This is a genomic window from Hyphomicrobium sp., assembly GCF_041659645.1.
In the GTDB taxonomy this organism is placed as follows: Bacteria; Pseudomonadota; Alphaproteobacteria; order Rhizobiales; family Hyphomicrobiaceae; genus Hyphomicrobium_B.
The window spans coordinates 285586-397714 of record NZ_JBAZXX010000004.1; the positions used below are offsets into that span (position 1 = coordinate 285586).

A 112129-nucleotide genomic window follows, 5' to 3' on the forward strand; every position below is an offset into this window, starting at 1 on the left:
ACCTGTTGAATGAGGCTGGGATCGCTAACAAGAAAGAGCCGCCATCTCCCGGCTCGGAAACTCGCAATCGGACCGTACGTGCGCGCGAGCTCCAGAAAGAAGTCAACGCGGCGAGGCCCAATTTGCGAAAGATTGCCGCCGACCAACGTGCCTCTCGGCCCCGGCGGCAGGCCCTTATGCAAAGTCTGTAAAACTGCCATCGATCCGCTCGCGTGCCGGCACTAAGACATCGGAGACTTATTCGAAATACAAATGAAGCCGGGCGCCGAACGGTTCCAGCTTGCGCCATGATGCTACTGTTTTGCGGTCATCGGTGTAAGCCGTAAACGGTTCGAGAGATGACGACGCTCAGACGCTTCCCGCGTCTCTCGCCGCAAGGCCGCCGACCGCCGACCAATCGAGATTCTCGCCGCCGTTGGCGAGAAGCGTCAGGAAACGATCGCGTAAAAGGCTCGCGAGAGGCAGCGGCACGCGCAGTTCATCGCCCGCCGCAAGTGCGAGCCGAATGTCTTTCAGTCCGAGCGGCGCGGCGAACCCCGCAGGCGAGAATTTCGCATCCGCGATGAGGTTGCCGTAGGTCTTGTAGACGGGCGCGCCGAACAGCGTCGACGTTAGGATGTCGAGATACTGATGCTTGTCGATGCCCGCCTTGCCGACGAGCGCCATGGCTTCACCGAGAGATTCGATCACAGCCGCGATAAGGAAGTTGCCGCTGATCTTGACGATATTGGCAGCGTCGGCCTGTTCGGAAACCACGAACGTCTTTTGTCCGATGGCGTCGAACAGCGGTGAGACGGTCTTGACTGCAGCGGCTTCTCCCGCGGCCACGATGAAAAGTTTCGCCGCTTCCGCAGCCTCCGGGCGACCGAAGACCGGTGCCGCGACGTACCGTTGTCCCGCTTTAGCGTGGGCTTCGGCAAGCCGCTTCGACAGCGCCGCGCTGATCGTGCTCAACGAGATATGGATTGCGCTGGCCTTCAGGTTCGCGACGATTCCGCCGTCGTCATGAACGATGGAGTCCACCGCCTTGTCGTCGGCCAGCATCGTGAACACGGCGTCGCCTTTGCAGGCATCGCCCGGCGATGTTGCGATTCTCGCGCCCTTCGACGCGAGCGCTTCGGCTTTCGCTCGCGTGCGATTGTAAACAGTAACGTCATGCCCCGCCTTAAGCAGGTTCGCCGCTATCCCTGAGCCCATCTGGCCCAGTCCGATGAAACCGATTTGCATGCGTCCTCACAGGCTTTTATCGACCGAGTAAATTTCTTAGCACGTCGCGTTGTCAGGCCGATGCAGCCGGCGCAAATTTGGGTCGCTTTTCCGGTGGCGCCATGAATGCAGGTGAAACCGGATCGGTGACGCATCGTTTCAGGATCGCGTCGATGTCCCGCTTGCTCTCGTCGTCGATATGCCACCCGTCGATGTCATTGACGGGATCGAGCTGGCCCGGATGCCTCGCGCCCCACAGCGCGATCGTCGGCCCTTGATCGAGTACCCAGCGTAGCGCCAGCGCAAGAACCGATTTACCGAAACGACTGCGCGCAAGCATCGCGAGTTCATCGACCGCCGCGAGATACTGCGCGAAGCGCGGCTGCTGGAATTTCGGATCGGCCTTACGCAGATCGTCGCCTTCGAATGTCGTCTCTGATGTTATTCGACCGCTTAGCAGGCCACGGCATAACGCGCCGTAGCTCAGCACCGTTAGTCCGGTCTGCTCGCAATAGGGAAGTACGTCGGCTTCGATTTCGCGTTCGAACAGATTGTACGGCGGCTGCGCGGCGTCGAGCTGCGCGGCTTTGCGGAACGTATCCATCTGCACGGGCGAGTAGTTGCTGACGCCAATCGCGCGGATTTTTCCTTCACGGCGTAGATCTTCGAGCGTGCGCGCGGTTTCTTCGAGGGGCGTTTGCAAATCGGGCCAATGCACTTGATAGAGGTCGATGACGTCCGTCCGCAGCCGCCGCAAGGAATCCTCTATTTCCAGGCGAATGCGTGCCGACGTCGAATCCCGGTAGACCTTGCCGTCCTTCCACGCGAGACCAACCTTGGTCGCGATTTGCACTTTGCTGCGCAAGCCGCCTTCGGCGAGGGACTTGCCGACGATCTCCTCGGACTGACCGAAGCCGTAGACCGGAGCCGTGTCGATGAGCGTGATGCCGCGCTCAACGGCGGACTGAATAGTTGCAATAGACTGGCATTCTTCGGAACCGCCCCACATCCATCCGCCAATCGCCCAGGTTCCGAGCCCGATCCGCGATGTGGTGATGCCAGATTTGCCGATCGAAATCTGCTCCATGACGCACTCCTCATTTCAGTGATCGAACCACGCACGTTAGATGGCAGCGCGGAGACGAGGCTTCCAATAGGTATTTCGGATGGCATTAAGCGTCGATTGAGATCATTGGCGACGGCGTGCCACAGGCTTTCGCGGCGCGCGATTGCCGATCTCTCTAAGCGAGGGCTCCGTGCGGCCCCACTTGTTCCTGGAGTTCCGCAAGCGCCCTGCGGAGTTCCTCGTTCTCGAGCCGCGCGTAGGCGTCGGCTGCGTGTCGGCCGAGATTTTGTAGGGTTTGCCGTTCGTTTGAATCGATATCCGTTCCCGATTCATGCGGGCCGTAGAGCGTGACGGCGAAGCAGTGGACACGGCTCGTCGCTGGGATCGCGAGGATCGGCATGTCGAGCCCGGCCGGGAAGCCTGCCTCCTCGGCGGCCGCTTCGTTGATCACGCACGGAGCGCCTCTGAGTAGGTTTCCGAGGTCCTTGTCGTCAAGGCCGAGCTTCGATTCCCCGCCACTCCAGCCTGTTCCGTCTTCCAAGCGGCGAAAGCCGGTGTCGGTGCGCCGGAACGTGACGGCGGAGGACAGCCTAAGGATATTGCTTGCGCGGATGGACAGGATCCGGTCGATCTCACCGGCAGTCTTGGCTTCCAGAATGGCCTCGTCGAGGACTTCCTCGGCCCGATCGATCGAGCGATTGAAGAAATCGTCCGCAAGCTCGACGGCCCATTCGTGCAGGCGGCCGATGACGAACAGAATGATGGCACCGATCAGGAGCCACCCCCAGCTCGGAAGCTCGACAAGCTCGTGCAACTGCTCCGCTTGCTGATGAAGAAGCAACGCAGGCAAGCTCGTCATCAGCGCGAGAACGGTCACGCGCCGCAGAGGAATGGCGACGTTGACGACACGTTGGCGACGCACGGCTTCGACGACGAACAGGCAAAGCACACCGTTGATCAGATAGAGCAGTCCGGCAGCGTCCTCCGGCAGGAAAAAGCCGTCCCAATCCGTCAGAAGGGTCGTGTATTCGTTGAGATCGGCGATGACGAACGCGGGCAGCCCGATCAGGCATCCCCACATCACCCATCTGAGACGCTGATTGTCCTTGGGCGACAGCGTCTGGCGCCGCATGAGCAGGATCGTAACGGCGGCGACGCTGACGATGATGCCGAACAGGATCGTGGCCCGGCTCAGTAACTCCGTGTGAAAGCCGAACGAACTCCCGTATGCCCCCATCAGCGCGACGGCAATGACGGCGCCAAGCCAGGGCATCAGGCGTTCAACGCGCGCCCATTCCGGCTGCAGGGTATCGGTCGGCGCGCGCATCACGAAGATCAGCAAGCCCACATAGCCCGCAGCCTGCGCGATACAACCCAGAATATTCTGCATTATGAGGACGAGCGGCCAGCGCTGCAATTGCGCGTAGAATTCATATGCCTGACCCGGGTTGAACCAGATGGCGTAGAGGAAAAACCCCCAACTCATCGGTCCGGGTTTTGTCCACACGAGCCACGTGGCGGCCAGCACGACGGCAATTCCCGCAGCTTGGTCGAGCAATAGAACGAAGCGTACCAGCCAGTTGGCCGGTCGCGGATCGGCCGTAAGATGAACCGTGCGAGCGCCCTCCGAACCGTTGGGCAGGAGTTCGAACGTCGCGGTGCGCCCGGGAAGCACGTATTCGTTGCCGCCGACGGCAGAGATCGTGCTGGCGCAGATATCGCGGTCGTAGGGGATGCATCGCATCCTCGAAAAATCGAGCCTATCCCCTTCGCGGATGCCCGCTTTCCAGGCCGGAGACTGCTCTTGCGCATCGAATGGGCCGGAGACGTCGTAGATCAACCCGTCACTGTCGGAATAGAACCCAAACGACGCGAGTGGGCGCACGACACGCGCAAAATCCGGCAGGATCATCGCAAGCGCCCAGATCAGCAGTCCGAGAAGCAAAAGCCGCTGGCGTGTCATCGTTGTTCGCTTTTGCCCCAAAACTGCGTCGCAAGCCCCAACATGCGCCGGTTTATCCCCGTGGTCTGCGACGATGGTAGGATGGCAATACCCAAGACCGCAAGGAGGAGCATGTGTCGAATTCGCTCGAAGTTAATGATCCGCCGAAGGAAAATCTTTTTGCCGGATCACGCTGGGGCGGGATTTGCAGCGCCGCATGGCGACGGGGTCGCGAATCGGCCAAAGCCGGGGACGCGCCGCTAGGTCGCGCTGAATTTTGATGATGAACATAATATAAAAACCACACTGACAGCGCTCCGGGGATCTGGTTCGAGTGAAATCATGATGTCATCCGCACTTGCTTCATCGTTGGCACGAAGAAATGTCCATTATGGTTGGGCCGTCGTCGCAGCGACGTTCCTCACCATGCTGGTGACAGCCGGCGCCGTCGGCGCGCCGGGCGTTTTTATCGTTCCGCTCGAAAAAGAATTCGGCTGGAAGACGTCGGAGATTTCTTCGGCGCTAGCGATACGCTTCATGCTCTTCGGTCTGATGGGGCCATTCGCTGCGGCGTTCATGAACTGCTTTGGAGTCCGCCGCATCGTCTTGACGGCGCTCATTATCGTCGCCGCCGTGCTGGCTGCGTCGCTCGCGATGACGAGCCTTTGGCAACTCGTGCTTCTATGGGGTGTCGGTGTCGGTCTCGGCACGGGCCTTACCGCAATGGTTCTCGGCGCAACGATCGCGACGCGCTGGTTTTCCGAACGCCGCGGCTTGGTGATGGGCATGCTCTCCGCCAGCACCGCGACGGGACAGCTGATCTTTCTGCCGTTGCTCGCCAAGCTGACAGCGCTCTACGGCTGGCGTCTGTCCGTCTGCTTCATCTGCGCTGTGATCGCGATCGCCGCCGTGGTCGTATTTCTCCTGATGCGCGACCGTCCGGCCGACATCGGCTTGCCACCCTACGGCGCGCGAGAAATCGTTCCTACGGCTCCGCACACCGAAAGCTTCGGCGCGCTCCTGTTATCGCCGCTTCTGATCCTCAAGGAGGTGGCGGCAAGCGGCGCCTTCTGGGTTCTGTTCGGCACATTCTTCATTTGCGGGATGAGCACCACCGGCCTCATTCAGACGCACTTCATCGCGCTTTGCGGCGATTACGGCCTCGCATCGGTGACGGCCGCTGGCGTTCTTGCGATGATGGGCGTGTTCGATTTCTTCGGCACCATCGGCTCGGGCTGGCTCTCCGATCGCTTCGACAATCGCTGGCTGCTGTTCTGGTATTATGGCTTGCGCGGCTTGTCTCTGCTCTATTTGCCGTACACCGATTTTACGTTCTACGGCCTCTCGCTTTTCGCCATGTTCTACGGCCTCGACTGGATCGCGACGGTGCCGCCGACAGTCAAGCTGACGACCCGCTATTTCGGCGCTGAGAAAACGAACGTCGTCTTTGGATGGATCTTCGCCGGTCATCAGATCGGCGCGGCGACGGCAGCTTATGGCGCCGGCCTTACACGCACCGAATTTTCGACGTATCTGCCGGCGTTCTTCGCTGCGGGGATCGCGTGCATCATCGCCGCCGTTCTGGTGCTTGCGCTCGGAAAGCCGGAGAAATCCAAGGCTCCATCGGCAATCGAAGCCGAAGCAACGACGTGACGCCGAATGGAACGCGGTACGCCGCAGCGTGTTAGAGGGCGTATGCCGCGGCGATCAGCAATCCGCCAATGATGGCGAGATTCGTTTGCCACATCGTTTTGGCGGTCGCCCGCATTTGGCCTTCCATATCCCAGAAATTCAAAAGCATAATCGATGCGATGATCGTGAAGGCGATCAGGCCAAACGCGCAAGCGGCGACGTACACGTCAAGCGTAAAAAGCGCGCCGGCGATGGTTTGAAACGCCGAACCCGCAATCAGCACGAGTCGCGGAGCCGGAACGCCGCGCGCCGAAATCGCGGCAGTAAGCGGCGCCATGATGAAGACGTGATGCACGCCGCCGTAAACGAAGAGGCCGCCGAGAAGGATGCGGCCTAGGACCAAAAGAACCCAGTCGGGACTGATGAGCACTGTTATTCCCCCGAATTCGCTGTGGTCTCTCTACTCTATATCGACGGCCCGCAACCGCAGAGCATTTCCGATAACACTCACCGACGAAAGCGCCATCGCCGCCGCCGCGATGACGGGCGATAGCAGCAATCCGAACACCGGATAGAGCACGCCCGCCGCAATCGGCACGCCCGCCGCATTATAGATGAACGCAAAGAACAGATTCTGCCGGATGTTCGACATCGTGGCTTCGGAAAGCCGCCGCGCCTTCGCAATGCCTTCAAGATCGCCTTTCAGCAGCGTGACGCCCGCGCTTTCGATGGCGACGTCGGTGCCCGTGCCCATCGCGATACCGACATCCGCAGCGGCGAGGGCAGGGGCATCGTTGACTCCGTCACCCGCCATCGCGACGGCATGGCCTTGACGCCTCAACTCGGCCACGATCCGCGCCTTGTCTTCGGGCAAAACGTCGGCCTTCACGTTGTCGATGCCAAGCTTTGCGGCCACCGCCTTCGCCGTCGTCGCGTTGTCGCCCGTAAGCATGACGACATGAATACCGCTGGCCTTGAGCTTCCGCAGCGCCGAGGCTGTCGTCGCCTTGACCGGATCGGCAATGGCGATGAGGCCCGCCAGCTTACCATCCACGGCGACATAGACGGCCGTCGCGCCATCGGCCCGAAGCGTTTCTGCTTCAGCATCGAGCGATGATGTCGAGATGCCCGCGTCGTCGATGATCTTCTTGTTGCCGATGACGACGGCGCGATTATCGATCGTCCCGCTAACGCCCTTACCTGACGGCGCAGCAAAGTCACTCACTTGCGAGAGTGCGATGTTGCGGTCCTGCGCCGCCGCGACGACAGCCGCGCCCAGCGGATGCTCACTCGCCCGTTCGAGGCTGGCGGCAAGCTTCAAAAGATCAGCCTCGCTGATATTCGACACTGTTCGAATAGCCGTCACCCTCGGCTTGCCTTCCGTCAGCGTGCCGGTCTTGTCGACGACGAGGGTATCGATCTTTTCCATGCGTTCCAGCGCTTCGGCGTTCTTGATCAGCACGCCGGATTGCGCCCCACGACCGATGCCGACCATGATCGACATTGGCGTCGCGAGTCCGAGCGCGCAGGGGCAGGCAATGATCAGAACTGAAACCGCCGCGATGAGCGCATAAGAGAAGCGCGGCTCCGGGCCGAATGCCATCCAGGCAATGAACGCCAGTGCCGCGACCCCGATGACGAGCGGCACGAACCAGCCCGCGACCTGATCCGCGAGGCGCTGAATAGGCGCGCGGCTACGCTGTGAATCCGCCACCATCTGGACAATGCGTGCGAGCATCGTATCGCGCCCAACCTTCTCGGCCCGGACGACGAGTGCCCCGGAACCGTTGATCGTGCCGCCGATCACCTTCGCGCCGACCGTTTTCGTGACCGGCAGCGGCTCGCCTGTCACCATCGATTCATCGACGTTGCTTTTCCCGTCCGCAACCTCGCCGTCAACGGGGACACGCTCGCCGGGTCGGACGCGAAGTTTGTCGCCGACCACGATCGTGTCGACCTGGACCTCTTCATCGGATCCGTCGGCATTGAGACGGCGCGCGGTTTTGGGCGCGAGGTTCAACAGGGCGCGGATGGCGCCGCTCGTCTGCTCGCGGGCACGAAGTTCGAGAACCTGACCGACCAGCACCAACACCGTGATGACGGCTGCAGCCTCGAAGTAAACCGGCGCCGCGCCGTCCATGCTGCGCAAGTTCGCCGGGAAGATGCCAGGCATAACGGTCGCGACGATACTATACGCCCACGCGACTCCGGTCCCGAGCGCGATCAGCGTGAACATATTGAGGTTGCGCGTCTCGATCGATTTCCAGCCGCGCTCGAAAAACGGAAAGCCCGCCCACAGCACGACGGGCGTCGCCAACACGAGCTGCACCCAGTTCGAGACGGTTGGGCTGATGACATGATGCAGGTCAAAGATGTGCCCGCCCATTTCGAGCAGGAAAACTGGAACGGCGAGTGCAAGCCCGATCCAGAGGCGGCGCGTCATGTCCTGAAGCTCGGCGTTGGGCGCGGCCTCCGCGGTGACGACCACAGGCTCAAGCGCCATGCCGCAAATCGGGCAGAAGCCCGGCCCGACTTGCCGGATCTGCGGATGCATCGGGCAGGTGTAGATCGTGCCCGCAGGCACGGGCTCTGTTTTCGCTTCGGCGGGTTTCAAATATTTGGCGGGTTCGGCGATAAATTTCGCCTCGCATCCTGCCGAGCAGAAATAATACGGCTTTCCCGCGTGCTCGGCGTGATGCTTCGGTGTCAGCGGATTGACGCCCATGCCGCAAACCGGGTCCTTGACCAACTGTGCGGTGTCCGCGCCGGCTTTCTCATTTTTGTGTGAGCAGCAGCTATGCCCGTTGTGGCCGTGACCATGTCCCGCCTTCGCATCTTCTGCCGTCATCGCCCAACGCCTCGCCATCCCAGCTATATACCCACCAGGGGTATCGATTGACATGTATACCGGGGTGGGGTATACGTCAAGGCATGCAGAAACCAACTAAAGCCGCTTGCCTGAAGCGCCTGAACCGCATCGAAGGTCAAGTTCGCGGCCTCGCCAAAATGGTCGAGGACGAGCGATATTGCATCGACGTCGTCACGCAGATTTCGGCCGTGCGCGCCGCATTGCGTCGCGTCGAGGAGGAAGTGCTGCGAGATCACGTCGCCCATTGCGTCGAGCACGCGATCGCGAGCGGCAATTCCGCCGATCAACGTCGCAAGGTTGCCGAGTTGATGGACGTCCTCGCGCGAGCAACGCGCTGATCTGAATCAATCCTCGAGCCCGGGATTACCGGCTTTTATCAATTCTGAGCGTTTCGTCGTTACAATTTGAAACACCGCTTATGCGTCGATGCCTTTGATTTGCCACGCGGATGACGACTTCCGACAGCATTATTGAACGACGGACATAGCGAGGCGAGACGTTCTGTTTTGACTGAGAAGCGGGTGAGTCAATGAAAGCAATCATACTGTCGATTATCGGCATGGCGGCTTTGGCCGGGTCGTCGACGCTGGCCTCGGCCCAGCAATGGGATCAAGGGGATGGACCGCAACGGCCCGCCGCCCAAGACTACTATTCGCAGGATAATGGCTACGGCGCTCCCTACGGCGACGATCGCTATTTCGACCAACAAGACGGACCGCGTGCCGACAGCCGCTATTATGATCCTGACAACGATCCGCGCCGCTACGATCCCCGCTACAACAGCGACCGCGACGACGGTCGCTATGGGGCGCGGCAGCAATACTCAAACCCGAGGGCATACGGTGGCCGCGATAGCGACCGCGATCCGGGATACGGCGATCGTGACGACTACGGTGCCTGGGATGCCGCGCCGTCGCCAGAAGATGAAGCACGCCTCAGCAAATCGCAGGGAGCCAGCGGCGGTTCGCGGCCGTACATCCGTGCCGAAGCGCCGCCGAAAGTCGCTTTTAGCGGACCTTACGCGCCGGGCTCGATCGTCATCGATACGAGCACGCGCAAGCTCTACTACGTTCTGAGCCCGAACTCAGCGTACGCTTATTCCATCGGCGTCGGCCGCCAGGGCTTCGCGTGGACCGGCAAGGAAAAGGTTTCGCGCATTGCTGACTGGCCGGATTGGTATCCGCCCGCAGACATGCGCCAGCGTCAGCCCGGTCTCCCCGTACGCATGCTCGGCGGTATTCGCAATCCGCTCGGGGCCAAGGCGATCTATCTCGGCAATACGCTCTATCGCATCCACGGCACCAATGAACCGAAGTCGATTGGCAAAGCGGCATCCTCCGGCTGCTTCCGCATGATGAACGAAAACGTGTTGCATCTTGCCTCGCTCGTGCGTGTCGGCACTGAGGTGACGATTGTGCGTTCGCTGAGCGGGCGGGTTGCGGCCGCGGCGAAGAAGCCGGAGTCTCGGCCGAGAACGGCGGAGAAGGACTTGCCGCAGTCGCCGCGGATCATCAATCGCGACGCCGACCGGGCAGCCGACGACGATGATGATAATTATGACCCCTATAACGGCTGGCATTGAGAGACGTGGGCAAGGCGATAAGCTTTGCCCTCCCTCCCGCGAGCATTACGCGTCGTCTTTCTCCCACGGCGGATTGCCGTTCTTGTCCCATGTGATGAAGGGATAGCGCGCGAGATTGGAATTGCCGTAGCGGCGATCATTCGTGACTTCGCTGCCCGCCCAGGGTGGCAACGCCAGCACCTGATCTGGAGTTTTCAGCTCGGCTTCCGCCATCACGAGGCCGCTGTTCGCCCCTTCGAAAACATCGACGGCCCAGACGACGCCCTCGTAAGGAACGTCATAGCGGACCTTCGTGATGATCGGCTCGACGCTGAACTGCTTGATCATCTCGATCGCATCGGCTTTCGGAATTTCGTACTCGTACTCGTGCCGGACGAGCATGCCGGGCTCGGTCTTGAGCGTGATGAATCCCTTATCCCCGTAGATGCGAATGCGCGCTCTGAGCAACGGCGTTCGCGCGAAGTAGCCCTGCAGAATGCGCGCCGAGCCCGTCGCTGATGATTTCCAGGTATCGTCCTTAGTCAAAAACTTCCGTTCAATTTCAAGTGCCATTCCGCCTCCCACGGCATCACGCGACGTCGGCGACCGATCCCTCCAGGGGCCGCCGCGCGTGCCGAATTGAATTTAGTTCGGCTCTACGACAATACCGCTTCGTCAGGCATTGAATTCGGCTAGAATTACCTGAGCCGCCTGCGGCCAATCGCTGACTGCTCAATTCCAACATCGGGATGGGCGCCCGGCCGCATGGAACTCCTTCACATGTACGACGTAGCAGAAAAGCCGACCGCCCTGGCTTCGACGTTGATCCAAGCCAAATCCCGCGAGCTAATGTCCCACTTGCTTATTGTTCCGAATGTCCGATCTAACGCACATCGTTTTCAACCGGAGCTCGACTGATGAAAATCGACCTGACCGATAAGACCGCGCTCGTCACCGGCTCGACAGCCGGCATCGGCCTCGCGATTGCGAAGAGCTTGGCGCAGTCCGGAGCGAAAGTGATCATCAACGGCCGCAAGCAAGAGACGGTCGACAGGGGCATCGCCGCCGTTCACGGCGCTTGCAATGCCGCGACCGTTTCCGGTGTTGCCGCCGACGTCGCGACCGCCGAGGGCTGCGAAGCCCTGATCAAGGCGGTGCCGTCCGTCGATATCTTGATTAACAATGCGGGCATCTTCGAGCCCAAGCCCTTCGTCGACATTCCCGACGCCGATTGGACGCGCTTCTTCGAAACGAACGTCATGTCGGGCGTGCGTATGTCGCGGGCTTATCTGCCCGGCATGCTCGAGCGCAACTGGGGCCGTATCATCTTCATCTCGTCGGAATCCGCGGTGAGCGTTCCCGTCGAGATGATCCACTACGGTTTCACGAAGACCGCGCAGCTGTCGATCGCGCAAGGCCTCGCGCAGTTGACAGCGGGCAGCAATGTGACAGTCAACTCCGTGTTGCCCGGCCCGACGCGCTCCGAGGGCGTCGAAGAATTCCTGAAGTCGATGGCGGCCGCCGAGGGTAAGACGCCGGACGAGATGGCGGCGACGTTCGTCAAAACGCATCGCCCTGCATCCCTTATTCAACGCTTCGCAAGCGTCGAGGAGGTCGCGAACATGGTCGTCTACGCCGCGTCGAAGGAAGCCTCCGCAACAAACGGCGCCGCCCTTCGCGTCGAGGGCGGCATCCTCAGAACCATTGGGTGAAGATATAAAAGCCGCCCGTGAGGGCGGCAGCAACGTGATAACGATACCGGTTTATTGCGGCGATTTCGGAACTTCGATTTTAACGCCAGGCGCTTCGACTTTAGTCCCGTCCTTGTCTTTTTCGATGTGGACGTTCGGAGCGTCGACTGTCGTGCCCCCGCCAGGCTTGTCGGTATCGCCATGCACCACCGGCGTGGTGACCGTCGCCGTAGTCGGCGATCGAAACGTTGTTACGGCCCAGACCACGGTCGCAGCCGCGATCAGACTTAATGCGATAAAGATGAGGAGCTGGCGTGTTTGCATGGCGTCTCTCCTTTTTCTTTTTATTGGAGACCAACAACAACGCTTAGCCAACGAGAAAGTTTCTTCACGGATGAATTTTCCGCTGTCATGGAGCCGTGGAACGCGTCGCTATTTCCAGGGTGGGCGAGCCCGTAGCATCAAGCTTGAGGGTGTAAAGCTTTTTGTTTTCGGCGGTTACCTTCGCAACTTCTTGCGTCGAGGAAAACAAGGTGCCCGGCTTTTTAATGATGAGCTCTTCCTGTGAACAAGATGAGTGAACAACGGACACTCCGGGTTTCAAGTCGTAAGCCTTGCCGCCATACGAATAGCTCAAGTCCACGCTCGCAATATTGCTGATTTTAAACGTCAGGATTTTTGCCGCCGGCTGCCCGAACAATTCGACCGATATGAATTTCGGTTTCGGTCCTGGCGCACGCGCCACCCCGACGCCGATCTCGGAAACCGTTGCCCGCATAATATTGGCGCGATGGGGCGGCGAATTCATCCAGCCAGCAATGGCTTGAACAGCAAGAGTGCCGGTATCGAAACCGCGGATGTCCTCGTCCATCGCGAGATTTTCGGCGACGTCACAATGCTTGTAGCCGGCGCTTTCGGCGCGCTGGCTCGGCGTCCTCCCGTCGGCCGTGTGGGAGAACGTGCCGCTGGTGGCGACTTTCAGGGCGAAGGTGCGCGCGGCCTTGGCCAGCATCGCGTTGACCTTCAGCGCCGGCAACTTCTGCTGCCGCCGGACCTGATTTGTCATTTCAACGATGTGTTGCTCGACCTGCGGCAGGTCAGGCGCGAGAACCGCCATTGTGAAGTCCGTTTCGCATCTTCTGGCCTCTTGCAGACGAGGAATATCCGCTCTGGTGCGCAGATGCCATCGGCCGCTTCAAATGGGCGGTCTGACTTGTGGATTTCCCTGTCGCCTCAATCGCCTGAACCAATCGCCCAGAGGTTGTGTCCGCTTGCGCCCAAATGGCGCGGCCGCCGAACTGCCGCTGCCGGGCGCCCTGGCTCAGGCTTGAGCGCTCCCCGGCGCCGCTGTAGAGGGATGCCCCATGAGTGACAAACCGATTCTGCCGAGCGGCGGCTCCATTGAGCCCGTAGAGCTCAGAACCGCTCTCGAAGAGCGCTATCTGGCCTACGCCCTTTCCACGATCATGCACCGCGCGCTGCCGGATGTGCGCGACGGCCTGAAGCCTGTCCATCGCCGCATCCTCTACGCGATGCGGGAGCTTCGGCTCAATCCGGAAGGCGGGTTCATCAAGTGCGCCAAGATCGTCGGCGAGGTGATGGGCGATTACCACCCGCACGGCAACCAGGCGATCTACGACGCTCTCGCGCGTTTGGCGCAGGATTTCGCTGTTCGCTATCCGTTGGTCGACGGGCAGGGCAACTTCGGCAATATCGATGGCGATAACCCGGCCGCCGAGCGCTACACCGAAGCGCGCATGACCGAGACCGCCGCGCTTATCCTTGAAGGCATCGACGAAGAGACCGTCGACTTCCGTCCGAACTACGACGGCCGTGTCGAAGAGCCGGTCGTACTGCCGGCGGCATTCCCCAATCTCTTGGCGAATGGCTCTTCGGGCATCGCGGTCGGCATGGCGACGAATATCCCCCCGCACAACGTCGACGAGCTTTGCGCCGCTCTTTTGCACCTCATCAAGCACCCGAACGCGACGATCGAAAAGCTCGTCGAAATGATTCCGGGACCGGATTTCCCGACGGGCGGCATCATCGTCGAGCCGCGCGCGCAGATGCTCGAAGCCTATAAGACAGGCCGTGGCGGGTTCCGCGTCAGGGCGCGCTGGGAAAAGGAAGACACCGGCCGCGGCGGCTATCAGATCGTCGTCACCGAAATTCCCTACGGCGTTCAGAAGGCAAAGCTGATCGAGAAGATCGCCGACTTGATGAGCGAGAAGAAGCTCGCTTTCCTGGGCGACGTCCGCGACGAAAGTGCGGAAGAAATCCGCCTCGTTCTCGAACCGAAGAGCCGCACGGTTGAAGCCATCCTGCTGATGGAGAGCCTGTTCCGCTCGACGGAATTGGAAGTCCGCGTCAGCCTCAACATGAACGTATTGTCGGCCGGGCAGATCCCGAACGTTCTCGATTTACGCGACGTTCTTTGGCAGTGGCTTGAGCATCGCATCGAGGTTCTCGTTCGCCGCTCGACGTACCGCCTGAAGAAGATCGAGCACCGCCTTGAGGTTCTCGACGGCTATCTGATCGCTTACCTCAACATCGACGAGGTGATCCGGATCATCCGCCGCGAGGACGATCCGAAGGCCAAGCTGATCGCGAAGTTCAGCCTGAGTGACGTCCAGGCCGAAGCCATCCTGAATTTGCGCTTGCGGTCATTATCGCGGCTCGAAGAGGTCGAGATCAAGGCCGAGCACGACAAGCTCTCGAAGGAGCGACGCGAACTGAAGCAACTTCTGAAGTCCGAGGAACTTCAGTGGGAGCACGTCGCGGGCGAGATCAAGGAAACGCGCGAGAAGTACTCGAAGAAGACGCCTCTTGGCCGCCGCCGTTCGTCGTTCGCCGACATGCCCGATATCGACCTCGATCTGGAAGCCGCACTTGTCGAGAAAGAGCCGATCACCGTCATCGTCTCCGAGAAGGGATGGGTCCGGACGCTCAAGGGCCACCCGGACGATATCTCGAAGCTTGAATTCAAGCAGGGCGACAGCCTGAAGCACGCCTTGAAGGCATTCACGACCGATAAGCTCGTCATCTTCGCGACCAACGGCAAGTTCTTCACCCTCGAAGCCAATGCGCTTCCAGGCGGCCGCGGCCATGGTGAACCCGTCCGCCTGATGATCGATCTTGAGGAAAACCACGACATCGCCGAGCTGTTCGTCCACGACGCCTCGCGCAAACTGCTGGTGGCTTCGACCGGCGCTTATGGCTTCATCGTTCCCGAGGCCGAAGTCATCGCCTCCACGCGCAAGGGCAAGCAGGTGCTGAACGTCAGCGAGCCCGAGGAAGCCCGCGTCTGCGTGCCCGTCGAGGGCGACTGCGTCGCGACCATCGGCGAGAACCGCAAGATGCTGGTCTTCAAGCTCGACGAGGTCAACGAAATGACCCGAGGAAAGGGCGTCATCCTTCAGCGCTTCAAGGACGGCGCGCTCTCGGATGTCCGTGTTTTCAAGAAATCCGACGGCTTGACGTGGCTCGACAGCGCCGGGCGCGAGTTCTCCCTGTCCTGGAGCGAACTCAAGGAATGGGTGGGCGAGCGTGCCCAGGCTGGTCGCGTGGCGCCGAAAGGTTTCCCACGGTCCAATTCGTTCGGTCCGCGTTTTTAGGCGCGCCTGTCGATTGCGGAGCTTGTGGCTTTGCAGGCTGGAAGCTACGACTGCTGGCCATGGGTGGGTTTCTAAGACGAGCGGTGGCCGGCGCCGGAGTGTCCGCAATTGCGTTGGCATTGGGCTGCTCGTATCCGCGGGCCGACGAGGCGCCGCCCGCCTGCGCGAAGGAAGATTTCGAAACGGTTGTCGAACAGGCCTCCGGAAGTCTTCGCGACCTGAATTCCGAGAACCGTCCGCTGTTTCAGGAAAAGCTGCGCGAGCTCAAGAATAAGCGGCACTGGAACCACGATGAGTTCATCACGAACGCCAAGCCGTACGTGAAGGACGAAAAAACCGTGGTCTATGACCGCACGACCGACGAATTGCTCTCTGCCATCGCATCGATGGGGCAGGAGGGGGCGACCGCCGAGACGCCCGATTGCTCCCGCATAGTCGAGCTTCGCGCCCGCATGAAAATGCTCGTTGATACGCAATCTGCGAAATGGAGCTACATGTTCCAGAAACTAGACGCCGAACTCGCGAACTGACCTAGATCAGCCCTGGTCATCCTCGCTGTCGGCTGGCGCGCGCTCCCAGCGATCCGGGCCGAGGCGCTCCTGCGGCTTGAACCGCGTCTTGTAAGCCATTTTGCGCGACCCCTCGATCCAATAGCCGAGGTAAACGTGCGGCAGTCCGATCCGGCGGGCGAAGTTGAGGTGTTCGAGGATCATGTAGGTGCCGAGGCCGGCGTCGACGTCTTCCGGGTCGTAGAAGCTGTAGACCATCGAAATACCGTCCGTCAGCCGGTCGCAGAGCGCCACGGCCTTGAGCGGCCAGGTATCGAAGTCGAGATCTTCGGCTCCCTCCGGCTTCTCGCGGTATTCGGTCAGGAACGTCTCGATGACGGTATCTTCGACCATCATTCGGTAATCGAGCATCGTCATGTCCGCCATGCCGCCGTCTCCGTGGCGAGCGTCGATGTAGGCGCGGAAAAGCCGGAATTGCTCCATCGTCGGCGTCGGCGCGGTGCGTTGGGCAACGAGCCGGGAATTCTTTTTCAAGGTTCGGCGCATCGAGCGGTCCGGCTCGAACTCGTTGACGAGGACGCGCACGGAGACGCAGGCTTGGCAGCCTTCGCAATAGGGCACGTAGGCAATGTTCTGGCTACGCCGGAAGCCTGTCGTCAGGAGACGGTCAACGAGCTCCGGCGGCTTGTCGTGCGTCAAATGCGTGAAAAGCTTGCGTTCGAGCTTGCCTGATAGATAGGGGCACGGCTGCGGAGCCGTCACGTAGAACTCTGGAAACTTCTTTTGCTGCTCCGTCATTCAGACGCGTCCCTCGGGCTCGGGCGATCTTTTGATGATAGGAGGATGAAGAGCCCAAATTCAAGGTATTGGTGATCACTACGCAGCATCAATAGTGAACGACAGGCAAAATTATCGAAGCACCGCAGAGCAAAAGCAGGCTTTTTCGTCAAAGTGGCGCGCCGGGCGGTGCCGGACGTCGATTGTTTTGTAGGCAACACGGCGGTTGTCCCAATCCCGGATGAAGAGCGAGCCGGGCTCCGCGTCAGTCAACCATTGGCATTCGAAGGCTGAAGCAAGGATCATGGGCACCCGGAACGCGCACGCGCGAGATCGCATACGTCCTGCCCGTCGCGACAAGCAACTCGGTCGCTATGGGATTATGATCGCCTTCAACGTCAGACTTTAAATTCGGGCGGCGGCGCCTTCGGAACGCCTCGAACGTCATTCGCCCCGACCTGGCTGGCGAAACCGTAAAGCGTGCACGCCAAAACCAGGGCAAGAACCATGATGCTCACCCAAAGCGCCGAACGGCGCACGAACCAACCAACCGTAGGTGTTCCGGACGCTTGCGCGTCGCCCCACGCCGCACTCTGGCCCCCTCGGGCTCCGTGACTCGTCATATGCTGATCTGCCGCCTTAGAAATTGCCCCTGCGACTCACCGCTCACATCGCCCCGACCACACCATCAGCACAAGCCGACTGATCGCCCTTTCGGTGGAAATCGAATCGATTGTGGCCTTCGCGCTGCTTATCAACGCCGACGGTGAGCGTGGCAAGGCCAAACTGTGGCGAATGCGATACGGTTTGATGGCGGGATGAGGGTGATCGGGCAACACGTGCCGCGGCAAATCTTCCTGACCACAGAATAGGCAGGACGTGCGACAGCCTTGTTCTTGTGCAGGGGAATATTTCCCGCATACTCGCATAATCGTCCCAAGAACGAATAAAAAGCCGACCAGAGGAACCGCCCAGGGCAAACCGGATCGCTTCAACGAGCGATTGCCAGACCGATACCTGGAGGTCCTATGATTGAACTTGTCGTCGCCGTTTGCTTGGTAGACCAGCCGGCCCGTTGCAAGGACGTCACACTCAATTTCGAAGGTGAGACAGTCAGCGCCGGACAGTGCATGACCAATGGCCAGATCGAAATGGCCAAGTGGATCGGCGATCATCCCAATTGGGTGATCCAAAGGTGGCACTGCGGAACAGCGGGCAAGTCCGCCGACCTCTGAAAAATGCTTATGAAGGACTTGGCCAGTTGACACGCTGGCCCGGCCTCGGCTCCCTGTCGGCGAAAATGCCGACGAGGAGCGATTGCGATGCCTTTAGAGCGGACACAAAAATTCGCGACGGCCGCGGTTCATGCAGGAGCTGCCCCCGACCCGGCGACAGGGGCGCGGGCAACACCGATTTATCAGACGACGTCCTATGTCTTTGAGGATGTCGACCACGCTGCGGCGCTGTTCGGGCTGCAGGCGTTCGGAAACATCTACACGCGCATAACCAACCCGACGCAGTCCGTACTTGAAGCGCGCCTTGCAGCCCTCGAAGACGGCACCGCGGCGCTCGCGCTTGCCTCGGGGCACGCCGCCCAGTTCCTCGCGTTTCATACGCTCCTCGAACCCGGCGACGAGTTTATCGCCGGGCGTCAGCTCTATGGCGGCTCGATCAACCAGTTCAATCATTCGTTCAAGAAATTCGGCTGGAACGTCGTCTGGGCAGATGCCACGGACCCCCAGTCTTTCGCCCGAGCCGTCACGCCCAGAACGCGAGCGATTTTCTGCGAAAGTATCGCCAATCCGGGCGGAATAATCGTTGATCTCCCGGCTATATCGGCGATAGCCAAACAGGCTGGCGTTCCGTTCATTGTCGATAACACGCTCGCGACGCCGTACCTCTGCAAGCCGAAGGATTTCGGAGCCGATATTGTCGTCCACAGCCTGACAAAGTTTATCGGCGGCCACGGCAACTCTATCGGGGGCGCCATCGTCGATTGCGGAACCTACGATTGGCTCGCCAGCCCCCATCGCTACAAATCCCTCGTCGAGCCGAACCCCTCATATAACGGCATGAAGCTCGCGGAAGCCTTCGGCCCGATGGCCTTCGCGATCGCGGCACGCGTTTTAGGGCTGCGTGACCTCGGCCCTGCGATCTCACCGTTCAACGCCTTTCTTCTCCTGACAGGGGCCGAGACTCTGCCGCTTCGCATGCAACGCCAGTGCGATAACGCCCTCGCTGTGGCTCAATGGCTCGATACCCATCCGAAAATCGCCTGGGTGAGCTACGCCGGACTTGCGGAAAGCCCAAACTACGAGCTCCATAAAAAGATCTGTCCAAAAGGCGCGGGTGCCGTCTTCACCTTTGGTCTCAAAGGCGGATATGAAGCGGGCGTTAAGCTCGTTTCGGCCTTGAAGCTGTTCAGCCTTCTCGCCAACATCGGCGACACGCGAAGCCTTGTCATTCATCCCGCGTCGACGACACATCGGCAACTCCAGGATGACGAACGAATTGCCGCCGGTGCGGGACCGGACGTAGTCAGGCTGTCGATCGGCATCGAGGATATAGACGACATTATTGGCGATCTCGAACAGGCGCTCGCTGCTGTTGAGATGTCGACGGAAAAGGGACCATGAATCACCAGCTTGTTCTTCAGTTTCAGGGCGACGACGACGACACGCTCGAAAAAGTCATTGCGCTTGAAGATCGTTTGATCGAAGCGCTCGGCAACTCCACATCGGCCGAGGTCGATGGTCACGAGCCCGGCGAGGGCGTGATCAATCTCGTCTTGCTCACAAAGAACGCGGCGAAAGTTTGGGAAAAGATCGAGCCGATCGTCGAGGACGCGTCCGACGAGCTTGATATCAACGCCGTAGCGTTCCGCGCGCTCAATAGCGAGGATTTTACCGTGCTCTGGCCCGTCGACTACGAGGGCGAGTTCGAATTGGCGTAGCGGCACGCGTCGCTTCGACTGCAGCGCTCACCCGGGCGACAAGCGCGTCCGGTTAGTGCGCGTTGACGTATGTGCCCGGAGCGTCCTCGATCACGCCAAGCTTCGTTCCGGCTTTACGGGCCGGGATCCAGCCGCCGGATTGCTGCGCCAGCCACTCGATCCAGTAGGGCCACCACGAGCCGGGATGCTCAACCGCGGACGCCTGCCAGTCGGCGATATTCGAGAGCGCCGTTCCGTCGGTCCAATACTGGTATTTGACCTTGTCGGGCGGGTTGACCACACCTGCGATATGCCCCGAACCGGCGAGCACGAACTCGACGGGACCGCCGAACATCTGAAGGCCGCGAAAGACCGACGCAGCCGGCGCGATGTGATCTTCGCGCGCCGCCACAGAAAAGATCGGCAGCTTGATTTTCTTGAGGTCGAGCCTGATGCCGCCGAACGTCATCTCGCCCGCAGCGAGCCGGTTTCCATTATAGAACTCGCGCAGATAATACTTGTGATTGGCGGCGGCCATCCGCGTCGAATCCTGGTTCCAGTAGAGCAGGTCGAACGGAAACGGCTTCTTGCCGAGCAGGTAGTTATTGACGACGTAGGGCCAGATCAAATCGCGCGGCCGCATCATATTGAAGACGTTCGCCATCCGCGAACCGTCGAGGAACCCGCGCTCCGTCATCAGCGCGTCGAGGTTCGCGAGCTGCGCGTCGTCGGTGAACAGCAACAGATCGCCCGCGAGCGAGAAGTCGACCTGCGTCGTTAGCAGGGTGCAGCATTGGAACGGCTCTTCGCCGCGCTGGGCGAGGTAGGCGAGGCCGGTCGACAAAGCGGTGCCGCCGACGCAATAGCCGAGCACGTTGATCTTCTCGACGCTCGTCTCGTCTTGCACGGCCCGAACGGCTTCGAGGATGCCTTCGAGAACATAGTCTTCGAATGTTTTGTCGGCGAGCCGCTCATCGGGGTTGACCCATGAGACGATGAACACCGTGAAGCCCTGGTCGACCACGTACTTAATGAGGCTCTTCGAAGCCGTCAGATCAAGGATGTAATATTTGTTGATCCACGGCGGGATCATGATCAGTGGCCGTTCGCGGACTTTCTCCGTCGTCGGGCTATATTGAATAAGCTGCAAAAGCTCGTTCTGGAAAACCACCTTGCCGGGGGTCGTTGCCAGATTGCGGCCGAGTTCGAATGCGCTTGGATCGGTTTGGCTGATCTTCATCAGATCGCCCGAGCGCCGCAAATCGTCCGCGAGCATCGTCGCGCCCTTGAGAAGGTTCTCGGCGTTCGACGCCAGAGTCTCGCGCAGCACCTCGGGGTTCGTGATCGGGAAGTTCGACGGCGAGTAAGCGCTCGTCAGCTGCTTCAGATAGAATTCGGCGCGATGCCGCTCGAGCGGATCGAGTCCCTGGGTTGCGGCAAGTTGGTCTTCCGCCCATTTGCAGGCCAGCAGATACGCCTGCTTGCAGAAGTCGAAGAACGGATTGTGATTCCACTCCGGGTCCTTGAACCGATTATCGCCGGGTGCCGGCTGGATGAGCGCCGGCACGTCTTTATTCATCATGCGCGTAATAACGTTGTTCCAAAGCGCGCCGAACAGCCGGAAGAACTCAGCCTGCGCCTCGGAAAGCTTGATCGGGTCGGAAAGCCACTTCCGAACGAACGACGTCAGCGTCTCGGTCGCGGCGGAAAATTCGCTCGCGGGCGTGTACGGCCCGGACTTCGCGTCCGGACGTTCAGCAAGCTGAGCAAGTGCCGCGCTTCCCTGCTCGAACGCCTTCAAGATGTTCGTGGCGAACGCCTCGGGATCGGGGATCCGGTAAGCCGAGAAAATGGGTGGTAGCTCGTGGCTGTCTTGCGGCATTGCGGCGTCAAAAGCTTTCTGATGTTTTGTCCCGTCGGCATCGTGCACGATTTCGCCAAAACCCCTGCGACACTGCCGTCAAGACCAGAGTCGAATCAAGCGCGAATCGGCCATGGCGGCCCTTAGCAATAGGTAGGGAGAGATGGCATAACCGTGACTGAGGCGGGTTTCCTCCCGCAACGCAGAATTATGAGAAGTGACGCCCTTCGACGCTGTCCGCCGGAACCTCGTCCCGCAGCACTGGACGGACCATGGCGAGCAAGCGTAAAGAGGCGTGCGGCCAAGCCTTATCCGGACGGTGAGCTTGGTTAAACGTCCCTCTTTTGAGACTTACCCTAGCCGGTCCGATTTTCGCCGCCTTTGCTGCGGTGCCGAAGGATAAAGACCTTTGAACGAAGAGTTTCACCGCATCAAGCGCCTGCCGCCCTACGTTTTCGCGGAAGTGAACCGTTTGAAGGCGGCTGCACGAGCGCGTGGAGCCGATATCATCGACCTCGGCATGGGCAATCCCGACATGCCGACGCCGCAGCACATCGTCGACAAGCTGATTGAGACGATCAACAAGCCGCGCACCCATCGTTATTCCGCCTCGAAGGGCATCCCCGGCCTGCGTAAGGCTCAGGCTGCTTACTATGAGCGCCGCTTCGGCGTGAAGCTCGATCCCGAAACCGAGATCGTCGCGACGCTCGGATCGAAGGAGGGCTTCGCCAACATCGCCCAAGCGATCGCCGCCCCGGGCGACATCGTGCTGGTGCCGAACCCGACCTACCCGATCCATTCGTTCGGCTTCATCATTGCGGGCGCCGCCATTCGGCATCTGCCGGCAAGCAACGGCGAAGATTTCCTGCGTGCGATGGAGCACGCGGTAAAGCACTCGATCCCCAAGCCGCTGGCTGTCGTGATGTCCTACCCGTCGAACCCGACGGCGATGACGGTCGACCTCGACTTCTACAAGGAAGCCGTTGCGCTCGCGAAGAAGCTCGATCTCATCATCCTGTCCGATATCGCCTACGCCGAACTCTATTACGACGACAATCCGCCGCCATCGATTTTGCAGGTGCCGGGCGCGAAGGACATCACGGTCGAGTTTACGTCGCTGTCGAAGACGTACAACATGCCGGGCTGGCGCATGGGCTTTGCCGTCGGCGACTCCCGCCTGATCGGCGCGCTGGCGCGGGTGAAGTCGTATCTCGACTACGGCGCCTTCACGCCCATCCAGGTCGCGGCCGCCGCCGCGCTCAACGGGCCGCAGGATTGCGTCGATGAAATTCGCGCCCTCTACAAGAGCCGCCGCGACGTCCTCGTCGACAGCTTCGCCAAAGCCGGCTTCCCCGTTCCGCCGCCGCCCGCGACGATGTTCGCCTGGGCGCCCGTTCCGGACCGCTTTCGCGATATGGGCTCCGTCGAGTTCTCGAAAATGCTGATCGAAAAAGCCGACGTTGCGGTCTCGCCCGGCGTCGGCTTCGGCGAATACGGCGAAGGCTTCATTCGCATTGCGCTCGTCGAGAATGAGCAACGCATTCGTCAGGCCGCGCGTTCGATCAAGAAGCTTTTCTCCGAACCAGCTGAAACTCTGGCTCCCGTTTCCCGCCCGCAAAAGTCCGCGACACGATAATTGAAATCATGAAACCTCTCACACTCGGCATTGCCGGACTAGGAACGGTTGGCGGCGGTTTGCTTGGACTGCTTCAGGCGAACGGACCGCATTTCGCAAACATCGTCGGCCGGGACATTCGCGTGACCGGAATTTCGGCGCGTAACCGCAGTAAAGAGCGCGGCATCGCCGTTGATGGCGTCGAATGGTTCGATGACCCGGTGGCGCTCGCCGTCGATCCCTCGAACATGGTCTTCGTCGAACTTATCGGCGGCGAGGACGGCGTCGCGAAAGCCGCCGTCGAGGCAGCGCTCGGCGCGAAGAAGCACGTCGTCACGGCGAATAAGGCGCTCCTCGCGAAGCATGGCTTCGAACTCGCGCGGCTCGCGGAAAAGAACGGCGTCGCGTTGAACTTCGAGGCGGCCGTGGCGGGTGGCATCCCTGTCATCAAGACGCTGCGTGAAGCGCTGGGCGCCAACCGCGTCAAGCGCGTTTACGGCATCCTGAACGGAACCTGCAATTACATCCTCTCGAAGATGCAAAGCGAGAATCGCGCTTTCGACGACGTTCTGAAAGAGGCTCAGGAACTCGGTTACGCCGAAGCCGATCCGTCGTTCGACATCGGCGGTTTCGACGCCGCGCATAAATTGGCTTTGTTGACGAGCCTCGCTTTCGGCACGCGCGTCGCCTTCGAGCAGATCCACGTCGAAGGCATCCAGTCGATCACGCAAGCCGATATCGAGGCGACCGACAGCCTCGGCTACCGCATCAAGCTTCTCGGCGTCTCGACCGAAACCGAGACTGGCATCGAAGCCCGCGTCTCCCCGGCCTTGGTCTATAAGGATTCAGCCATCGCCGAGGTTTCCGGCATCACCAACGCGGTTGCGATCGACGGCGACTTCTCGGGCAATATCTTGCTCGTCGGTCCGGGCGCGGGGGCAAAGCCGACAGCGTCGGCGGTTGCCGGCGACATTCTCGATATCGCCCGCGGCCTCATCGTCCCGCCGTTCGTAACGCCGACCGCGAAGCTCAAAGCGCACAAGCGCGCCAAGCTCGATCAGCACTACGGCTCCTATTACGTTCGTCTCGCGCTCTACGATAAGCCCGGCGCCATGGCCAATATCGCCAAAAGCATGGGCGATCAGGACATTTCGCTCGAAAGCATCGTGCAGCACCGACCGCAGACATTGCATGCGCCGCGAGTCGGATCGCGCATCCCGAAGAACAAGGATCAGCCGGTCATCATCATCACGCATGAGACGACCGAACAAGCCATGCGCAAAGCGCTCGAAGCCATCGAGAAGGATGGCAACGTCACCGAGCGCCCGCAAATGATACGCATCGAAGAACTTTGAACAACGCCTCGGACACCGCGGAAGGACATGGATCATGAGCAGGGCTGAACAATCGAGCGGCACGCACGGGCCGGGTCTCGATCGAATTTTGGTGCTCGAACTTGCACGCGTGACGGAAGCAGCGGCGATTGCTGCCGCGCACTTGGTCGGCCGTGGCAACGAGAAAGCAGCTGACAAAGCCGCCGTCGACGCAATGCGCCGCGAACTCGGCCGCGTTGAGATCCGTGGCACCGTCGTCATCGGCGAAGGCGAGATGGACGAAGCGCCGATGCTCTACATCGGCGAGAAGGTCGGAACCGGCGAGGGGCCGGAAGTCGATATCGCGGTCGATCCACTCGAAGGCACCACCATCTGCGCCAAGGCTATGCCGAACGCGCTTGCGGTTCTCGCCATCGCGGAGAAGGGCGGCCTTCTCCACGCGCCCGATATGTACATGAACAAAATTGCGATCGGCCCTGGCTATCCCGAAGATATCGTTCATCTCGATGCCACGCCCGCCGACAATCTCAATGCACTCGCCAAGGCGAAGGGCGTGCCGATCTCGGAGATCATGGCCTGCATCCTCGACCGCCCGCGACATGCCGAACTGATCCGCGCCGTCCGTGAAGCCGGTGCTGGCGTGCAGCTTATTCCCGATGGCGACATCGCAGGCATCATCTGGACGACGGACCCGAAAGAAACAGGCATCGACATCTACATGGGCTCCGGCGGCGCGCCTGAGGGCGTTCTCGCGGCGGCGGCGTTGCGCTGCATCGGTGGCCAGATCCAAGGTCGCCTGATGCCGATGAAAGATGAAGAGCGCCAGCGCGCCGAGAAGATGGGAATTTCCGACATCAAGCGGATATTCAAGCTCGCGGACATGGCGTCCGCCGATGTGGTCTTCTCCGCCACCGGCGTCACGGACGGCTCTCTGCTGAAGGGCGTCCGCGTGCGGGGCGACTTCGCCGAGACGGAAACGGTCGTCATGCGCGCCAAGACGGGCACCGTCCGCCGCATCAAGTCGACGGTCCGCAACGTCGGTTCGCGCTTCGTCTGAGGCTGCCGTCTCCCTCGCGATTGTGGGGGACAACGCCGGCCGGTGCCGTCTGAAAGACCGAATCGACCTACAACTTGAAACGAGTGTAGGTCGATCTTGAGAAGCGGCGGGGAACCGGTTGCGCCCAAATCTAGCGGCAGTTGAAACGGACGACGGCGCGGCCGAGCGTTCGTTTCTCGGGGTTACCAAAAGCGCGCGCGGCTTTGCGTGGCGCGAACGCTTGCCCGCTCATTTGAAGCAAATCGCGACGGCGATCAGCCAGCGCCACGGACTGCCCGACCTCATGGGCCGCGTTCTGGCGGCGCGCGGCATCGGCCTCGACGCCGTCGCGACGTTCCTCGATCCGACGCTCAAAGCGCTGATGCCCGATCCAAGTTCCCTGCGCGACATGGACAAGGCCGCCGCGCGTCTGGCCGACGCTATTCAGGCAAAGCAGAACGTCGCGATCTTCGGCGACTACGACGTCGACGGCGCCTGCTCATCGGCGCTGATGAAACGCTTCCTGGAATTTCATGATACCCCGGCGCGCATCTACATTCCCGATCGCCTGTTCGAGGGTTACGGCCCGAACACCGCGGCCATCGAAGGCCTCGTCAACGAGGGCGCCAAGCTCATCGTGACGGTCGACTGCGGCACCACAAGCCACGAGCCGCTGGCCGCCGCGCGCAAACTCGGCGCCGACGTCGTCATCATCGACCATCACCAAGCCGACGAGCGCCTTCCGGACGTCAACGCCATCGTCAATCCAAACCGCCAGGACGACATTTCAGGGCAGGGGATGCTGTGTGCCGCGGGCGTCGTCTTCCTCGTCCTCGTTGCGACGACGCGCGAACTCCGCCGCCGGGGGGCCTACAGCGGGTCGCGCGAGCCGGACCTCCTGGCGCTCCTCGATATGGTCGCGCTTGCGACGGTCGCCGACGTGGTGCCGCTCGTCGGCCTCAATCGCGCTTACGTCAAGAAGGGCCTCGCGGTCATGCGCGCGCGGGAAAACGTCGGCCTGACGGCGCTTGCCGACGTTGCCGGGTTGGCGGTCGCGCCGACACCCTATCACCTGGGCTTTATCCTCGGCCCCCGCATCAATGCTGGCGGCCGCATCTGCAACGCCGCGCTCGGAGCAACGTTGCTCTCGACGTCCGATCCGGTCGAAGCGCAGCGCATCGCCGAGCTGCTCAACCGGCTCAACAAGGAACGCAAGGATATCGAGACGGCCGTGCTCGAAGAGGCAATGGCAATTGCCGATCGCCAAGTGACCGATGATCCGACGCGCGCCATTCTCGTCGTCGGCTCCGATGCCTGGCACAAGGGCGTCGTCGGCCTCGTCGCAAGCCGCCTCGTCGAACGCTTCCGCCGTCCCGCGTGTGTCATCGCCTGGGACGCGACCGAGATGGGAACCGGCTCTCTGCGCTCCGTACCCGGCATCGATCTTGGCGCCGCTATTCGCGCGGCGGTCACAGCGGGTCTACTGGCGAAAGGCGGCGGTCACGCCATGGCCGCGGGCTTGACGGTCAGCCGGGCGAGCCTCGCCCCGCTCGAGGCGTTCCTGCAAAACCAAATCGGCGTGGCCGCACAAGGCTCGGGCGATATCGCTCACTTCGACATCGATGCGTCGCTCGTCGCGTCCGGTGCAACACCCGAACTGATGGACCTGATCGAGCGCGTCAGTCCGTTCGGCCAGGGTAACGCCGAGGCCCGCTTCGCGCTGCCCGCGCATCGCGTGAAATTCGGCAAGATCATCGCAGGCGCGCACGTCCGCGTGATCTTGGAAGGCGGCGACGGCTCTCGCGTCGACGGCGTCGCGTTTCGGGCCGCAGGCCAGCCGTTGGGCGACCTGTTGACGTCGGCCAGCGGGATGCCGCTGCATGTCGCCGGCCATCTGCGCAGAGACACCTGGGGTGGTCGCGAGCGCATCGAAATGCAGATCGAAGACGCCGCCGATCCGCGCCGCCAATAGGGAAATATGGGCCCTCCCCCGGATGGCCCATCCTGTCGCAGGAACGATCGACCCCACGCGGCTTGCCAAAGACGCCCAAAGCCGACTATAGGGTGCCTCTTCCGACGGACGCTCCCTTCGTCTATCGGTTAGGACGTCAGATTTTCAATCTGAAAAGACGGGTTCGACTCCCGTAGGGAGCGCCATTTTCGTCACCCCTCTGCCATTCAAAATCCTAGGTTTTCTGGCCAAATCGCCCGTTGTCGGGCCGCGCAACTGGCTTCATCCGGAAACAAACCTCTAGGATCACCCAGACATGGCAAGGCCCGTCGAGCCCGTAAAGCCCATCAAGAAGGATGGATTTTGGCACTTCATCCGCCGTATCCCGTCCGAATTCGCCGCCTTTGATTCGCGCAAGCCGCGTCGCCCGAAGCACCCGTGTGCGCATCACCGTTGACCCACGCGGCGTGACCGCCCAAGGCCGTCGTCGACCGCATGATGCGCGACCTTGAGGAGTTCTGGCGCGCCAAGCGAGAGGGACACGATGTCCACCCGCCGCACTACCTCGAGGAAGCGATCGCGGTCGCCAAAACTTTCGGGGTCCCGTACATACCTGCCGTCGAGCTTTCGGAGGCCGGCATCGAAGCCATCGCGCAGCGCATTGCGCTTCTGAGTTCACCTGAGAACGCGGGCAACGAGATCGTCTTCCGGGGGCTGCTCGGCGGCGCCAAGCTCCCGCCGAAGAAAGAGGATCGCCTCAAGATCTCCGACATGGTCGCCACCGTCGAGACCATTCGAGCTGTCGACCTCAAGAAGAAGTCGCTGGGTCAACTCAAGAAATGGCGGGACGCCAAGAACCTCGCGCTGGGCAAGTTCAGGGCCGTCGTCAAAGCCGACAAGGCCCTCCATCAGATTACGCGTAATGACGTTATCAATTTCCGTGAGCAACTGCAGGAGCGCATTCTCGACGAGCAAATCACCAACCACACCGGCAACAAGTACCTCAAGCAGGTGGGCGGAATGTACAACACCATCCGCCGCCATTACCTGATGGACATCGTCAACCACTTCGAAGGGATGCTGTTTCCCGACGACGAATGCCAACAGCGCGAGGCCTTTCCGGTGGAGTACGTCCAGCACACGCTGCTGCAGGACGGCCTGTTCGATGACATCAATCCAGAAGCGCGCGGCGTCATCTACCCGATGGTCGAGACGGGGCTGCGCACCAGCGAGGCCTGCAACCTTCTGCCGGAGAATATCCTGCTCAAAGGCGACATTCCTCACGTCAGGATCGCGCCGAAGAACCGCGTCCTGAAGACCAAGGAATCCGCCCGCGAGATCCCCTCGTCGGTTGCGCCATGATGGCCATGCAGGCCAACCCCGGCGGCTTCCCTCGCTACATCGATAAGGAGGCGAGCCTTTCGGCGCTTCTAAACAAGGCCTTCGCCGCCCGTAAGCTTTTCCAGAGCGACCGGCAAAAGGTCTATTCACTGCGCCATACGTTCAAGGACCGTCTGATCCACCTTCCGGAAGCGAAAGATTCGCTGACCGACGCGCTGATGGGTCATGCGGACGACGGGCAGCCTTATGGCGAAGGCTATACCTTAGCCTTCAAGCACGCGGTGCTGGCGAAGATTGCCTTCACGCCGCCGTCCCGCGTGTAAGCCTCGAGAATCCGTCGCGCCTTGACAACGGGGTCTTCCTGGCGCGCCAATTCGAGCTCCCGTTCTGCGACGTCGAGCAGCGATGCGTATTCACGGCTGAATTCGGCGACCGCGTAGGCGAGCACGGTCACGCACCGTTCGAGGTCCTCGAGGGATAGATTATGCCGTTTGCCGTTTGCCGTTCGCCATAAAAGGAAGACGAATAAGGCCAATACAATAGCCAGATTCATGCGACGGCCATTGATGGGGAATAACCGGGTGATGAGCGTGGAATGATGAGGTTTCACGATTTGGTGAGTTTCGTCGGTAAGTGGCTGTGCCCCGCAGGTTAATCAACGAGGCGGCTCCGTCCGAATGATTCGGTTTCAGCCGCAGCGCCGCGCAAACATTAGTCCCACCCCATCCGAAAGCGTTGTGCGGGAAAGTGGTTGCTGCGGCACGAGCTCCAGCGACGCGGGGGATCAGCCTGTTGCTCGCGATCCGAAAGCACGCGTCTGCTGTGCAGGTTTGTCCGCTACCGTAAAAGTGCCGGTAGGAAAATTGTACGAATTTAAAGGCGTGCTCTTGAATGCTTGCTTTGGGGGCTCGACCAGCAGTTTGTGCAAACGTGCGGCGCGTCAGCATCTACCTCTCGCTCGACTTCAAATGGGTCAAAACTGGATTTCTCGTCTATCGACGCGAAGCCGAAAAAGCGGACGTCATCAGACTGAATTACATGAGCGCCGCGACAACCAGTTTAGGACGGCGGCCCGCTTTTCGCTCTGAGGGCGCTGAGTGGAGCATCAAGCTGATAGATAAAGCCTGACGGATTATATGATAGCTCAACCCGACCACTGAGCTGGTTGCCAAGAGACTCCATCATTCGCGTGCCGAAGCTGCGGCGCGTCGGGACATTGACCGCCGGGCCACCCGTTTCCATCCATTTCAGATTGAGGTGTCCGGCGCCTTCATCCACCGTCCAAGCTATTGATACACGCCCGGCCGGCACTGACAGGGCACCGAACTTTGTGGTGTTGGTACAGAGCTCATTTAACGTCATGGCCAAAGAGATGACGGCGCCCGATGAAATCGAAAGATCTGGCCCTATGATTGAAATACGTCCGGCGCCCTGATTGTCAAATGGCTCTATTGCTGAACGCACGGTGGTGGCAAGACTGGCATTCGCCCAGTGGACCTGCAGGAGCAAATCATGTGCCCGTCCGAGCGCCGTAAGCCTGCTCTCGATAGCCTTTTGAGCGTGCACGAGAGTCGGTGCGGTTCTTAGGCTTTGTCCCGCGATTGCACTGACCGTCGCAAGGGTGTTTTTGATGCGGTGGTGAAGTTCACCCATAATGAGCTTTTGCAGATTATCGGATGCTTCGCGTTCCTTCGCTTCGATGCCCGCCTGTTTTAGGAGGGCCCTAGCGTTGATGGCCGCTTGCTCAAGCAGCAGCCGCAATCCGTCATTTTCCGCAGTCAGCACTTCCTCAGTATGAGTTAGCTGGCTCAACCCGCTTTGATTGCCGCTTGCGTCGAAGGGCACCTCATTCAGCTCTGGAACAATCGTGAGCGCTCCGACACCGACCATCTTTTGGAGTTCGGCGATCATTTGTACGACTTCGAGCGGCTTGCCAAAGAATTTGCTCTCGGGAGGTTTTTCAGCTTCGGTTGGAGTTATCTGGCCTGAGACCAGTATGATCCTTATGTCGGGCCACCGCTCATTCACAGCATGCGCCAGCATCAGTCCGTCCATGGTTCCCGGCATCTGGATGTCGGAAAACAGCATCGAAATGTCAGAGCGCTGTTCAAGGATAAGGAGTGCTTGGTCCGCGTTGACAGCCTCCACCGCCGTAAAGCCAGCGTCTTCGACAATATCGACGGCGCGCATACGAAGCACCATCTCGTCTTCGACGACCAAAACTGTTGTTGATTTTAAACTGCTATCTGCCGTCATGGCGTCCTCCGGAGGGCAATGGAAGGAGCCGCATTCGCGTCCATGCTCCGCGAGGTGGGTTTAGCTAGGGCCGGCGCTGATTCAAAGTCAATGCGTATCGCAGCTTGCAGTTGCGATTAAGAGCTCAATCTTGATCCACTGCATACATCGTTTCCGACCATACGCGGACCGCGAACACGGCTCGAATGAACGTCGGCTTTTGGGATAAGCAACCGTCGGCCTTCAGCGAAGCCGAGTTTGCAGACGTCCGGCCGCCGCACCTTAGCCTTTTCTCTTTTTCTATTCTGACTGCCCGTCGGCGTCCTGTTCTGACATCTGCTGCTGGTTCGTTCCCGTCGCCCGATTCTCGTCGATTGTCATTTCTTCCGTGTCGTCGTCTAGGAGTGCGCCGACTGTATTGGTTGGCCCCAAGAAAGACCCATTGCTTCCACCCTGGAAGGCGAAGAGCCACCCGAGCCGACGTATCGGACGAAAATATCCGGGATTTTAAACGGGTGCGCTGGAAAGCGTCATTATGCGACGAACATGTATCGCGGCCCCACCTGCGACTGCGTCAAGTCCAAATCGTTTCGCGTCGATCCGGAAGAGTGAACGTCGTCAAGCCATACCATCCCTGTGGAGAAAAAAATCCACATTTTGGGTCGGACCAATTCGAAGGCGGTGGATCAACGTAGACGACAAAGTGCCATGGTCCAAGGCAGTGGCGTTCGGATTGTGATTACGTCAAAACGCTTTCTGAGGAATCTGACGAATTGGTAGGTAGACCAATGATTGATGTGGCCCGGCGTATCGCCCAGCCGAAATATATATTTGCCTCGCGCAATGTTTAACACTTTCCACAATGGCTCGCGTGGAACGCTAACGAGGAGGTAGGGCCGCGCTAGTGTTGCCAAACAATCGAGTGCCACCACCGGGTCCGGCACATGCTCAAGGACTTCGCAACAGATAACAAGCTCAGCGGCAGCTTCGGAAGCCTGCAGATCATAAATATTGCGAACGGAAAACGGAGCGCTATAGCCAGCGGCAAGGGCGCTTCTGTTCGCCGTTTCGACAATGCTTGAGTCCACGTCGGACCCTCTTACTTCGAGACCCTTGGAAAGCATCCTCAGGGATAGCGCCCCTTCGCCGCAACCGACCTCGTAAACAGTCGGGACGTCGGCCTCGGCGACCAACGCGTCGAATGTTCTTAGAAATCCGTCCACCAAGTAACGCGCTATTGGATTCCGGGTGTTGTACTTATCGTAGAAATTGCCGCCGATGTTGTCGTAATCGAGTGATGGATCCATCTTCCTCGCCACGCGGCCTCCGATTGTTTCGCCGAGTTCACGCATTTAACGGCCTTGATTTTATAAATCAACGCCAGCGGTCTTTCAGCAAAGGCGGCAATGAGGTCGGGCCGTCGGTTGGCTCACTCGTATTTTTCTATGCCTCACGCACTCATTTTGTTCCGAGATGCTCGGTGCCGATTGATCCAAACCTTATAGTGGTGGCTTGCGTAGCGGCGCCTCAGATCAGTTATAGACTGACCAAGTCTATACAGATCTCGCGTTGCAATCTGATTAAGTCGATGACGTGAGATCTGCACGGTATCCGTATCTATTCACCCTGGCGCCACCGATCCTTTCGATACAGTTGTTCATTTCCATTGTAGTCGATCACTATGATCGACCGATCTCTCGCTCTTTTCAACGTCCGCCATGCAGAGGTCAGCGTTACGAACGGGATCAATATAATGACAAGGCTGAACGCCGAGACGGCGTAGGCGGCGCTCACGAAGTAGTAAATCGCCACCACAAATGAGTGCTCTACCCAAGTTCTATACATTTTTGCTCTCTAAATGGCTCGTGAGCATTTTGGACGATCGGCCAGAACTGCCCGATTGAGAATGTCCGTCCTCATATCGAGGAATCATATCTTTAGAGCACCCGAGAAGGCCTAGCAGTCAGTCAAACGCGCTATCCGCCATTTTGCAGATCGGTTGATCGACCTATGCAAGAGGCGCGCATTGAGGTCTGGAGCGACGAATTATCGGGAACCGATCTAAACCGATCTTTAGTGTCGCGGATGCAAGCTACTCTTCATCAGTTTGCTGACGAACAGTTTGCCCCCATGACCGCTAATCGCCAACGCAACACCATGTGTGTACTTACGGTTGATAGCAGGTGGGCAGCTTCGATCGCCGGCACATTGATTGCGCGCCATGGAGCGATACAGGGGCAATGTCGATTCATCGCACCTCCATCGACCAGATGCTGCGCGGAAGACGGATTGGGCGTAGCCCGCAAGGGAGGTTGCGAAGCCTATGCGGAAACGAACCACTTCTGCCGCCGGCGATTTGCAGCCGAGCGACGGGTGTGGCCTGACGGCGTTGCAATGGCGCCCCCGCGGCGCTGGTCGCAGGTGCTTGCTGGAAGGGTTTCGATCGCAAGCACAGTACACTCAGTCGATACGAGCGTTCGGGCGTCGCAGCGTAAGTTGAACCGCGAAGGCGCCGACTTTCGTACTTTGCCAATTGCAATGCGCGCGAGGAGAGTGCTCGAAGCCTTGACCCACACCGATGTCTCTATAACGCGGATCTCTACATCACTGGGTTACTCCGCGCCGGCGCATTTTGCGCGACTTTTTCGAAAGCCAACTCGCGTAGCTCCCAGGAGCACCGTCGACGAAACTCTCGCTCAAATGCCAACTGACTTGGGCACTCGCGCCGAGCATTCGGATATCCTCTCGGAGGTCATCGCATTTAACGCAAGAATGCGTCGCCGACGTTAGGACAGGAAACGCCAGCTTCCAGCCGAGAGCCGCTGGTCCCGCGTCCAAGAAATTATCTCTGTGCGGCCCGATCTTGCAGCACGCCGACGTGGGATGAATTTCGGTCTTTGCCGAGGTGAGCAAGGCCAACCGTGAAGCTGCTCATCATCGAGGCGCGAACGGTGACGGCAGCCCGTGCCGCGATGTCGCGCGATGCGCCCGATGTGACGATCATCGACATCAATCTTCCAAATGGTTCAGGGCTTGAACTGACTCGCGAGTTCATCGCGGACGTGTCCGACAACACCACATGGCGGGCGCGGCCCTCTGTCTCTCAAAAAAGACTCACGAATCAATTCAGTCGCTAATCGCGCGGTGGAATGACGGACCAAGAAACGCGGGCACCGCGATAGTTTGCGTAGCACCTTCTTCTCTTGAGCAATTCCCTAGGGGGTTTGATGGGCGACTACCTTACCGAAGAACCGGTCGATGCAACCGGAGTCATCAAGCGACTTGATGAGGCGTTTGTCGGCATGGAGATACTCGAAGACGACGACCGTGAAATGATTGTGTATCGTCTCTGCCGCTGGCTCGAAGTCGGAAAATATGGCGATCACGGACGGGACATTATTCTCGCCGTTGTAAAATACATCGACGTCAAGGTCGCAAGTTCAGGTGGCGAGCGCGTCGGTCACGCGTAGCCAAAGGCATTGGTCGTTCGGCCTGCTGCACTCTGGCGCGCATCACAGACAAATGTCGTTGGCCTCCACGGTCAATGGTTATGCTACTCCAAACCCCGCCTCTCACCCACACCGAGGCGGGGTTTTCGTTTTTTCTGGCGACCGTTCGATTGGGAACGAGCGCCCAGAGGTTAGGCAGATCGAACTCGGATTTGGAGAACTCTGAAGGCGGCAGGGGCATTCTGGGGAACATCGTCGACGCGGCGGAAGCAAAGCCGCATTGGGATGCTGTCAGGAAGGCGCTGACAGACAAAGTCGAGGCGGATGTTTGAACGTAGGATTGGCGTAGATGCTGGTCGGTCAAAAAGTACTGTAAGGCGCAAGCGTGCGCGGGGATGGCGTGATGCCTGAGAGATAGTAAGAAAGTGCGCGTTCCAGCCTAGCGAAGGCTTACACTTCTAAATCGACTCGAAATGACTCGGCGGGTAATCCCCGCTGCCTTCTATCCTGCATGGTTTGATAGGCCTTTTCCACATGGCGGCAGAGGCGGCGCTGATCGAACAGCGAAGAAGATGTTCTTGATGCCTCAAGTCGCGCTTTAATTGCCAAAAGTTTATTTCGATTGGTCGCGAGCTCGATAGCGAGGTTTTCGTATTCCTCCAGCGTCGAAGTCGATAACTCAGGCGCGCCCGCGGCCATAACCAAACTCGATCCGACGCGGGAGGCGAAGCTATTGCCGTTGCAAGTGACTACCGCAATTCCAGACCATAGTGCGTCACTGGCTGTTGTGTGGGCATTATACGGCAAGGTGTCTAGAAAAATGTCCGCATTCCGCAAGCGCGCCAAATGAGCAGCTTGTTGGACCCATGGCGCAAATACCAATCTGGCGCCGTCGACACCTCGTGCTATCGCCTGCCTCCTCAAGTTCTCACACGTCTGGCGAGTGTTCTCAATCAGCCACAGCACACTGCCAGGCACTTGATTCAAGATCCGTCCCCAGATGTCGAACATCAGTGGTCCAATTTTATAGGGACTATTGAAGCAGCAAAATACGATCGCCTGATCGGGCAGCCCGCACGATGCACGGGTTGGAATAGTTGTTGGCAATGGTCGATGTTGATCGTTTGGCTGATAGCACTCCGGGAGATGCACAACGGCCTCGGAGTAGTGTTTGTACTGGTCTTCGGGGATAATAATCGGATCAGCTACGATGTAATCCATATACCGCGTTGCCATTGTCCCCGGCCAGCCAAGGTAATTTGCCTGCACCGGAGCGGCGCGATTTGCGAAAATCTCCGTTCGCCGAAGTTGGGCCCAACCAACGAGATCAATTGCAATATCGATCTCGTGTTTGCGCATAAGGTCGGCTGTGGCTTGGGGTGATTGGTCTTGAACATCGAGGAAGACTTCAAAGGCATTTTTCATGCGTCGACGGACGGCACTCTTGTCATCTGGGCCAAACGAAATACCAAAAACCTCGAACCGTTTGCGATCGTGTTCCTCTATAAAACCTGCGATTAAACGAGACGTCGCGTGTTCCCGAAAATCACCTGACACGTAGGCGATCTTTAAACGACGCTGGTCGACAGCCCGCATATTATCCAACTGGCTCTCGGTATACTTGCGCGTGGGTTGTTGCGCGGCGCGTTTAGCACACCGGAAGAGAATTGCCGGATCGTCGCTGATCGCGGACAAGGGAAAAGGATTGACGTAGTATCCGTCACGCGTCTTGGGTGAATCGATGAGCCGGAGAACATTGTTCTCGACAGCAGCCAGGCCGTCCCAGTCGGCGGTCATGCGCTTCGTATGGGCCAGAAAGCTTGCGGCGGCTCCATTCTCTGGATCAATCTCGACAATACGTGAGAAGACCTTCGCCGCATCATCGAACTTTCCACACTCGCAAAGCGAGATGCCGAACCCATAATGGGCGCGGGGATCAGAAGGGTCCTGAGCCGTCGCGGCCTGAAGGGCACGAGCTGCCTCTTTCCACCGGTAGAGCTTTAATAAGACGATGCCGAGATTGAAAGAAACGCCCTGACATTGGGGATTGAGTTTGAGCGCGTGTTCGTATGCCTGCCTGGCCAGCTCATCTTGGCCTTGCGCGAAGTACACGCTGCCAAGGTTGTTATGGCTTTCCGCGTGATCAGCTTCTATCTCGATCGATTGTACGAAGTGATCGCGAGCGGCTTCGAGATCGCCAAATCCGAAGAGCGCTTTCGCTAGATTGTAGTGCGCCTGGGCTGACCTGGGCAAAAGGGCGACCGAGCGCTTGAGCAACGGTATCGCCACCCGATACTGCTTAGCTTCACTCTTAATCGCACCGAGCAGCATTATTGCGTTTGCATCGTTCGGCCTGACAGAGAGATATAGCCGAACTTCCTTTTCAGCGCGCAATACCTTTCCTTCGCGGAGCAAGGAAGCAGCCAACCCAAGATCGGCATATTTCTCGCCCTTGCTCATCCGAATTTGTCCCCCAACAAAATTCCAAAGCTTTGGCAACGCCCTCTGGCCGATTATAGCGGGGATCCGGCGCGAATGCCCATCATTAGCGCCGCTGAATCGAGGTCATAAACACGCCGCCGAACACGCCGCCCTTCAACAATTAGCCACGCGTATTTTCTGCCGCCGGTCTGGGCCGATAGGTAAGTGGTTCTCTATCACGCAGTCACCTTTCCCAAATGCGAAACTGCGGATAGCCGTCAATGGCCAACGGATCGACGCCGAATACCACGTTTCGAATTTTACCCAGGAACTGCAGATCACGGCCGCAGGAAAATACTGCGACGCAAAAATTGCGTACCGCCTAGCAGGGAGAGAAGGTCTACTTAACGAGCCTGCATGCTCTAAACAATTTCCGGCTAAATTCATTAAGAGCCGACAACATCAAATGCACCGTCAAGACGGCCACTTTTTTCTAGCCAATGAGAATCAACGATAGGTTGGACCGTCGATAACGGCCGTATATTCGCTCGTTCCAAAAACTTTGGTCGACCGTTCACTATCCTCCTCTTAGTCCTAAAAAACGCTGGCGGTCTTCAGCCCTTTGACGCATTCTTCCCAACAACATAGGGAAGAATTCCCGATATGGATGGTTGATTTTCCTCGACTGGAGACGGGAGTGACGGCGGCTACTTCAGTTTGTGCTGCTATACTCATCGCGAGCCTTTTGCTCTGCGGTCGCAACGCGTTGCATTCTGAGGAGGTAAACGGCCGTGACAATGCGGCCGAAAACGTATCCGCTCCGCCTGTCCTCGTTGTTCCTCTCGTAAAATCAAAAGAGACACAAAAACTCCAAGGTATCGCAACCGTACTCAACTCGGACGGGCTCCTGCAGCTCGACGCCGACATTCGATCAGCTACGGTTGCCGAAAATTTTAGCCGCGGACAGCTCGAACGTTTCAAAGCTTCAACCATGCTTTCGAAACAAACGGTCGAAAGTGCCATACGGCAACAGGGCATAGATGCGTCGGCTTTGAGGCTGGTGATCACGCGTCTTCAACAGACGTGGGGAGACAAAGCCCCATTCTTGAACGCTGAATCTCGGCAAGCGTTGATCACCGATATTGCCGGTGGATCGCGGGCGATTCTTCGTTTGGACTTTTCTGACACCGCAAATGAAAATCCACAGAACGTCCGCGTAATGCCGTTGCGTGGTGGCCAGGAAACGAAGGTCGATGCCATGTGGGCGGCGCCATCTGGCAACCTCGCAATGCCCGGCGTTTCGTACTTCGGTCTAATAAATGCTGGGCCGGGTCTGCGAGCCGGCGATCGCGCTCGTGTCATTGCAGACAACCCCGACAGTCCTGCCGGCGTGGTCATCCCAAGTGCCGCAATCATCGTTTATGCTGGCAAGTCCTGGTGCTACGTGAAAACGGGGCCTGAAAGATATGAGCGGCGGGAAGTATCTTTGGATGCACCCGTCAAAGAAGGTTTCCTTGTCAACAGCGACTTCGAGGCCGGCACGCGCGTCGTTATCAAGGGCGCGTCTATTCTGCTCGCGCGCGAAGCCACGCCCGGGAGTTTGGATGACGACGATGACGCGGGCGGCGGGGACACTCAGCCCTCAGCGGGTCTCAGCAAGAAACCTGGCGCGCCGTCTCCGGTTGCTCAAAATCACACTGCTCCTCCTGCAGACCCGGACTAGGCGTCTCGCATGAATGCCCTTATTCGGTGGTCGATCCGTTATCGGGGCTTTGTTGCACTGCTCTCGATCGCCTGGCTAGTCTTCGGGGCTTTTCTCGTCATGCGGGCGCCCCTTGATGTCTTTCCCGAGTTTGTTCCCCCGCAAGTCACGATTCAAACGGAGGCGCCCGGCCTCGCGCCGGAGCAAGTCGAGCAAATCATTACGCATCCCATTGAAGCGGCAATTATCGGCGCGCCTGGCATCGATACGGTTCGCTCGGAATCGATTTACGGGCTTTCCGTCGTGCTGGTGTCGTTCAAGGAAAGCGTAGATGCCGTTTCCGCGAGACAAGGTATCTCCGAACGCCTGACGACGCTCAATGGAAAATTTCCCGCTGGATTTGGACCACCCAAGCTCACACCGTTGACTTCTAGCACCATGGACGTGCTCAAGATCGGCATCTCGTCCGACCAGGTTGACCCTTACACCCTCCGAGACATCGCTGATTGGACGATAAAGCCACGGCTGCTGGCCGTTCCCGGAATCGCCCGCGTGACGGTCTATGGAGGCGCAATCCGGCAGGTTCAAATTCAACCCGATTTGAAACGAATTGCTGCTCTCGGCCTTACTGTAACCGACGTCATGAATGCGATCAGCGAGGCCATCGCGCTTCGGGGCGGAGGGGTTGTCGAAACATCAGCCCAGCGTATTACAATTGAGACACCCCCGCCGTCGCCTAATCCGCAGACGATCTCTAAAGCCGTCGTCACGATGCAGAACAATCGTCCCATTCTCGTGGAAGATCTCGCCAAAGTGACGATTGGGCCAGCGCCCAAAATTGGCGACGCGACGATTATGGGGCAGTCCGGAGTTCTTATTACGGTTTCCGGTCAATTCGGTGCCAATACTCTTGAGGCGACCACCGCGACCGAGGAAGCTCTTGCGGAGTTGACCCCCGCGTTGGAACGGCGAGGCGTGACTGTGTATCCGGCGCTGCACCGGCCCGCATCGTTCGTTGTTCGCGCTCTCAAAAATCTCGAGACAGCGCTGATCATCGGCTCCGCGCTGATCTTGATTGTGCTGTACGCCTTCCTGCGAAGCGTCCGAGCATCATTGATTTCGTTTCTCGCGATCCCGCTCTCTCTGCTCGCGGCGGTTGTCGTCCTCAGCGAATGCGGCCAGTCAATCAATACAATGACTCTTGGTGGATTCGCGTTGGCGCTTGGCGTTCTGGTCGATGACGCGATCATCGACATCGAGAATATTGCTCGACGCCTGCGACTCGCCGGGCCCGGGGCCGATCGTTTGAAAGTCGTCGAAGACGCATCGATCGAAATTCGCGGCTCAATGCTTTATGGGACGCTGGCAGTTATTTTCGCATTTTTCCCGGTGTTGTTTGCTGGCGGTGTGCAAGGCCGCTTTATCGGACCGATGGCACTAACTTTCATCATTGCCGTTCTCGCGTCGATGTTCGTCGCGCTGACTGTGACGCCAGCACTATGCGCTTTGCTTTTGACGAATGCGGAAGATACAAAAGAGTCGCCACTTCTGAACGTTCTCAAGGCCGCGCAAACCAAAGTCCTCTACGTCGTGCAGCGCGCATGGGGCCTTACTATCCTGGCACTTTCTGCCGGCGTGATAGCCTCAATCGCCGTCATACCGTTCTTGTACAGTGAGCTTATTCCTCAGTTCCGTGAAGGCCATTTCGTCTTGCAAATGGCGATGGCCTCCCCAGGGACTTCGACGGACGACGTGGTGGCCGTAGGAGAGCGGGTCACGGCGGCGCTGCTCAAACTACCGTTCGTCAAAACAGTCGCGCACCAGATTGGTCGTGCCGAAGCCGGTGAAGACACTTGGAGCGTCGATCGAAGCGAATTTCATATTGAGTTGAATCCGGTCCACTCGGAAAGCGAGGAGGAAGCGCAAAATATTATTCGCAATACGCTTCGGGCTTTTCCGGAAGTTCGAACAGAAACGCTCACATTCCTTGGCGATCGCATCAGTGAAAGCCTTAGCGGCGAGACGGCACAGGTCGTCATTAATGCAATGGGTACCGATCTCGATGCTCTGGAGAAGGCCGGCGCCGAAATCCAGAATGCGGTCGCGGATATTCCGGGCGTTACAGATCTCAGAATGCCGAGAACTGCTTCGGTCCCGGCGCTTTCGGTCAAGCTCGATCCCATTGCGCTGGCAAACTATGGTCTGACCGCGCGTGATGCTCTCGATACCATCCAAACAGCGTTCGCCGGAACGACCGTCGGCCAGACATATGATGGGGCCCGAACCATCGATGTCGTTGTCATCCTGTCGCCGGACGACCGCAATCGAATAGACGCCCTCTCGACGCTGATGATCGCCAACGTCAATACGAAGACGTTGTTGAAGAACATTGCTTCGATCACGTTGACCGAAGGCCGGTCTAATATCCAGCACGATGGAGCCCAGCGTCGCGTGGCGGTCACGTTCAACGGAGCCAAGGGCTATTCGTTGCGCAACCTCGTGGGGGAGGCGCGCGAGCGCGTTGAAAAACTGGAATTGCCTAAGGATGTCTTCATTTCATTCACCGGCCAAGCCGAGGCCGAGAGGGAAGGCCAATTGCGATTGGCGGGCCTAACGGCACTCAGCACCGCCTTGATCGTCACCGTCCTAACGATTGCCTTTCGCCGACGTCGCCTTGCCGTTCTCGTACTCATCAACTTGCCGTTCTGTCTCATCGGAAGCGTTGCGGCAATCGTGGCAAGCAACATCGGGATGACACTTGGGAGCCTCGTCGGATTGATCACCGTATTCGGCATCGGCGCGCGCAACTCAGTCATGATGCTCGCGCACGTCGAACACCTCGCCGACGATGAAGGCAAAGGATGGAACGCCGAGACGATCCGATTGGCCGCCGCCGAGCGATTGGCGCCGGTGTTCATGACTGCATTGATGGCGGCGTTGGGGCTTGTTCCGCTTGCTCTCGGCTTGGGGCGTCCGGGACACGAAATCGAAGCGCCGATGGCGATCACGATACTCGGTGGTCTGGCAACTGCCACGTTCTTAAATCTTGGCGTGCTGCCAGAAGCACTCATTCGTCTTAGTCGAATGCTGGGGATTTCCGAATTTGCGAAAAAGCCCTCGCCAACGCCCTTAGAGCAGACCGCACAGAAGCTGGATTCGGTCCGATGATGGTTTTCATTTTAGATTATCTTCGGTTTATTCCCGGTCATTGGAGAGTTTGCTTTTTTAGGACAGCGTAGGAGCGGATTTAGTTGCTGGGTCTAAAGGTTTCATCGCACGCCCCCATGGGCCTTAACTGACAAACGAGCAACATCCGTATTGGCTCCGCCAGCGATCGTGCGGCGCATGCGGGCTTTCTCTGTTTTGCAGATATAGAGGTGCTGTCCGCTCCTATACTAGAGCGGACGCCTGCGTGAGTTGGCGCTTGATCGCCGGCGATCGCTCGGGCAGCTTCTGCTTATTGATTAAGAGCGGACTTGATCCTCGAAATATTCGCGGCCGCAAGCGAACCTAGACTCATAAATGAGGTTCCTACTTTGCCTTGCCAAGTTTTCGGCCAGCTTTAGCATCGATCTCGGACTTCTGAGCCAACGTAATTTTGCCCTTCTTCTCTTCCTCAGAAGCGCGAGCTTTTGCGTTCGCGGCATCGGAAGCGTCAGGCATTGGATACTTGCGCTCTCCCGGAAGCCCAAAATCTGCTTTCGGAGTTGATCGTCCTCGTTAGTAGCCACGCCTAAGTTGCAGAGTGATCGGAAGCCCGGTTATGCCATCGGCGCACCTCGGGCGCATTTAGCTTTCTACTGACATCTAAAGTGCGACACGATCACCTTTTCCTTTCAAAGTCGAAGATCGGGCTTGATCAATTAGATGTCGAATAACATCTATATCTGCAGATGACGGTCGTCATCTGATCAGGCTGCCGACCACAAGTCGGCGGTGAAACACGGGTCGAATGGAGAATGACAATGAAAGCTCTTATTATTGCTGCTGTCGCTGCTGCAGCTTTTTCTGGCGGTACATTTAGTGCACAGGCTCTTGAGGAGACAGATCGGGCGATGGGTGCGGGCTCCTATGTTAATCCGAATGGCTCTGAGAAAGGTGCCTGGACTCAATCGTCATCGCGCGTAAGCCACGCGGGTGCTGTCGTCACCCGCACGAAGCACTAAATAGCCGTTGCAAGAAGACAATGGGGACCGACACTATTTCGGTCTCCTTTACCTTTTTGGATGCAATCACGTAAATCCTTGACATTTGGATTTCGTTCAGCATCTAATGCACCGAGTAACCTGGTGATGGTGGCAAAAGCCCGAATATATGTGCGATTGCACGCAACAGAGGTTTGACGATGCGAGTGTCCCGAGAGGTCATGGCCCAGCGGCACGATGAAATAATCTCTGAAACGTCGAAGATGCTGCGGCAGCGGGGCATCGTCGGCACGAGCCTCGCCGATCTCATGGCTGCGGCAGGCCTCACGCACGGAGGCTTCTACAAGCACTTTGACTCGAAGGATGCCCTTGTGGCGGAGGCTACCGAGAGGATCTTCACGGAGATTAATACGCGCTTTGCGGAAGGAGTTCAGTCGCACGGCGCCAAGGCGGCGCTCAAAGCCTATGTCGCCGACTATCTCACGCTGTCGCACGTCAAAAAGCCGGAGCTGGGCTGTCCGGTACCGGCTTTCGGTCCCGACGTCGGCCGCGAACAAGGCGCGATAAGAGGCGTATTCACCGGCGGGATTAAGACCACCGTTTCGCTCATCATGGAAGGTTTGTCGGTCCCGCCTGCCGACCGCCGGGAAAAAGCGGTCGAACTTTTGTCGCTTCTGTCAGGTGCCGTATCCATGGCGCGAGCGACGGACGATGAGAAGTTATCTGGCGAGATCATTGCCTCAGCACGCAAGCGCGCAAGTCAAATCATCGAAGCGCGCCGATAATCGAAAAATCATTTCGCCCTCGGCGCTAGACGTATGATCGCGTCACCTCGCCGGACCATACACGGACTACGTTCGAAACGATTTGGATGCCGACAGCTCGCTGGCGTTCCGTCCGCCTCGACAAATATCCGAGGCGGCGCGCTCTCTATTTTCCGATCAATCTAAAAATCGCGGCGCCATGCCCCCTCAAGCCGTGCGACAAAAACGCCGCGTCGCAGTAATTTCCTCTTGCTCTTTTAGATGTCGTATGTAATCTAAGTGGGCAAGAATGAAGTTCGAAGATCAGTGAACGCCATTGAGGCAGTGAGGGTCATTATGGAAACGCTGGCGAAAAACGTCGGGCATTTTCTAACTAACGGTACGTCGCGGCGGAAAACGTCCGTCACACTGGCCGCAGCCGCACTCGTTTCGGTCGGTATCGCCGGCTGCAAACCATCGGAAGCCGATCCGAGGACCGGCGTTCCCCTCGTGCGCGTCGCGACCGTCCATTTGGCAAGCACAGCGGAGCGATCCTTCACCGGCGTGATTGCCGCCCGCGTTCAGAGCAATCTTGGCTTTCGCGTCGCCGGAAAGATCATTGAGCGCCTCGTCGACACCGGCCAGCCGGTCAAGGCCGGCCAACCTCTAATGAAGCTCGATCCAGTCGATCTGAAACTCACCATCGTTGCGCAAAACAATGCCATTAATGCAGCCAACGCAACGGCCATCCAGGCGCGTGCGGACGAAGCGCGTTACAAAAATCTGGTGGGCCAGGGCTGGGTCTCCCACCAGCGCTACGAACAAGCGAAATCGGCGCTCGATAGCGCTGAAGCCCAACTTGCCGTCGCCAAGGCGAACGCTCAGCTTGCTCGCAATGCCGAAGATTATTCCGTGCTCGTTGCGGATGCCGACGGCGTCGTGATGGAAACGCTTTCCGAGCCTGGCCAAGTGGTCTCGGCAGGCCAGACCGTCGTGCGCCTTGCTCACTCCGGCCCGCGCGAGGGTTCTGTCAATTTGCCTGAAACCGTGCGACCCGAAATCGGCTCAGAAGCAACCGCTACGCTGTATGGCGATCTCAAATCGCGCTCGCCGGCGCGTCTGCGTCAGCTTTCCGACGCCGCGGACCCAAGCACAAGAACCTATGAGGCGCGCTATGTCCTGGCGGGCGCCGCCGCAAATGCTCCCCTCGGCGCCACCGTAACCCTACACATCCCGCAGCTCAAAACGAAAACGGTCGTCGAGGTGCCCGTCGGCGCGGTCGTCGATAACGGCGCTTCGTCCGGTGTTTGGCTGCTCGATCAACAGAAGCAGGTCGTCGGATTTCGGCCTGTAACGCTGGCTGGCGTCGGCGAAGAAACCGCTCTCATAAGCAACGGCGTTCAGGTCGGCGACCAGGTCGTCGCGCTTGGCGCGAGACTTCTGCACGACGGCGATAGCGTTCGGGTCGAAGGCGAAGAAACGGCATCACGATGACAAATTTCAATCTCTCCGCCCTCGCGGTTCGCGAACGCGCCGTTACGTTATTTTTGATCATCGCGATCACCGTGGCCGGCGCATATGCGTTCGCCAAGCTCGGCCGTGCCGAGGATCCTCCCTTCACCATCAAAGTACTGACGGTGACCGCCATGTGGCCCGGAGCCACGGCGAAGGAGATGCAAGATCTCGTTGCCGAACCGCTCGAAAAACGTATGCAAGAGCTTCGCTGGTACGACCGGGTCGAGACATTTACGCGCCCCGGCTTGATGCTGATGAAGGTCCAGATGAAGGACCAGGCGCCTCCTACCGCAATCCCGGAACAATTCTATCAAGCCCGCAAAAAACTCGGCGATGAAGCGCTCAAGCTCCCGGCGGGAACCATCGGCCCGTTCATCAATGACGAATATGCCGACGTCACCTTCGCTCTCTACACTGTGCAGGGAGACCGGATGCCGCCACGGCAATTGACGCGAGAGGCGGAATCGCTTCGCCAACGCCTGCTGCAAGTTGCAGGCATCAAAAAAGTCGACATCCTCGGAGAGCGGCCCGAGCGCATCTTTGTCGAATTCTCTTATGCAAAGCTCGCGACGCTCGGGATCAGCTCACGAACGATCTTCGATGCTCTAAATCGACAGAATGTCGTTACCGCATCCGGGTCCGTCGACACCAACGGCCCTCAGGTGTTCGTGCGCGTCGAAGGCGCTTATGACGATCTGCAAAAAATTGCGGACACGCCGATTGTGGCGGGAGGGCGCGTCTTGAAGCTCTCCGACGTTGCCGATGTGAAGCGCGGCTACGAAGATCCCGCTACATTCCTCATCAGGCATAACGGCGAGCCCGCGATGGTGCTCGGCGCCGTGATGCAGGACGGCTGGAACGGCCTCGATCTTGGTAAGGCCCTCGACGAGGAAGAAGCCAAAATCGCCAAGACTCTCCCCGCTGGCATCTCCTTCACCAAGATCATCGATCAGGCCGAAAATATCCGGGAATCGATCGACGAGTTCATGTTGAAGTTCTTCGTCGCGCTTGCGGTTGTCATGATCGTCAGCCTCGTGAGCCTCGGCTGGCGCGTCGGCATCGTCGTGGCCGCGGCTGTACCTTTGACGCTCGCCGCCGTATTCGTGATCATGATGATCACCGGTCGAAACTTCGACCGCATCACGCTCGGCGCACTCATCTTGGCGCTCGGCCTGCTTGTCGATGACGCGATCATCGCCATCGAAATGATGGTTGTGAAACTTGAAGAAGGTTACGAACGCACCAAGGCAGCGGCTTATGCCTGGAGCCATACGGCAGCTCCGATGCTTTCCGGAACGCTCGTGACGGTCATCGGTCTGATGCCCGTGGGCTTTGCCAAGTCCACGGCGGGCGAATATGCCGGCAACATCTTCTGGATTGTCGCGTTTGCGCTCATCACATCTTGGATCGTTGCCGTCGCCTTTACCCCGTACCTGGGCGTGAAGTTGCTTCCCGACATCAAGCCGATTCCGGGAGGCCATGCGGCCATTTATTCGACGCCGAACTACGAGCGTTTCCGGCGAATGGTCCGCTGGGCCGTCCGCCGCAAGTTCATCGTGGTTGGATTCGTGGTGCTACTCTTCATTGCGGCTGGCGTCGGCATGGCTGGCGTGAAGCAACAGTTCTTCCCGAGCTCGGACCGCCGCGAACTTCTCGTCGAGGTGCAGTTGCCGGAAGGCTCGAGCATCGAGGTTACGAAAGCCGCGGTCGCCAAGGTCGAAGCCTGGCTGAAGACGCAGCCGGAAGCAAAAAGCGTGGTGTCATTCATCGGCCAGGGAGCGCCGCGCTTTTTCCTCGCCTACGATCCGGAGTTGCCCGACCCCTCGTTCGCAAAAATCGTCGTGCTGACACCAAGTTCGGAAGCTCGCGATACTTTGAAATGGCATGCCCGGCAGAAGATCGCCGAAGGCTTGGCGCCGGAAGCACGTGTTCGCGCGACTCAGTTCGTATTCGGACCTCCTTCTCCCTTTCCCATTGCGTTCCGCGTCATGGGACCAGATCTCCCCAAACTGCGGGACATCTCTCAAAAGGTGGTCGCGATCATGCGAGCGAATCCGCATACGCGCGACGTCAATACCGATTGGACGGAGCGAACGCCTTCGGTGCGCTTCACGCTTGATCAAGACCGCCTACGCTTGATCGGCTTGTCGCCAAGCGACGTCGCGCAGCAACTGCAATTTTTGCTGACAGGAGTGACGGTAACAGGTGTCCGCGAGGACATCCGCACGGTTCAGGTGATGGCACGCAGTGCTGGACCGGATCGGCTCGACCCGACGAAGCTCGGCAATCTCGTTCTGCAAAACGACAGCGGTCAATTGGTGCCGCTAAGCCAGATCGGACATATCGAAATCGTCCAGGAAGATCCTATTCTGAAACGGCGAGACCGCACGCCGACGATCACGGTGCAGAGCGACATCGATGAATCCACGCAACCGCCACCGGTCTCGATCGAAGTGCAGCAAGCTCTACATCCGCTGATCGCGTCGTTGCCCGACGGCTATCGCATCGAGATGGGCGGAAACATCGAGGAAGCAACCAAAGCCAACGACGCGCTGGCTCCCATATTTCCGATCATGTTCATCCTCACGCTGATCGTGATCATCTTCCAGGTGAGATCGTTCTCAGCGATGTGGCTGGTGGTTGCGACCGCACCGCTTGGCCTCATCGGCGTGGTACCGACGCTCTTGATCTTTCAACAGCCGTTCGGGTTCAACGCCATTCTCGGTCTTATCGGGTTGTCGGGCATCTTGATGCGGAACACCTTGATCCTGATCGAACAGATCAAGAGCAACAAGAGCGACGGCCTTGATGACTATCACGCCGTGGTCGAAGCAACGGTGCAGCGGGCCCGACCCGTCGTGCTCACCGCGATGGCGGCCGTGCTCGCCTTCATCCCGCTGACGACTTCCGTTTTCTGGGGCTCGATGGCCTATACGCTGATCGGCGGAACGGCTGTCGGCACATTCTTGATACTGCTCTTTCTGCCGGCGCTTTATGCCATTTGGTTCCGCGTTCGTCCGACCGAAGCAGTATCGCACGCACACGGCACCGAATTGCTCGCAACGTCGTGATGGGCGCCGATAAGAAAAGAGAGGAAACGTGTCATGCGGCTAACACGCGAAGCTAAGGCCCAGCATCATGACGAGATCACATTAGCGGCATCGAAGATGTTGCGCGAACGCGGGATCGAGCGGACGAGCCTCATCGATCTCATGCGGACGGCGGGACTGACGCACGGCGGCTTCTACCGGCACTTTAAATCGAAAGACGAACTGGTCGCCTTGTCGGCCTCGAAAGCCTTTGAGGAAGTCGCCGAGCGGTTCGATAAAAGGACAGCCGAAGCCGGACCAAAGACGGCACTCATCGCGTATGTGCTCGAATACCTTTCCGATGTGCACCGTGACGATCCCGGCATGGGCTGCATGATTTCGGCGTGTGGGGCGGATGCGTCCAGGCAGGGCGCAATCGTCCGCGGGGCCTTCACAATTGGCATCAGCAAATTGCTTGATCTTGCGGCAGAAGGATTGTCCTGCCCAGATGTAAAGCGAGCCGATCGCGCCATTGAACTCGGAGGGCTGATGTTGGGTGCGCTTGTAATGGCGCGCGCGACCAATGATGCAGACTTATCGAAGAGTATTCTCGCCAAGGCGCGGCATCGCGCGCTGGAAATCATAGAAGAGAAAACTTGACGCTTTTGGTATGCGCCGATGCGTCGTCGCGCTGGTGAACCTTCAAATATTTCCAGATGCCGAGAAAGCCAGCCGCTTTGCTCATTCAAAAACAACAAAGGGAGAAATCGAATGTCAGCGCCGCTTGAAACTAAACCAAGCATGCTTCAAATTTCAGATACACTCAGTCTGCGTTATCAGAAGACCGGCGACGGACCTCCGTTGGTTCTCATGCATACGATTCGCACACAGCTCGAATATTTTCGAAGTCTGGCACCTGCCCTTGCCAAATCGTATACGGTCTACGCCATCGATCTTCCCGGGCATGGCCGTTCGCCGATTGATCCCCACGCGCGCTTGGATGAGCCGTATTTCAGACAAGGCGTTGTAGGCTTCATCGAGAAACTCAACCTCACCGACATCACGCTCGTCGGCGAGTCGATTGGGGGTGCATTGGCCCTCACGGTCGCGGCCGCAATTCCGCATCGCGTAAAGCGGGTCTTTGCGATCAATCCGTACGACTACGAAACTCGCTATGGCGATGGCATCCGGCGCGGTAACTGGTTTGCGAATTTTATCATCGGAAGTTTGCAGGTTCCGCTTCTTGGCGCGTTCAATGCCTCGTTGGAAAACAGGATGATCCTTGGGAAGATCATGGGCGGCGGCTATCACGACCCGCGTAAACTTCCTGCCGACCTTCTCACAGAATTCGATAAAGTGGCGCATCTTCCCGGCTACAAACGCGCCGCGCGTAAAGTACTGGCGGGTTGGCGATCTTGGAGCAAGGCGCGCGATCAGTATCGGGGAATCACAGCGCCCGTGACGCTGATCTATGGCGACAGCGATTGGTCGAGCCCTAACGAGCGGGAACGCACGCGCGCCCTGATACCGCATGCACGCATGTTCACGCTCAAAGACACCGGTCACTTTTCAGCTGTCGAAAACCCCTCAGAACTGGCACTCATCATTCACGAAAGTTAGCGAGGGAAAATCGGATCGTCGGCCTGACGGAACAAGATGATGTCACTTTGGAAAGGAAGGCTGCTGGCGCATTCGGTTAGCCATTCTATTGCTCTCCGTTCTGACTTCGCGTCGGGCGGTCTATTCTGACAATCTGCACCCCCTTCGTTCGCACCGACCCGCTGGCGACGCTTCCTCGCGGCGCTTGCTCTCTGCCGCTCCGTCCGCTTGACGTAAAGCCTAGCGGCCTGGGGCGTCTTGTGACCGGAGAGTGTCATCACGCCCTGCCTGGTCAGATCCGCATCGCAAAGCTCGGTCATATCGCCGGGCGACATGAGAATCGAGAGTGACGTGATTGGCGAGTGGTGCCGCCTTCCGGGCCCCGCACGCGACGCTGTGCAAAGACCATCGAATAAGGCCGCGCCGGTCCGCGTTCTCCGGATGTCAGCGCGATCGGCACTCGCGTGCGTCGGTGTGGGATTATTCGTTCTCTACATGCATTTTTTTAAACCAACGTCATACGTTTCAGCATGGTCCTAGGCGCAGGAACGGTCCCCGGATTGGGCGTGCTGTGGCTATGTGAGGAGATATCTGCTCCTACGAGGTGACCGAGAAGACGAAGACGGCGGGCACGCGGACAGCGAACCGGGATCAGCTCGAACGGGATTCACAGGAGGCAGGCTGGGCGGAGTGCGCTGCGGCCCGACATCTCAATTGTAAGGAGCTTTGGTGTCCGTCAACGACATGTGCAAACTCACTCTTTCACTTTAAGGGAGAAGAATTTTTTGATCTTTGCCCGACGAAAATATTTTCCAACTCGCCCGTATTCCGACGAAGATAAACCCTGCTTGAAAATGGAGCGCGCGGTTGCTGTACTGAAACGCTTCGTGATTTCTTTGAAGGTCGCCCTATATCCGAACTCCGCGCAGATCTGTGTAATATGACGCGTAAAGGCCGCGATGATATGAGGATCCTTTGCGAAGGGGGGAACCGCCATACCCATTTGCCCAAGCTGGTCGATCAGGGACCAGTATCGCCCTGGCAGCAACCAGTTGAAATCGGTTGAATTGCGAAGAACACACTCGACCGTTTCAGCGCGGTTGGAAGTGGCTTGCGCCACGTAGGCACGGGTCCCGCGCCGAAGGCCAGGAAGAGTTTCTGAATTCGAAAAGTAATTGGCCTGATGATGGCGATAGGCGGAAGACGGAAAATCGATCAGCGCGGTCCCGCCGATAGCGTGGGAAAGATGATTGAAATGATTGTCGGCTGCCCGCATCCGCTTGGTTTGACCATCTGCTATTCGGCAGAAATTTAATACCGTACGTCTGAACATATTTGCGGAGCCAGGTGCCCAACACCAACCACTTTCGCTTGCTTTCCGGACAAGCGTCCTCGCGTTTAGTATGCCGAAATGGTCCTCGGACACGGTCGATAGCCGCGGCAGGATATGAGCATCTCGGAAACAGTACCTATCCGCAACGCCGAATCCGAATTTGTCATATTGCGACGTTATTATACCGCCATCAGCGTTTATTTCTAACACGTTGCTGGATGTCAGGGCCACACTTCTTGGTAGCGCGAGGTGTACTTGGACGTGTGTCGACGCGAAGTTCGAAAAGAGGACATCGTCAGCGTCGACGAACGTGACAAAGCTCCCTTTGATATGATCCAGCGCCCACAAGGCTGCGCCGAGGTGACCCAAATTCTCGTCAAACGTGATGACTTTGAATCTTTCGTCCTGTTCAATCGCGCGGACGATTTCGTCGCCGCTCCGATCAGTGGATCCGTTGTCGATGACGAGACATTCAAATTGAGGATAATCCTGGGCTCTGATCGATGCTATCGTCTCAGCCACGTACTGCGCATAGTTCCAGCAAATAAGCACGAATGAAACTAAGGGTGGCCGAAGCCCGACCGGGGCAATAGCATCCAATGGTTGCCCGGCAATGGATATGGCAACGGCCTGCGTGGCCGCGCGGTGGTCAAATTTGATAAACTGTTCTCGGTCAGTCGTCTGGAGCATTTCGATCCTCTTGGAACGTATACTGATACACTAGACGCGCTCGGACCGCTTGCGTCGATGTTGCAGCGATGTTTTTTTAACGGTTTTACTTGCTCGCGGGATAACTTTTTCAGCCGCTTCAACGGCGAAATTCAAAAGGCAGGGGATGACTGCCCAGTGTTTGCCCAACTTCTCCGGAGGCCGTCTGCGTCGGCGCGCGTAAGCGGCTTCAAACACGCCGCCTTTAAGGCCTGGATAGGTGCCGCGTTGTGATCCGCAATACCGATAAATTATAAGGCATAGCCCCTAAGAAGAGCGCGGCCGCTGACTTCGACGAATTTGCGGTGCTGCCCAAGATATCGCTCGGCCAACGCATCTTCGGCGGCGCGTTCACAATCGTGGACGAAAACCTTTGCACCGCAGGCTGCGAGACGCGACGCGTGGTAGATGCTTTTCATCCGGCCAGGAAGGTCTCCCCGATACCCTGCCGGGCCATCAACGAAAATGACATCCCAGCGGCGCTGACGGACAGAGCGCGGCAATTTCATCTTGAGCTTACGTGGATGCTTGAGAAGAGAGCGCCATTTCTCCTGACGCGTACCGTAGTGGACATCGTGCACCTCGGCCGAGGTCAGCACGCCACGTGCTTTTTCCGCCCATTGCGGATCATCTTCGAGAAAAACCGTGATGCCGCCGCTGTTGGCCTTTTCCCACAATGGGGAATCGTTGCCGCATCCGAAAACCAGAAGGCGGCAATTGGGCTTTGATCGTATAGCGTCCAAGATCACCCTGATCTCGCCGGTGGTCAATTGGATTTCCGATAGCGCGCCTTCCGGTAGATCGAATTCTTTCTCAAGTCGTGCAACTTGTGTCTTGTCGAATTCCGCAAGATGACTGTTGAAGCCCGCCCATGGGACACCACTGATCTCTCCAAATGGCCAAGCCCCGAAGTTGCCGCGGTCGCCGCCCAGCTCCTCCGACAACTCATCAATCAACGCGAGGAAACGAAGGCGCTCCGGTTCGATTTTCTGCAACGTCTTCTCGCGGATGTATTGACGGGGAATATCGCGCTCCTTGAGAGCCGCGACGGCGTCCCGGACCGAGCGCGGATCTGGTTCGCAAATAATGACGTATTCCGGATCGAAGAAAACATCGCGGCCCCCGATGCTCGGGGTGCTGACGACGGGTAGCCCTGCGAGCAGGTATTCCATGGCGGCGTAACTGGCGCCTTCAACTTCCGACAGGATCAAACCTGTCGCGGCGCGGGCAAGCGCGATGTTGACATCCTCTTGCGATTGTTTGACCGGCAATCCGTCAGCGAGATCGTTCAACAGCACGTGGCCAGGACATAGGGCTTTCGTTTTGGGCCAAAGCGCACGGAAATCCTTCTGCCGTGCTTCCTGTGGTTCGGAATAGGCAAGATAGGCCACCTTCTCGATGTCTGCGGCAAGCTCGTGTCGTTTTTCGGGGACAAATCGCGCGTTGTAGATTGCATCAAATTCAATTGCCACGTCCGGCAGTGGCCGAAAAATCTGTTCCGAAACCGTGAACTTATGATTGAGAAAAAGTGCCGGCTGCCCGACGCTTTCGAGCACGCGTTTTTCCTCAAGCGTATTGCAGATGTAGCGCAGCCTGTGCTGAGGATACCGTTGTGTGTGAGAGAGGAAGGATTGGCTCAGTCTGCGTGCCCTCTCTGGAGGCTCGATCGTCCAAGTAGGAAAAATGATGAAGCCGGCTTTCACGTCGCCATAACGTCGGCCGAAAGCTCGGGCCACGCCGACATATTCGTCGTAAGATATGCCTGAAAGAAAAATTGGTGGATCCGCAGAAAGGACTTTCACGGGGCCAAATCGAATTGGAGATCCCCTCAACTCTGGCAAGCGTCCAGTTTCGGACGAAAGTGTATCCGATGTAGAATGCGATGTGGTGGGCCGCCGCTTGCGGAAAATGTCTTCGATGAGACGCGGCAGCCGCATATTTTAGTGTCCTCGGTTGTGCCTCTGCGAGCTGGGTAATTGATACAACTTATGCAAGCCTAGGCGCGGCCAAGACAAGGCGGAGAAGCGTGTCGTCAACAACTTGGGAAATGGCTTCCCTGATTCGTCAGGTTTGATTGTTGCATTATTGTTGCCAGTCTTGATCGTCCGCTCCGCGTCGGCCTGAGACACCTCTCAGGCACTTGCAGAAACATTTGGATCGGAAAAGGATTTGCTAGCGGCATGTGCGCAGAACTCCCTCACGTTCCTTCGCCGTTCATCAGCGATCAGCGTACCCAGGGCCTGCTATATCCGTCCCGTCACGAATCTCGGAGGCGAATGTGAAAGTTCTCATTTTTGGCATGTTGCTGCTACTGGCTTGTGCCGCCGCATTCGCGGTTAGAGCGGTACGGATTAAGCGGCGTCAGTTCGACAACAGGAGCGATGTAACAAAGCTCATTGTATCCGCCGGAAATCGCCGCCGAGATTCGAAAACGAAAGCGCGCTTCATGGGCGAACGTTAATCGTGCCATTCATGTTGGCAATATTTCTGATAGCGATGATCTCGGGGTGCGCGGCCCTGCCTGAACCCGGATGCGCGGGGCATCGTTGCGATCCCTCCGTCGACGAGCAGTTCAAAAGAAATGCCAGCTGGGACGCCCGAACGCCTGACGAATACGCTAAGATTCCAGCTAACAACTGAAATTCATTGTTGGCACAGTCAATGCAGCTGGTCGCGGTATGGATCAGCTGCGCAATGCCTTTCCCTTTAAATATTCCAAGCGTTTAAACGTCGTTTTGGCGTTAATCGCGATGGGTTTGATCGCGCCGGTCGCAGTACTTCCGGTGCCGCTGTTTCGAGATCTATTCACCGCGCTTCTCAAAATCGCACAGTCGGGCGGAAATTTACCGTCCTAATTCGAGCCGGGGGACGCGACATCATCTTTGCAACGACTGTTCGGGCAGCCACGTCCGATTGGACTTGGGCGGTCTCACGTTTAGCCGTCATGAACCCGACCGACGATCTTCGCTGATTGCTCTGAGGATCGCATCATAAGTTCCGGAATGAAGCCCCGCGTCCAAGAGATGATCTCTGTGCGGCCCGATCTTGCAGCACGCCGACGTGGGATGAATTTCTGTCTTTGCCGGGAAAAAATCCCTTAAAAATCAGCATTGCCAATCAGTTGTCGCTCGCTAGAAGGAGCAAAGGATTAGGAGCGAGAGGTGAGCAAGGCCAACCGTGAAGCTGCTCATCGTCGAGGATCATCCGATCGTCATATCCGGCTGCCGCGCGCTCTTCGCAAAGATCGATGGTATAATAATCGTCGAGGCGCGAACGGTAACGGCAGCCCGTGCCGCGATTTCGCGCGATGCGCCCGATGTGACGATCATCGACATCAATCTTCCCGACGGTTCAGGGCTTGAACTGACTCGCGAGTTCATCGCGCACGATCCCGACGCACGGATCGTTGTGTTTTCGATGAACGACACGCCGATCCTTGCCATTCAAGCCATTCAGGCCGGCGCCAGAGGTTATGTCAGCAAAAACGGTGGTCCGGCCGATCTTCGCGAGGCGGTGCTTGCGGTCGGTCGCGGTGTGACGTGGATCTCCGATGACCTCGTGCAGGAAATGGCGCTGCTTCGAGCTCAAAACGATGAGTCGGCGGCGTTTCTCAGCGAGCGCGAGCAACTTGTGTTGCGGATGTTGGCTCGCGGGCGGAGCATGGCCGAGATCGCAAATGACATTTCGGTGTCGTACAAGACGGTCGCGTCGGACAGCGCGATTCTGAGAAAGAAGCTCGGGGCGCGGACATCGACAGAGATGGTGCGGATCGCCCTCGAGATGAAGCTGATTTGATGCTGATCGCAGCGGTCGACAGCTGGACATCCGCCCGGGAATGAATTCCTGGAATCTATTCCAATTTATCACCTTAATACGGCAAAGGTCTCGTCGTTCGTTCCGTCGACAGTTCGCGCCGTTCGCTCAGCGATCATACGCGCTCACGCGTTGAGATATTCGTCGAGGCCGACGGCCAGTCCATCGAAGACCGCCCGGCAGCGGGGCGTTGTCCGCAAATTCTCATGCATGGCGAGCCAAGAGCCGAGTTGGAGTTTGAATGTGTTTGGCAGCACGCGCACGAGATCCGGCTCCTGCCGCGCGAGGCCAACTTGGCAGAAGCCGATGCCAAACCCGGCTTTGATCGCGCGCCATTGCGCGACATCGCTGTCGGCGCGGAAGGCGAAGTTGAGCGCTTCGGCACCGGGCACGCGGCTGCGCATTGCGCGAATGGCCGGCGTCTCGCGGTCGAAGCCAATCAAGCTATGGTCGGCAAGATCGCCGGGCGTGACCGGAGTTCCTGCTCGGGCGAGATAATCCTTGCGAGCGTGGAGGCCAATGGTGACCTCGCCCAGCTTCCTAATCACCAACGCATCTTGATCAGGTTCTACCATACGCACCGCGACGTCGGCGTCGCGGCGCAAGAGATTGTCGACGACGTTGGAGAGAACCAGTTCGAATACCAGCGCCGGATACTGTCGCCGGAGTGTGGTCAATATCGGCGGCAATATTTCAGCGCCGACGATCTCGCTTGCGCTGATGCGCACCGTCCCCCTGATTTCGGAGCCCAGGCCGGATGCCATTCGCAACATCGCCGCGGCATTCGCTTCGACGTTTTCTGCGTAGGGCGCCAGTTCCAACGCGGCGTCGGTCGGTGAAAGGCCCTGTTGGGAGCGCGTGAACAATTCAAGTCCCAACGCTGTCTCGAGCGCGTCGATATGGCGAGCCAGCGTCGGTTGAGAAAGGTTCAAGGCGCGCGCCGCCGCCGACAGAGATCGCTGCCGAAGGACGGTCAGGAAGCTTAGGTAGAGATTCCAGTCGGGTTGGGTGGCATTCATCTATTTGAGTATAGTTACTACACAAATTTCGGCAATTCCGTTTAGTGCAGGGCTTCTCCATCTTGGGGTCACACTCAAGCGACGGAGACAAGACGTGACAGATCAAACGGCGCTCGTACTTGGCGCGACGGGGGGCATTGGCGGTGAGGTGGCCCGCCTCCTCGTAGCCCGCGGTTGGACGGTGCGCGCGCTTAGCCGCAACCCGGACCACCTTTCGGAGGCTGCGAGGGCCTCGCGAATCCAATGGATCCGGGGCGACGCCATGTCCGCCGACGATGTCTTGGCCGCTGCCGCTGGCGTGTCCGTCATTGTCCACGCCGTCAACCCGCCCGGCTATCGCAAATGGGGCGAACTGGTGCTGCCGATGCTCGACAACACCATCGCCGCTGCACGCTTCTCCGGCGCACGCATCGTCTTGCCAGGTACCGTCTACAATTTCGGGCCGGACGCATTCCCCGAGCTGCATGAAAATTCTCCGCAGCATCCGGTCACCGCCAAAGGCCGCATTCGCGTCGAGATGGAAAAGAGGCTTCGCGCCGCCGCGGATGCAGGTACGCCTGTCCTGATCGTGCGGGCTGGCGACTTCTTTGGACCGAAAACGGCCAACAACTGGTTCTCGCAAGGTCTCGTTAAGCCCGGCAAACCGGTGACCGCAGTGAGCTATCCGGGCAAGCGCGGCATCGGCCATCAATGGGCGTATCTGCCCGACGTCGCCGAGACGATTGTCCAACTTCTGGAACGGTCAGATGTCCTGGAGATTTTCGCGGGCTTCCATATGGAAGGGCATTGGGATGCTGACGGAACGCGGATGATCGCCGCGATCCGCGAGGCGTGCGCCAATCCGGATATCAAAGTCCACCGATTTCCGTGGCTGCTCATGCGGATGTCGTCGCCGTTCGTGCCCCTGTTTCGCGAACTTGCAGAGATGCGCTACCTCTGGACAACTCCCATCCATATGAACAATTCGCGGCTCGTCGCGGTTCTTGGTGCCAACCCCATACCCCGTTGGCCGTCGCCGTCCGCGAGACCTTGGCGGGCATGGGGTGTTTGGACACGACTCCGGGGCGTGCTTGAACCAGCCTGCGCGGGAGTTCCTTCCAGATCGCGCGGACACAGCAAGTGAGCTTGAAACTCTGAGACCGCGCTTTACGAAGCACGCAAGCAGTCCATCGAGCAAGGCGAAGCGCGTTTCCAACAACTGATCGACCAGATCGAAAGCCAGATCGACGGCTTGACGGCATCTCTCTCGGCGCGGACCCGCCAACACGACATTTCCATTCGCGAGCTTGAACACCTGCATACGCTCGACAAGAGCGGTCTCGTCCAGACGTCGCGCTTGAACGATATGGAACGCAACGTCGTCGACCTTGAAGGTAGATCGTTCCGCACGGCGCTCGAATATCTCGTCAAGCCGGTGCGAGATCAGATGGCCCCCGCCTTCGACGAACGGTAACGGCAGCGAGAAGGCCGCTGGAACCGCTTTTTGCTCAGATGTCAAAGAAATAAAGTTGGACACATGGGCATTCGTAGCCTACGGCTTCAAGAGATTAGGACTGGCGGCGCCAACGGATTGTTGGAATTGCCGCCACGCAGGTAAGGCCGGGCGAAAGGCTTGGTGCAGTCACCTTCGCCGACGAGATAGTCTCTTTGGCGCGAACTCGGCGAAGCTGAGTTCTTCATCAACCGACGCGCCGGCGACGGCTTTTCGCGAAAATTGGCGCTGGTCGTTGACGGCTGGAACTGCATTGCCAACCGGCAATCTCATCGAGCCTCACGTATCCCGTGTTCCTCGACTAACATTTGATAGCGACGCGCATTGTGCGTCTCGCGACTTCCGGGCGCTCCCGCGCACGTCATAGAGCCCCGGCGAAAGGAAAATTTGTGTCCCAAGGAAGTGCTCTTAAAGATCCGTCCGCCGCCGCGTCGCGTGGCGCCAAGCAAACGTGCGTAAACGAGGACTGCGGTCGCCGCTTCTATGATTTGCAACGGTCGCCTGTCGTGTGCCCTTATTGCGGCACGCCCTACGACGCGACGGTGGTTGCGCGACACGAGTTCGAAATGGCCACCAAGCCGAAAAAAGGGAAGAGCTATCGGCTGGTCGAACCGCCGGCGCCGGTTGCCGATGACGACGCGGAAGCGGAAGTGGTCGCGGAGGCCGACGACGGTACGGACGTTGACGATGGCGCCGCATCGGCTCCGGACATTCTAATTGACATCGACGATGAGGACGAAGACGCGGCAGGCGAGGTTCTCGGTCATGATACCCCAAGGGACGAAGCGAGCTAAATCAGGCGTTCGCGCGCTCGAAAAATTTGCAACATGGATTCCTCGAAAATGACGGGGCCAATCAAGCGCGCGCTAGAGCTAGCCAAGTCCGGACGATGCCAGACGATCAAGCAAGTTTGCGATCGTCTGCAGGCCGAAGGCTATCCGGCCGCGCCGGAGACGAAACCGACCCTGATGGGGCGGTTTCGCATGATGATCAAGGATGCGAGACATCGCCTCGGGAGTGGAAGCTAGATGACCAATTCTGAAGTCACGCTCAGCGTCGACGGCCGAGACACGGTCTTCCATCTCGAGACCGATGCATTTGCTGCCGCCGCAAGGGAGTTCGAAGTCCGCGGCGAGCAACTCGAAATCAGTGTGAAGATGGGCGGCCGAGTCTACGTCGGGCCGCAGCAGATGCGACATTGGTGGGCGATGAAAAGGGAGGGGAAGTATTACGGCGACATACCATACTGACGCCTGCACATTCCCGCCGAGATGGCACCCCAGCTCAGCGATCGCTTTCCGGAACCGTTACCGCGCCGGAAATGAGATCGCGAAGCTGCTTGCGAAGCAGGGGGCCTTGAATCTGAGCTGTCACATATCCTTCGGAATGCAATGCCCGCCGTATATCATCCACGGTTCGGCATTTGCCCGATCTCGCGAGTTCGAACGCTCTCTCAAGTGGCGTTGGTTGCATGATGTCACCTTGCGAGGGACTGACCCCACGGAATAGCCGTCCTAGTTGGGCATGCGGCCGAGTTGCTTGAGCGCTTGCAGTATGGCGCACTGAGCCATAAGCGGCGCATCCCGATGCCCTTCTTTGAACCTCTCGAGGATCGTGCTAGCGAGCACGCCGACGAGCGATTCAAGTTCGGCAGCATCGACGTCGTGGACTTCAATCAGTTCGTTGCAAGCAATTGCGACCGCGCCTTTCAACATGGCATCGTGCGCGTCGTCCGCCGGAATCGGAATTGTGAAAACGGCCTTCATGAGACGGTCCAGCCGCATCCAGGCGGGAGCGCGTCAGGAGCACTCTCAGCCGGCAGAGCCCAAACTGTAACTGCCGATGCCCATCTTTTACCAGAGGGCGGGGCCGATGCCAGCGGCGATGATGCCCCACTTGATCGCCGCAGAGGCCGATTTTATTGGATTTGCAGGAATTGAGCGCGTTTGCTTGCCCCCGCGACGTTTGTACTTGCAAAAAGGGGGGGCTGGCATTATGTTTCGCAATATCGAGCTTCGCCGAAACGACTTGGCCTCGCCGCCGAGTGCGTGCCTGACCGACGACCTTCCAAAAAAACTCGAGTAAACTCCTCCGACACTGTTGGGGGGAAACGCGCGCAACTAATCGAGGAATATTATCTCATGCAAACCGGAACCGTGAAATGGTTCAATAGCCAAAAGGGTTTCGGCTTTATCCAGCCGGACGAAGGCGGTAACGATGTTTTTGTTCATATCAGCGCCGTAGAGCGCGCCGGCATGCAAAGCCTCAACGAAGGACAGAAAGTGTCTTTTGACGTTGTTGCTGATCGCCGGAGTGGCAAATCCTCAGCCGACAATCTGCGAGCCGCTTAACAGCGGTTTCGACGCAAACGATCAGGCTCGACCACGGATGTACTGGCGACAAGTTTGATCGATGAAGCCCGCGCCTGCTCTGCCAGCCGCGGGTTTTTTATTGCATCGGAGCTATCAGGAGATGGCCCATGGCGATAATACCAAAAAATATGACGAACGCCGCCGCCGGCAAGCTACGCCGCGCTCAAGAGGCGTCGCAAGCGATGAAGGATCACGAGGCGGAACGATTAGCCACCCGGGCTAAGACCGAACGCCTCCGGGCCGAACGGCTCGCCCGCGAAGCTGCGACCCCAGTCGCCGCCCCGACGAAAAAGCGCCGGTGACCCAAGGGCGCTTTCCGCTTGGACAGCGTCCAGTAGGCGTGCCTTCGAAGTCTTTTTAAAGTGAGAATTGCGCCGGTTTCCGCTTCCCCACTTGGGTTCGGCGTATCGACTATTGAACGCGCAAATGGCCCCGATGGTGCGATAGCGCATCCTCGGACCGTCACCGGCAGACGCTGCGTCACGGCGATACGGGACGCCTGACCGCCACCGCCGTTAGACTGCTCCCCAGGGCGGCCAATTGGGGAATTTCCGGGATGAGCGTTTTCCACGGAGTCTGCGGGCTTGCGGGCCTGCTTTTCATTGCCTGGCTTTTGAGCGAGGACCGCTGGCGCGTGCCGCTGCGTGTCGTGATTGGCGGCGTCGCCCTGCAAATCGCTTTGGCCATCCTCTTCGTCAAGTTCCCGCCGGCGACCAAGATTTTTCTGCTGCTCAACGACGGCGTCACCGCGCTCCAGAAGGCGACCGATACCGGCACGGCGCTGGTCTTCGGCTATCTCGGCAGCGCTCCTGCGCCGTTTGTCGAAGCCCATCCGGAAGCAAGCTTCATTCTGGCGTTTCGCGCCTTTCCGCTGGTTCTGGTGATCAGCGCGATTGCATCGCTTCTGCTCTATTGGGGCATTCTCCAGCGCGTGGTTGGCGCGCTCGCCTTTGCGCTGCGGCGGACGCTCGGGATCGGCGGAGCGTTGGCGCTTGGAGGCGCCGTGCATATTTTTGTCGGCATGGTGGAAGCGCCGCTCCTGGTCCGCCCCTACCTCAAGACAATGTCGCGCGGCGAACTCTTCGCGCTGATGAGCTGCGGAATGGCCGGCATCGCCGGCACGATGATGGTCGTCTATGCGGCAATACTCGGCCCGGTTATTCCCGATGCGCTCGGCCAGATCCTGATCGCGTCAATCATCAGCACGCCCGCGGCACTGGCGGTCGCGGCGCTCATGGTGCCCTTCGCTCCGGACAGTGAGGAGGCCGGTGAACTCTCCATATCCGATGCGCCTCAAAGCACGATGGAAGCGATCGTCCGCGGAACCATCGACGGCATTGGGATCGTAGCGACGATCATCGCCATGCTGATTGTGCTGGTCGCACTGGTGAGCCTCGTCAACCTTGCTTTACGCCTGCTGCCGCATCAAGGCGACCCGATCACGTTGCAGCACATCTTTGCCTATGCCTTCTGGCCGCTCCTGTGGATCATCGGCATCCCCACGCAGGATCTTTGGACGACATCCCTCCTGATGGGCACGAAAACCGCTCTCAACGAATTCGTCGCCTATCTCAATTTGTCCCAACTGCCGACGGACGCCTTGAGCCCGCGCTCGCGGCTCATGATGACGTATGCGCTATGCGGCTTCGCCAATTTCGGGAGCCTCGGCATTCTCGTCGGCGGCATGACGACGATGGCACCCGAACGCAAGAACGACATCATTTCTCTCGGGGCGCGCTCTATCCTGTCGGGCACGTTCGCGACATTGATGAGCGGCGCCGTGATCGGGATGATCAGCTAATAGCGAAGGCGTTTTAGTCTCTCATCCCAATGAAGAATGTATTTTATCGGGCGAATAAGAAAAACATTGCTGCATGTCGCGTTGGGAACTCGGAATTCCAGGCGCTACGTTTTCTCCGGACGAGCAGGCGCCTTCATGTCTGTCGCGTTGAGGAGCGTTCAATGCGGACCTTTGGATATTCAGCCGATGAGCTCTCCGGCTTTTACGCGGTGCTCGATCGGGCGGCGCGCCAAGCCTCGGAGCGCGAGGTCGAGCTGTCCATTTCGATGATGCGCAAGCGTTTGTTCGCGGCCGCAGGCCAAGGTGAACGCGATGTCGATAAACTCATTCAAGCGATATTCGCTCAAGACGCATCGGTCGCCCAGTCGGTGGCGGCATAACCTCCCGCGCGAAATATTTTCTGGAACCACGAAACTATTTGGCCGGTTGCCGCGTATCGAAAATGACCTTTGAGGGTATTAAATGCCATTACCTGCAAGCGGCCATGAGCTTACGCAGCCGGCCATAGGGATCGTCTATCAGCGCGCGATCGACGCCTACACCGCGGAGGATGCGATGCGTTATCATAGCGAGTTGGTGGACCTCCTCGCCATCGAGGCGATGATCGTCAAGATGAGTTCCCGGAGCGACGCGGAAACAGACCAAGCAATACTCGATATCCAAGCCTGCGCTCAATATCACCGCGACGCCGTCGATCGGCTGACCGACATTATCGAGTCCAAACAGCAATTCATTTGGCGGCCCTGATCTCAATCTCGCCACCGACCACGACCAAGCGGTAAAAGCCTGTCTGGGCCCTGCAACTTAGCGTCGATCGCAATTGGTGCTGCTTGTTCGACGAAACATTCTCAAGAAGCAGATGTTCGTCCGTCCCCGCACGGTCCGTATGCTGTTGATAAACTCGACCGGAGCCTTGCTTCGAATCTCACATCGATCGAATTTTCAGCGTCTCCCATCATTGGCAAATTTTGGAGAGATTTACACCCCGGCAGCAGTTGCCCTCGCTCGTCGGGGTGTCCTTTTTTCGATGGCGGATCTGTGTTCTATCCGCGTCGCTGCGCGGCATCGATCAATTGCGATAGGTATTTCTTGGCCCGGCCTTCGATCTGCGCCGGGGAATAGCCTTCTTCGCGCAAACGGCGGTTGAGCTTCTGTACTGTCTCGACGGCGCCCGAGCGCGCCATATCGACGGCCCGGTCGAACGATGCGAATTTCTGAGGGTTGCTGCGCCGGTATTGCCAGATCACCGCGCCGACCGCCAAGCCTATAGCGCCGGCCGTAAGCAACGCCACGACAGGATGTCCGCTCGCTGCACGCTCTTCGTCGGCATCGTGGAATTCCGTTTCTCCGCGGGATTTGTCCATGTTCGAAAACATCTCCGTTTGAAATTTAAGATTTACGGTTGCGCGGGAGGCGTCTTTTCAACGTTGTCAGACATACTGAAAACGTAAAGTCCTCCCGCGACAGCCAAGATCAGCGGCCAGTTTTTTGTCGCCGTCCGCAATAACGCGGGCAGCAGAATGGGTGCTGCCGCCGAGGCGATGCCCATCAACTGCTCGTTATCGAAGATGGATTTCGTAGGCTCCATCTGCGCGTCGCTCTCGGATGAACTCGGTTGCGCGGCCTGAGGAGTGGATGTCTTGCGAAGCCTGATGGCGATTGCGATGATGCCACCTAGAACGGCGAAGGACGCCGCCACAATGAGATTGCCGACCTCGGCACCGTATGTCCGATTGACGACCATCGACAGGCTGGCGGCCGCGAAGCCAAAGGCCACGATAATGGGCAGGGCGATGATGACGCGGTTGCCGAGATCGCCGATCGCATTATCGACGCTTGCCTCCGCTCTCTCGAATAAGCTTGCGAACACCTGATATCTCCGAGCTTATGCTTTCCAAATCGCGCCGAGGATGAACCCGGCTGCGACCGCCATCCCGAGTGTCGTCATCGGTTGCTCTGCGACCGACTTGTCGACTGCGTTCGAGAAATTCTTTGCCACTTTCTGCATGCTGTCGCCGAGCTCAGATCCTTTCGCCACGAGGCGCTCGCCGGAATCTTGCACATTCGCGGCGGTCCGCTCCAGCGAATGCATGGCCCGCATTCCAGCGTCCACGGCATCATCCGTCATGTCGTGCGATGCTGCTCTAATCCTGTCCGGCGTGTCGGTGCCTGCCATATCGGTTCCTCCAAAATTCCAAGATTGATCTCTGGGCTGAACGTCCCGGGCCGAGCCTTGGTTCCTGAAAGAAAACACTTCAAAATAGGGAATCAGGGCGATGTTGTTCCGGGTTCCCGGAAGTGCTCTTGGTTGCGCCGAGCCTCTTCGATCTCGCGGAGCCTATTCAAGCGTTCGAGGATCGGAAGAGACGTCATCCAATCCATATCTTCCTGCAGAACCCGCTTGAGGTCTTCCGTAATCCGATCCTTGAAGACGTCGATCCAATGAAGCTCATCCGCACCGCGCATCCGCAGCCCGCTCTGGAGGATGCTGGCATCGCTTGTTTTACGCACACTCATGAAAGAGTAATGCCCGCGCACGGAACGTGGTTCCATCCACAGGCCGCGCCCCACCCGGAAAAGGCATTTTCTGCCTCCGTGACCGGTGACAGGGAACCGAGTCGTCCCGGCCGTTGCCATTGTCTCCTTTTGGAGCGCAACGTCGCGTCGCGGTAACCGCTGCGTGAAAATAGCTGCGCGCCGACACCCTGCGGCAAGCTTCGTCGCGCAAACTCCGCCCCGATGAATGCGGAGAATCGGAGAGTTCGCATGAAAGCGCTCGCGGCCACTGCCGTCGCCTGCATGATGATCGCCAGCGCTGCCGCGGCCGCTGACGGGATGGACGGACGCAACCGCGGCGGGCGTGACGGTGGTTGGGGGCCGAACAACGGCGTCGTCGTCGACGTGCCGTGGTCTGCAATCAATAACCCTGACAATTCCGGCATTCCGCCACGCAGCAACTACGAGATCCATTGCCGCGACGTCAGGCACTCCTGCTTTGACCAGTGGGGTGTCAGCGAGCCGGGCTATGGCCAATGCATGGCCGCGCGCGGCTGCTGAACAGGCCCGCGTTGTTGTGCATGCCGCGAGCCCGCAGAAGCATCACGCCTCGACTTTGTCCTGCGTCATCGTTTCAAAATCGCTGGAGTCGTGGCGCTCACGAAGCTGCTCTGAAGGCGGTCCCGAAATTCGGTTGACCATCCGGCCGCGCTTTACCGCCGGGCGCTCGGCGATGGCATTCGCCCAGCGGTTGACGTGAGTATAGTCTTGAACCTGCAGGAACTCGGCGACACCGTATAGGTCGCCTCGCACGAGGTTGCCGTACCAGGGCCAGTTCGCGATATCCGCAATCGAATAGTCGTCACCTGCCAAGAAGCGATGGGTCGCGAGATGGCGATCGAGCACGTCGAGCTGCCGCTTCGCTTCCATTGCAAAGCGGTTGATCGCGTATTCGATCTTGATTGGAGCATACGAATAGAAGTGACCGAGGCCGCCGCCGACATAGGGAGCGCTGCCCATCTGCCAGAAAAGCCAGTTCAGCGCCTCGGTTCGCCCATCGGGATCGGCGGGAAGGAACGCGCCAAACTTTTCCGCGAGGTAAAGCAGGATGGCGCCGGATTCAAACACGCGCCTCGGCTTGCCGTCGCTGCGATCCGTAAGCGCCGGAATCTTCGAATTCGGATTGATCTCGACAAAGCCGCTTCCGAATTGATCGCCCTTGTCGATGCGGATTAGCCAAGCATCGTATTCTGCGCCCGTCTTTCCGATCCCAAGCAACTCTTCCAGCATGATCGTGACTTTTTGACCATTCGGCGTCGCCAGCGAATAGAGCTGCAGCGGATGCTTGCCGACAGGAAGGTCCTTGTCGTGCGCCGGGCCGGCGACGGGACGATTGATGTTGGCGAATTGCCCGCCGCTCGGCGCATCCCAGGTCCAGATCTTCGGAGGCATATAGTCGGGTGAATTTGTCATGTCCGGGGTTCTTGCATCTGATGTTTGTTTGGCTCCGGCGGTGGAGCATGCCGCTTGGATCGCAAGCGACGGCGAAATTTGCCGTCGAGGCATGCCGCGATCATGGCCCGTATCGGCCATCGGCGCCAGCCGTCCACAGAGCGTGCGAGCGCGTCCATTTGAAACGCCTCGGCCCGCTCCAAGCAAATCCGCCATGTCGGGCAGACAAGCCTGAGCGGGAGCGAGATCGTAAACAGCGAGCCTTATGTCCTCCGCACGTCCAAAGCGACCGCGTGGCAAAGCTGTTGAATGATTTCAGCCTGTGTTGAGGGAAAGTAGGGGGTAAGAAAGTGGTGCCCCCTACTTATGCGGCCTTCTGCCATTTCGCCGGTCCTTGCGCCTTGAGCTGCTCTTCGAAATCGCCGATCCGGAACGGCAGCTCGGGTTCCATATTCTCATTGAGAAAGACGAACAGAACGTCCTCGGCATTGCGAAAGCTGAAAAACACGACCACGTCATCGTCACCGCCGCCCTCGAGATGGGGGTCGCCGTTTGCTATTCCGCGTACGTAACTGCCGACCGGCCGCACTTCCTTGAATTCACCATTAGGTCGGTAAAACCGCAGCTCGCCATGCAATACGAGCGTGACGTACGGCACTTTGTGCTGATGCAGTGCTATTCTGGAATTGGCGGCGAACTTGAAAATGGCATCGACGATCCCGTTCTCGCGGTCGACGTTGTAGACGTAGAACCAAAGATCATCGAAGCCTTCGAGTTGGCGCCACGTGATGTTGCTGTCGTCGAATTTGCTGCCGGTCACGGTCGGTTCCTCCGTCATTTTTGAATTCGTTGCGGGCACACGGCGTGCATGCCGAGGGACCATCTGCCCGCGAGCCAAAGCGGGCAACGGCGAAACTCCCGAAGATGCCGGGCAATTTGCCTGACATAAAGGAGATCAACTTCACAGGACCTCCAGATCTCGATAATTTGAGCGCGAGATCGAAAGGCCGGTCGCGGGAGTTTGCAATGAACCTGAAGTGGCTTCTCGTCCGAAGGATTACGCTCGTTGCGCTTGCGTGCTTCGCCGCCGGTTCTCTCATTGCGGTTTATCGTACATCGAGCCTAGCGTACCGGCAGAACGCGGATCTAGCCCAATCGGTCGCGCAGCAATTGGATTTGCAGCTCCTCCGCATTGCCACGGCGCTCGACCTTCCGAAGCGATTTCCCGATTGGGATCTTGTGACAAGCTATGCCCTGCAGCCTGGGCAATGCGTGCAATTGCTCCGCCCCGACGCGTCGGTCCTGAAGTCCAGTTGCACGGGATTCGACAGCGTCTCGAATCCGACGCCTCGATGGTTCGTCGACGCTTTTACTTTCCTGATCGGCGGTGAGGTCCTTGCGTCGCGTCCGGTATCATATCGCGGCACGCAGCAAGGAGCTGTGGTCGCGAGCTTCAATCCGCTCGCCATCGCAACCGAAACCTGGCGAACCATTGCGCCATTATTCGGATTTTCCGCGATGCTGGTCGCGATGCTTTGCTTAGTGACCTATTTCGTTATTGACCGGGCATTGCGTCCGACGGAGGAAATCCTGAAAGGCCTCAACCGTCTCGCAAGAGGCGATCTCTCGGCGCGATTGCCTCCATTCCGTTTGACCGAGATCGACAGGATCAGCGAAGTCTTTAATTCTCTCGCCGGGGACCTCGAAATAGCCTCATCCGATCGCACCGAACTCGCTCGCCTGCTTGTCGATGCGCAAGAGCGGGAGCGGCGTCACATCGCGCGCGAGCTTCACGACGAGATCGCGCAGAAGCTCAGCGCGCTGAGCGCGCTCGCGGCGTGTATCAGGATTGCTGCGCAGAGCGACGCGAAAGAGCTCGAAGGCGAAGCGAGAGAACTCGAGCATATGGCGTCAAGCCTGATGATCGCGCTGCGCAAAACGCTCACATATTTGCGGCCGCAGGAAATTGACGATCTGGGATTATTGCCGAGCCTTCAGGGTTTGGTCGCGGGCCATAACAAAGACGCGGGCGGGCGGACGCGTTACACGATCGAGGCCCGCGGCGATGTCGAGGAACTCAACTCGGAAACCAGGGCGCACGTGTACCGGATCATTCAAGAAGCGCTCAACAATGCCGCGAAGCACGCCCGCGCGCATCACGTCAATGTTACGCTCAATCAGCATAGCAATGCCGGCGGCAAGAAAGTCGAACTCGCGATTACGGATGACGGCATAGGGCCATCGGCTGACGTCGAGCATCCTCAATATGCCGGATCGGGCTTGATCGGCATGCGGGAGAGAGTGCTGGCGTTGAGTGGCTCCTTGAATGCCGGACCTCTCACGGATGGCGGCTTCCGGCTGCGCATCGAATTTCCCGCTCACCAGCAGGAAGGCGCCGTATGAGGAGCACGATCCGCGTCCTGCTCGTGGACGACCACGCCGTCGTCCGCGAAGGCTATCGCCGGCTCATCGAAAAGCATGACGGCATAGAGGTCGTTGCGGAAGCGGCCGACGCGGCGTCTGCTTACGCGGCGTTCAAAGCATCGAACCCGGACGTCGTGATCGTCGATATCTCGATGCCCGGCCGCGGCGGCATCGATCTCGTGCGCCAGATCCGGCAGCTCGATCCGCACGCTCGGATATTGATGTTCACGATGCACGCCGATGCAACTTACGCTCAGCAGACATTCCGCGCCGGAGCGCGAGGGTACATCACAAAAAGCAGCCCGCCCGACGTGTTGGTCAGCGCAATCCGCACGGTCTATGTCGGCAAGACGGCGCTCTGCGACGAGATCAACCGCATCATTGCGGCCAGCCGGTTGATGGACGACATCTCACCGATCGACGCGTTGACGCCTCGCGAATTCGAAATTCTCAGAATGATCCTTGACGCCAAATCGACGGACGAAATCGCGAGCGCATTCAATCTCAGCCCCAAGACGATCGCCAACCATCATTATGCGATTAAATCGAAGCTCGGCGTTCAATCGGACATCGAACTTGTGTACCTTTGCATGAAGCAAGGTTTGGTCGCCTCAATTCTCGCGTCCGCATCGATTTAGCTCGAAATTTCGGGAACTTTTTCGAATTCGTGAATGTGCGCTGCAATGACGAATGTTGGCGCTCGGGTCCAACTTCCACTTGCCTGAACTTCGTGCAGATGCGTAGCTTCGCGGCACCGGGGCTAATCGTAATTCTGGTCAGTGACGTTGCCCCGCTGCGTTGCTGTCATCCTGGGACTGCTGGTCCAATTGGCCCGGCTCCACGCGGAAAGCGCGACCGCATCGCGCCGCAAGGTACCCACCATGACGTCTCTGTCTGAGCTTTCTATTTTGATCGTCGACACGAATGGCGAAGCTGCATTCGAGCTGCGGCAGTCTTTTATTGCTGCGGGCGCGAAGGCCCACGTCGTCGAAAGTCTGGCGTTCGCCGAACGGCTTCTTGACGCAAAGAGCATCGACGCCGTCGTGCTTCCCTATTCGCACAGCCCCCAAACCGTCGCGTTCTGCAGGATGCTCGCGGCACGGAATGTCCCGTCGGTCTTTACGTCGGAACCGCCGGCGCGTTACCCGACACGGCAGCAGATGTCCCGCGCGATCATCGCGGTCAAGGGGCTGATCGCCGAGCACGACGTCCAGACCTATCAGTCCATCAACTAGGGCAAGAGAGACGCCCGGCGTCGCAAGGGCGCCTCGGTTCTTATAGACGTGCAAAAAATGAAAACGCCCTCGCGCGCAAGCGCAGGGCGTTTTTTATGACTGGCCGACGTCGTTGCGAGCGCCGAACTATTCGTCGTCCTCATCTGGGACGGCTTCATTCTCATCCTCGCGTTCGTCGTCGGAATCGTCGTCGTCGCCCGGATACGTTGGAACTTCCTCGGGCTCTCCCGGCTCCTGCTCGGGAATCGGGGTGAGGGCATCGGGATCGAATTCCTCTGGCTCCACGACTTGCGATTTGCGTCTGTCCATGGGTTTCCTCAATCTTGAAAAGCTTATCGCAATGGGTCACTCATGTCGGCCGACGGGTCAATGGGTAATCGCGTCCGACGACTCTGTCACGCGAGCCGCATAAGCATGGCGTCGTCGGCACCGACCTCCGACAGGACATTTGCGACGAACGCGTCATCGCCGCCCGCAACAATATGAGTGAATTTCACGCTCTTGATTGGGCTCGAACCCGTGGCGTCGCCTGACGCGATCAGGCGGAACCTCGCGCGATTGAAAACGCCGTCGTCGAAGATCTCGGTCATCGCCGGACATTCGAAGTAATAATACTGTCGCTGCTCCTCGATCGTATCGATGAAGATCGAACCGAGCGCTTCCATAATGGCCCGCCTGTTATGGTAGGTCGGGCTGCATGCAATGAAGATATTCATGACGTGCGGCGGCTGATGATGCTGGCTCATATTAAACATTTCCGAATTAATGCCGGAACCCGAACGCCCCTCGAACCATTTTGCGAGTTGCGGACGAAGGGCATGAACGCGCGCGTCCGGCAATATAGCGAAGGCACATAGCGGCGAAGTTGGTGTTAAGGCGAGAAGAAAGATCATCCCACCGGCTTGCCAAGGTGTCGCGCGGGCAGTCGGAGGCTGGCCCTCTCATGCTCGATAAGACCAGAAGTGCCATAAAAGCCTGAAACTATCGAGGAGCATCGCCGTGGACAATCGTATCTCACAATTGGAGCGTGCATTCGAACTCGCAAACTCTGGCAGTTGCGCCACGGTCGCGGAGATCAAGCGAAAGCTGCGCGAAGAAGGATATATGGATGATCAGGTGGAGGGACCTTTATTGTTCGGCCAGCTGAATACGCTCATGAAAAAATCACTACGTCAGTCCGAGTCTGGATCGGACTCGAGCCCAGCTTGACTGTTTCATCATCAAAAGCGTTGAGCCGGTCTTGAACGGCAACGATCGGAACTCTACCGATCCGAGCCCGTTGCTCGATCTCTGCCTTCGGATAGAAGCAAGGATCGAAAATGATGCGCAACGTGAGGCGAACGTATTGGCTGATTTTATCGGGCGGGTTGATGGCTGCGGCGTCGGTATCAAATGCGCAAGAACCATCGCAGACCCCAATACAAAAGGCCGACGAAGCTCCTTCGAAAAAATCCGGTGAGGTGCCGTTGAGCAAGAAGCTCAACGAGAATGATGGCGTCTTAAAGCCGCCGAGCGGCATCGACCCCGAAATCCATCAGCCGCCGCCTGCAAAGACCGGAGACAAAATGCCGGTGATCATTCCGCCCGGAGAGCCGGGCGGCGATCAGAGTATTCAGCCGAAGTGAGGTGTTCCATTGGAGGAAGCTTCACTCAATTCGCGCCGAACCACTTCTGATAGATTTGCGCGTAGGTACCGTTTTCGCGTAATTCGAGCAGGGCTTCATCGACTTTCTTTCGCAGCGGACTGCCTTCGGCGAAGACGATGCCGTAATCCTCTTTTCTGAAGACGGCGCCGGCGGTCTGCACGCGTCCCTTGCCTTCGTGCTCCGCGAAATAGAGGATGACGGGCGCATCGAAGACAACGGCGTCCGCCGTCCCGTCGAGCAGCGCTCGGTAGGCGGCGTCGATCGCGGCGAACTCTTGCACGCGCGCGTGCTGTCCCTTGAGGAACGTCGCCGCGGTGCTTCCAAGCGTTGTCGCAACGCGTTTGCCCGGCAAGTCATCTGGGCCATTGATGTCGCCTTGGATTTGCTCGACCGTCAGTGCCGCCGTAAGCTGCGCCGTGTAGTACGCGACGAAGATCACGCCCGTGAACATCCAGAGGACGGCCACGACGCGCGCGAGCCACTGGCGAGGCATCTGGTCCGCTTGCGTCGCCAGCGTTCCCGCGGCCCACCACAGGGCATGGAATATCCCGGGAAAATATCCGCGCTCCGGAATGATGCCGCCCGGCGCCCGGCGTTCCAGAAACCATATGATATGCGCGGGGACGACGATCAAAACCGCCGCAATGCCCAGCCAGACGAGGATGACCGGCGAAAGCAGAAGGCGCATGAATCCTTGAAGCGGATTGGGTGCGCCCTGATCGGACTTGCCTCGCACCAGGATCTGCAATCCCGCTCCAAGCATAGGTTGCGAGAAATCGAATGTCTTGTCGCGATCGGCGGTAATCGAGATGGCCGCCACACCGACGTCCGCTTTACCCTCATGGACAGACGCCAACAGGCTGTCGATGTCGGGCATCTCGGCGAAATCTGATCGCACCCCCAGGCGGTCCGCGACGGCATTCCAGAGGTCGATGCTGAATCCCGTCAGCCGGCCATTGTCCTTTTGAACAAGAGGGGCGACGGTCCTCGTGGCGACGTGAAGAGTGATTGGCGTCTCGGCCGCTCCAGCCGACGGCAATATCGGGACGAAAGCGGCCAGTAACGTGATGATGAACAACCGCACCGATCGTGCCATCATTGCGCCTCGCCTGGAAATTTGATGCAAACCCCAAAGGGTCGCGAAGCGTTTACCCAAAGGTGAGCCGGATGGCTACGCTCAGACAGTAGTAGAGAGCACGTTTGCACTTTACTTTTCAGTAAGCTCGCCGCGTGCGAATTGACGATTCTGGGCGCTAGAGCTGTCATACCATCCGTCTGCCGACGATGTTGCGCATCGTGTTTTCGGTCGGCTTGGAAACCTCAAGGAGGAAGCGATGAGAATTGTACTTGCGGCTTTAATCGGCGTTTGTCTGTGTGGCGCGGCTCTCGCCGACGACGCGACGTGCAGCGCCACGGCGAAAGATAAGAAACTCGCGGGCGCCGCGCTGAAGAGCTTCATGACAAAATGCGAAAAGGATGCGACGGCGAAATGCTCTGCAGGTGCCAAGGAGAAGAAACTCCACGGCGCCGCCGAAACGAGCTTTACCAAAAAGTGCGTCAAGGACGCGACCGGCCCCTGATGGCACCAGCCTGCGATCCGTCGGCCACAACGCAAAAACATCCGCCCTGGGAACAACGTTTGCGAAACCGCGTTCTCAGGGCGTAGCTGTGCCGGTGCGAGCGGTAAGAACTTTGAGCCGGTGAAGCTACGTGCTTTCGCCCGCTTTTGGTTTCGCAAAACATGACGGATACAAGTTCCCGCCTTTCAGCTGAGTCCGCACCAACGGCAGGCTCCGCGCAAACGTGGCAGCAAAGGATTTTGCACTCGTTTTCGGAGTTCGCCGGTTGGTCGGCGCTGCTGATCGGTTCGGCATCGGCATTTGTCGTCGCGACCCTATCGGTGATCGCCTGGGCGGCGACCGGGCCGCTTTTCCATTATTCCGATACTTGGCAACTCGTCATAAACACCGGCACGACGCTGGTGACGTTTCTTGCCGTTTTCCTCATCCAGCACAGTCAAAACAAGGACGGAAGAGCAATACAGCTTAAGCTTGATGAACTGATCCGCAGCACGCGGAGCGCCCGCAATATTCTCATAGATCTTGAGCATTGCACCGACGAAGAGATGGAAAAGCTCCAGGACGAATTCGCGAAGCGAAGACGTACGTGAGGCGCAAGATACATGGCGAAATGCCTCTAGCGTCGCACAGCGAAACTTAAGTACATGCCAGCGCGTTGTACACCTCGACTTTCTCAGGAGAACGACGATGCACCCCGCAATGGCTGTATGGATCTGGTCGATGGCAATGGCGCGAGCATGGCAAGGTTCGGCGTGGGCGTCGATCGAATTACCAAACGCGCTCGGCGAACGCGGCACTATCCGCACCGAGCCTGAGCAGCGCTTTGTGCGTGCCGATCAATACCTGCATTCGGAAATCGCTACAGATCCGCTTCCCGATACCCTCCTCGATCGGCTCGCCGATCTCTATTGGACGGAACGCGACGCTGATCTCGCGATCTGACGCGGTCCTATCGGCGAGACAGTTGATCGACCTTATGTTGTTGTCCCTTCGGCGCAGTCTCATCGCGTAACTTTTCGAGCAGCGTAGCCAGCCGTGGCGGCAGGGCGTCAACTTTCTCCGACAAAATCGCTTTGAGTTCAGGTGCCGCCTGCCGCTGGAAATGAAACATCCAGTCATCGATATCTCGCACCAAACCATCCCTTCATTGTTTCTTGTGTGCTGGGTCGGATTGCTAACGTGTCCATACGAGCGGCGTTCCCCCGTACTTTTGAAGTGCGGCAGTGCGGTCACTACTGCCCACGATCCGGACGCCGTGATCATTGTGGCGCAGAGTGAGCCCTCGCGTCCGTTTGATCGCGTCGTCAGATTCCACGGGCTTAACATGCCGAAATCGAATGTGACGACTTGCTGTCACTCCGCTGCCGCAATCCGCTCCGAGAACGGTCCGCAACGCACAAAGTGGGGTGTGGGTCATGGACACCGACAGCGCAGCTGAACGCATCGTCAAGGGTTTGAATGTTATTCGCGGGGAGGCGTCGCGCCTCGATTCCGCACGGGCCGAAGGCAAATCGTTTGAGGCTAAACTCGCACTCAAAACGATTAAAGACGAGTGCTTCGATCTTCGCCGGCTTCTTCACGAGTTGCAGGACGCCGGCAGGATCGATTGAGTTTGGCTGCTGCAACTGGGAACCTGTTCCAACGACGTCCGTTAGCAAAGGAGATCGGACAACGGAGGTGGGCTATGAGCAAGAAGGCCGTAAATCAGGTCTACGACGTTTTGAAAGCTGTCTATGATCTGGAAAAGGAGTTGAAGTCGGCGCCCGTGCATTTTGCCGTCGATGATCCCGAAGAGTGCTCACGCCATTTGAAAGAGGCCCGTCGTCAACTCCATCGCGTCCTAGATGAAGTTTACGCCTCCGATTTTCGCAGTCGCAAACACGCGGCGTGACGATAATTTAATATCGACCAGATTAGCCACATGGGTAGCGGTGCGTCCGTTCGTCGATGCTTTCGGACGATGCCGCGTTTGTGATAATCGCCGAGCACACTCGCACGATTGCGATCCCGCCTACATTGAACAATATATCTCACACGCGCGTTGTGACGACGGCCGTCATAGGTCACGGCGAGAGGTGAGATCAAATGTCGAAGCAGAAATTCGCATTGGCTTTGGGCGGAGGAGCCGCGCGGGGATGGGCGCATATTGGCATTTTGCGTGGGCTGGCCGAGGCGGGGTTGGAGCCGGAAATCGTCGTCGGCACATCGATTGGCGCCATCGTTGGCGGTCATTACGCAGCCGGCCGATTGGGCATGCTTGAGGATTTCGCCCGCGAGCTGACGCGTCGTCGGGTGTTCAGCTTCCTGGACTTGAGCGTATCCGGCTCGGGACTTATTGCCGGGCAAAGGCTCTTTGCCCGCTTCGAAGATCACTTGAGCGGACTTAAGATCGAAGATCTTCAAACGCGGTTTGCCGCGATCGCTACCGATCTGTCGACCGGACAGGAAGTTTGGTTGCGCCGCGGTAGCGTGACGGATGTGGTTCGCGCGTCGTCGGCAATTCCCGGTATCGTGAAGCCGGTATCGCTGAATGGGCGATGGCTGGTCGATGGCTGTCTCGTCAACCCTGTGCCGGTCTCCGTGTGCCGCGCTTTGGGGGCGCGCATCGTCGTCGGAGTGAATCTGACATCAGAGTTTGGCCGTGGCGGGATTTGCATCGGCGATGAGGAAGACGACTTGGCAGAGGAGATCATCTCCGACGAAGCGCCGATCACGCGTTGGAACGGGCGCGGAGCGTTCCAGCTCTTGCATCGTCAGTTGTTCGGCCGCGACGACGGCGCGCCGGGAATAACTTCCGTGATTTTAAACTCGTTCAGCATCTTCCATGACCGAATCGCGAGAGCCCGCCTGATGGGCGACCCTCCGGATCTGCTTGTAACTCCAGATCTTGCCGATATCGGCGTTCTCGATTTTCACCGCGCCGACGAAATGATCGCGAGCGGGAAGGCATCCATCGAGCCGCATATCCCGATGATTGAGCGCCAGCTCAATTCGCCGCCGCCGGCGTCGGTCAACACCCGACTATTCGCGGGCCGAACCTCGATCACATAATCCGCGCAGTGAGAATATTTACTTTATTCTCCCACACAACGTGCGCGGGCGTGAGTTCCGATGTCAGTGTACGGCACATCGCCACGCCTAAGAAACCGTTTCGCGCTGTCGAGCGTCTACTCGACGTAGCTTTGTCTGCACGGAGCATCGAGAATTTCCAATGAGTGGTCGAGCGTCTCAATGTTGGTAGCAACGACGATACAGGACGTTAGAGATTTCGCCGTGACGAAGCATGGCAGCCAAGTGCGTAAACATGACGGAAGGCCGTACATTGCGCACCTGGATGGCGTCGCGGCAATCCTTGCGGAGTACGGCTATAAGACTCCGGAAATCATCGCCGCCGCGTTCCTTCACGACACGTTGGAGAAAAGCGATACGACCATCGAAGAGTTGATCGCCGCGTTCGGCATGCCGGTCGCGGAACTTGTTTACTGGCTCACGGATAAGGAAACCGGTAGCCGGGAAACTGTCGCCTTGCAGGCGGCGTGGCGTCTTTCGCGGGCGCCTTGGAACGCCAAGCTCATCAAGCTCGCCGACATCATCGATAATGGTACCGCCATCGGCATGCACAATCCGAGTTTTGGTCCAACCTTCCTCGACGAAAAGCGGCTTCAATTGAAAAAGATGGCCGAGGTTGAGAGTAGCCGCATTCTTCGTCTCCCGCTCTTTCAGCGAGCTGCAATCGTGACGGAAGCCGCCTCGCTCTAAGCTAAGCTTCGCTTCGAGGGACCGTCTGACCGAATCTGTGCCTTATACGGCCGTGTGCGGAATGTCGCAGGAACGATTGCTGGTCTGAAATCGTATTGTTGATACCACGGTCACACACCTTCCCCCCGGGTGTATCCCCCGGCCGTGGTTAATCCCGGACACCCTGGCCGCCCCCCTCGGCCAGGGTGTTTTTTCTTTCGCGGGAGTTTAAGCGCCGGATGATCGGCGTGTTTGCTCGATCAGCGCCAAGCGCCGCAGCGGTTCGGCAATGATGTCCGGCAACACGGTGAAGTCCCGGTCGGACGTAAACAGTTTCCTAAGGCGCGGCACCGCGCGTTCCCTGAACTCCGCCACCCAGTCGTCGTGGGCGGGGTGGTTGACCTGCTGGAAATGGCCCATTCATCGTTCTTTCGGAATATGACCGGATTCAATCCGCATAGAATAAGCGAAAAGTCTTTCAAATCATTTGCCTGAAATCGGTTTCATTGCGGCGTTCGCGCAGCGCATCGAGACGGCTGTTAGGAATCCGGTGACGAACGCCACGGGCTCTGCTAGGACATCGCCCTTGATCCCGATCAGGGCGAGCGTCCGGTCGGGATCGTTGCATTTCAGTGGAAAGAGAACACCATGCCAAACATGTCGGACAACCGCCGCCGTCGCATTACGAACCGCCAGCGGAAGATGGAAAATTTGAAGAAGCGCACTGATAAGGCTGCAAAGAAAGAGCGTAACAAGGCCTAAGCTCAGGCCGTTCTGCCGCTGCGCCATGCATCATGGCTGCCAGTTGAACGGCTCATTCTTTTCAAGCACCGCAACAAGCCTCGCAACCGCCGAGGCATGTTGATCCAAACGCTGCTCCAGCGCGACCGTCATGCTGGCCTTCACGGTTTGAGGCCAGCTTGTCGCATCAATCAAATTGAGCTCGATCGAGAGCTCGGTCATGATTTCGTTGTGCCAATAAAGAGCATCCGCCACCGTATACGCGTCTAGCGCTTTCTCTTGGCATATCTCGAGATATTCGCTGGCTCTCATCATCTGTCCCGGGCCGCCGGTTGCTGCCTTTTTCGTTGGGCTGGGCAGACGGTTTCGCCGCGCTGTAATGGCGTTCAAAAATGCGTGGACATCGAGACTGGCGATCAGTCGGCGCACCAGTGACGACGATCGGGTATTTTCGGCCTTAGGCAGAGGTTCGCCGTCGTTCGCCGCCATCGCGACGCTCTCCGCAAATGAATCCAAAGACATTGCCAAAGACACTGCAAGACCGTGTCCCGGCGGCAGACGCTCAAAACCCGACGATCTTAAATGCTTCCGCATTTTCGGATTCCAAGACGCCCCATAACGGCATTTTGTTCCACTCCCGATCACAATTCCAAACGTGACGCGAAATGCGGAACCTCTCGCTCCTGGGGGGCGTTGAATGCACACAACACAGGAGGTTTATCATGAATTGGGATCGCGTCGAAGGCAACTGGAAGCAGTTCAGCGGCAAGGTGAAGGAGAAGTGGGGTCAATTGACCGATGATGATATCGCGCAGGTCAACGGCAACCGGGAGCAGCTCGAAGGCATTCTTCAAAAGCGCTACGGCTATGCCAAGGACCAGGCCAAGCAGGAGCTTGACCGCTGGTCGGACTCTCTTTGACGTAGATAACGGCAGCATAAGAAGGAAAGGCCCAAAAAATGGGCCTTTCTTTTTGTCTCCAGCGCTTAGAATAACGGCGTGAATGCGCGATTCTTAGTGCCCGAGGACATAGCCATGGCCGAAAAGTTCTACGCGGAAATTCTCACCCGCTCCGAGCGCGATCTCGCGAACGAACGGATCGAAATTTCACTCTGCGATGCCGCCGGTAAGTGCATGACGATTTCGCTCGGGACGAATGCAGCCGCAGCCCTCGCGTCGGTTCTCGGCGACCATGCGGATAGGCGCGGCACCGACATTACGAAAATCCCGGACAATTTCGCCGTCGGCCGCGGTCGCCACGAGCCCGTCGTCATGCTGCGTTTCGAGAATGATCCGGCCTATGGCCTGACTGCCGATCAGGCCCTGGGGCTCGGCGAAGCGCTGATCGAGGAAGCGGAGACGATCACGACAAAAGTGAAATACCCGGCTCGGCAATAATTCCGCCGAGCCCCCCGGTCGAGGCCTAGAGCTGAACAATCTCAACGCGGAGGTTCGATGGGCCATCCCGCGTCGACGTATTTTTTGAACCAAGCGGTAAAGCACTGCGGGACGGCTGCTATCTGCCGGCGAATGACGTCCGGACTCGACCAGCTATAGCCGTCGCATTCGACGGGATTGGGCGCGACCACACCCTCATAGACGCCATGAAAGACGTGGACGAACTCGTGCTCGATCAGTCCGGCATCGAGTTCCGCGCGGTACGTGAATGTCCCGATTGCCGTCAGCGGGCAAATGATTTGCATTTCTTCGTTGAGGCGCCTCGACGCCGCCTCCGACGACGTTTCGCCCGGCCGCGGGTGTCCGCAGCAGGTGTTCGTCCACAGGCCGCCCGAGTGATACTTGTCGATCTGGCGGCGCTGCAGGAGCAGACGGCCCCTCGTGTCCCACACCATCACCGAAAATGCGCGGTGGAGCCGGCCCTCGCGGTGCGCGTCGAGCTTTTCAGCGATACCCGTTTCGTTGTCCTCGGTATCGACGAGGACGACCTCTTCTCGTAGCATGTTTCACAGCTCCCCCGACCGCCCCCATAACATATTACGCCGCGCCGAGGATAGCGGCCGAGAGCCGGCCGGAGAATTGGGGCGAGACGGCGCCGGTCTTCGTCAGCGCCGGAAAAAGGTCATCATGCGCGAAAAACTGAGCATGATTTCATCGGCAGGACGATCAAAAACATCGAGCGGAATCCGAATGATATTGCCCGGCGCCGCTATCCAGGGCAGGCGCATCAGAAAGCGGTAGGGCGGACGCCGCCGCCAATCGGCGATCAGCGCCTTGTCGAGCGGATCTTCAAGCATGACGCGTAGCTCGTTGCTTGTCGAGCCGCGGACGTCGACCGGCACCATCTCGATTTGCTTGATCGACCCCCAAGCCACAATCCCGAGACCCTCGGCGAAGATGCCATACTGCCCCGCGCCGATGCGGGGTTTCCCTGTTTCGAGCAGGGGAAAATTATAATAGGCAAATCCGAGAGCGAAAAGAGATAGCGCGATCAGAATGATATTGTCGATGGCCACGCCGATCGTCGCGAGGATCGCGCCTATGAGCGCGACGACGTAAACCGGAAATTGAATCTCCTCACGCTCGTAGGCCACCGTGTAGCCGTGCATGTCGTTCTGGCTCACGGAGACGTGCTTTCGATGCTGAGTTTCGATTGCCGTCAGTAGATCAAGGAATATGCCATCAGAGCCGGCAATCGCTAACCCTTTGGCGGGCTTTGGGCAATTCGCGAAACGCAGGAACTCATAGGGATTGAGCGCCACGGGCCTGCCCACGTCATAAGCCATCCGAGCCGTCGACGCCAGTTTTTGAGGCATCATTCCCGGGTTGGCTTCCCCTGCGATCGAGCGCTTTCACAACCTGCGTCCGTTCGCGTGTCTCCCATTGATTGCGATCGACATATATCCCGGTACACGGCCGTGCTACTATAGTAGGTGCTGTGCTGATAGCGCATTGTCGGATCGGTCAAAGGGGAGGCGTCGGATGATCCTAGGAATGGATATTTTCACATTTGTGCATGTCGCGCTGAGCCTGATTGGCATTGCCGCGGGCATCATCGTGTTTTTCGGCTTTATCGCCGACGGCCGGTTGCCGAGCCTGACCGCGCTGTTCCTATCCACCACGGTATTGACGAGCGTGACGGGCTTCGGCTTTCCGTTCACGAAGCTGCTGCCGTCGCACATTGTCGGCATCATCTCGCTCGTCGTTCTCGCTGCCGCGCTGTACGCGCTTTACGGTGCACGCCTATCGGGCGCTTGGAGATGGATCTACGTCGTGACGGCCTCGACGGCCCTCTATCTCAATGTTTTCGTGCTCATCGTTCAGCTCTTCCTGAAGGTGCCGGCACTTCACGCCTTGGCGCCGACGCAGGCCGAAGCGCCGTTCGTTGCCGCGCAGGCTATAACGATGGTTGCGTTTATAGTGCTTGGCTATTTTGCCGTTCGCCGCTTCAAGCCCGGCATCGGTGCTCCGGAGAGTGGCCTGCGCTCGGCGTGACACATCGGATACGCGGCAATGCTGGTGTTGCCGCGTCCTCCGGGGGAAGCGTTGCAGTATTGTTGACTCGCAGATAGATTGTCGGGTGGACAGCAACGTCCGCTCCGGATAATCGATCTCTGATGCGCCGCTACGTAAACCTTCTGATTGGCCTTGCATTCGCGGTGCGCAGCCTTCTGCCCGTGGGCTTCATGCTCGCGGTTACGCCAGACCACGGCGGCATGCCCCAGATTGTGATCTGTACCGGCCACGGCCCGCAGAGCTGGGTCTTGGATGAGAAGGGCGTTCCCCATCCATCCAAGTCGACAACTGACGACAAGAACACCTGCCCTTATGCGCCAGTCGGCGCGGCCAGCGTCGATCATGATGCGCCGCATCTGCTCACGCATACCGTTCGCTATGCCTCGGTCACTTACGCCATCGCGACCGAACTCTTCCGCGCGACTCCAAAACCCGGAGCGCAGTCGGCGCGCGGTCCTCCAGTCTCTCTGATCTGAACTATCGACAGCGTTTTCGTCGAGAACCGTCGCGACGCGCCTTAGGCCGTCTGCGAGCGCGATCTCGCAGGCATCAGATCATTTGGGAATATGCAAATGCAACTCTCGAGAGGCCGCGCGCACGCGGCATCCGGACCTATGCGCGTCATCACGGCGTGTTTCACCATTGCCTGCACCATCATAGCGCCGCTGTACGCTCGCGCCCAGGACGCCCATAATCCGGGAGCCGTTCAGATGCCCGACGTGACGGTGGAGCAAGCTCCCGCCGTCACCGCCCCAAAAGCGGCCGCGAAGCCAACGGCAAAGCCGAAGACGATCGCAAACGCCGCGAGGAAATCGCTGCCTGCCGCACCGGTACCGCCGGCTGAAGCCGTCGCAACGTCCGGGGCAGGTTCCGATTCACCACCGCTTATCGGCAATCCAGGAACGCCCTCCGCGGCCGTCGCTGGAGTTCCCGGTGCTTCAGGCCCTGGCGCCCAGACCGCAACCGGCGTCGACATGAAAGACTTCGACGATACGCCAGTATTCTCGGTGACGGACATCCTCCAGTCCGTGCCGGGCGTATCCTTGAAACAGGGGAACGGGCCGCGCGACGTCGGCATCTCGATCCGCGGCTCGAACGCGCGCAACGGCTTCGGCATTCGCAACATCGTCATTCTCGATGATGGGTTCCCCGTAACGCAGCCGGACGGCCTCTCGCGCAGCGACCTGATCGACCCTCATGCCTACGCCGGTGTTGACGTCTGGCGCGGGCCGTCGTCGGCGCTCTTCGGCAACTATGCGACGGGCGGGGCCATCAACTTCCGGACCAATCCCGGCGGCGTTATCGATGGCATCGAATACGGCGTCGACGTCGGCAGCTTCAATTACCTGAACAACTACGTGATCGGTGGCAAGAAGGGCGACAACTGGGAAGCGTCGGTCTTCACGAGCGACGTGCGCGGCGATGGCAACTTCGGCTACAGCGACTTCAACACCCAGACCGTCAACGCGCTGCTGACCTACAAACCGTCGTCCACGGATACGTTCACGTTCAAGTTCATCAACAACACTGTCGACACCGAACTGCCGTTCCGCACGTCGCTGAAGCAGTTCAATCAGAACCCATTCCAAAAAGGCTGCGCGACGTCGACGCCAGCTTCGATCGCGGCGGGATGTGCGGCGAACGTCTTTTCGGCGACGGGAAATACGTCGGCCGTCAATGGTGTGCTTCCGCCCGGCGCCGTTAGTCAAACGGCCGAGCAAGCAGGCGCAAACCGCGATGATCGCCGGACAGTCGGCGGTTTTCGCTGGGAGCACGCGTTCGACGCCGCGACGACCGGCCAAGTCCAGGTCGTCATCGATGACCGCAACATCAATCAGCCAACCGGAACGACGAGCGCCATCGGCGACTATCTCTCGTATAATGTCAGCAGCGGCGTAACGCGGCGATCAACGTTCGCTGGGCTGCCGACACTCGGATACCTCGGCGCGTTCTGGAACTATCTGCCCGTCGACGGCAGCACCTACAACGTCGCTCCTGGCGGCAATGCCAAGCTCGGACTTCTCCAATCCGAGCAAACCGGCTCGACGACAAACGTCGGCGCGCGTGCGCGCGAGGAAGTGAAGCTCACGGATGATTTTTCCGTCGTGGGGGGCGCCACCGTCGAACGAACGTCGCTCGACGGATCGCAACGCGGGTATGTTTATAACCCGAACGGCAGCATCAAATCGGTCAGCTTCGTTTCCGCCGATCGCGATATAACGAACGTCGCGCCGGAGCTTGGCGTCGTGTATACGCCGACCCGAGAATGGCAGTTGCGGTCGCGCGTCGGCACAGGATACGGAACGCCGCAATTTTCCAATCTCTTCATCACGCCCGGTGGCGTGCCCGGAAATAATACCGAACTGAAATCTCAGACCAACGTTGGCTTCGATGTCGGAGCCGATTGGACGCCGGCACCGGGTGTCGTGCTCAGCGTCACCGGATTCTATGAGTTCTTCAGGAACGAGCTTGTTTCGCAATCGGCAGGCCCCGGACTTCAAAACTTCACGTTCAACGCTCCTGCTTCCGAGCATCGCGGCATTGAAGCTTCCGCTGATGTTGCGTTGGGCCATGGCTTCCGGCTGACCGCGTCCTATACCCTCAACGATCAAATCTATACCGAATACTCGGAACGACTATCCGGCGCGGCATCCGCAGAGAGCCGTGACGGCAACAAGATCCCCGGCGTGTCGCCGAACGAAGCATCGGCCCGCTTGAGCTACGATTTAGCTCACGGGCCGTGGAAGGGTGTCGGCGCGTATGCCGAATACGAATGGAATGACAGCTTCTTCATGGAGAACGCCAACCTTCTCAAGGCTCCGGGCTACGAGCTGGTGAACGTCAATGTTCATTACAACAAGGAATTCAGCGCTGGGCCGATCAAGTCGCTGATGACGTATTTTGAGATCCAGAACGTCTTCGACGAAACCTATATCGCCTCGGCCAACAACATCACGGATCGGATCGGATCGACGGCTGCGAGTTTGGCCGAAACATCGGGCTCGATTTACGCGGGTTCGCCACGGACCTACTACGGCGGCATGAAACTGAGGTTTTAAGCGATGCGAAATCATCTCACTCCATCAACGCTTCTTTTTGCGTCTTTGCTCTTCGTGCCGGGCGCTGCGCTCGCTCACGACGACAAGATGCCAATGAAGATGCAGCATCACGCTCCATCGGTTGCATGCCAGACAACGGCACTCGCCTGCGCGAGCGTCGCGACCGGGGCATTCGATCCAGACGGCAAACTTTGGCTGACGTGGCTGGCGGGCGGCCGCATTTCGGTCGCGAGTTCGGACGATCTCGGAAAAACTTTCGGTGATCCGGTGACGATGCCCGCCACCACGTTGCCGCTCGACGAAGGGCCGGACGCTCGCCCCAAGGTCGCAGTCGGACCCGATCATCGCGTCGTGCTGACGTACACGTCACGCGATGAGAAATATAACGGCCACGCCTTCATCGCGCGGTCGGCCGATGGAGGCAAGACGTTCGAAACTCCGCAACCGATAACGTCAAACTCTCCAAGCCAGCGCTTCGAGACGGCCGAATTCGATCAGGATGGCCGTGTCTTCGCCGCCTGGATCGACAAGAGGAATGGCGCGAAGGCGAGGGCGGAAGGAAAACCCTATGCCGGCGCCGCACTCGCGTTCGCCTGGGACGACAAGCCGGGCGGAACGCTCGAAGCCGCAGCGATCGCGCGCGACAATTCCTGCGAATGCTGCCGCATCGGCTTGGCGTTCGCGGGCCCTGGGCGTCCCGTCATCCTGTTCCGCAACATCTTCGATGGCGGCGTGCGAGATCACGCCATCATCACGTTTGCCGATCCGAAAACGCCGGGGCCGCTCTATCGCGTCAGCGACGACGACGCCAAGATCGACGCCTGCCCGCATCACGGCCCGAGCCTCGCGATCGGCCCTGACGGCGTCTATCACGCAACCTGGTTCGCGCTCGGGCGTAAGCTCAAGGGGCTTTACTATGCGCACTCGGACGATGGCGGCAAAACCTTCTCGACGCCGATGCGGCTCGGAAGTTCGAATGCACAGACCTCGCGGCCGTACGTGCTCGCGCTCGGCGATGTTGTTTATCTGGTCTACAAATCCTTCGACGGTACGATGACGACCGTCGATCTGATGACATCGCGCGACTCCGGTAAAACCTGGACTGCGCCGCACCCCATTGCCATGACGCATGACGCCTCCGACCATCCGCTGCTGATCGCGAACCGGTCGACGGCCTATCTGTCGTGGCTGACGCTCAAGGAGGGATATCGCTTGATTCCGCTGGAGCCGCAGTCATGAGGATCGCATCGGTCGTTGTCGCACTCACCGCTCTTGCTTTTATGCCGGTCGGCGGATGGGCATCGGACAAGACGCAAACGCGTCCGTTCGACCCCGCAATCGTCCAGCAGGCCATCGACGCGCATAAGGGGCGCCCCGTGATCGTGCATTTTTGGGGCCTCACCTGCGGCAATTGCATGGCCGAGCTGAAAGACTGGGGCGCGTTCGTGCAAGCGCATCCCGAAGCGACGCTCATTCTGGTCAACTGGGACGAACGCGGAGCGCGCCCCGCGCAAATTGGCCCGGCTCTCGCAACGGCAGGGCTTAGCGCGGCGTCGAGTTTCGCGCTGGGTGATGGCTTCGAGGACAAGTTGCGGTTCGCGATCGATCGCGATTGGATGGGCGAGCTTCCCTATACGCGCCTCATCGCGGCCGACGGTTCGGCGACGACGTTCTCGGGAGCGGCGGATTTCGCGGACCTCAAGACGTGGCTGGCTAAAGAGACGCGCTGATGCTCCCGGAGCTGCGCGCATCGATCGGTAAGACGGCGCCGATGTCCAACGAGGGCCAGCCTAAGCCGGTTGGCGTGTGGCTCGACCGCACCGGAGCTCGGAAAAAAATCCGAAACATCTGCCGTTGCGACGCGAATTTAGGGCGTCTGGAGCGAGTACGACGGCCTAAACGCCCCGAAGAATCAGCGTCATGTGCATCAAGAACGGAGGTCCAACTTGTCAGCGGGCGTTTTGACGCGGATGATCGTTCGCGTTTCGATTCGTGAGCGTGCTGACAGGGAGAGGAAGAAACATGGATCCCCAAGCATTGATTATCTGGCTGTTGATCGGCGCCGTGGCTGGTTGGCTGGCAGGCCAAGTTATGGGCGGCGGCGGCTTCGGGTTAGTCGGAGATATCGTCGTCGGCATCATCGGCGCATTTATCGCCGGTTGGCTGTTTCCCTATCTGGGACTTCGATTGGGCGGCGGAATTATAGGTGAAATCATTGCTGCCGCGATCGGAGCAATCTTGCTGTTGTTCGTTCTGCGGCTGGTCAAACGAGCCTAGCGAGGCCGGCTGAATAAAAACGCCAGCGGCTGCCCGCGCTCGTAAGGGAACTGGCAGCCGCTCATAGATTCGGATCGATCGTCACGGTCAGCGTGCCTCGATAGCTCCCGGCAATGATCGGGTTGCCATTCAGCAGATTGACTCCCATAACCTTTTGCGCGGTGTACGATGTGATCGCCGAAACGCCGCAGGAATGCGCGACCATCGAATGTTAGAAGAAATTTGTTTCCATACGGCGATCCAGATAAGCGGGCTATCTTGAATGCGTAAAGTTCCCGTATCCTGCTTTATAATCTCGAAAAACGAAGCCGACCGCATCGCCCGAACCATCCGTTCCGTCCGTCCGTGGGTCGATGAGGTCGTCGTCGTCGACAGCGAGAGCACCGACGATACCGTCAGCGTGGCGCTCGCCGAGGGTTGCCGGGTGATTACGCAACCTTGGCTCGGGTTCGGCGGCCAGAAGCGTTTCGCGGAAGATCAGTGCCGCAACAACTGGGTTTTCAACGTCGACGCCGACGAGGTCGTTACTCCCCAACTCGAACAGGAGATCCTCGCTGTCTTCGCCGCCGGAAATCCGGAATTCATCGCCTACGGAATGCCGCTGCAGATGGTCTATCCGGGCTCCGCAAAACCGCGGCCTCTCGCGCGGGATCACTGGTATGTGCGGCTTTACGATCGCCGCTTCGTCCGCTTCAGGAATTCGCGTGTTCATGACGCGGTTGTAACCGACAACTACCCAATCGGGCGGTTGCGTGCGCCTATGCATCATTACTCGATGCGTTCCTTTGCCGACATGAAGCGCAAGCTGAACGAGCGGACTTGGCTTCTGGTTGAGAACTCCGCCCCCGGTGCAACCGGCTCGATCCGACTGCGGTTGCTGTCTGAGCTGCCGATGAATTTCTTCAAATATTACATCGTCCGCCGTCACGTCATGGGTGGCCCCAAGGGCTTGCGATATGCGTCGATCCAGGCCCGCTACCGGTTCTTGAAAATCTATCGCATTTGGCGGACCGGGCGTCATAAGACGGCAACCGCCGCCTCAGTCTCGGCGCCGGCCTAGGGAGTAGCCCGCGACGGCGCCCCGTCCTTTCGCTCGGAGTGCTGCCTCCAAACCGGTTAGGACGCCGCACGCCCGCCGGCTCTCCTGGCCCGTCGGGTGGAACGCAAGTCCCTTAAGCTCAGTCCTTTGAGCATTGCACTGGATTCTCGAACGAGAATTGGTACAACGCCCAAGCAGATACCTATAAATCCGTCGCGTATGCGTATGCTTGCACCTTTGGCCCCGTAGCTCAGCTGGATAGAGCGCGAACCTTCTAAGTTCGATGTCGCAGGTTCAAATCCTGCCGGGGTCGCCAATATTCTGGTCGTCGACGAAGCCCCCGATCTCGATCGCCGGAAAAAAGTTTCGCAACTAAAGACAATAACGCCGTCAGGGTTGAGATCCATACGAAGACCAAGGCCGGTTCGAATTCCGCCCGGATCGCCATCTACGATGGACATCGCAGCGGATCGTGGAGATTTGCGATGAGGTGGATGCTGGTCGAGCGCAAGCCCGATGTCGTCTATGCCGGACGTCCCGATCTCTACCTCGGCAGGGACGGCGCCGAAACGCACGACCCCAACCGTGCCTTGACGTTCGAAACCCGGGAATCCGCCGAAGCCCACCGGCGGCGCCTTCACCATCCGTATGACTGGGTGGCGACCAGCACCGCGAGTTGACGGTCTCTCGCCGAATGCCGAGGCAGCTCAAGCCGCTCGGAACCCCACGCCGTTAATAAGCGTTTGCACCCGAAGCCCTTAGCCCAAATGCCCGCGGCGTGCTAATCTGGCTTGCAGTATCGCGTTCCAAAGGAGTTGAGCCATGGCAACTGCGCGGTCCTTCTGGAAAGGACATCTGCGGCTTGCGCTCGTCACCATTCCCATCCGTCTCGTGAGCGCAACGGCCTCCGAAGACAAGATCGCGCTTCACCAGATCGATCGCAAGACGAAGCAGCGCATTCGTTATCAGAAAGTCGCGGGCGAGGGCGGCAAGGTCGTGGCGCAGTCCGACATCGTGCAGGGCTACGAACTCGATGACGGCAACTACGTATTGTTCGAGCCCGACGAACTCGACAAGCTCAAGCTGACGACCCGACACACGGTAGAACTGACCGAGTTCGTCGAAGCCTGCTCCATCGATCCGCTTTATTTCGACAATCCCTATTACGTTCTGCCCGACGGTGATGTTGCGGAGGAGGGCTACCGCATCATCCGCGACGCGCTGCGTGCCACCAAGAAATACGGCGTCGGCCAATTGACCATTCGCGGCCGAGAGAATCTGATCGCGATGAAACCCTGCGGCGACGGCTTGATGCTCGAAACGCTCCGCTACGCCGGTGAGGTTCGTGACGCCGACGACGTCTTCGCCGGAATAGGTACAAGCAAATTGAAGCCCGAGCTCATCGAAATGGCGAAACAACTCATCGAAGAGCGCGCGCAAAAGTTCGATCCAGGCGAATTCAAGAACCACTACGCCGAAGCTTTGCGTGCTCTCGTGAAAGAGAAAGTCGCAGGCGGTCTTTCAACCGAAGTCGCGGGTGGCGGCGACGAGCCTTCCGGCGGCAAGGTCATCGATTTTCTCGAAGCGCTCCGCCGGTCCACAGGCAAGTCGAAGGAAAAGCCCACCGCTGGAAGCGCCAAGGCGCGCACGAAGACGGCCGCTTCTCGCCAGAAGCACGAGCCGGTGAAGCGCGCTCCGCCCAAAGCTCAAAAGCGCAAGACACGCGCCCGCGGATAATCCAGCCGGCGAACGATAGACTCGTGTTACCGTCGCAGTGTACCGCGAATTGCGCCGGTTCGCTGACGGGATCAAAGTCCCCAAAAGCGTCTGATCGTGCAATATGAGCACGGGCTGCGATGTCGCCTGATTGCGTTTGGCAATTTCAGGAGGTTCCCATGCACCCGATGTTCGCACTCTGGATCTGGATGGTCATGACGCCCCATGTGGCCCAGAAAATGTTTTTCAGCACATTCTAGCACTGTCAGCCTTCAATCGATTTCGCCACAGGACGGCGAACGTCTTTCGCTGGCTTATCTTCGCGCAAACCCTTGAACGCCGCGTGCCTCAATAAGCCGTCGCCGGTCCAGGCACGGTACTCGATCTGCGCGACGAACTCCGGCTGGACCCAAACGACATCCTTGCGCTGCAGGTTGGTCAATGGCGCCTTGACCGGAACGGCGTCGGTTTTGAGCGGCTTCAGCTTGCGCATTAACTCCGCTGCGATTCTATGCGTGTAGCCAGTGCCGACGCGCCCCGCATAAATGAGCTGCCTCTTGTCGTAGTAACCGACCGCCAATGCGCCGATCGCATTCGGACCGGCATTCGAATTGAGATAGCCGATGATCACGAATTCATCGACCTGGATGCACTTCGATTTCAACCAATCGTCGTGCCGTCCGGAACGATACGGGCGATCGATCCGCTTCGAGATGATGCCTTCGAGGCCGAGGCTGCAGGCGTCCGCCAGCATACGAGCGCCGTCGGTCGACAAATGCGCGCTGTATCGGATCTGTCCGGATTTCGGCCGACTCGCGAAAAGTTTCTCTAGCAACCCTTTGCGATCCCGAAGCGTCGCGCCGATGAGATTGAAACCGTCGAGATAGAGCAGATCGAAGCAATGCAAAACGAAGGCGTCGCTGTGTCCGCTTTTGAGCGCGGCGGCGAGCGCTGAAAAGCTGGAGCGGCCGCCGCCATCTTCGACCACCAGCTCGCCGTCGATGATCGCGTCGCCGTCATGGAATTCAGCGAGAAGCTTGGGCAACGCGCCGAAGCGGTCCGTCCAGTCGAGACCGTTCCGCGTGAGGAGCCGCACGCCCTTTTTGTCGATCCGCGCCTGGATGCGGTAGCCGTCGAACTTGATTTCGTGCACCCACGCAGTGCCGGTCGGTGGTTGCGCGACGAGCGTCGCACGGCAGGGTTCGACGAATGCAGGCATCGCCGTCTTCACAGCGCCTTGGATTTTGGACGCTGAAACAGGGCCGCGCCCCGATTTCCGCGCCGGCTCTTTTCGAACTCCGCTTTTCGCGCGCGAGATCGGTGCCTTCGTACGCACCACCGTCAAGGCCCGAGGAGCTTCTTGATCGCGGCCTTCAGTGGCTGTTCGGACTCGCGATAGTCCTTCCATGCCGTAGATTTTTTCAAAAGAGCGGGAACAGTATGAACCGTGAAGCGCTTCGGATCGAGGCCGCGCTTGACCTGCGCCCACGTCAACGGCATCGACACGGTCGCTCCGGGACGCGCGCGAGGTGACAGTGGCGCAACGGACGTCGCCATCCGGTCGTTGCGAAAGAAGTCGAGGAAGATCCGACCTTTTCTGAGCGTCTTCGTCATCTTGATGAGATAGTCCTTGGGGCTGTCCTTGGCCATTTGCTGGCAGACCGCGCCCGAAAACATTTTCGCATCGCTCCACCCAACGCCGTCGCTGCTACGCGTCTTGAGCGGCGTCACGACATGGATGCCCTTGCCGCCGGTCGTTTTGCAGAAGGCGATGAGTCCAAGCTTATCGAGCCGCTCGCGCAACTCGGTGGCTGCATCGACGACGCGCGCGAATTCGACATCCGGCGCCGGATCGAGGTCGAACACCAGACGGCCCGGAATGTCCGGTTCGAACGGCGCGCAGTTCCACGGATGGAATTCAATCCCCGCAATCTGCCCGATTGCGATCATGCCTTCCAGCGAGTTGACTTCGATATACGGCTCGCGGTCGCCAGAGATCCGAACGAGTTCGATCTCCCGCGACATGCCGCGCATGGCGTGGCGCTGAAAGAAGCTCTCGCCATCAATCCCGTCTGGCGCTCTGATCACCGAGCATGGCCGCCCCTTGATATGCGGGAGCATCCAATCTCCGACGGCTTCGAGATAGTGTGCGAGATCGAGCTTCGTCACCGCCGCGCCATCACCCGCGGGCCAAAGCTCCTTATCGGGATGAGAGATGACAATGCCGAGCACGGCGTTGGCGTCCGAACTGTTTACGGCAGCTTTCGTGTCGCGTGTCTTGGCCATCTTTCGAACAGGCATCCGTTTCAGCGGCGTCGCTCGTGCGGCAGGCTCGGGGTCGTCGTCGGAGGAAGCACTGGAATTCCAGATCGCATCCGGACGCGTCGCCCGGCGTCCGCGAAGAATGAACGGTTCGGGTCCTCGCCCTTCGCCCGCCGCGATCTGGACCATCGTTCGCTTCGACGCGACGGAACGATCCTGCGCCAGAATCTTGTCGGCGTCGCCCGCATGCGCGCCTTCATCGCGGTGCTTGATGAGAAGCCAATTGCTGCGCTTGCCGCCGAAGCGGTCGCCCTTCATCTTGACGAGAACCCAGCTGCCTTTGAGCTTCTCGCCCGAGAGCACGAATTTCAATTCTCCCTTGCGCAATTGCGCCTCGGGGCTCTCCTCGCCGAGCGGCGCCCAGAAACCGCGATCCCACAACATGACAGTACCGCCGCCATATTGACCTTTGGGAATCGTGCCTTCGAAATCGCCGTAATCGAGCGGGTGATCCTCAACCTCAACGGCGAGGCGTTTGTCTTTGGGATCGATTGAGGGACCGCGCGTCACCGCCCACGATTTGAAAACGCCGTCGAGTTCAAGACGAAAATCATAATGCAGCCGCGTCGCGGCGTGTTTCTGGATGACGAACCGAAGATGCTGAGCCGGACGAACGACGGCGGTTCCGCTGGGCTCGGCGGTTTTCGTGAAGTCTCGCTTGGCGCGATATTCTGAAAGAGTTTTCTTCGCCATTCGACAGCATCCGCACGAGGGCTCTCAAAGTGAGTGTAAGATCTGAGGGTGCCTGTGCGCTAGATCTAGATCAAAGCAAAAAGCCGCCGGAAGCCCAAGGCTTCCGAGCGGCCCGGGCACCTTTTGAGGGGCGCCTGACGTATGCTGGTGCATCCGTCTGTGTAGGTAACGACGGCAGACGGCTCTTGTTCCGCAGAATTTTCGGCACAACGCCGAGACGCGCGAGTTTCGTTCTAGGAACTGCGCGATTTGCTCCCGAGTTACCAATCTTAAGGATGTCGTGAGGGCATCCACCCCGAGAGACCAAGGAGTTTTTTCAATGTACCTGAAAATCATCGCGGCGTTGGGGGCAGCCTTGCTCCTGGCGGTCGGCAGCGTTGCTGCCGATGCGCGAAGTGGAGGCGGCGGCGGACATTTCGGCGGGGGAGGAGGGGGACACTTCGGCGGTGGCGGCGGCCATTTCGGAGGCGGAGGTGGTCACTTTGGCGGGCGCTCAGGAGGCGGCGGTTTCGCCGCGCGCTCATTCCGCAGCGGTCCGAGCTTTGGTGGCCGAAGCTTTCGTGGCCAAAGTTTTCGCGGTGCCCAAAACTTTCGCAGCCAGAATTTTCGTGCCCAAAACTTCCGCGGACCGCGCATTGCCCGCACTCCGAATGGTGGAGGACGAGCGTTCCGCAACGATAGGCGGTTCGCTTACGGCCAAGGCAATCGCTGGCGCGGCGGCAAACACGGGCGTCATCATCATCGCCGCGGTTATCCGATCATCGTCGGTAGCGGATATTACTATGGCGACGACTATTACGACGACGGTTACTACGGCAACGACTGCGCCTGGCTCTATCGCAATGCTGTTCGGACGGGCAGCGCCTACTGGTGGCGTCGGTACCGCGATTGCGAAGATTGAGCGCACTTCGTGAACCTGAACTAGGGTGACGCGCAAATGCTCCGGACCTCGGTCCGGAGCATTTGCTTATTGTGCTGCACTTACGGATTGTTCAGTTACGGGCTCGAACTTCCCGTGCCCTCAGGGGAAGTCGGAATTCGCGCGCCCGCATTTGAACCCGCGGCTGGATCGTTCGGCGTGTTGGTCGAAGGTCCCGGCTGAACGTTTTCGTTCGTCGTCGGATCGGCCGGAATTCCCGCCGGTGTCGAAACGCCGGCCTCGCCCGTGCTCGCGCCTTGATTTTCAGGCGCCGGCACGACGGTCGTCGGCTTCGATCCCGCCGATTGCGGGCTGACGCCGTTACTATAATCGGCGGCTTGCGCTAATCCGCCCAACGAACCCGCTGCCATCAACGCCAGCGTCGCTGCACCCACCTTTAAGAAGGTCATTTCATCATCTCCTTTTCTTGTCGTTCCCACCTTTGCAACGGTCCCCCGCTGCGGATGGTTCCAGGACCGCGCCAGCCGAAAAGAGCGGAAAGTCGTGAATCAAGGAGAGGAATTTTGCGCAGTGCAATGGTCGGCGCGTTCAAGATTCTATTCTGATGAGGCGCGCGACGATGTCTTGATGCAGGCGAATTTCGTTCTCCGCCCTGGCATAGATTTCAGACACCTTGCGGTTTAGAACCTGGGGCTCCAACGAGAGCACGTTCTTCCATTCGGAAAGCGTAGGAGCCCGCTTGCGATAGGCTTCCGCCCCGGCTGCCGCGATGCCGCTAAACAAAACGATCGACGCCGACGACGTCGGTCGCGGTCCGGAAAGTTCGCAATACCGCAAAACCTGAAGAAAAAGCCGACTGCGCCAATCGTGCAGATCAGCACGACGCCGCCAAAGCTCGGTCGCCCTCCGATGGCAGGCCTGTTCAATGGAAGTCATGGCTCCGACATCCCCCCGGAAAAAAAGCCAACGATCCCGCTCTGTGGCGCTAACTACGATTCCGCGCTTCGGTTCCACATACGAATGCGTTTCTCGACAACATGGAATATGCCATCATTCGTTTGGAATCGCTGTGCGGCGTTAGCTGCATCTTTGATTTTGGGATGCGAAAGCGGCGATTGTTGGTTTCACGCGAACGTCACATCTCGGTCCCGTGGCTCAATGGATAGAGCGTCGGAATTCGACTCCGAAGGTTGCAGGTTCGACCCCTGCCGGGACCGCCAATAACGATAATCCGCACGATCTGAGGCAGGCGCATTGCATCTTTTGCGATGGAAATTGCAGCTGCGCTCGTTATGAACATTTAACCACAGGGCGCCTTTCTGAAACAAAGGCTAGCGATGGAGCCCGCTTGGCTTACGGTGCCTCCGTCCGCCATCGTCCAATTGATATGTAGCGAGTGCGTATAATGCCGGTGTCGCCCAACCGCTTTCAATTCCCTGCCGCGAAACCTCGGCTGTTGTGGAGCGGCGTTCTGGCGTTCGCGCTCCTTCCATCGATCGCTGTTGCGCAAGAGACCGCTCCCGCCGCTGAGGCAGCTCCGGCTGTTGTAGAGACGGCGCCGCCCACCGCCGCTCCGTTGACGGGCGTTCCGGCCGCGATTTGCGCCAAGCTGTCGACTCCCGCGACCGTGTTCGACGCGGGAGACAGCGCCGGCGCGGCGGCGTTCTACCAAAGTCGGCAATGCCGCCCGCTGTGGGTCGATGCGCAGGGACGCACGCACGCAGCGGACGTCGCGATCTCGGAACTTGGCCGCGCCGAGGAGTGGGGCCTCGACGGATCGGATTTCAAACTCGTCGCAGCGACTCAGTCTCTCGCGCCAGGCCAATCGACGCCGGAGCAACTCGCCACGGCCGATCTCGAAATCACGGCGGCGGTCCTGCGCTACGCGCATCAGGCCGAAGGCGCGCGCATCCCGGAACCCGAAAAGCAACTATCGTCCTACATCGATCGCACGCCCGTCATCACCGCCGCACCTGAAGTGCTGGCGCGCATTGCCGACAACGCGAATCCCGACGAGGTCTTGCGATCGTTTCAGCCGCCGCAGGAGCAATTCCAGAAGCTGAAAACGCTTCTCGCGAGCCTGCGCGGCGGCCCCATCGATAAGGCCAATCTCCTTGTTATTCCCATGCGCGGCCCGATGCTGTCGAGTGGCGAGCGCAGCCCCGACGTCGCGACCCTGAAGCAGCGTTTCGAAATCACGTCGGAGCCGGGAGACGAGCAACTTTTCGATGCCGCGCTCGCGTCCGCCGTCAAGCGTTTCCAGGCGTCGAAGGGGTTGTCGGATGATGGCATCGTTGGTCCTGCGACGCGCGCGGCCCTCGCGGGCAACGACACCGGATCGTCGTCCGACAAAATCGAAGCCGTGATCGCGAACATGGAGGAATGGCGCTGGATGCCGCGTTCCCTCGGCAACACGCATATTCTCGTCAACATCCCGTCGTTCTCGATCGCGTTGACGGATGACGGCAAGACCGTATTCAGCGACCGCGTCGTCGTCGGTACGGCCGCGACCGAAACGCCGATCTTCTCCAAGGATATGACGACGATCGTTCTGAAGCCGCGATGGAATATTCCGGATTCCATCAAACTCTCGATGCTCCTTTCAGGCAGATCGATTGAAAAGCAAGGCTACGTCGTGATGCGCAACGGGCGTCGCATCGACAGCACTCAAGTCAATTGGGCCAAAGCAAACTTGAGTGCCTACCAGTTCTATCAGCCAGCGGGCGACGACAACGCTCTCGGCCTCGTGAAGCTGCTCTTTCCGAACAAGCACTCGGTCTATCTGCATGACACGCCGTCGAAGTCTCTCTTCAACGAGAGCGTTCGCCTTTACAGCCACGGCTGCATGCGCGTGCGAAACCCGCAAGACTTCGCTCAGCGGATTTTCGACATCGATCGCGGTGAGGCGGCGCCGAATGTGAAGCAACTCGTCCGCAAAGGTCCGATGGACAACGAGTTCGCGCTCCAGCGTCCGGTCCCCGTGCATGTCGGCTATTTCACGGTCTGGGTCGATGACGACGGTGAAGCGCAGTATTACAAGGACTGGTACGGCCACCAGAACCGCATCACGCTCGCACTTGCCGGCAAGTGGGACCAGATCGACGTCGGCCGGGATCATCTCGCAGCCGTCGATACCTCTGCCCTGAAGCAGGTGCGTTTCAATAAGTCGAACGCAGACACGCCGACGGACCTGAACAGCGACGGCAAGCCCTATCGCAAGTACGACGGCGGTGTCGGCGATATGATTCGCCAGGCGCTCGGCTTCTGACGAAGAGCCCCGGCGTCAGTCGCCCTTCATGCGTTTGAAACCGGCGGTGAGATCGCCGATCAGATCGTCGACGGCTTCGAGCCCGACGTGGAAGCGCAGCGCCGGACCGGGGCCATGCCAACTTGTCGCCGTCCGGTAAGGCGACGGATCGAACGGCACCACGAGGCTCTCGAATCCGCCCCACGAATACCCCATGCCAAAGAGCTTGAGCCCGTCGAGAAACGCCGCGAGCCCCGCCTCGGAGACGGGATTGAGCACCGCGGTGAAAAGACCGCTTGCGCCGGTGAAGTCACGCTTCCAGATCGCGTGGCCCGGGTCGCCCGGCAGCGCAGGGTGGAGGATGCGGTCGACCTCAGGTCGGGCCGCGAGCCACTCGGCGACGGCAATGCCCGAGCGCTGATGCCGTTCGAGCCGAACCGCCAGAGTCCTGAGACCGCGAAGGCCGAGATAGGTTTCCTCCGAGCCCGGGCAAGTGCCGAGCCGCTCCTTGGCGTCATCGATGAATTTCGCCGCCCGCGCGTTGGCAGTGACGGCGCCGAGCATCGCATCGGCGTGCCCGACGATGTATTTGGTCGCCGCCTGGATCGAAACGTCAGCGCCAAGCGCCAGCGGCTTGCAATAGAGTGGCGTCGCCCAGGTGTTGTCGGCCAGAACCCAGATGTTCTTGGCATGAGCCGCCGCCGCGATCGCCGGAATGTCCTGCATCTCGAACGTCTGCGAGCCGGGAGCCTCGACCAGCACGAGCCGCGTATTCGGCCGGAAAAGCTTGGCGATGTCGCCGCCGACGAGCGGATCGTAATAGGTCGTTTCGATGCCGAGCCGCTTCAGCATCTTGTCCGCGAAAGCGCGCGCAGGCTGGTAGACACTGTCGAGCACCAGGATGTGGTCGCCGCCTTCGACGAACGCGAGGATAGCCGTCGAGATCGCCGCCAGACCCGATGATGTCAGGATCGTCGCCGCGCCGCCTTCGAGATGCGCAATCGCTTCTTCGAGGGCGTGCGTCGTCGGCGTCGCGCGGCGCCCGTAGGTATAGGGCTGAGCGTGGGCGCGAATGGCGTCGAGCGTCGGATAAAGAACGGTCGATCCCCGGTAGACGGGTGTATTGACGAAACCGTGCTGTTCGAACGGCTTTCGTCCCAGATGAACGACTTCGGTCTCGGGGCGCTCTCCGCTCTCGGAACCATCTTTCTTTACAGTCATTCTAAGCTTCTCCGGGCGGGTTCGGCCGTCGTGACGCAAGTTTGGTTGCCGGTCAAGGCCTTGACCATTGCCCGCTGACGCGGGATGTCTGGCTGCGCGCTAATTTTGGCGGTCACGCTCGAGCGCCGTCGCTTTCGTCTGCTTGCAACGAAGAGACCCGAGTGAAGCATTGGCCGGAAGAGTGCAGATGAGCATCGTAGTGCGGATCTTGGCGGCGTCGATCTCGCTTTTCATCGTCGCAGTCAGTCTCTCCTCCGAGGCCATCAGCGCCCCTATCAGCGTGGTCGATGCGATCCGGGCGAGAGGTAAAGTCGTCTGCGGCCTGCAAGATCACGCGGCGGGCTTCAGCGAGGTGAGCCCGCGCGGCGCCTGGAGCGGACTTGACGTCGAATTTTGCTCCGCGCTCGCGGCAGCGGTCCTAGGCAATCGCGACGCCGTCAAATTTCTTAGCCTCAACGCCGGCGACCGCTTCAAGTCGCTGCAGGACGACGACGTTGACGTCCTTCTCGGAGCGACCTCTTGGACCCTGACGCGTGATACCGAGCTCGGCGCTCGCTTCACCGGCACGCTCTATTATGACGGGCAGGGCTTCATCATTCCGCGCAACCATTCAATAGCGAGTGTCCTCGAACTCTCCGGCGCCTCGATCTGTGTTCTTTCGGGCTCAAGCGACGAGATGGCTATCTCCGATTACTTTGGCAGCCGGAAGATGCGCTATCAACTCATCACCTCCGATCGCTGGGAGGATTTGGTCAAGACCTATTCAGACGGTGGCTGCACCGTTCTGACAGGCGATATGACGTTGCTGGCCTACGAAAAAAGCCGATTGGCGAGTGGCGCCGATCAGATGCTGCTTCCGGAATTGATCTCCAAGGAGCCCTACGGCCCTGCCGTGCGGCTCGGCGACGACGCGTGGTTCGCCATCGTCCGCTGGACCGCGATGGCCCTCGTCGCCGGGGAAGAGCTGAATATATCGAGCGGTAATGTCGATGCGATGAAGGCGTCGCCGTCCCACGAGGTGCGCCGTTTTCTAGGTCTCGATGCCGACTTGGGCGCGCCTCTCGGGCTTTCCCGCGATTGGGCCTATCAAGTCATTCGGCAAGTCGGCAATTATGGTGAGATCTTCGAGCGCACGCTCGGCCAAAGCTCGTCGTTGAAGCTCGATCGCGGCCTCAATGATTTGTGGACCAAGGGCGGCCTCATGTACTCGGTTCCCTTCCGCTGATAGGCTTAGCCCCGCGGAATTTGAGAGCGGCTTTGTGACGACGGGGGAGAAGCGATGGGGGACAAGGCAACGCTCGATACGCCGCTCGACGCGGTCATCTTCGTGATCCCAGTCGCAGTCGTCCTAACGCTGCTTTTTCTGCTATGGTCACGACGGCGGTTCCGGCGCGGAGCATTACCGCCGCAGCCTCGCGCATCGAGCGAACCCTTCCATGCCATACTGCAACCTTCCCCTGGCACCGCCCAGACGGAAGCTAACCCGCAGATCGAAACAGACCTCCCTCCGCAGAAAGCGACGGTTAGCATCGATACTCTCACGTCGAAAATCGAAGCTGCGATTGTGAACGGCGAGAAAACGTCGCTCTCAAGTCTCTATTTCGACCTTGCCGCCGCGCACGGGCTGGATGGCAACCTCACCGCGCGCATGGCGGCGCTTCGCTCGGCAGCCGGATACGGAGCATTGCACGGTCCGCAAACCGCGCACGCCGCTGCTCGCCTTGCGCTCGGTGAAGAGGCCCATCAGGCCGGAGATCTGACGAGCGCGTGCGAACAGTGGCAGTTAGCGCGGACGGCCTTCCAGGAAGGTGGCGACGCCGAGCAGCACGCGCGTGTCGAAAAGCGCATGCGCGAGAATGGCTGCCCCACCGATTGGGTCCTCACTGATTTCTAAAATCCGTCGGCACGTCGGAGGTCGGCACGATGGTTGTCGCCCCGCCGGAAACGCGATTGCCGTTGTCGTTGATGTTGGCCATCAACACTTCGACACTGATATTGTCGCCGTCCTTGATCTCGAAGTTGTTTTGGAAGAGGTGGCCGCCCGAGGATGCGGTGACGTGATATTTTCCTGGCGCGAGAACATGCGTCGGCAGCGCTCCCACGCTCTCTTTGACGGTCTCGCCGCCTTCCGTCTGAATGGTCCAACGCGTATCGGGCATGGCTTCTCCGCCGGCCCGCGTCACGAGCCGGAACGTTGCCTTGCCGCCCGTGTGCGTCAATGTCGTCTCGGTCAGCTTGCCGGCTTCGACCGTGACGTCGGATTCGATTTTGGCATTGGCGTCGCCGTAGACCGAGACGACCCGGTAGATACCTGAGTTGAGGCGGATGATCAGGTTGGGTTTAGCGCCGGTGATGATGGCGGCGTTGCCTTCCCCTGCATCGCGGTCGTCCGAGAAGATGGAATAGGTGACGGCTCCGGGCGGCGCCGGCGCGCCGCCGATGAGCACGGAAAGCCGAAGTCCACCGGCATTCAACACGAATGCTTCGAACGGCGGCCCGTCTACCTTCACCTCGATTTTGCGCGTTAGGTTGGCCCGCCCGAACGCGGCGTTGACTAAGTAATCTCCCGGCGGAAGCTTGACGAACGGGCTCGCTTCGTGGGACTCGGTGACGAGCTTGGACTTGCCCGCGCGCGCCGTCTGGAAGACACGCCAGACCAATCCCTGTTCGATCTGCTGGCCGTCGCCCGTCAGCAGAGCGACCAGCTTGACGCCCGTGCCCTTGGTCTTGCCGCGCTCGACGGTTGTCGTGTTCTTCCGCTTGTCACCGACAGGCCCCCAAGGCGCTGGGGCCGGTCCGTCCGGAATAGGCTCTTCGGCGTAGGATGCCGTTGCCACAACGAAGGACAACAGCACAGCCGTCATCGCCGCGGCGAAAATGCCCATCGAAAGGCGCTGCAGCCGCAACCCGCATTGTCTCCGCAGCACTTCGGTCATCCTGGTCCAATCTCAAGCTTCTGGCTTTGGCCGGATTGAACCTCAAACGCGGCCTGACCATGACTGTCACGCGCGTCGAAACGCACGGTATATTGCCCGGGCGCTAGGATCGCCGTCGACGCGGCGCCCGTCGCCCGCCAGATCGGCATGCCGTTGGCGTCGGCGACTTCCCAATAGATGTCGCCGAATGATGGCGCGGCATTAGCGGCTGGAGTAAAGCTCACTTGGCCCGACGCGATTTCGATAACGGTCTTCGCTGGCTTGCCGGTTTCGAACACCACGTCTTTCGATGCCGTGAGATGTGCGGCGGCGAGGGACGCGGTGACGCGGTAGCGCCCGGGCGACAGGTCGAGCGCGAGAGCAGGGCCAATGGCCCGCGCCACACTGACGCGATCGCCGTCGATGCGGTCGACGCGATAGAAAATATTGTCATCGGCCTTGGCTGGTGCGCCCGCCACGAGCGCCGAGATTTTCACGGGCACGAGCACGACCGCCAGCGTTTCCGCGACTGTCTGCCCGGCTCTGACGGCAATGCGTTTGCTGACGCTGCCGTCTCCGGAACTGGCGCCGAGATAGTACGTACCTTCGGGAAGCGTGAAGCTCGCTTGCGGGCTGCGCGACCTCGCGACCTCGCGACGCCCGTCCGGGCTTTCCGGATCGTCGGCCTCCACAGTGTAGAGCACGTCGGCGATCGCGCCACCGCCCGCGTTGGTCGCGGACACATCGAGGCGGCCCGTCGCAAGCGCGAGATCGAGTGTCTTATCGTTTCCGGCCGCGAGGCTCAGCGTCTCTGACGAACGCGCCGCCCCATCGACGACGGTCACGCGGTAGTCGCCCGGTGCCAGGTAAAGATCGACGGCGCCGCCACGCGTCGCCGTGACGGGCGTTTCGCCCGATGACACGGTGACGATCGCAGTCGGAGATGGCGGTCCGCCCTTGCTTGCGGTCGCGCGCGCGACGAGGTGCGCGGCGTCGAGCGGCACGACGATGCTTTGCGCGTCGCCGTCTGCGATCGTGATTTCGTAGCGCGTCTTGATCGTACCGAGTTCGGCCTCGATATCGTAATCGCCCGCCGGTAGCTTGGCCGTGATGTCGGAGCCGACGCCCTCGCCGAGAACCGCCGTTCCGCCAGCTTTACGAATTCGCCACGTCAACGGAACCTTGAGAAGCGCGCCGTCGGCGGCAAGCGCTGCGGACGCACGAAGGGAAGCTCCGGCTGGAGGAGGCGGCGCTGTTGGCTTCGTTGCCTCAGGCCCGGCACCTGCAACGTCTGATGGCGACAGAATTGCGAGTTTCGCAGTTTCGTCCAACGCCGCGTTGAGACCGTCCGAATCCGTGATGTCGTAGAAGTGGCCGCCCGTTGCCTCCGCGATGCACGCCATTCGCGGCCGTTCGTTGGCGGGAACGCCGATGCCGATGACCTGGATGGCGACGCCCGGAGAGGTCTTCGCGATCTCCCGTGCCGTGGCGCAGGAATCCTGGCGGCAATTGTCGGCGTTATCGCCGACGACGATAATCTGCGCCGGACGCGATTGGCCGATGGTGTCAGCCGCCATCTTGAGCGCTGCCGTAAGCGGGCCGGGTCCTCTGGGATTGAGGCTCGCGATCGGATCGAGAACGGCCTGTCGGGGGCTGTCGGGCCCGGCGATCAACTCGACGTCGTTGCAGTCGCCACGGCGGCGATGACCGAATGAAACAAGACCCACGCGCGTCGACGACGGCGTTGCGAGAAGGGCGCCGAGCTTGTCGCGCACGATGTCGATCTTGCTTTGATTGGCGGGTGCCAAGCGGCCCCACATCGAGCCCGACCCATCAAGGATGAGCATTGCTGTCGGCACGTCGTCGCTCCAGGCGGACGTCGCCCCCGCGACGAGCCCTGCCGTGGCGAACCCGGCAACTGCGGCCAGTGGTGCGAGCAGTCTTAGGAATCCAAGCCCCATCTTCCCCCCACGCCTCGCGCTTTTTGGTCCTTATCGCGACTCTGACTGTAACGGACGGCTTGTAACGGCCTGAAGCCTCGTATAGCGAAACGGGCACGCAAAGGTACGGAACAACTCATGAATACAGCATTTTTTGATTTTCTTGCTGCAAGACGTTCGGTCAAGCCCGACCGGCTGGCTGCACCCGCACCAACTCCCGAAGAACTCGCCAAAATCTTGACGGTGGGAACCCGCGTTCCCGACCACAAGAAGCTGTCGCCTTGGCGATTCATCGTGTTCGAGGGCGATGCCCGAGCCGCCGCCGGGGAGATTTTTGCTAAGGCCTGCGAAAAGGAAGAGCGCGAGCCGCCGTCGCATGTTCGGCTCGACATGGAACGCGGGCGGTTCACGCGCTCGCCGATGGTCATCGCCGTCATCTCCTCAGTGAAGCCGCGCCCCGGCGCGCCGGAGTGGGAGCAGGTGCTCTCGGTTGGCGCCCTCTGCTTCAATCTCTGCCTTGCGGCAAACGCGTTGGGCTTCGGCACATCCTGGATCAGCGAGTGGATCGCTTATAGTCCGACGGTTCGCGAGGCCTTCGAGCTGACGGAGCACGAGAAAATCGCGGGCTTCATCTACCTCGGCACCCCGATGGAGAAGCCCGAGGAGCGCGAGCGCCCGAAGCTCGAAGCCCTCATCAAGCACTGGCAGGCATAAGTGGCGTTAGTACGTCATTAACCATGTGCTGCCAAGCTCACGAAATGCGTGTTTGCAAACTTGATTCGGAGCGCCGTGGGGATCAGCACCTCCAGCGCCGGGAATAGAGAAGCCAGCACTTAAGACCAAATCATGGCCCTCCGCGCGTGCTTCCAGGCAGCGTTGGAGGGCCAGTCGGTTTTTAAGCTCGTTTCGGGCCTAGCGGCCTGCTCGCGCAACGCGAATCGCCAGGCGCCAACGGAAAACTAATATCGAAACTGCTCGGCGAGCACGCGCTCTTCGAGCCCATGCTCGCGGTCGAACATCATGAAGAGTTCGATGGCGCGCGCCTGTTCGACTTCGACCTTGACGACGTTGCGGGTCTCGAAATGATCGGCAACGGCGCTGACCGGCCGCTTCTCGTGCTCCAGAACCGTGATCTTGATGTGGACCTTGTTCGGAACGATCGCCCCGCGCCAGCGCCTTGGCCGGAAAGGGCTGATCGGCGTCACGGCGAGAAGCGACGACTTGATCGGCAGAATAGGACCGTGCGCCGACAGATTGTAGGCCGTCGAACCGGCGGGTGTCGAAACCAGAATGCCGTCGCAAATCAGCTCTTCGAGCCGCAATTTGTCATCTATCGCGACTTGCAACTTGGCCGCCTGATAGCGTTGTCGGAAAAGCGAGATCTCGTTGATCGCCAAGCTCTTGTGCGCCTTGCCGTTGGCGTCCGTCGCAATCATCGCCAGGGGGTGGATGCGGCTGGTCTCCGCGGCCGAGAGGCGCTCCAGCAAGCTGTCTTCCTTGTAGTCGTTCATCAGGAAGCCGACCGAGCCCCGGTTCATGCCGTAGATTGGGATCTTGTCGTTGATGAAGCGATGTAGCGTCTGCAACATAAAGCCGTCGCCGCCGAGCGCGACGATGACGTCGGCGCTCGCTGGTTCGATTTCCCCGTAACGCTTGATCAAGGCCGACTGCGCTTCGAGCGCCTCGGAAACCTCGCTCGCGACGAATGCGATGCGCTCGAATTTCTGCTTCTCTTTCGCCATAAGGCCCTTCAGATATTACGGTCGCGCAGCAAGACAGGGAAGCTCGCTCAGGTGTCGGCAAACGACAAGCCCCTCCATCAGGATCGTGAAGTGGGGGATAGCGGAGACAGCCGCACTTCGCCAGCCAATGGCGTCGTGATGATTTACGCAACGTTCCCCGACAGGGCGGCCGCCCTGGCGTTGGGACGCGATTTGGTCGAGCAGAGTCTTGCTGGGTGCGTCAATGTTTTGCCCGCAATGACCTCGGTTTACGTCTGGAAGGGCGCGACGGAGACAGCCGAGGAGGCCGTCATGATCGTCAAGCTCGCGGCTGAGGGCGTCGAACGCGCGGTCGCTCACATTATCGCCCATCACCCCTACGAAACCCCGGCGGTGCTTGTCGTGCCGGTCGTAGGCGGCAGCGTCGACTATCTGAGTTGGGTCAGAAGCGGCACGCGGTCCTGACGCCGTCAATAGATGCCGCCGAGCGATTGCATGAGGTTGAAGCGCGCCGTCCCGGGGCGAGGATCGCCATGCCGTCTTTTTCCGGAATAGGCATAGGAATTGCGCCGCCGGCCCCGCTCGCTGTCCGAATGCCGGGATTTCTTTGCTTTATGGGGCGATGCCTCGGCGTCCAGCGAGAGAGGCGCAACGTCGGCGGCCGGAGCGCTCGCGTCGTCCGAAAGGTCATCGGCGTCGGGTTCATATTGCAAGGCGGCGAGTTTTGCCGGCGCTTCCACGCCTGACGGTTCGTCGGATGAGGCTGTACCGCGTGACGGCGCAACGACGACCGGCGGTAACGGTGCGGCGTCGACCGGCAACGGTCCGCCGATTGACATGCGGCCCGGCAGCGGGTCCGGACGCGGCGCGAGAGCGATATCGAGTGGAACCGCAGCCGCCGCCTTTTGCTGCCACGGGAGCACCTCGGGTTCGGATGCCGCAACGCGGGCGTGCTCTCGCTCATCCGCGAGACGTGCGGCTACATGCTGCCGCGCCTCGAGCCGCTTTTGTTTCTTCGCCGCCTGCGCGACGACGGCTTGCGGCACACAGCGCCCGCTATCTTGCATGACCTGTCCGGACGGACATTCGGCGGCGCACGAAATATCCCGGTGACTCTGAACCAACGAGAGAAGAACGTAATCAGGCTGGTCATAGGGCAGCACAGCGTTAGCCCGGTCCAGGAACGCGGCCATCGCTCGGCGGGTCGCCAAATTCCAACTGCCGGTGATTTCTCCGCCATAACAGCCGATCCCCTGCAACTCATGCTGCAGGTCGCGTGTCAGCTGCGAACGCGTTTCGGGGTCCGCAGAGCGCGAGGATCTGAGCGGCGACACGATGGATTGCCCCGACGTGACGACCGTCGTCCACGTCCCGGGCTTGGGCAGAGGAAGCGCTTCGGCTGCGGAAGCCTCAACGCGCAACGCGGGGGTAGACGGAGCGAATGTCGGAATCGTCGCGCTGTCGCGATAATCCCGGTCAGGCGCCACGGAAATACGGGTGATCTCTGCAAGATCGCGTAAAGTGTCGGCGGGTGAAAAGAGCGAGCCATAGCTTGCGAGCGCGACGCCTGCGGTGATCACGAGCAGTACACCGGTACGTGCCATGACATGAACTCCACCAACATCACTCAACGCCGTAAGTCTGGGCCGTCATGCCGAAATGGCTATCGGCGCACGCTTGTCTGGCTCGGGCCACCGGCGCCGCACCGAAACTCGGCGCGAAAAACGTGCGAGACCAACACCATCACAGCATGCCCCATCTCGGGCCTCTTGGTAAACGGGAAATACGCACACTCCCGTGCGGGGCGCGACACGACACCGTCATATGCTCGCCACGCGAAAAGCCAGAAGGCGCACACGTCCGCCACAATTGAACCGTGCACAAAACTTACGTGCCCGGTGCAAAACCTCTTGATAACCGCGACTTGTCAACCGGCGCGCCAAGGCTGTGGAGACCGTCATATGACCCCCGCGTCATGTTGAGCACGGGTTTCTAGAATTCTGATTCCGCTATCAATTCGGATTCACATCGCCCCACGACTCAGCTACGGCTGAAGGCGAGGGGAGTTTAATTCGCGTAAGTTTTCCACCTTCGTGTCGGCGTTGAGGACAAAGTTTTCCACCTTGATTTCTTGCGGCGAAATCGTGGCGAAAGTTTCCTGCCGATATCGAAAGTGGCGGCTCTGGCTTGCTTGATTGTGCGGTTTTCGCGTCGCTCGTCTGCCGATGTCATGGGGATGACATCGGAGCTCACAGTCGAACGAACGGATACCATCGCAATCTCGCCTGTTCGCGTTCCGGAGTTTGGTCGGCGGCACCCTCGGTCGCTTGGATCACAACGAAATGGCCGGTCTTGTCCCGCGTAGTCGATCGGTCCTCACAGGAGAGGGCACACTATGAGACACGTTTTAGGCGTGTTGGGGGTTCTGGCAGCAGGCGTATTACTCGCCGTTTCCGCTGCTATGAACTGGCGTTTTGGCTTCAGTCTCGGGCGAACCGAGCTTGATGGCCAAATCTACGGAGCAGCATCCGCTGCGGCCGACTGCATGAAGGCGCTTGTACCGTTTTTCTTCTTTGCCGCAGTTCGTAATCGAATTTGGTCGCAAGCAGCAGCATCCGCATTGGTTTGGACGGTCGTTACGACCTACTCCATGACCTCCGCGCTCGGACACGCAGCGTTAAACCGCTTCGATTCAACCGGGCATCGTGCGCAGGAAGCTCAGGTCTATCAGGATCTGAGAGCTGACCTGAAGCGCGCCGAAGAGCAAGCAGGCTGGATCCCTCAGCATCGACCGTATGAAGCGGTGCAGAGTGAGATCGATGGCGCGAAGCTCCAGAAGGCCTGGAAGTGGTCGAACGGCTGTAAGGATGTCAACTCGAAGTCAGAGCGGACGCTCTGTCAGCAGTTGGCGTCGCTTGACGCCGAGCTCGCATCCGCAAGCTCAGCGAAGCAGTCCGATGCGCGTATCGCCGAGATCAAGGCGAAGATCGATGCGTCCGCTGGCACACCTGCTGTGCTCTCCGAAGCTGATCCGCAGGCGAAGGTCTTGACCGAGCTTGTGAATGCGTTCTTCCCGAACGTGAAGATCGAGAACGTGCAGATGGCGTTGACGTTGTTTGTCGCCCTGCTGCTCGAAATAGGGTCTGGATTCGGCATGTACGTCGCATTCAGCCAGTGGCGTCTTTATGACCGCCAGCCCATGCCTGTCTCGCCGAGAATGGCGCAGATGGAAGGAAGCACCGCTGCGGCAGCGGTGGCGGTTCCGGTGCTCACACCGGTTGCCGTTCAGACGAAAAAGCCGCGTTCAGGCGCCAACGACAATCGGTCGATCGAGATCGCTCTCGAAGCACCCGTTGTCCCGGCGCGAGCAATCGAAGCTCAACCCGCAGAAGACGTGCATCAGGTCGAGACGAAGATTGCAGAGAGCCGGGTCGCGGCGCCAGTTCGGCGTCTTGCCCCGGAAACCAACACCGAACGTTTCTACAAGGAGAATATCGAGGTCCGCGACGGATCAAGCGTTACGGCTACTGAACTCTACGAAGACTATTGCTCTTGGTGTGAATCTAAGAACAAGGAGCCTGCAGCACTTCCGAGCTTCGCACGTGAATTCGCCGAGCTTGGCGTGAAAAAGGAGAAGGTAGCCGGTCGAGTCCGGTACATTGGTATCGCACTCAAATCCGACATGGCACTCGAGGAGGCTACGAAATCGCCTCTCTTCGGCACCGTTGCAGCCTAGCGCTGCTTCTTGAAACGGAAGGCCCGCTTCGGCGGGCCTTTTTTGTTTTTGGGGCTCCGTTCGATACAGACCGCCGATCGCAATGTTCACCGAATTGTATTCCGCAGACGGACTTCCACCCTGGCGCGTCGAAGCGGGGTGTGAAACAACTGTTTTGGGATTCCGTCGCCCAGGACGGCACCCGCCCTCCAACCCTTAGAGGTTTGCCATGGCCAAAGGCCAAACGCGTTCGACCCGGGAAATCCGCAAGCCGAAGAAAGCCGCCGCCGCGAAGTCACAGCCGGCCACGAGTTCCGTCACCGCCACGTTCGCAAAGCCGCAAAAGTCGGGCGGCAAGCGCTGATCGACGAAGTCTTGCATCGCGACGAAGGCCCGCCTAGGCGGGCCTTTTTGTTTTTTGGGCATCTTGTTTTTGGGACGTCAGCCCCGCAGCCCGCACCCAGTTTCGGCTTCAAGAGCGCGAGCAGCTATTCCGCTACCGCTTGGGATATGCCGTAAAAATATAATCCTTCGCTTGCACGATCGTGTGGCACGCATATCCGCATTTGGCGTCGTTCTCCTGCGGCGGCGAGTCGGATGTGTTGGCTGGCCTGAACGTGTCCGACGCATCGTCATATTCGAACGCCGCGTATCCCCAGCCGCCACTGTCCGCAAACCGCTTGCTGTCTTTCACAATGAAGTCGACGTTTTGCAGCTTACCCGGGACAGTCGCAGGCGAGGGGGAGTCCTTGCTCGGCGTCGGCTCCCAGTGAATTTTCGCGATTCTGGAGCCGTCCGGGAATGGCTTGCCGTTCTCAGGGATTCCGGACCGGTAGGCTTCGATCATGACAGGATTGGCGAGGATCACGGCCATCGCTGCGTCGGTCTTGCTGACGGCGACCGTTTGCCAGTCTTCGTATCCTTTAAATTCGGAGAATGCGAGGCCGCCCGGCACCTGCACGGTGTACCTGTCTTGCGCGCCGAGAGCCATTCCGGTCGCCGCCGCGAGCAGGGCGGAGATTGATACAACCGCGAGAGCGGGCTTGTTTCGCAACCAACGAATTGTCGAAATACGCGACATGATTTGACCTCCAGAAGCTACGCTGAAAGATTTTTCGGATCGATGGGCTTGAAAGAAACGTCAGCTTCGACTGAGAGAACGAAGCACAATTCGAATGAGCAGTGACGTGACGCTTAAAGAGATCCGTGTCGAAGCCGTGTCGCCATCGCGTCGTCTTCTCCGGCGGCCGTCAGTGTGCGGAGATTATCCGCTCTCGGTGCTTTGTCGAGTCGCCTTCAAAATTTTTTTCGGCCGTAACGAGTGGCGACCGGAGGCAGCGTATGTCTCCGGCCCAGTCATATAGAAGTCATTAAGCAATCTCGGTCATGGCAGAACGATCTTGCCGTTGTAGCGGCCGGCGGAAAGCGTATCCGTGAGATTCTCGTAAAAGTACGTGCCGCCGCCGCTCACGCCCTGGTATTTCCCGGTGCCCCCCGTCTTGACGTAGGGGTACTCCTTGAGATGCGAGCCTTCCTCCCAGTTGAGGAAGATCTTGTCGCCGCCGGGATAGGAGTCCGTACAGGTGCCCTTGGCCTTCCAGCTTCCGTCAGGCTGATACTCGTATTTCCCCGCGCACGCCTCGGTGACTTTCTTAGCCGTTGCCTCATCCGGGATGAGGACGCAGCGGCTGGTGGCGTCGACCAGTTTATGGCCCTTCTGAACTTCCTTCTCGTCCCACTTGTCGGTCGCGCATACTAGGATGCCGGTATCGTTGATCGTCTCACCAGCGCGCACCGCGGCCGTTCCAATGGAAAGAAACACCGTACACGTCATAGCAAAGAGCGGTTTGTAACCCATGGCCTTGTCCTTTCGTGCGTTAGTCCTCTTTTTTCGGCCTTGCGGCCGACACGAGCGGTGACAGAGGCGGGGCTTCGATCATAGTATGTTACCGTACTGATGATGTTGCGGGCGGAGCTTAAAATACTGATAGATTTACATGTCCGGAGTAACTTGGTGTGTCCGTCACGGGTGCGCATAACTGGAGTGAATCCGAGCAACGCGCCGTTCGCGCCCAGCTCGATCGCATTGTAAACAGCGCTTTATTTCACCAGTCGCAGCGCCGCCGCCGTTTTCTGGAATTTCTCGTCGTTGAAACATTGGCCGGTCGCGGAGATAGGCTCAAAGGCTACACGATTGCCGTCGAAGTTTTCGATCGTCCCACATCGTTTGATCCGGTCATCGACCCTATCGTTCGCGTCGAAGCAGGCCGTCTCAGAGAGAAACTGCGCGACTACTATCATGGTGAGGGCGAGTCCGATCCAATCCATATCGATTTGCCAAAGGGCGCCTACGCGCCTCTGTTTGAATTCCGTCAAATGTGCAATGTCGCTCAGTCCGGGCCTGCAATCGCGATCGCTCAGACGACGCCGCTCGCGGCGATAGACGGAGCTACGGCAGCGGCTAACGAAGTTCACGAGCCTGGCCGAAAGCAGAATGGGATTCCGCGACGGCCCGCAGTTGCCGCCGGCATCGCGTGTTTAGTCGTCATCGGAGCGATTGCCTGGTGGGGTCTCGGAACCCGCCATCAGATTGGTTCGGCCGATATGAATGGAGCAAAGGGCCCGGTCGTCGCTGTACTACCGTTTGCGAACCTCAGCGGCGATCCGAGTCAGGAATATTTCAGCGATGGATTGACGGAGGACATTCTCACGGAGTTGTCGCGTACTCCCGACCTCGTCGTACTTGCGCGTAACACGACGTTTCAATTCAAGGGCCCAGGAGCGGATGTCGCGAAGCTCAATCGCGAGTTGAAGGTCGATTACGTCCTGAAGGGCAGCATACAGCGCTCTAGCACTCGCATCAGAATAACGGCGCAGCTCATTGACGCGCGGACCGGCGGACACATTTGGGTCGACAGATTCGATCGTCAGATGGCCGACGTTCTCGTCATCCAGGACGAGATTGTAAGAGAGATCGTTTCCAAGATCGCCGGCGGATACGGGGTGATCGAGAACACCGAGGCCAAATCGTCATCGCAGAAAAGCGATGAGCAAATTCAGGCCTACGACCTCGTCTTGCGAGCGCATGCGGAGATGTGGCTTTGGACTCACGAAAGTTTCCGATCGGCACGGGAACTGCTGGATCAGGCGATTGCCATTGATCCGGCTAACGCCCGCGTGCGACGGGAGATTGCCTGGCTCGCGATCGTCGGATTGATCAGCGGCCTCGACAAGACACCCGTTCCGTCCGGAGAAATCGTAGTCCAGGCGAGCAAGGCGGTTCAGCTCGATCCTTCTGACGGACGTGCGCATATGGTGGCCGCGGCGGCGCACTACTTCAACAAGCAGCTCGAACTTTTTGAGTTTGAGGCGAAGCAGGCGATCGAGCTTGCTCACTACGATGCCGAGAGTCTGGCGACGCTTGCATACATGACAGCGACATCAGGCGACTGGTCGCGCGGTGTTGAAATGGCCGAAAAAGCCAATGCGCTTAACGCCGATGCATCGGCCGGGTGGTATCACGCGACTCTCTATCTGAATTACTATCTCGTCGGCGATTACGAGCAGGCGCTCAAGCTGAAGAGGCAGGACCCAAACCAAGAGACGCTTTATTCTTACGTCGACTACCTTCCCATCCTCGGCGCTCTGGGACGCAAAGACGAAGCGCGCGAGCAATGGCAAAAGATCCTCAATGAGGATCCGAATTGGACCGCTCAGAGTTTTATTAAGTGGTACAAGACCTGGAACATTCGCGACGAGGACACGGCCAAGTTCATGGCGGGAATCTACAAAACCGGCGTCCTCGAAGTCGTTGCAACGCCCGATCGGTGATCGAGCGTTGTTTTGGCCTGCGGAATGTGACGTCTGAACGGGCTCACATGCCCAACCCTGTCAACCTCAGAGCGAAAGCGAAGTTGAATGCGGTATCCTTCAGGCCATCGAAGCGGCCAGAAGCGCCGCCGTGACCTGCGCCCATGTTCGTCTTCAAAAGCACGAGGTTGTCGCTCGTGTTGAGCGCGCGCATCTTCGCGATCCACTTCGCCGGTTCCCAATACGTGACACGCGGATCGGTGAGCCCGGCGAGAGCAAGGATATGCGGATAGTCCTTCGCTTCCACGTTGTCGTAAGGCGAGTAGCTGCGGATGTAGTCAAAGTCGTCCTTGCTCGTGAGCGGATTTCCCCATTCCGGCCATTCCGGCGGTGTCAGCGGCAGATCCTTGTCGAGCATCGTATTCAGAACGTCGACGAACGGCACATCGGCGATGATAGCCAGGAAAAGATCGGGC

Annotated in this window: 115 protein-coding genes and 3 tRNA genes (2 of these 118 running past the window's edge); 73 read left to right on the forward strand and 45 right to left on the reverse strand. The window is 59.1% G+C overall.

What is annotated here, in order from left to right; genetic code table 11:
- The 4 genes from WC811_RS15765 to WC811_RS15780 form a co-directional block, all read right to left on the reverse strand.
- Positions 1-200 carry the 5' end (the start) of a cytochrome P450 gene (locus tag WC811_RS15765; protein WP_372646273.1) on the reverse strand. 1147 nt of this gene lie to the left of the window's left edge, so the window shows 200 of its 1347 coding nt (coding positions 1-200); the start codon lies at positions 198-200; its stop codon lies off the left edge, out of view.
- A gap of 148 nt (positions 201-348) precedes the next feature.
- A complete protein-coding gene (locus tag WC811_RS15770; RefSeq protein ID WP_372646274.1) occupies positions 349-1227 on the reverse strand; it encodes an NAD(P)-dependent oxidoreductase in 879 nt (292 codons plus the stop codon).
- Between the two features lie 52 nt (positions 1228-1279).
- Positions 1280-2293 (reverse strand): aldo/keto reductase, encoded by a 1014-nt coding sequence (locus tag WC811_RS15775; protein WP_372646275.1) that lies wholly within the window; start codon positions 2291-2293, stop codon positions 1280-1282.
- Between the two features lie 154 nt (positions 2294-2447).
- Positions 2448-4235, reverse strand: coding sequence for a hypothetical protein (locus tag WC811_RS15780; RefSeq protein ID WP_372646276.1), 1788 nt, complete (start codon positions 4233-4235; stop codon positions 2448-2450).
- A gap of 321 nt (positions 4236-4556) precedes the next feature.
- Here WC811_RS15780 and WC811_RS15785 point away from each other — a divergent pair, with 321 nt between their 5' ends.
- The gene (locus tag WC811_RS15785; protein WP_372646277.1) at positions 4557-5867 is read left to right on the forward strand and encodes an MFS transporter; all 1311 of its coding nucleotides are present in this window, start codon (positions 4557-4559) and stop codon (positions 5865-5867) included.
- 31 nt (positions 5868-5898) lie between these two features.
- Here WC811_RS15785 and WC811_RS15790 read toward each other — a convergent pair whose 3' ends face one another.
- Together WC811_RS15790 and WC811_RS15795 are read right to left on the reverse strand one after the other, a co-directional pair.
- The gene (locus WC811_RS15790) at positions 5899-6276 is read right to left on the reverse strand and encodes a DoxX family protein (protein ID WP_372646278.1); all 378 of its coding nucleotides are present in this window, start codon (positions 6274-6276) and stop codon (positions 5899-5901) included.
- Positions 6277-6306: 30 nt separating this feature from the next.
- A complete protein-coding gene (locus WC811_RS15795) occupies positions 6307-8694 on the reverse strand; it encodes a heavy metal translocating P-type ATPase (RefSeq protein WP_372646279.1) in 2388 nt (795 codons plus the stop codon).
- 83 nt (positions 8695-8777) lie between these two features.
- On the opposite strand from WC811_RS15795, the gene WC811_RS15800 reads away from it, so the two are divergent.
- Both WC811_RS15800 and WC811_RS15805 read left to right on the forward strand, forming a co-directional pair.
- Positions 8778-9053, forward strand: a complete 276-nt coding sequence (locus tag WC811_RS15800) for a metal-sensitive transcriptional regulator (protein WP_372646280.1) — start codon at positions 8778-8780, stop codon at positions 9051-9053.
- A 191-nt stretch (positions 9054-9244) separates the two neighbouring features.
- Positions 9245-10297 carry a L,D-transpeptidase gene (locus tag WC811_RS15805; RefSeq protein ID WP_372646281.1) on the forward strand — a complete coding sequence of 351 codons (1053 nt, stop codon included), beginning with the start codon at positions 9245-9247 and terminating at the stop codon, positions 10295-10297.
- A gap of 45 nt (positions 10298-10342) precedes the next feature.
- On the opposite strand, the gene WC811_RS15810 is transcribed toward WC811_RS15805, so the two are convergent.
- On the reverse strand, positions 10343-10849 hold the full coding sequence (locus WC811_RS15810) for a CYTH domain-containing protein (RefSeq protein ID WP_372646282.1): 507 nt from the start codon (positions 10847-10849) through the stop codon (positions 10343-10345).
- Positions 10850-11193: 344 nt separating this feature from the next.
- Here WC811_RS15810 and WC811_RS15815 point away from each other — a divergent pair, with 344 nt between their 5' ends.
- Positions 11194-11988: an SDR family NAD(P)-dependent oxidoreductase gene (locus tag WC811_RS15815; protein ID WP_372646283.1), complete on the forward strand. Its 795-nt coding sequence runs from the start codon at positions 11194-11196 to the stop codon at positions 11986-11988.
- A 51-nt stretch (positions 11989-12039) separates the two neighbouring features.
- On the opposite strand, the gene WC811_RS15820 is transcribed toward WC811_RS15815, so the two are convergent.
- Both WC811_RS15820 and WC811_RS15825 read right to left on the reverse strand, forming a co-directional pair.
- Complete coding sequence (locus WC811_RS15820; protein ID WP_372646284.1) at positions 12040-12291, reverse strand: hypothetical protein; 252 nt, start codon at positions 12289-12291, stop codon at positions 12040-12042.
- Between the two features lie 85 nt (positions 12292-12376).
- The gene (locus WC811_RS15825; RefSeq protein ID WP_372646285.1) at positions 12377-13084 is read right to left on the reverse strand and encodes a CAP domain-containing protein; all 708 of its coding nucleotides are present in this window, start codon (positions 13082-13084) and stop codon (positions 12377-12379) included.
- A 247-nt stretch (positions 13085-13331) separates the two neighbouring features.
- Here WC811_RS15825 and parC point away from each other — a divergent pair, with 247 nt between their 5' ends.
- Together parC and WC811_RS15835 are read left to right on the forward strand one after the other, a co-directional pair.
- Complete coding sequence (gene parC, locus WC811_RS15830) at positions 13332-15581, forward strand: DNA topoisomerase IV subunit A (protein WP_372646286.1); 2250 nt, start codon at positions 13332-13334, stop codon at positions 15579-15581.
- A 98-nt stretch (positions 15582-15679) separates the two neighbouring features.
- Positions 15680-16111 (forward strand): hypothetical protein, encoded by a 432-nt coding sequence (locus WC811_RS15835; protein ID WP_372646287.1) that lies wholly within the window; start codon positions 15680-15682, stop codon positions 16109-16111.
- A gap of 6 nt (positions 16112-16117) precedes the next feature.
- Here WC811_RS15835 and WC811_RS15840 read toward each other — a convergent pair whose 3' ends face one another.
- Both WC811_RS15840 and WC811_RS15845 read right to left on the reverse strand, forming a co-directional pair.
- Positions 16118-16888, reverse strand: coding sequence for an arginyltransferase (locus WC811_RS15840; RefSeq protein WP_372646288.1), 771 nt, complete (start codon positions 16886-16888; stop codon positions 16118-16120).
- A 377-nt stretch (positions 16889-17265) separates the two neighbouring features.
- Positions 17266-17490, reverse strand: a complete 225-nt coding sequence (locus tag WC811_RS15845) for a hypothetical protein (RefSeq protein WP_372646289.1) — start codon at positions 17488-17490, stop codon at positions 17266-17268.
- Positions 17491-17895: 405 nt separating this feature from the next.
- Here WC811_RS15845 and WC811_RS15850 point away from each other — a divergent pair, with 405 nt between their 5' ends.
- From WC811_RS15850 to WC811_RS15860, 3 genes are all read left to right on the forward strand, one after another.
- The gene (locus WC811_RS15850; protein ID WP_372646290.1) at positions 17896-18102 is read left to right on the forward strand and encodes a hypothetical protein; all 207 of its coding nucleotides are present in this window, start codon (positions 17896-17898) and stop codon (positions 18100-18102) included.
- 87 nt (positions 18103-18189) lie between these two features.
- A complete protein-coding gene (locus WC811_RS15855) occupies positions 18190-19503 on the forward strand; it encodes an O-acetylhomoserine aminocarboxypropyltransferase (RefSeq protein WP_372646291.1) in 1314 nt (437 codons plus the stop codon).
- On the forward strand, positions 19500-19820 hold the full coding sequence (locus WC811_RS15860) for a hypothetical protein (protein WP_372646292.1): 321 nt from the start codon (positions 19500-19502) through the stop codon (positions 19818-19820). The genes WC811_RS15855 and WC811_RS15860 overlap by 4 nt, the downstream gene beginning before the upstream one ends.
- A 52-nt stretch (positions 19821-19872) precedes the next feature.
- On the opposite strand, the gene WC811_RS15865 is transcribed toward WC811_RS15860, so the two are convergent.
- The gene (locus WC811_RS15865; protein WP_372646737.1) at positions 19873-21681 is read right to left on the reverse strand and encodes a PHA/PHB synthase family protein; all 1809 of its coding nucleotides are present in this window, start codon (positions 21679-21681) and stop codon (positions 19873-19875) included.
- 388 nt (positions 21682-22069) lie between these two features.
- Between WC811_RS15865 and WC811_RS15870 the strand changes: the two genes are divergently transcribed.
- The 7 genes from WC811_RS15870 (at position 22070) to WC811_RS15900 (ending at position 29260) form a co-directional block, all read left to right on the forward strand.
- Positions 22070-23296 carry an LL-diaminopimelate aminotransferase gene (locus WC811_RS15870; protein ID WP_372646293.1) on the forward strand — a complete coding sequence of 409 codons (1227 nt, stop codon included), beginning with the start codon at positions 22070-22072 and terminating at the stop codon, positions 23294-23296.
- A gap of 8 nt (positions 23297-23304) precedes the next feature.
- A complete protein-coding gene (locus WC811_RS15875) occupies positions 23305-24630 on the forward strand; it encodes a homoserine dehydrogenase (protein WP_372646294.1) in 1326 nt (441 codons plus the stop codon).
- Between the two features lie 34 nt (positions 24631-24664).
- Complete coding sequence (glpX, locus tag WC811_RS15880) at positions 24665-25666, forward strand: class II fructose-bisphosphatase (RefSeq protein WP_372646295.1); 1002 nt, start codon at positions 24665-24667, stop codon at positions 25664-25666.
- 118 nt (positions 25667-25784) lie between these two features.
- Positions 25785-27617, forward strand: a complete 1833-nt coding sequence (gene recJ / locus WC811_RS15885) for a single-stranded-DNA-specific exonuclease RecJ (RefSeq protein WP_372646296.1) — start codon at positions 25785-25787, stop codon at positions 27615-27617.
- A 110-nt stretch (positions 27618-27727) separates the two neighbouring features.
- A tRNA-Glu gene (locus WC811_RS15890) sits at positions 27728-27802 on the forward strand.
- Between the two features lie 289 nt (positions 27803-28091).
- Positions 28092-28958, forward strand: coding sequence for a hypothetical protein (locus WC811_RS15895; RefSeq protein WP_372646297.1), 867 nt, complete (start codon positions 28092-28094; stop codon positions 28956-28958).
- Positions 28958-29260 (forward strand): hypothetical protein, encoded by a 303-nt coding sequence (locus tag WC811_RS15900; RefSeq protein WP_372646298.1) that lies wholly within the window; start codon positions 28958-28960, stop codon positions 29258-29260. Before WC811_RS15895 ends, WC811_RS15900 begins: the two co-directional genes overlap by 1 nt.
- A 736-nt stretch (positions 29261-29996) precedes the next feature.
- Here WC811_RS15900 and WC811_RS15905 read toward each other — a convergent pair.
- The gene (locus tag WC811_RS15905) at positions 29997-31193 is read right to left on the reverse strand and encodes a sensor histidine kinase (protein WP_372646299.1); all 1197 of its coding nucleotides are present in this window, start codon (positions 31191-31193) and stop codon (positions 29997-29999) included.
- Positions 31194-31858: 665 nt separating this feature from the next.
- Positions 31859-32524 carry a class I SAM-dependent methyltransferase gene (locus WC811_RS15910; RefSeq protein WP_372646300.1) on the reverse strand — a complete coding sequence of 222 codons (666 nt, stop codon included), beginning with the start codon at positions 32522-32524 and terminating at the stop codon, positions 31859-31861.
- A gap of 1042 nt (positions 32525-33566) precedes the next feature.
- Here WC811_RS15910 and WC811_RS15915 point away from each other — a divergent pair.
- From WC811_RS15915 to WC811_RS15925, 3 genes are all read left to right on the forward strand, one after another.
- Positions 33567-33962 carry a helix-turn-helix domain-containing protein gene (locus WC811_RS15915; protein ID WP_372646738.1) on the forward strand — a complete coding sequence of 132 codons (396 nt, stop codon included), beginning with the start codon at positions 33567-33569 and terminating at the stop codon, positions 33960-33962.
- A 131-nt stretch (positions 33963-34093) separates the two neighbouring features.
- The gene (locus WC811_RS15920) at positions 34094-34309 is read left to right on the forward strand and encodes a hypothetical protein (protein WP_372646301.1); all 216 of its coding nucleotides are present in this window, start codon (positions 34094-34096) and stop codon (positions 34307-34309) included.
- A gap of 90 nt (positions 34310-34399) precedes the next feature.
- A complete protein-coding gene (locus WC811_RS15925; protein WP_372646302.1) occupies positions 34400-34642 on the forward strand; it encodes a hypothetical protein in 243 nt (80 codons plus the stop codon).
- Between the two features lie 429 nt (positions 34643-35071).
- On the opposite strand, the gene WC811_RS15930 is transcribed toward WC811_RS15925, so the two are convergent.
- The gene (locus WC811_RS15930) at positions 35072-37081 is read right to left on the reverse strand and encodes a tetratricopeptide repeat protein (protein WP_372646303.1); all 2010 of its coding nucleotides are present in this window, start codon (positions 37079-37081) and stop codon (positions 35072-35074) included.
- Positions 37082-37664: 583 nt separating this feature from the next.
- Here WC811_RS15930 and WC811_RS15935 point away from each other — a divergent pair.
- The 8 genes from WC811_RS15935 to WC811_RS15970 all read left to right on the forward strand — a co-directional run bounded on the left by WC811_RS15935 (position 37665) and on the right by WC811_RS15970 (position 49796).
- Positions 37665-38765 (forward strand): hypothetical protein, encoded by a 1101-nt coding sequence (locus WC811_RS15935; RefSeq protein ID WP_372646304.1) that lies wholly within the window; start codon positions 37665-37667, stop codon positions 38763-38765.
- A gap of 9 nt (positions 38766-38774) precedes the next feature.
- Positions 38775-41912 carry an efflux RND transporter permease subunit gene (locus tag WC811_RS15940; protein ID WP_372646305.1) on the forward strand — a complete coding sequence of 1046 codons (3138 nt, stop codon included), beginning with the start codon at positions 38775-38777 and terminating at the stop codon, positions 41910-41912.
- Between the two features lie 797 nt (positions 41913-42709).
- Entirely contained in the window at positions 42710-42910 is a 201-nt protein-coding gene (locus tag WC811_RS15945; protein WP_372646306.1) for a hypothetical protein, read from the forward strand.
- A 200-nt stretch (positions 42911-43110) separates the two neighbouring features.
- Positions 43111-43674 carry a TetR/AcrR family transcriptional regulator gene (locus WC811_RS15950; protein WP_372646307.1) on the forward strand — a complete coding sequence of 188 codons (564 nt, stop codon included), beginning with the start codon at positions 43111-43113 and terminating at the stop codon, positions 43672-43674.
- A gap of 315 nt (positions 43675-43989) precedes the next feature.
- On the forward strand, positions 43990-45126 hold the full coding sequence (locus WC811_RS15955) for an efflux RND transporter periplasmic adaptor subunit (RefSeq protein ID WP_372646739.1): 1137 nt from the start codon (positions 43990-43992) through the stop codon (positions 45124-45126).
- Positions 45123-48218, forward strand: a complete 3096-nt coding sequence (locus tag WC811_RS15960; protein ID WP_372646308.1) for an efflux RND transporter permease subunit — start codon at positions 45123-45125, stop codon at positions 48216-48218. Before WC811_RS15955 ends, WC811_RS15960 begins: the two co-directional genes overlap by 4 nt.
- 33 nt (positions 48219-48251) lie before the next feature.
- Positions 48252-48836 (forward strand): TetR/AcrR family transcriptional regulator, encoded by a 585-nt coding sequence (locus WC811_RS15965; RefSeq protein WP_372646309.1) that lies wholly within the window; start codon positions 48252-48254, stop codon positions 48834-48836.
- 141 nt (positions 48837-48977) lie between these two features.
- A complete protein-coding gene (locus WC811_RS15970) occupies positions 48978-49796 on the forward strand; it encodes an alpha/beta fold hydrolase (protein WP_372646310.1) in 819 nt (272 codons plus the stop codon).
- 733 nt (positions 49797-50529) lie between these two features.
- Here the strand turns inward: WC811_RS15970 and WC811_RS15975 are convergent.
- Together WC811_RS15975 and WC811_RS15980 are read right to left on the reverse strand one after the other, a co-directional pair.
- Positions 50530-51798, reverse strand: a complete 1269-nt coding sequence (locus WC811_RS15975) for a glycosyltransferase family 2 protein (protein WP_372646311.1) — start codon at positions 51796-51798, stop codon at positions 50530-50532.
- A 269-nt stretch (positions 51799-52067) separates the two neighbouring features.
- Positions 52068-53372 (reverse strand): hypothetical protein, encoded by a 1305-nt coding sequence (locus tag WC811_RS15980; protein ID WP_372646312.1) that lies wholly within the window; start codon positions 53370-53372, stop codon positions 52068-52070.
- A 1621-nt stretch (positions 53373-54993) separates the two neighbouring features.
- Between WC811_RS15980 and WC811_RS15985 the strand changes: the two genes are divergently transcribed.
- Complete coding sequence (locus WC811_RS15985) at positions 54994-55611, forward strand: response regulator (protein WP_372646313.1); 618 nt, start codon at positions 54994-54996, stop codon at positions 55609-55611.
- Between the two features lie 143 nt (positions 55612-55754).
- On the opposite strand, the gene WC811_RS15990 is transcribed toward WC811_RS15985, so the two are convergent.
- A complete protein-coding gene (locus WC811_RS15990) occupies positions 55755-56648 on the reverse strand; it encodes a LysR family transcriptional regulator (protein WP_372646314.1) in 894 nt (297 codons plus the stop codon).
- Positions 56649-56742: 94 nt separating this feature from the next.
- On the opposite strand from WC811_RS15990, the gene WC811_RS15995 reads away from it, so the two are divergent.
- The 5 genes from WC811_RS15995 to WC811_RS16015 all read left to right on the forward strand — a co-directional run bounded on the left by WC811_RS15995 (position 56743) and on the right by WC811_RS16015 (position 59390).
- On the forward strand, positions 56743-57771 hold the full coding sequence (locus WC811_RS15995) for an SDR family NAD(P)-dependent oxidoreductase (RefSeq protein ID WP_372646315.1): 1029 nt from the start codon (positions 56743-56745) through the stop codon (positions 57769-57771).
- A 108-nt stretch (positions 57772-57879) separates the two neighbouring features.
- Positions 57880-58101, forward strand: a complete 222-nt coding sequence (locus WC811_RS16000; RefSeq protein WP_372646316.1) for a hypothetical protein — start codon at positions 57880-57882, stop codon at positions 58099-58101.
- Between the two features lie 428 nt (positions 58102-58529).
- Positions 58530-58934, forward strand: a complete 405-nt coding sequence (locus WC811_RS16005) for a TIGR02300 family protein (RefSeq protein ID WP_372646317.1) — start codon at positions 58530-58532, stop codon at positions 58932-58934.
- A 48-nt stretch (positions 58935-58982) separates the two neighbouring features.
- Positions 58983-59168, forward strand: coding sequence for a hypothetical protein (locus tag WC811_RS16010; RefSeq protein ID WP_372646318.1), 186 nt, complete (start codon positions 58983-58985; stop codon positions 59166-59168).
- The gene (locus WC811_RS16015) at positions 59169-59390 is read left to right on the forward strand and encodes a hypothetical protein (protein ID WP_372646319.1); all 222 of its coding nucleotides are present in this window, start codon (positions 59169-59171) and stop codon (positions 59388-59390) included.
- A gap of 264 nt (positions 59391-59654) precedes the next feature.
- On the opposite strand, the gene WC811_RS16020 is transcribed toward WC811_RS16015, so the two are convergent.
- Positions 59655-59906, reverse strand: a complete 252-nt coding sequence (locus WC811_RS16020; RefSeq protein ID WP_372646320.1) for a hypothetical protein — start codon at positions 59904-59906, stop codon at positions 59655-59657.
- Between the two features lie 375 nt (positions 59907-60281).
- Between WC811_RS16020 and WC811_RS16025 the strand changes: the two genes are divergently transcribed.
- The 5 genes from WC811_RS16025 (at position 60282) to WC811_RS16045 (ending at position 63060) form a co-directional block, all read left to right on the forward strand.
- Entirely contained in the window at positions 60282-60491 is a 210-nt protein-coding gene (locus WC811_RS16025) for a cold-shock protein (protein WP_372646321.1), read from the forward strand.
- Positions 60492-60619: 128 nt separating this feature from the next.
- Entirely contained in the window at positions 60620-60814 is a 195-nt protein-coding gene (locus WC811_RS16030; RefSeq protein WP_372646322.1) for a hypothetical protein, read from the forward strand.
- Positions 60815-61068: 254 nt separating this feature from the next.
- Entirely contained in the window at positions 61069-62313 is a 1245-nt protein-coding gene (locus WC811_RS16035) for a NupC/NupG family nucleoside CNT transporter (protein WP_372646323.1), read from the forward strand.
- Positions 62314-62474: 161 nt separating this feature from the next.
- Entirely contained in the window at positions 62475-62693 is a 219-nt protein-coding gene (locus tag WC811_RS16040; RefSeq protein WP_372646324.1) for a hypothetical protein, read from the forward strand.
- Between the two features lie 82 nt (positions 62694-62775).
- Positions 62776-63060 carry a hypothetical protein gene (locus WC811_RS16045; RefSeq protein ID WP_372646325.1) on the forward strand — a complete coding sequence of 95 codons (285 nt, stop codon included), beginning with the start codon at positions 62776-62778 and terminating at the stop codon, positions 63058-63060.
- A gap of 296 nt (positions 63061-63356) precedes the next feature.
- Here the strand turns inward: WC811_RS16045 and WC811_RS16050 are convergent, their stop codons facing one another.
- The 4 genes from WC811_RS16050 to WC811_RS16065 form a co-directional block, all read right to left on the reverse strand.
- Entirely contained in the window at positions 63357-63677 is a 321-nt protein-coding gene (locus tag WC811_RS16050) for a hypothetical protein (protein ID WP_372646326.1), read from the reverse strand.
- Between the two features lie 32 nt (positions 63678-63709).
- On the reverse strand, positions 63710-64183 hold the full coding sequence (locus WC811_RS16055) for a hypothetical protein (RefSeq protein WP_372646327.1): 474 nt from the start codon (positions 64181-64183) through the stop codon (positions 63710-63712).
- A 15-nt stretch (positions 64184-64198) separates the two neighbouring features.
- A complete protein-coding gene (locus WC811_RS16060; RefSeq protein WP_372646328.1) occupies positions 64199-64489 on the reverse strand; it encodes a hypothetical protein in 291 nt (96 codons plus the stop codon).
- Positions 64490-64581: 92 nt separating this feature from the next.
- On the reverse strand, positions 64582-64830 hold the full coding sequence (locus WC811_RS16065) for a hypothetical protein (RefSeq protein ID WP_372646329.1): 249 nt from the start codon (positions 64828-64830) through the stop codon (positions 64582-64584).
- A gap of 249 nt (positions 64831-65079) precedes the next feature.
- Here WC811_RS16065 and WC811_RS16070 point away from each other — a divergent pair, with 249 nt between their 5' ends.
- Entirely contained in the window at positions 65080-65370 is a 291-nt protein-coding gene (locus WC811_RS16070) for a hypothetical protein (protein WP_372646330.1), read from the forward strand.
- A 42-nt stretch (positions 65371-65412) separates the two neighbouring features.
- On the opposite strand, the gene yghU is transcribed toward WC811_RS16070, so the two are convergent.
- Together yghU and WC811_RS16080 are read right to left on the reverse strand one after the other, a co-directional pair.
- The gene (yghU, locus tag WC811_RS16075; RefSeq protein WP_372646331.1) at positions 65413-66282 is read right to left on the reverse strand and encodes a glutathione-dependent disulfide-bond oxidoreductase; all 870 of its coding nucleotides are present in this window, start codon (positions 66280-66282) and stop codon (positions 65413-65415) included.
- 343 nt (positions 66283-66625) lie between these two features.
- Complete coding sequence (locus tag WC811_RS16080; RefSeq protein ID WP_372646332.1) at positions 66626-67099, reverse strand: cupin domain-containing protein; 474 nt, start codon at positions 67097-67099, stop codon at positions 66626-66628.
- Positions 67100-67287: 188 nt separating this feature from the next.
- On the opposite strand from WC811_RS16080, the gene WC811_RS16085 reads away from it, so the two are divergent.
- The 3 genes from WC811_RS16085 (at position 67288) to WC811_RS16095 (ending at position 69920) form a co-directional block, all read left to right on the forward strand.
- Complete coding sequence (locus WC811_RS16085) at positions 67288-68664, forward strand: histidine kinase (protein WP_372646333.1); 1377 nt, start codon at positions 67288-67290, stop codon at positions 68662-68664.
- On the forward strand, positions 68661-69323 hold the full coding sequence (locus WC811_RS16090) for a response regulator (RefSeq protein WP_372646334.1): 663 nt from the start codon (positions 68661-68663) through the stop codon (positions 69321-69323). Before WC811_RS16085 ends, WC811_RS16090 begins: the two co-directional genes overlap by 4 nt.
- A gap of 243 nt (positions 69324-69566) precedes the next feature.
- Entirely contained in the window at positions 69567-69920 is a 354-nt protein-coding gene (locus WC811_RS16095) for a hypothetical protein (protein WP_372646335.1), read from the forward strand.
- Positions 69921-70046: 126 nt separating this feature from the next.
- Here WC811_RS16095 and WC811_RS16100 read toward each other — a convergent pair whose 3' ends face one another.
- Positions 70047-70229 carry a hypothetical protein gene (locus tag WC811_RS16100; protein WP_372646336.1) on the reverse strand — a complete coding sequence of 61 codons (183 nt, stop codon included), beginning with the start codon at positions 70227-70229 and terminating at the stop codon, positions 70047-70049.
- 86 nt (positions 70230-70315) lie between these two features.
- The gene (locus WC811_RS16105; RefSeq protein WP_372646337.1) at positions 70316-70666 is read right to left on the reverse strand and encodes a hypothetical protein; all 351 of its coding nucleotides are present in this window, start codon (positions 70664-70666) and stop codon (positions 70316-70318) included.
- A 253-nt stretch (positions 70667-70919) separates the two neighbouring features.
- Between WC811_RS16105 and WC811_RS16110 the strand changes: the two genes are divergently transcribed.
- Positions 70920-71129 (forward strand): hypothetical protein, encoded by a 210-nt coding sequence (locus WC811_RS16110; protein ID WP_372646338.1) that lies wholly within the window; start codon positions 70920-70922, stop codon positions 71127-71129.
- A gap of 110 nt (positions 71130-71239) precedes the next feature.
- Positions 71240-71545, forward strand: a complete 306-nt coding sequence (locus WC811_RS16115; protein WP_372646339.1) for a hypothetical protein — start codon at positions 71240-71242, stop codon at positions 71543-71545.
- Positions 71546-71570: 25 nt separating this feature from the next.
- Here the strand turns inward: WC811_RS16115 and WC811_RS16120 are convergent, their stop codons facing one another.
- A complete protein-coding gene (locus WC811_RS16120) occupies positions 71571-72665 on the reverse strand; it encodes a transporter substrate-binding domain-containing protein (RefSeq protein ID WP_372646340.1) in 1095 nt (364 codons plus the stop codon).
- 235 nt (positions 72666-72900) lie between these two features.
- Here WC811_RS16120 and WC811_RS16125 point away from each other — a divergent pair, with 235 nt between their 5' ends.
- The 7 genes from WC811_RS16125 to WC811_RS16155 all read left to right on the forward strand — a co-directional run bounded on the left by WC811_RS16125 (position 72901) and on the right by WC811_RS16155 (position 76905).
- A complete protein-coding gene (locus tag WC811_RS16125; RefSeq protein WP_372646341.1) occupies positions 72901-73146 on the forward strand; it encodes a PsiF family protein in 246 nt (81 codons plus the stop codon).
- Between the two features lie 239 nt (positions 73147-73385).
- Entirely contained in the window at positions 73386-73736 is a 351-nt protein-coding gene (locus WC811_RS16130; RefSeq protein WP_372646342.1) for a low affinity iron permease family protein, read from the forward strand.
- A 97-nt stretch (positions 73737-73833) separates the two neighbouring features.
- Positions 73834-74088, forward strand: a complete 255-nt coding sequence (locus WC811_RS16135; RefSeq protein WP_372646343.1) for a hypothetical protein — start codon at positions 73834-73836, stop codon at positions 74086-74088.
- 473 nt (positions 74089-74561) lie between these two features.
- Positions 74562-74756, forward strand: coding sequence for a hypothetical protein (locus WC811_RS16140; RefSeq protein ID WP_372646344.1), 195 nt, complete (start codon positions 74562-74564; stop codon positions 74754-74756).
- 74 nt (positions 74757-74830) lie between these two features.
- Positions 74831-75037 (forward strand): hypothetical protein, encoded by a 207-nt coding sequence (locus WC811_RS16145; protein WP_372646345.1) that lies wholly within the window; start codon positions 74831-74833, stop codon positions 75035-75037.
- Between the two features lie 194 nt (positions 75038-75231).
- Positions 75232-76197, forward strand: a complete 966-nt coding sequence (locus tag WC811_RS16150) for a patatin-like phospholipase family protein (protein WP_372646346.1) — start codon at positions 75232-75234, stop codon at positions 76195-76197.
- A gap of 180 nt (positions 76198-76377) precedes the next feature.
- A complete protein-coding gene (locus tag WC811_RS16155) occupies positions 76378-76905 on the forward strand; it encodes an HD domain-containing protein (RefSeq protein WP_372646347.1) in 528 nt (175 codons plus the stop codon).
- A gap of 207 nt (positions 76906-77112) precedes the next feature.
- Here the strand turns inward: WC811_RS16155 and WC811_RS16160 are convergent, their stop codons facing one another.
- The 3 genes from WC811_RS16160 to WC811_RS16170 all read right to left on the reverse strand — a co-directional run bounded on the left by WC811_RS16160 (position 77113) and on the right by WC811_RS16170 (position 78219).
- The gene (locus WC811_RS16160; RefSeq protein ID WP_372646348.1) at positions 77113-77304 is read right to left on the reverse strand and encodes a hypothetical protein; all 192 of its coding nucleotides are present in this window, start codon (positions 77302-77304) and stop codon (positions 77113-77115) included.
- A 63-nt stretch (positions 77305-77367) separates the two neighbouring features.
- Complete coding sequence (locus WC811_RS16165) at positions 77368-77673, reverse strand: hypothetical protein (protein WP_372646349.1); 306 nt, start codon at positions 77671-77673, stop codon at positions 77368-77370.
- Between the two features lie 3 nt (positions 77674-77676).
- On the reverse strand, positions 77677-78219 hold the full coding sequence (locus tag WC811_RS16170; RefSeq protein WP_372646350.1) for a hypothetical protein: 543 nt from the start codon (positions 78217-78219) through the stop codon (positions 77677-77679).
- Between the two features lie 128 nt (positions 78220-78347).
- Here WC811_RS16170 and WC811_RS16175 point away from each other — a divergent pair, with 128 nt between their 5' ends.
- Positions 78348-78545 (forward strand): CsbD family protein, encoded by a 198-nt coding sequence (locus WC811_RS16175; RefSeq protein WP_372646351.1) that lies wholly within the window; start codon positions 78348-78350, stop codon positions 78543-78545.
- Between the two features lie 114 nt (positions 78546-78659).
- Positions 78660-79022, forward strand: coding sequence for a hypothetical protein (locus WC811_RS16180; protein ID WP_372646352.1), 363 nt, complete (start codon positions 78660-78662; stop codon positions 79020-79022).
- Between the two features lie 41 nt (positions 79023-79063).
- Here WC811_RS16180 and idi read toward each other — a convergent pair whose 3' ends face one another.
- Together idi and WC811_RS16190 are read right to left on the reverse strand one after the other, a co-directional pair.
- Positions 79064-79585: an isopentenyl-diphosphate Delta-isomerase gene (gene idi / locus WC811_RS16185; RefSeq protein WP_372646353.1), complete on the reverse strand. Its 522-nt coding sequence runs from the start codon at positions 79583-79585 to the stop codon at positions 79064-79066.
- Positions 79586-79687: 102 nt separating this feature from the next.
- Positions 79688-80401: a hypothetical protein gene (locus WC811_RS16190; RefSeq protein WP_372646354.1), complete on the reverse strand. Its 714-nt coding sequence runs from the start codon at positions 80399-80401 to the stop codon at positions 79688-79690.
- A gap of 163 nt (positions 80402-80564) precedes the next feature.
- On the opposite strand from WC811_RS16190, the gene WC811_RS16195 reads away from it, so the two are divergent.
- The 10 genes from WC811_RS16195 to WC811_RS16240 all read left to right on the forward strand — a co-directional run bounded on the left by WC811_RS16195 (position 80565) and on the right by WC811_RS16240 (position 89210).
- Positions 80565-81077 (forward strand): hypothetical protein, encoded by a 513-nt coding sequence (locus tag WC811_RS16195; protein ID WP_372646355.1) that lies wholly within the window; start codon positions 80565-80567, stop codon positions 81075-81077.
- Between the two features lie 122 nt (positions 81078-81199).
- Complete coding sequence (locus tag WC811_RS16200) at positions 81200-81574, forward strand: DUF2946 family protein (RefSeq protein WP_372646356.1); 375 nt, start codon at positions 81200-81202, stop codon at positions 81572-81574.
- A 90-nt stretch (positions 81575-81664) separates the two neighbouring features.
- Complete coding sequence (locus tag WC811_RS16205) at positions 81665-84157, forward strand: TonB-dependent receptor family protein (RefSeq protein ID WP_372646357.1); 2493 nt, start codon at positions 81665-81667, stop codon at positions 84155-84157.
- 3 nt (positions 84158-84160) lie between these two features.
- The gene (locus tag WC811_RS16210) at positions 84161-85396 is read left to right on the forward strand and encodes an exo-alpha-sialidase (RefSeq protein ID WP_372646358.1); all 1236 of its coding nucleotides are present in this window, start codon (positions 84161-84163) and stop codon (positions 85394-85396) included.
- Positions 85393-85887 (forward strand): TlpA family protein disulfide reductase, encoded by a 495-nt coding sequence (locus WC811_RS16215; protein ID WP_372646359.1) that lies wholly within the window; start codon positions 85393-85395, stop codon positions 85885-85887. Before WC811_RS16210 ends, WC811_RS16215 begins: the two co-directional genes overlap by 4 nt.
- Before the next feature lie 292 nt (positions 85888-86179).
- Complete coding sequence (locus WC811_RS16220; protein ID WP_372646360.1) at positions 86180-86434, forward strand: GlsB/YeaQ/YmgE family stress response membrane protein; 255 nt, start codon at positions 86180-86182, stop codon at positions 86432-86434.
- A 262-nt stretch (positions 86435-86696) separates the two neighbouring features.
- Positions 86697-87494 (forward strand): glycosyltransferase family 2 protein, encoded by a 798-nt coding sequence (locus WC811_RS16225; protein WP_372646361.1) that lies wholly within the window; start codon positions 86697-86699, stop codon positions 87492-87494.
- A gap of 218 nt (positions 87495-87712) precedes the next feature.
- Positions 87713-87789 (forward strand) — tRNA-Arg (locus WC811_RS16230).
- Positions 87790-87958: 169 nt separating this feature from the next.
- The gene (locus WC811_RS16235; protein WP_372646362.1) at positions 87959-88153 is read left to right on the forward strand and encodes a hypothetical protein; all 195 of its coding nucleotides are present in this window, start codon (positions 87959-87961) and stop codon (positions 88151-88153) included.
- A gap of 142 nt (positions 88154-88295) precedes the next feature.
- Positions 88296-89210, forward strand: a complete 915-nt coding sequence (locus WC811_RS16240) for a Ku protein (RefSeq protein ID WP_372646363.1) — start codon at positions 88296-88298, stop codon at positions 89208-89210.
- A gap of 244 nt (positions 89211-89454) precedes the next feature.
- Here WC811_RS16240 and ligD (WC811_RS16245) read toward each other — a convergent pair whose 3' ends face one another.
- Entirely contained in the window at positions 89455-90408 is a 954-nt protein-coding gene (gene ligD / locus WC811_RS16245; RefSeq protein ID WP_372646364.1) for a non-homologous end-joining DNA ligase, read from the reverse strand.
- Positions 90409-90530: 122 nt separating this feature from the next.
- On the reverse strand, positions 90531-92204 hold the full coding sequence (gene ligD / locus WC811_RS16250; protein WP_372646365.1) for a non-homologous end-joining DNA ligase: 1674 nt from the start codon (positions 92202-92204) through the stop codon (positions 90531-90533).
- Between the two features lie 319 nt (positions 92205-92523).
- Between ligD (WC811_RS16250) and WC811_RS16255 the strand changes: the two genes are divergently transcribed.
- Positions 92524-93105 carry a hypothetical protein gene (locus WC811_RS16255; RefSeq protein ID WP_372646366.1) on the forward strand — a complete coding sequence of 194 codons (582 nt, stop codon included), beginning with the start codon at positions 92524-92526 and terminating at the stop codon, positions 93103-93105.
- A 95-nt stretch (positions 93106-93200) separates the two neighbouring features.
- Here the strand turns inward: WC811_RS16255 and WC811_RS16260 are convergent, their stop codons facing one another.
- Together WC811_RS16260 and WC811_RS16265 are read right to left on the reverse strand one after the other, a co-directional pair.
- The gene (locus WC811_RS16260) at positions 93201-93533 is read right to left on the reverse strand and encodes a hypothetical protein (protein ID WP_372646367.1); all 333 of its coding nucleotides are present in this window, start codon (positions 93531-93533) and stop codon (positions 93201-93203) included.
- A 139-nt stretch (positions 93534-93672) separates the two neighbouring features.
- Positions 93673-94020: a hypothetical protein gene (locus tag WC811_RS16265; RefSeq protein WP_372646368.1), complete on the reverse strand. Its 348-nt coding sequence runs from the start codon at positions 94018-94020 to the stop codon at positions 93673-93675.
- Positions 94021-94228: 208 nt separating this feature from the next.
- Here WC811_RS16265 and WC811_RS16270 point away from each other — a divergent pair.
- Together WC811_RS16270 and WC811_RS16275 are read left to right on the forward strand one after the other, a co-directional pair.
- A tRNA-Arg gene (locus WC811_RS16270) sits at positions 94229-94304 on the forward strand.
- Positions 94305-94489: 185 nt separating this feature from the next.
- Entirely contained in the window at positions 94490-96352 is a 1863-nt protein-coding gene (locus WC811_RS16275) for a murein L,D-transpeptidase (protein ID WP_372646369.1), read from the forward strand.
- Positions 96353-96367: 15 nt separating this feature from the next.
- Here WC811_RS16275 and metC read toward each other — a convergent pair whose 3' ends face one another.
- Positions 96368-97552: a cystathionine beta-lyase gene (metC, locus tag WC811_RS16280; RefSeq protein WP_372646370.1), complete on the reverse strand. Its 1185-nt coding sequence runs from the start codon at positions 97550-97552 to the stop codon at positions 96368-96370.
- 187 nt (positions 97553-97739) lie between these two features.
- On the opposite strand from metC, the gene WC811_RS16285 reads away from it, so the two are divergent.
- Together WC811_RS16285 and WC811_RS16290 are read left to right on the forward strand one after the other, a co-directional pair.
- Positions 97740-98777 carry an amino acid ABC transporter substrate-binding protein gene (locus WC811_RS16285; protein ID WP_372646371.1) on the forward strand — a complete coding sequence of 346 codons (1038 nt, stop codon included), beginning with the start codon at positions 97740-97742 and terminating at the stop codon, positions 98775-98777.
- Positions 98778-98831: 54 nt separating this feature from the next.
- Complete coding sequence (locus tag WC811_RS16290; protein ID WP_372646372.1) at positions 98832-99446, forward strand: hypothetical protein; 615 nt, start codon at positions 98832-98834, stop codon at positions 99444-99446.
- Here WC811_RS16290 and WC811_RS16295 read toward each other — a convergent pair.
- A complete protein-coding gene (locus WC811_RS16295; protein ID WP_372646373.1) occupies positions 99433-100488 on the reverse strand; it encodes a hypothetical protein in 1056 nt (351 codons plus the stop codon). The two genes, WC811_RS16290 and WC811_RS16295, sit on opposite strands and share 14 nt — an antisense overlap.
- On the reverse strand, positions 100485-102428 hold the full coding sequence (locus tag WC811_RS16300) for a VWA domain-containing protein (protein ID WP_372646374.1): 1944 nt from the start codon (positions 102426-102428) through the stop codon (positions 100485-100487). The genes WC811_RS16295 and WC811_RS16300 overlap by 4 nt, the downstream gene beginning before the upstream one ends.
- 117 nt (positions 102429-102545) lie before the next feature.
- Here WC811_RS16300 and WC811_RS16305 point away from each other — a divergent pair, with 117 nt between their 5' ends.
- Positions 102546-103121 carry a nitroreductase gene (locus WC811_RS16305; protein WP_372646375.1) on the forward strand — a complete coding sequence of 192 codons (576 nt, stop codon included), beginning with the start codon at positions 102546-102548 and terminating at the stop codon, positions 103119-103121.
- Positions 103122-103366: 245 nt separating this feature from the next.
- Here WC811_RS16305 and WC811_RS16310 read toward each other — a convergent pair whose 3' ends face one another.
- Positions 103367-104149, reverse strand: a complete 783-nt coding sequence (locus WC811_RS16310; protein ID WP_372646376.1) for an NAD kinase — start codon at positions 104147-104149, stop codon at positions 103367-103369.
- A gap of 51 nt (positions 104150-104200) precedes the next feature.
- Between WC811_RS16310 and cutA the strand changes: the two genes are divergently transcribed.
- Complete coding sequence (gene cutA, locus WC811_RS16315; protein WP_372646377.1) at positions 104201-104593, forward strand: divalent-cation tolerance protein CutA; 393 nt, start codon at positions 104201-104203, stop codon at positions 104591-104593.
- Between the two features lie 5 nt (positions 104594-104598).
- On the opposite strand, the gene WC811_RS16320 is transcribed toward cutA, so the two are convergent.
- Positions 104599-105732, reverse strand: coding sequence for a hypothetical protein (locus tag WC811_RS16320; protein ID WP_372646378.1), 1134 nt, complete (start codon positions 105730-105732; stop codon positions 104599-104601).
- Between the two features lie 791 nt (positions 105733-106523).
- On the opposite strand from WC811_RS16320, the gene WC811_RS16325 reads away from it, so the two are divergent.
- Positions 106524-107864, forward strand: coding sequence for a hypothetical protein (locus tag WC811_RS16325; RefSeq protein ID WP_372646379.1), 1341 nt, complete (start codon positions 106524-106526; stop codon positions 107862-107864).
- 208 nt (positions 107865-108072) lie between these two features.
- Positions 108073-108207, forward strand: coding sequence for a hypothetical protein (locus tag WC811_RS16330; RefSeq protein WP_372646380.1), 135 nt, complete (start codon positions 108073-108075; stop codon positions 108205-108207).
- A gap of 132 nt (positions 108208-108339) precedes the next feature.
- On the opposite strand, the gene WC811_RS16335 is transcribed toward WC811_RS16330, so the two are convergent.
- Both WC811_RS16335 and WC811_RS16340 read right to left on the reverse strand, forming a co-directional pair.
- Positions 108340-108924 (reverse strand): cytochrome P460 family protein, encoded by a 585-nt coding sequence (locus tag WC811_RS16335; RefSeq protein ID WP_372646381.1) that lies wholly within the window; start codon positions 108922-108924, stop codon positions 108340-108342.
- A 303-nt stretch (positions 108925-109227) separates the two neighbouring features.
- Positions 109228-109701: a hypothetical protein gene (locus WC811_RS16340; RefSeq protein ID WP_372646382.1), complete on the reverse strand. Its 474-nt coding sequence runs from the start codon at positions 109699-109701 to the stop codon at positions 109228-109230.
- A 158-nt stretch (positions 109702-109859) separates the two neighbouring features.
- Between WC811_RS16340 and WC811_RS16345 the strand changes: the two genes are divergently transcribed.
- The gene (locus WC811_RS16345) at positions 109860-111674 is read left to right on the forward strand and encodes a hypothetical protein (RefSeq protein WP_372646383.1); all 1815 of its coding nucleotides are present in this window, start codon (positions 109860-109862) and stop codon (positions 111672-111674) included.
- A 43-nt stretch (positions 111675-111717) separates the two neighbouring features.
- Here WC811_RS16345 and WC811_RS16350 read toward each other — a convergent pair whose 3' ends face one another.
- On the reverse strand, positions 111718-112129 hold the 3' portion of the coding sequence (locus WC811_RS16350) for a S9 family peptidase (protein ID WP_372646384.1). The gene runs 1748 nt beyond the window's last position; only the last 412 of its 2160 coding nucleotides appear in the window; its start codon lies off the right edge, out of view — the gene reads right to left on this strand; the stop codon is at positions 111718-111720.

Coding starts and splice junctions, on each gene's coding strand:
- WC811_RS15770 (WP_372646274.1), bottom strand. CDS start 1,227: ATGCAAATCGGTTTCATCGGACTGGGCCAGATGGGCTCAGGGATAGCG.
- WC811_RS15775 (WP_372646275.1), bottom strand. CDS start 2,293: ATGGAGCAGATTTCGATCGGCAAATCTGGCATCACCACATCGCGGATC.
- WC811_RS15780 (WP_372646276.1), bottom strand. CDS start 4,235: ATGACACGCCAGCGGCTTTTGCTTCTCGGACTGCTGATCTGGGCGCTT.
- WC811_RS15785 (WP_372646277.1), top strand. CDS start 4,557: ATGATGTCATCCGCACTTGCTTCATCGTTGGCACGAAGAAATGTCCAT.
- WC811_RS15795 (WP_372646279.1), bottom strand. CDS start 8,694: ATGACGGCAGAAGATGCGAAGGCGGGACATGGTCACGGCCACAACGGG.
- WC811_RS15800 (WP_372646280.1), top strand. CDS start 8,778: ATGCAGAAACCAACTAAAGCCGCTTGCCTGAAGCGCCTGAACCGCATC.
- WC811_RS15805 (WP_372646281.1), top strand. CDS start 9,245: ATGAAAGCAATCATACTGTCGATTATCGGCATGGCGGCTTTGGCCGGG.
- WC811_RS15810 (WP_372646282.1), bottom strand. CDS start 10,849: ATGGCACTTGAAATTGAACGGAAGTTTTTGACTAAGGACGATACCTGG.
- WC811_RS15815 (WP_372646283.1), top strand. CDS start 11,194: ATGAAAATCGACCTGACCGATAAGACCGCGCTCGTCACCGGCTCGACA.
- WC811_RS15820 (WP_372646284.1), bottom strand. CDS start 12,291: ATGCAAACACGCCAGCTCCTCATCTTTATCGCATTAAGTCTGATCGCG.
- WC811_RS15825 (WP_372646285.1), bottom strand. CDS start 13,084: ATGGCGGTTCTCGCGCCTGACCTGCCGCAGGTCGAGCAACACATCGTT.
- parC (WP_372646286.1), top strand. CDS start 13,332: ATGAGTGACAAACCGATTCTGCCGAGCGGCGGCTCCATTGAGCCCGTA.
- WC811_RS15840 (WP_372646288.1), bottom strand. CDS start 16,888: ATGACGGAGCAGCAAAAGAAGTTTCCAGAGTTCTACGTGACGGCTCCG.
- WC811_RS15845 (WP_372646289.1), bottom strand. CDS start 17,490: ATGACGAGTCACGGAGCCCGAGGGGGCCAGAGTGCGGCGTGGGGCGAC.
- WC811_RS15850 (WP_372646290.1), top strand. CDS start 17,896: ATGATTGAACTTGTCGTCGCCGTTTGCTTGGTAGACCAGCCGGCCCGT.
- WC811_RS15855 (WP_372646291.1), top strand. CDS start 18,190: ATGCCTTTAGAGCGGACACAAAAATTCGCGACGGCCGCGGTTCATGCA.
- WC811_RS15860 (WP_372646292.1), top strand. CDS start 19,500: ATGAATCACCAGCTTGTTCTTCAGTTTCAGGGCGACGACGACGACACG.
- WC811_RS15865 (WP_372646737.1), bottom strand. CDS start 21,681: ATGCCGCAAGACAGCCACGAGCTACCACCCATTTTCTCGGCTTACCGG.
- WC811_RS15875 (WP_372646294.1), top strand. CDS start 23,305: ATGAAACCTCTCACACTCGGCATTGCCGGACTAGGAACGGTTGGCGGC.
- glpX (WP_372646295.1), top strand. CDS start 24,665: ATGAGCAGGGCTGAACAATCGAGCGGCACGCACGGGCCGGGTCTCGAT.
- WC811_RS15895 (WP_372646297.1), top strand. CDS start 28,092: ATGATGCGCGACCTTGAGGAGTTCTGGCGCGCCAAGCGAGAGGGACAC.
- WC811_RS15900 (WP_372646298.1), top strand. CDS start 28,958: ATGGCCATGCAGGCCAACCCCGGCGGCTTCCCTCGCTACATCGATAAG.
- WC811_RS15905 (WP_372646299.1), bottom strand. CDS start 31,193: ATGACGGCAGATAGCAGTTTAAAATCAACAACAGTTTTGGTCGTCGAA.
- WC811_RS15910 (WP_372646300.1), bottom strand. CDS start 32,524: ATGCGTGAACTCGGCGAAACAATCGGAGGCCGCGTGGCGAGGAAGATG.
- WC811_RS15915 (WP_372646738.1), top strand. CDS start 33,567: ATGGCGCCCCCGCGGCGCTGGTCGCAGGTGCTTGCTGGAAGGGTTTCG.
- WC811_RS15925 (WP_372646302.1), top strand. CDS start 34,400: ATGGGCGACTACCTTACCGAAGAACCGGTCGATGCAACCGGAGTCATC.
- WC811_RS15930 (WP_372646303.1), bottom strand. CDS start 37,081: ATGAGCAAGGGCGAGAAATATGCCGATCTTGGGTTGGCTGCTTCCTTG.
- WC811_RS15940 (WP_372646305.1), top strand. CDS start 38,775: ATGAATGCCCTTATTCGGTGGTCGATCCGTTATCGGGGCTTTGTTGCA.
- WC811_RS15945 (WP_372646306.1), top strand. CDS start 42,710: ATGAAAGCTCTTATTATTGCTGCTGTCGCTGCTGCAGCTTTTTCTGGC.
- WC811_RS15950 (WP_372646307.1), top strand. CDS start 43,111: ATGGCCCAGCGGCACGATGAAATAATCTCTGAAACGTCGAAGATGCTG.
- WC811_RS15955 (WP_372646739.1), top strand. CDS start 43,990: ATGGAAACGCTGGCGAAAAACGTCGGGCATTTTCTAACTAACGGTACG.
- WC811_RS15960 (WP_372646308.1), top strand. CDS start 45,123: ATGACAAATTTCAATCTCTCCGCCCTCGCGGTTCGCGAACGCGCCGTT.
- WC811_RS15965 (WP_372646309.1), top strand. CDS start 48,252: ATGCGGCTAACACGCGAAGCTAAGGCCCAGCATCATGACGAGATCACA.
- WC811_RS15970 (WP_372646310.1), top strand. CDS start 48,978: ATGCTTCAAATTTCAGATACACTCAGTCTGCGTTATCAGAAGACCGGC.
- WC811_RS15975 (WP_372646311.1), bottom strand. CDS start 51,798: ATGCTCCAGACGACTGACCGAGAACAGTTTATCAAATTTGACCACCGC.
- WC811_RS15990 (WP_372646314.1), bottom strand. CDS start 56,648: ATGAATGCCACCCAACCCGACTGGAATCTCTACCTAAGCTTCCTGACC.
- WC811_RS16010 (WP_372646318.1), top strand. CDS start 58,983: ATGACGGGGCCAATCAAGCGCGCGCTAGAGCTAGCCAAGTCCGGACGA.
- WC811_RS16015 (WP_372646319.1), top strand. CDS start 59,169: ATGACCAATTCTGAAGTCACGCTCAGCGTCGACGGCCGAGACACGGTC.
- WC811_RS16020 (WP_372646320.1), bottom strand. CDS start 59,906: ATGAAGGCCGTTTTCACAATTCCGATTCCGGCGGACGACGCGCACGAT.
- WC811_RS16025 (WP_372646321.1), top strand. CDS start 60,282: ATGCAAACCGGAACCGTGAAATGGTTCAATAGCCAAAAGGGTTTCGGC.
- WC811_RS16030 (WP_372646322.1), top strand. CDS start 60,620: ATGGCGATAATACCAAAAAATATGACGAACGCCGCCGCCGGCAAGCTA.
- WC811_RS16035 (WP_372646323.1), top strand. CDS start 61,069: ATGAGCGTTTTCCACGGAGTCTGCGGGCTTGCGGGCCTGCTTTTCATT.
- WC811_RS16040 (WP_372646324.1), top strand. CDS start 62,475: ATGCGGACCTTTGGATATTCAGCCGATGAGCTCTCCGGCTTTTACGCG.
- WC811_RS16045 (WP_372646325.1), top strand. CDS start 62,776: ATGCCATTACCTGCAAGCGGCCATGAGCTTACGCAGCCGGCCATAGGG.
- WC811_RS16050 (WP_372646326.1), bottom strand. CDS start 63,677: ATGGACAAATCCCGCGGAGAAACGGAATTCCACGATGCCGACGAAGAG.
- WC811_RS16060 (WP_372646328.1), bottom strand. CDS start 64,489: ATGGCAGGCACCGACACGCCGGACAGGATTAGAGCAGCATCGCACGAC.
- WC811_RS16065 (WP_372646329.1), bottom strand. CDS start 64,830: ATGAGTGTGCGTAAAACAAGCGATGCCAGCATCCTCCAGAGCGGGCTG.
- WC811_RS16070 (WP_372646330.1), top strand. CDS start 65,080: ATGAAAGCGCTCGCGGCCACTGCCGTCGCCTGCATGATGATCGCCAGC.
- yghU (WP_372646331.1), bottom strand. CDS start 66,282: ATGACAAATTCACCCGACTATATGCCTCCGAAGATCTGGACCTGGGAT.
- WC811_RS16080 (WP_372646332.1), bottom strand. CDS start 67,099: ATGACGGAGGAACCGACCGTGACCGGCAGCAAATTCGACGACAGCAAC.
- WC811_RS16085 (WP_372646333.1), top strand. CDS start 67,288: ATGAACCTGAAGTGGCTTCTCGTCCGAAGGATTACGCTCGTTGCGCTT.
- WC811_RS16090 (WP_372646334.1), top strand. CDS start 68,661: ATGAGGAGCACGATCCGCGTCCTGCTCGTGGACGACCACGCCGTCGTC.
- WC811_RS16095 (WP_372646335.1), top strand. CDS start 69,567: ATGACGTCTCTGTCTGAGCTTTCTATTTTGATCGTCGACACGAATGGC.
- WC811_RS16100 (WP_372646336.1), bottom strand. CDS start 70,229: ATGGACAGACGCAAATCGCAAGTCGTGGAGCCAGAGGAATTCGATCCC.
- WC811_RS16105 (WP_372646337.1), bottom strand. CDS start 70,666: ATGAGCCAGCATCATCAGCCGCCGCACGTCATGAATATCTTCATTGCA.
- WC811_RS16115 (WP_372646339.1), top strand. CDS start 71,240: ATGATGCGCAACGTGAGGCGAACGTATTGGCTGATTTTATCGGGCGGG.
- WC811_RS16120 (WP_372646340.1), bottom strand. CDS start 72,665: ATGATGGCACGATCGGTGCGGTTGTTCATCATCACGTTACTGGCCGCT.
- WC811_RS16125 (WP_372646341.1), top strand. CDS start 72,901: ATGAGAATTGTACTTGCGGCTTTAATCGGCGTTTGTCTGTGTGGCGCG.
- WC811_RS16135 (WP_372646343.1), top strand. CDS start 73,834: ATGCACCCCGCAATGGCTGTATGGATCTGGTCGATGGCAATGGCGCGA.
- WC811_RS16140 (WP_372646344.1), top strand. CDS start 74,562: ATGGACACCGACAGCGCAGCTGAACGCATCGTCAAGGGTTTGAATGTT.
- WC811_RS16145 (WP_372646345.1), top strand. CDS start 74,831: ATGAGCAAGAAGGCCGTAAATCAGGTCTACGACGTTTTGAAAGCTGTC.
- WC811_RS16150 (WP_372646346.1), top strand. CDS start 75,232: ATGTCGAAGCAGAAATTCGCATTGGCTTTGGGCGGAGGAGCCGCGCGG.
- WC811_RS16155 (WP_372646347.1), top strand. CDS start 76,378: ATGTTGGTAGCAACGACGATACAGGACGTTAGAGATTTCGCCGTGACG.
- WC811_RS16160 (WP_372646348.1), bottom strand. CDS start 77,304: ATGGGCCATTTCCAGCAGGTCAACCACCCCGCCCACGACGACTGGGTG.
- WC811_RS16165 (WP_372646349.1), bottom strand. CDS start 77,673: ATGGCGCAGCGGCAGAACGGCCTGAGCTTAGGCCTTGTTACGCTCTTT.
- WC811_RS16170 (WP_372646350.1), bottom strand. CDS start 78,219: ATGCGGAAGCATTTAAGATCGTCGGGTTTTGAGCGTCTGCCGCCGGGA.
- WC811_RS16175 (WP_372646351.1), top strand. CDS start 78,348: ATGAATTGGGATCGCGTCGAAGGCAACTGGAAGCAGTTCAGCGGCAAG.
- WC811_RS16180 (WP_372646352.1), top strand. CDS start 78,660: ATGGCCGAAAAGTTCTACGCGGAAATTCTCACCCGCTCCGAGCGCGAT.
- idi (WP_372646353.1), bottom strand. CDS start 79,585: ATGCTACGAGAAGAGGTCGTCCTCGTCGATACCGAGGACAACGAAACG.
- WC811_RS16190 (WP_372646354.1), bottom strand. CDS start 80,401: ATGATGCCTCAAAAACTGGCGTCGACGGCTCGGATGGCTTATGACGTG.
- WC811_RS16195 (WP_372646355.1), top strand. CDS start 80,565: ATGATCCTAGGAATGGATATTTTCACATTTGTGCATGTCGCGCTGAGC.
- WC811_RS16200 (WP_372646356.1), top strand. CDS start 81,200: ATGCGCCGCTACGTAAACCTTCTGATTGGCCTTGCATTCGCGGTGCGC.
- WC811_RS16205 (WP_372646357.1), top strand. CDS start 81,665: ATGCAAATGCAACTCTCGAGAGGCCGCGCGCACGCGGCATCCGGACCT.
- WC811_RS16210 (WP_372646358.1), top strand. CDS start 84,161: ATGCGAAATCATCTCACTCCATCAACGCTTCTTTTTGCGTCTTTGCTC.
- WC811_RS16215 (WP_372646359.1), top strand. CDS start 85,393: ATGAGGATCGCATCGGTCGTTGTCGCACTCACCGCTCTTGCTTTTATG.
- WC811_RS16220 (WP_372646360.1), top strand. CDS start 86,180: ATGGATCCCCAAGCATTGATTATCTGGCTGTTGATCGGCGCCGTGGCT.
- WC811_RS16225 (WP_372646361.1), top strand. CDS start 86,697: ATGCGTAAAGTTCCCGTATCCTGCTTTATAATCTCGAAAAACGAAGCC.
- WC811_RS16235 (WP_372646362.1), top strand. CDS start 87,959: ATGAGGTGGATGCTGGTCGAGCGCAAGCCCGATGTCGTCTATGCCGGA.
- WC811_RS16240 (WP_372646363.1), top strand. CDS start 88,296: ATGGCAACTGCGCGGTCCTTCTGGAAAGGACATCTGCGGCTTGCGCTC.
- ligD (WP_372646364.1), bottom strand. CDS start 90,408: ATGCCTGCATTCGTCGAACCCTGCCGTGCGACGCTCGTCGCGCAACCA.
- ligD (WP_372646365.1), bottom strand. CDS start 92,204: ATGGCGAAGAAAACTCTTTCAGAATATCGCGCCAAGCGAGACTTCACG.
- WC811_RS16255 (WP_372646366.1), top strand. CDS start 92,524: ATGTACCTGAAAATCATCGCGGCGTTGGGGGCAGCCTTGCTCCTGGCG.
- WC811_RS16260 (WP_372646367.1), bottom strand. CDS start 93,533: ATGACCTTCTTAAAGGTGGGTGCAGCGACGCTGGCGTTGATGGCAGCG.
- WC811_RS16265 (WP_372646368.1), bottom strand. CDS start 94,020: ATGACTTCCATTGAACAGGCCTGCCATCGGAGGGCGACCGAGCTTTGG.
- WC811_RS16275 (WP_372646369.1), top strand. CDS start 94,490: ATGCCGGTGTCGCCCAACCGCTTTCAATTCCCTGCCGCGAAACCTCGG.
- metC (WP_372646370.1), bottom strand. CDS start 97,552: ATGACTGTAAAGAAAGATGGTTCCGAGAGCGGAGAGCGCCCCGAGACC.
- WC811_RS16285 (WP_372646371.1), top strand. CDS start 97,740: ATGAGCATCGTAGTGCGGATCTTGGCGGCGTCGATCTCGCTTTTCATC.
- WC811_RS16290 (WP_372646372.1), top strand. CDS start 98,832: ATGGGGGACAAGGCAACGCTCGATACGCCGCTCGACGCGGTCATCTTC.
- WC811_RS16295 (WP_372646373.1), bottom strand. CDS start 100,488: ATGACCGAAGTGCTGCGGAGACAATGCGGGTTGCGGCTGCAGCGCCTT.
- WC811_RS16300 (WP_372646374.1), bottom strand. CDS start 102,428: ATGGGGCTTGGATTCCTAAGACTGCTCGCACCACTGGCCGCAGTTGCC.
- WC811_RS16305 (WP_372646375.1), top strand. CDS start 102,546: ATGAATACAGCATTTTTTGATTTTCTTGCTGCAAGACGTTCGGTCAAG.
- WC811_RS16310 (WP_372646376.1), bottom strand. CDS start 104,149: ATGGCGAAAGAGAAGCAGAAATTCGAGCGCATCGCATTCGTCGCGAGC.
- WC811_RS16320 (WP_372646378.1), bottom strand. CDS start 105,732: ATGGCACGTACCGGTGTACTGCTCGTGATCACCGCAGGCGTCGCGCTC.
- WC811_RS16325 (WP_372646379.1), top strand. CDS start 106,524: ATGAGACACGTTTTAGGCGTGTTGGGGGTTCTGGCAGCAGGCGTATTA.
- WC811_RS16330 (WP_372646380.1), top strand. CDS start 108,073: ATGGCCAAAGGCCAAACGCGTTCGACCCGGGAAATCCGCAAGCCGAAG.
- WC811_RS16335 (WP_372646381.1), bottom strand. CDS start 108,924: ATGTCGCGTATTTCGACAATTCGTTGGTTGCGAAACAAGCCCGCTCTC.
- WC811_RS16340 (WP_372646382.1), bottom strand. CDS start 109,701: ATGGGTTACAAACCGCTCTTTGCTATGACGTGTACGGTGTTTCTTTCC.